The organism is Lysobacter auxotrophicus, from assembly GCF_027924565.1.
GTDB lineage: Bacteria > Pseudomonadota > Gammaproteobacteria > Xanthomonadales > Xanthomonadaceae > Lysobacter_J > Lysobacter_J auxotrophicus.
This window is the reverse complement of sequence record NZ_AP027041.1, coordinates 1,187,701-1,303,043: the sequence shown is the minus strand read 5'-3', so window position 1 is coordinate 1,303,043 and position 115,343 is coordinate 1,187,701. Positions and strand designations below refer to the sequence as shown.

Sequence of the window (115,343 nt, the reverse complement as noted above, 5' to 3'; positions counted from 1 at the left end):
GCGTTCCTCGCGTTGCAGCCGGGCGTGCAGGCGGTGCACCACCTGCACATCTGGTCGCTGGGCGCGGGCGAGATCGCCATGACCGCGCACCTGGTCCGCCCGATGGCCGGTGCGGATGCCGCCGTCGACCACGACGCCTTCATCGATCGCCTCAACCGCGAACTCGACCAGCGCTTCGGCATCAACCACCCGACCCTGCAGGTCGAGCTGGGCCGCGCGTGCGAACACGACCGCCACGACCGCGCCCCGCACGGCGCGCACGGTCACGACCACGATCATGGCCACGATCACGGGCATGCCCACGCCCACCCGCACGACCGCGACCACGATCACGCCCACTGAACCGGCCGCCTGAACGACGCGCTCACGCCCCGCCACCGCGCTGGCCCGGGCGAGGATGCGCGGCCGCCTATATAATCCCGCGATTACCGCAACAGGACCGGAGCCGGCGATGCTCAACGACATCAAGAAAGACGCACAGACCCGCATGGCCAAGAGCGTCGAAGCGTTTCGCCACGACCTGATCAAGATCCGCACCGGGCGCGCGACCACCGCGCTGGTCGATCACCTGAAAGTGAACTACTACGGTTCCGACATGCCGCTCTCGCAGGTCGCCACCGTCGCCATCTCCGATGCGCGCTCGCTGACGATCACCCCGTGGGAGAAGCAGATGGTCGGCGCCGTCGAGAAGGCGATCCTCGCCTCCGACCTCGGCCTGACGCCGAACACCGCCGGCACCGTGATCCGCCTCAACCTGCCCGCGCTGACCGAAGAGCGCCGCAAGGAGCTGTCCAAGCTGGTGCATTCGGAAAGCGAGAACGCCAAGGTGGCGATCCGCAACATCCGTCGCGATGCCAACCACCAGGTCAAGGAACTGCTGAAGGAAAAGCAGGTCACCGAGGACGACGTGGCCCGCGCCGAAACCGAGATCCAGAAGATCACCGACTCGGCGATCAAGGACGTCGACGACGTGGTCAAGGCGAAGGAACAGGAACTCATGGCCGTCTGACGGGTCAGACCCCGTCGCGCCATGTCCTCCGAACCTGCCACCGCCAACGCACGCACCCCGCGCCACCTGGCCGTCATCATGGACGGCAACGGGCGCTGGGCGGAGCGTCGTCGTCGCCCGCGCGCCATCGGCCATCGCGCCGGCGCGCGCGCGGTCAACGTGTGCATCGACTTCTGCCTCGAACGCGGCATCGAGGCGCTCACGCTGTTCGCGTTTTCCAGCGAGAACTGGGGCCGTCCCGAAGACGAAGTCGGCGCGTTGATGAAGCTGTTCCTCGGCGCGCTGGAACGCGAGGTCGACGAGCTCGACCGCCGCGGCGTGCGCGTGCGCTTCATCGGCGAGCGCGAGCGCTTCAGCGATGCGATCGGCCGCCAGATGTCCTCCGCCGAGGACCGCACGCGCGCCAACACCCGCCTGCACCTGACCATCGCCGCCAGCTACGGCGGGCGCTGGGACATCGCGCAGGCCGCGCGCTCGCTCGCGCGCGACGTGGCCGCCGGCCACCTGGACCCGGACGAGGTCGACGAACGCGCACTCGCCTCGCGCATGTCGCTGGCCGAACTTCCGCCGCCGGACCTGTTCATCCGCACCGGCGGCGAAACGCGCATCAGCAACTTCCTGCTGTGGCAGCTGGCATACACCGAGCTGTGGTTCACCGAGTTGTTGTGGCCCGAATTGGATGCCGCCACACTGCAGCGCGCCCTGGACGACTACTCCGGCCGCCAGCGCCGCTTCGGCCTCACCGGCGCGCAGGTCGCGCCGGCCCCGACCAACGAGATTTCCGAATGACACGAACCCGCCTGCTCGCCGCGCTGGTGATGGCGCCGGTCGCGATCGCCGCGATCCTGCTGCTGCCTACGCCCTGGATGGTCGCGGTGGCGGCGGTGCTGTTCCTGGCGGGATTGTGGGAGTGGTTCGACCTGGCGGAGATCGAGGACACCCTCGCCCGCACGGTGCTGCTGGTCGCCAATCTCGCGGTGATGGTCGCCATCGTCTGGGCCTCGCGTTCGACGACGGCCTACAGCATGGTGCTGTTCCAGCTCGCCTCCGTGGTCGGCGTGGTGTGGTGGCTGCTCGCGCTCGCGTGGCTGGGCCGCTACGAATTCGCCAGCGACCATGACACCTACGCACGCGTGTTCAAGCTCGCCGCCGGCGCGCTGAGCGTCATTCCGGCGTGGTGCGCGCTGGCCTGGATCCATGCCAGCCAGCCCAACGGCCACCGCTGGCTGCTGACCGCGCTGGCGATCGTCTGGGCTGCCGACAGCGGCGCCTACTTTGCCGGCCGGAAGCTCGGCGGCAAGCTGTTCGGTCCGCGCAAGCTCGCCCCGCGCATCAGCCCGAACAAGACGCTCGAAGGCCTGATGGGCGGCGTCCTCGCCGGCATCGTGGTCGGCATCGGGTTCGCGCTGATCGCGGGCGCATCGCCGAACCAGCTGCCGGCCGTCGCGCTGGTGGCGCTCGTCGCCGTGCTGTTCTCGGTCGTCGGCGACCTGTTCGAAAGCCTGCTCAAGCGGCATGCCGGCGTAAAGGACTCGGGCAATCTGATTCCCGGCCACGGCGGCATCCTCGATCGCATCGACGGCGTGCTCGCCGCGCTGCCGGTGTTCGCGGTCGGCAAGGCGTTCTTTGGTTTCTGATCCGATGGTCTCCCATCCCGACGATCGCGATCCTTCGATGAGCGTGCACTGACATGCGGCGCGTCGCCGTCCTTGGCGCCACCGGCTCGATCGGCACGTCCGCGCTGGACGTGATCGCCCGCCATCCCGATCGCCTGCAGGCCACCGTGCTCGCCGCCGGCAGCAACGCCGCGGCGCTGGTCGAGCTGTGCCGCACGCACCGTCCGGCCCACGCCGTCATTGCGGACGAAACCGCCTTCGCCACGCTGCGTGATGGCCTGCGTGATGCCGGCCTGCAAACGCAGGCGCATTGCGGGGACGACGCATTGCAGCAGCTCGTCGCCAGCGACGAATGCGACACCGTCGTGGCGGCGATCGTCGGCGCGGCAGGCCTGCCGTCCACGCTCGCGGCCGCGCGCGCGGGCAAGCGCATCCTGCTGGCGAACAAGGAATCGCTCGTGCTCGCCGGCGAACTGCTGATGCAGGCCGCGCATGCCGGCGGCGCGACGATCGTGCCGGTGGACAGCGAGCACAACGCGATCTTCCAGTGCCTGCCGGACGCGCACGCGCACGCCGGCCTGCGCCGCATCCTGCTCACCGCGTCGGGTGGTCCGTTCCGCGGCCGTCGTCGCGACGAACTCGGCGACGTCACGCCCGAGCAGGCCATCGCCCACCCGAAGTGGTCGATGGGTCCGAAGATTTCGGTCGATTCGGCCACGCTGATGAACAAGGGGCTGGAGGTCATCGAGGCCCACCACCTGTTCGGGGTGGACGGCGATCGCATCCAGGTGCTGGTGCATCCGCAGAGCCTGGTGCACTCGCTGGTGGAATTCGTCGACGGCTCCACCCTCGCCCAGTTGGGTCTGCCGGACATGCGCACCGCGATCGCGGTGGGGTTCGGTTGGCCGGAACGCATCGAATCGGGCGTGTCCGGGCTCGACATGCTCGCGCACGGGCGGCTGGATTTCGAACCGCCGGACCTGGACGCCTTCCCCTGCCTGCGCCTGGCGTTCGAGGCGCTTCGCGCGGGCGGCACCGCGCCAGCCGTGCTGAACGCCGCCAACGAAGTCGCGGTTTCAGCGTTTCTTCAGCGCCGCATCGGTTTCCTAGCGATACCCGCGCTGGTCGAGGACACCCTCGCCGCGCTCCCCTCCACCCCGGCGACGTCGCTGGCGGCCTTGCGCGATGCCGATGCACTGGCACGACGCCACGCCGCACAGGCCGTCGCCGCCTGCGCATGATCGCGACGCGCATGATCCCCAATGGCCTGAGCCCGCATCGTCATGAGTGAGTTCCTCGGCTCCATCTGGTGGTTGATCGTCGCGATCGGCGTGCTCGTCACGTTCCACGAGTTCGGCCACTACTGGGTCGCGCGACGCTGCGGCGTGCGCGTGCTGCGCTTCTCGGTCGGCTTCGGCAAGCCGCTGTGGATGCGCCGCGGCAAGGACGGCACGGAGTACGTGATCGCGGCCATCCCGCTCGGCGGCTACGTCAAGATGCTCGACGAGCGCGAATCCATCGTGCCCGACGCCTTGCTGCCGCAGGCGTTCAACCGCCAGTCCGTGTGGAAGCGCATCGCGATCGTCATCGCCGGTCCGGTCGCGAACCTGATCCTGTGCGTTGCGCTGTTCTGGGCGATGTTCGTCGCCGGTCGCGCCGACTACGCGCCGGTCGTCGGCCACGCCACCGGCATCGCCGCCTCGGCGGGCCTGCGCCAGGGCGACACGATCCTCGCCGTCGGCGATCGCCAGACGCCGACCTGGAGCGAAGCGGTGATGGCCCTCATCCCCGCCGCGCTCGACCATGCCGACACCACGGTGCGCGTGCGCACCGACTCGGGCAGCGAAGCCACGCGCGAACTTCGCCTGTCCGATCTTCCCGCCACGTTCGACGAGCGACGCGCGGTCGAGGTGATGGGCCTGACGCCGCGCTACCTGCTGGTGCCGCCGCTCGTCGGCCGCGTCGCGCCGGACACGCCGGCGTGGGGCGTGCTGGCCGAAGGCGACCGCATCACCGCGATCGACGGCCAGCCGGTCGTCGCGTGGGACGACATCGGCCCGCGCGTGCAGACGCTGGGCCAGCGCGGCGGCCCGGCGATGATCGAAGTCGAGCGCAAGGGCGATCGCCTGGCGCTGGAGATCACGCCCTCGCGCATGAAGCATGCGCAGACCGGCCAGGATTACTGGGGCTTGGGCGTGGCGGCGGCGATCCCGCCGGAACCGGCAAAGGATGCGGTGCTGCGTTACGGCCCCATCGACGCGATCCCTGCCGCATTCCGCGAAAGCGCCCACCAGGCGCACGAATTGTTCGCAATGATCGGCCGCGCCTTCACCGGTCGCGTGTCGGTGCAGAACACCGTCGCCGGCCCGATCACCATCGCGCGCGCGGCGAACATGTCGGCCCAGCACGGCGCCGCGTGGTTCCTGCAGATGCTGGCGATGCTCTCGCTCAGCCTGGGCATCCTGAACCTGCTGCCGATCCCGATCTTGGACGGCGGTCACCTGCTGTATTACCTTATCGAGCTGGTCAAGGGCAGCCCGGTCAGCGAGCGAGCGATGGCCGCCGGGCAGTACGTGGGCCTGGCGCTGATCGCCGGCCTGATGGGCCTGGCGTTCTACAACGACATCATGAACAACCTGGTGCGCTGATGCCGGACACCTGCGTGCGCCGACCTGTTCCAACAGCGACTCCCGCCTCGAACCAACGCCCGGCTCCGGGCCAACACGACCCTCAACCGGACGTATCAATGACGCCAACGCCGCCCCGCCGCCTGCTCGCCCTCGCCCTGATCGCGGCGATGGGCTCGACCGCCCTGCCCGCACTGGCGCAGACGGCCGATCCGTTCGCCCTGGCAGGCTCGCCGCAGTCGTCGGCGTCCGTCGGTTCGTTCACCGTCAGCGACATCCGCATCGACGGCCTGCAGCGCATCTCCGCCGGTACGGTGTTCACCTACCTGCCGATCGAGCGCGGCGACACCATCGACGCCTCGCAGGTCGGCGAAGCGATCCGCGCGCTCTACAAGACGGGCTTCTTCGAGGACGTCAACGTCGGCCGCCAGGGCGACATCCTCGTGGTCACGGTGCAGGAGCGTCCCGCGATCAACAAGCTGACGCTGACCGGCAACAAGGACATCAAGACCGAAGACCTGCTCAAGGGCCTGAAGGAAGCCGGGCTTTCCGAAGGCGACACCTTCGACCGCCTCGCGCTGGACCGCGTGACGCAGGAACTGACGCGCCAATACAACAACCGCGGCAAGTACAACGTCGAGATCACCCCGACGGTGTCGCGCCTGGACCGCAACCGCGTCGACATCACCATCGCGGTGAAGGAAGGCAAGGCGGCCAAGATCCGCCACGTCAACCTGATCGGCAACGAGAAGTTCGACGAGAAGGACATCCTCGACACCTGGGAGTCGAAGGAGCACAACTGGCTGAGCTGGTACCGCCGCGACGACCAGTACTCGCGCGAGAAGCTCTCCGGCGACCTGGAAAAGCTCAACTCCTGGTACCTGGACCGCGGCTACGTCGATTTCAGCGTGGATTCCACGCAGGTCTCCATCAGCCCCGACCGCCAGGACATGTTCCTCACCGCGGGCGTGACCGAGGGCGACCAGTACAAGATCGCCAGTGTGCAGGTCACCGGCGACACGATCCTGCCGAAGGAGCAGATCGAGCGCCTGGTGCTGGTCAAGCCCGACCAGATCTTCTCGCGCCGCCTGCTGGAAATCAGCTCCGACGCGATCATCAACACGCTCAGCAACGTCGGCTACGCGTTCGCGCAGGTCAATCCGATCCCGGACGTGAACCGCGAGAACAAGACCGTCGGCATCAACATGCAGGTCGTGCCGGGCCCGCGCGTCAACGTGCGCCGCATCACCTACAAGGGCAACAGCCGCACCAGCGACGAAGTGATCCGTCGCGAGATGCGCCAGTTCGAAGGCGCGTGGTACTCGCAGGCCGCCATCGACCGTTCGAAGATCCGACTGCAGCAGCTCGGATACTTCGAAAGCGTCGACGTCGAGACCGTGCCGGTGCCGGGCACCAACGACCAGGTCGACGTGGTCTACAACCTCAAGGAAACCACGTCCGGCAGCTTCGTGTTCGGCCTGGGCTTCTCGCAGCTGTCGGGCCTCACCGCGCAGGTGCAGCTGTCGCAGACCAACTTCCTGGGCAGCGGCAACCAGGTGTCGGTGCAGGCGCAGCGCAACGATTACATGCAGCGCTACGACTTCTCGTTCCGCAACCCGTACTTCACCGACAACGGTCTGTCGCTGGGCTACAACCTGTGGTGGCGCGAACTCGACTACTCCGACTTCAACACCGCGCAGTACTCCACCAACAGCGGCGCCGCGCAGGCGGTGTTCGGCCTGCCGATCACCGAGACCGACACGGTCACGGCGATGCTGGGCGTGGACACCAACGAGATCCTGGTCTTCCCGGGCTCCACGCCGGCGAGCATCGTCGACTACGTGCTCGCGATGGATCGCCAGACCTTCCACGCGTGGCGTGCCGAGGTGGGCTGGGGCCGCAACTCGCTGGACAGCTACCTGACGCCGACGCGCGGCATGCAGCAGCGCGTGTGGCTGGAAACCACGCTGCCCGGCTCCACGGCCGAGTACTACAAGCTCAACTACAACATCTCCAAGTTCTGGCCGCTGTCGCGCCACTTCGTGCTCAACACGCGCGCCGAACTGGGTTACGGCGACAGCTACGGCAACGACAAGACGCGCAACCTCTGCAGGACCGCAGGCAACTACAGCTGCGTGGAGGGCGATGACGATTTCATCCGCACCATCACGGCCAGCGGCCTGCCGTTCTTCGAGAACTTCTACGCCGGTGGCGTGCGTTCGGTGCGCGGCTTCACCGACAACACGCTGGGTCCGCGCGACGCCCCGGCCGGCAACCCGAACTACCTGCAGCCGATCGGCGGCGCGTTCAAGACGGTAGGCTCGCTGGAAATGTATTTCCCGACCCTGCTCGATACGCCGGCCGCGCGCGTCTCGGCGTTCTTCGACGTCGGCAACGTCTACAAGGACTACGACGCGTTCGATGCCGGCGACCTGCGCATGTCGACGGGTATCGCGCTGATGTGGCGCTCGCCGATGGGTCCGATCTCGATCAGCTACGCGTTCCCGATCAAGAAGCAGGACACCGTGCGCGACGCCAACGGCAACGTGATCACCGAAGGCGACGAGCTCGAGCGCCTGCAGTTCACGTTCGGCGGTACGTTCTGACGACGCCGATGGCGTCCGTCGAATACACCGCGCAGGCACTGGCGCAGCGCTTCGGCCTGCGCCTGCACGGCGACGGCGCCGTGCCGGTGGACGGGGTCGGCACGCTCGCGCGCGCCGGCGCCTCGCAGCTGGCGTTCCTCGCCAATCCGAAATACCGCGGGCAGCTCGCGTCGAGCCAGGCCGGTGTCGTCGTCATGCGCGAGGACGATGCCGCCGACTACGACCGCACCGCGCTCATCGCGCGCGATCCCTACGCCGCGTTCGCGAAGATCTCCGCGCTGTTCGAGCCGCGCCCCGCGCGCGAGGCCGGCGTACACCCGTCCGCCGTCATCGATTCCACCGCGAGCGTGGACGCGTCCGCGCACATTGGCCCGTTCGTCAGCATCGGCGCGCGCAGCCGCGTGGACGCCGGCGCGATCGTCGGGCCGGGCTGCGTGATCGGCGAGGACTGCGTCGTGGGTGCGGGAACCGAACTCATCGCGCGGGTCACGCTCGTCGCGCGCGTCCGGCTCGGCCAGCGCGTCGTGATCCATCCCGGCGCCGTGCTCGGCGCGGCGGGGTTCGGGCTAGCCATGGAAGGCGGCCGCTGGCTCAACGTGCCGCAGCTGGGCGGCGTGGTCGTTGGCGACGACTGCGAGATCGGCGCGAACACGTGCATCGATCGCGGCGCGATCGAGGACACCGTGCTCGAGGAGGACGTTCGCCTCGACAACCAGATCCAGATCGGCCACAACGTCTTCATCGGCGCGCACACCGCGATGGCGGGCTGCTCGGCCGCGGCCGGCAGCGCGCGCATCGGCCGGTACTGCCTCATCGGCGGCGGCGCCGGCGTGCTGGGGCATCTGGAAATCTGCGACAAGGTCATCGTCACGGCGATGAGCCTGGTCACCAGTTCGATCCGCGAGCCGGGCGAGTATTCCTCCGGCACGCCGTTGATGGACAACCGCAGCTGGCGCAAGAACGCGGCACGGTTCAAGCAACTGGACGCGCTCGCGCGTCGCGTCGGCCGCGGCACAGACTGACCGGCCCTGCTGGGCCATACCCGGCCGTCCGGGCGTCCGCGCACCAGTCGCGGTACGATTCGGCCCTCACGAAAAGCCGGGGTCGCCCGGCACCTGAACCACGTCGCGCACGACGCGCGGCCATCGACGCGCGGGATGCGCTGCCAAGGATCACCATGAGCCACAACGTGCAACTCCCGCTCGACGTCACGCAGATCCAGACGCTGCTCCCCCACCGTTATCCGTTCCTGCTGGTGGATCGCGTGGTGGAGTTCGAGCCGAACAAGCGCGTGCTGGCGTACAAGAACGTGACCGCGAACGAGCCGTACTTCCAGGGCCATTTCCCGGGCCATCCGGTGATGCCCGGCGTGCTGGTGGTCGAAGCGCTCGCGCAGGCCGGCGGCGTGCTCACGCAGCTGTCCAACAACAGCACCGCCGACGGACGCCTGTTCTACCTGGTGAAGATCGACAACGCGAAGTTCTCGAAGATGGTCGTGCCGGGCGACCGGCTGGACCTGGAAGTCTCGCTCAAGCGCGTGATCCGCAACGTCGCCATCTACACCGGCATCGCCAGCGTCAACGGCGAGCAGGTCGCCTGCGCGGAAGTGGTCTGCGCCGAAGCGAAGGGCTGAGCGCATGGCCGCGCCGCGCATCCATCCCAGCGCCGTCGTCGAAGCCGGTGCCCGACTGGGCGACGGCGTGGAGGTCGGCGCGTTCTGCTACATCGGTGCGGACGTCGAGGTCGGCGACGGCACGACCTTCGGCCCGCATTGCAGCGTGCACGGGCCGACGCGCATCGGCCGCGAGAACCGCTTCATCGGCCACTGCGCCATCGGCGGCGAGCCGCAGGACAAGAAATTCCACGGCGAGCGCGTCGAGCTGGAAATCGGCGACCGCAACCTGTTCCGCGAATTCACCACGATCAACCGCGGCACCGGCACCGGCGGCGGCATCACGCGCATCGGCCACGACAACTGGTTCCTCGCCTACACGCACGTCGCGCACGACTGCATGGTCGGCAACCACTGCGTGTTCTCGAACAACGCCACGCTTGCCGGCCACGTCACCATCGGCGACCACGTGATCCTGTCGGGCTTCGCCGGCGTGCATCAGTTCTGCCGCATCGGCGCGCACGCGTTCATCGGCATGGGCGCACTGGTGAACGGCGATGTCCCGCCGTTTCTGATGATCGCGCAGGACGGCTACGGCCGGCCGCGCGGCATCAACAGCGAAGGCCTGAAGCGCCGCGGTTTCGACGCCGACCGCATCAGCGCGATCAAGCGCGCGTACCGCGCCGTGTACATGTCGGGCGGTTCGCTGGAAGACGCGCGCGCCAAGCTCGCCGACCTCGCGGCGGACAGCGAGGACGCACGGGCGTTCCTGGAGTTCATCGACGCGGGCGAAAAGCCGCTGCTGCGCTGAATGCGTTAGCCCGGGTCGCGCACCCGGGATTGGCGTGACAGCCCCCGGGTGCGCTTCGCTTACCCGGGCTACAAGAGCGGATAAAGGGAGTTTCCGCGCCCCTTCAGGCCAAGCGTCCACGCACCCGATATCATCTGACGTGATCGCGGCCCTGCCGCAGCTTCCCGCCCCCATCGCCTTGAACCGCTCCGAATTCCCCGCTCCCGTCGACCGGCCGCTGCGCATCGCCCTGTGCGCCGGCGAAGCCTCGGGCGACCTGCTGGGTGCGGGACTCGTCGCCGAACTGCGCGTGCGCTTTCCGCAGGCCGAATTCGCCGGCATCGGCGGCGACCAGATGCGCGCGGCGGGGCTGGACAGCTGGTTCGACGCGTCGGAACTGGCGGTGATGGGCCTGGCCGAAGTGCTGCGCCACCTGCCGCGCCTGCTTCGGCTGCGTCGCGAATTCCGCGGGCGCCTGCTGGCGTGGAAGCCCGACGTGTTCATCGGCATCGACGCCCCCGACTTCAACCTCGGCGTCGAACGCTGGCTGCGCGAACGCGGCGTGCGCACCGTGCACTACGTGAGCCCGTCCGTATGGGCGTGGCGCGAGAAGCGCGCGGAGAAGATCGGCCGCAGCGCCGATCGCGTGCTGTGCCTGTTCCCGATGGAACCGCCGATCTACGCGCGCCATGGCATCGACGCACGCTTCGTCGGCCATCCGCTTGCCGACGAGATGCCGCTGGAACCCGACCGCGACACCGCGCGCCGCCGCCTCGGCCTCGACGCGACGCGTCCGGTGCTCGCGCTGCTGCCGGGTTCGCGCGTCGGCGAGATCGAGCGCCTGGGCCCGGATTTCCTTTCCGCTGCATCGCGCCTCATCGCGCAGGATCCGACGCTGCAGGTCGTGGTGCCGATGGCGAACGAACATGCTCGCGCGGCATTCCAGCGCGTGCTCGCGGCGCACCCCGACAGCATCGCGCTGAGCGCTTCATTGCGCGTGCTCAACGGCCAGGCACGCACGCTGATGATCGCCAGCGACGCGATCCTGCTCGCGTCCGGCACGGCAACGCTCGAAGCCATGCTCGCCAAGCGGCCGATGGTCGTGGCCTACAAGGTCGCGCCGCTGACCTACACGCTGGTGAAGGGGCTGGGGCTGTTGAAGGTCGCGCACTACTCGCTGCCGAACGTGCTGGCCGGCGAACCGGTCGTGCCGGAGTTGATGCAGCACGACTGCACGCCCGACAACCTCGCCGCCGCCGTCGCGCCGTTCCTGCGCGATCCGGCCGCGAGCGCCGCCCTCGAACCGCGCTTCCGCGAACTCCACCTGCAGCTGCGCCAGGACGCATCCGCGCGCGCCGCCGATGCCGTGGCCGAACTTCTGGGAGCGCCCCATGTCGCCTGACGGCTCGCAGATGGCACTCGGGCTGGCCTCGCGCGACGGCGGTGCGCCGCTGCGCGTGGCCGGCGTGGACGAAGCCGGGCGCGGGCCGCTGGCGGGACCGGTCGTCGTGGCGGCGGTCGTGTTCGCGCCGGGCCGCACACCGATCAACGGGCTGGACGATTCCAAGCAGCTCACCGCGCAGCGTCGCGAAGTGCTGTACGAGCGCATCATCGAACGCGCGCTCGCCTGGCACATCGAGTTCGTCACGCACGAGGAAATCGATCGCCTCAACATCTACCACGCGACCATGGCCGGCATGAGCCGTTCGATCGCATGCCTGCACCATCGCGTCGACGTCGTGCGCATCGACGGCAACGCGTTGCCGCGCGGCCTGCCCTGCGCCGCCGAAGCCTGGGTGAACGGCGACGCGCGCGATCGCTCGATCATGGCCGCGTCGATCCTCGCGAAGGTCTCGCGCGATCGCTACATGCAGTCGCTCCATGCGCGTTTCCCGCGGTACGGTTTCGACCAGCACAAGGGTTACAGCACGCCGGTGCACCTGTCCGCGCTGCGCGAACACGGGCCCTGCCCGGAACACCGGCGCAGCTTCGCGCCGGTGCAGGCGGCCTGCCGCGGCGAGAGCGCGCCGATGGTCATCGACGAGCTGCCGCTTACTGCGATCTCTTGATGATGATCGCCGGGTCGACGGTCCTGCCGTTGGCCTGGATGCCGTACTTGAACTGCTGCTCCGGCTCGCCGGTGATGACGGCCGACAGCTTGTAGCGTTTCGCGACCATGGACGCTTTCAGCTTCGCCACTTCCCGATGCGTCGACTTGTCGGTGAACACTAGGTTGAACGCCGTCGTGCGCTCCGGCGGATCGCGCCAGACCACCGTCGCGCCGCTGTCGATATAGCAGACGTCCGGAGCCGCCGAGGGCGTGCCGTCGGGCGTGTACTGGACATCGACGTACACCGTCATCGGGCCTTTCATCCCGTTGTCCTCGCTCGGGCAGACCACGCCGTCGGCCGCCGGCATGCGCGCGGCGGAGACCGATGCCTGCATCGCCTTGCTGGTGCTGCATGCGGCGACGAACGTGAGCGCGGCGACAGCGGCGACCGCCATCGCGGACGTGATCGTTTTCATTGTTGTTCTCCTGGGATTGGCGCCCGGGGGGAGCGGGCGGGGATGACGGTCGGCTACTGCGCCGTACCGGGTTCGCGTGCGGATGACGGTTCGACCTTCGCGGTCAACGAACGCAGCAGCGGGAGCGCGTCGATGCGCTGCTGCGGAATGCCGTGCTTCCTTGCGAAATCGATGTGCCGGCGCGCGGCGTCTGCATCGCCCAGCCGCGCCATCGTCTGCGCGCCCAGCAGCGCGACCTCGGCGCGTTCGGTGCCGAGCGATTCGGCCTTGCCCTGCAGCGTGCGCGCCTCGCCGGCGAGGTCGAGGTTGGCGGCGTACCACGCCACGAGGGCCAGGCCCTGCGCGTCGTCGGATTTGAGTTGCAGGTAACGCCGGCCCAGCGTGGCCGCCTGCTCGTACTGCGCGCGCGTCTGCACCGCCGTGCTGCCGGCGGCCGTCAGTGCGTCGCCGAGATTTCCCCAGATGCGGAAATCGCCGGGATCGATCTCGCTCGCGTGGCGATACAGCGCGGCGGCCTGCTCGTAGGCGCCCTGGTCGAACTTCACCGAGCCCAGGTTGCTCAGCGCTTCGTAGCTCGGCTTGATCTGCAGCGAGCGCTCGTAGGCCTCGATCGCTTTCGCCGGATCGCCGGTGACGGCGTACAGGCCGCCTAAACTCGACCACAACGCGGCATCGTCGGGCGCGTAATCCAGCGCTTCGCGATACGACGCAATGGCGCCCGGGAAATCGCCACTGACCAGCAGGTGATAACCGCGCTTCTGCGCAACCTTCGGATCGCGCGGCGCCAGTTCGCGTGCGCGTTCGAAGTACGCCATTGCCTGCTCGCCCTGCCCCTGCGCACTGGCCACCGTCGCAAGGCCCAGGTAGGCGTGCACGCGCAGCGCCGGTTCGTCCACCGCGCGCTCGTAGTACGCGACGGCCTGCTTCGCGTTGCCCTGCGCGCGATACAGATCGCCCATCGCCAGGCTCACCTCGTGCAACGAGGGATCCATCTTCGTCGCCTGTTCGCAGGCGGCCTGCGCGCGCGTGAAGGCGTCGCTGTCGCGCGCGTCCTCGAACCGCGCGATTTCCGCCTGGCAGATGCCGGCCTGTGCGCGCGCGAAACCCGGATCGATCGCCAGCGCGCCGCGGTAGAAGTTGATCGCGCTGTCGGCGCCGCGCAGGTCGCCGCCGGCGCGTTCGCGCATGCGCTGCTCGCCCTTGAGGTACGCGTCGTACGCCGCGACGCTGCGGGTCGGCGTCAAACGCCGTGCCAACGACTGGCGCGCGGCCTCGATCTCGCTCGACGGCAGCACGTCGATGAGCGCCTGCACCACTTCGCCCGCGATGTCGCTCTGCAGCGCAAACACGTCGCCGGTTTCCCGATCGTAGCTATGGGCCCACAACGTGAAACCCGTGCGCGCATCGGACAAACGCGCGCTCACCCGCACGCGGGCGCCCTCGCGGCGGACGCTGGCGCCCAGCACGGTCGCCACGCCGAGCTGCGCGCCCATGCGCTTGACGTCGACTTCGCCGCGCCCGGGCGGGCTCGGCGCCGCCACCACCTTCAATCCGGGAACGCCGGCCAGCGCGTCCACCATCTCCACGCCCAGGCCCTCGGCGAAGTAGCCCTCGTCCTTCGCCTCGCTGAGGCTGGTGAACGGCAGCACGGCGACGGAGGCTGCCGCGGGTGCCGGCACGCTGGTGGCCGAGCCCGGCCCGTGCTGGCCGAACCAGTAGCCGCCCGCGGCGATCGCCAGCAGCGCCGCGACGGCCAGCCACCAGCGCCGCTGGTCGGAGGCCTTGCGTCGCGTGGCGAAGTCGCCGCCGTTCGTCGGCACGGGCGCGGCGAACGGCGCCGGCTCGGGCGCGGGGGCGACGGCCTCGTTCGCGGCGGCGATGAGCGCGTCGGGCACGGTGTGGCGGAAGACGGCCACGCCTTCGTCGTGCCGCGCATCCTCCGTCGCATGCGACGGCGAGTCGGCCTCGTGGAATTGCCCGATGAAGCGATAGCCCAGCGCGTGCTGGGTCTGGATGTAGCGCGGGTGCTGGGAGTCGTCGGCGAGGGCGTGGCGTAGCTGGGCGATGACGCGCGTGAGCACGCCCGGCGTGACGTGGCGATGGCCCCACACCTGGTCGAGCAGATCGTCGCGGCCGACCAGTTCGCCGGCGTGGCGCAGCAGGATCAGCAGGACGGAAAACGCCTTGGGTTCGACCGTCTGCTCGGTGCCGGCGCGCGACAGGGTGTGCGCGGCCGCATCGACGAGGATGTCGCCGAATCGATACCGTTCGCCATTCGGCCCGCCTTGGCCTGCACTCCCGTGGGGGGTCATCGGGAAAACCTCATGGTTCCCTCATCATCCGGAGCGGACGATGCGGAAAGGCGCGCCCGGCCATCATGACTCATGGCGGGGGTGGGTGGAGTCTGATCCGGCACCGGAAAGTTCGGTGCCACCCTCCCCCGGAGTCCCGTCATGAACGCCCTCTTCTCCATAGCCAACCCGCTCCCGAAGATCCTGCTGACCCCGTTCGCCGGCCCGACCCGCCGCCGCTGCATCAACGGCTTCCAGCTCGATTCGTCCGAAGTGGACCGCTTCAACACCCTGCTGGCCCGCATCGGCGGACATGCGCTGGAGACCGACCAGCTGGCCTCCGCGGGTCGCGAACTCAGCCGTCCCGGCCGGATGGACTCCGCGCCGCCGTGCATCCGCCAGCGCCTGCGCTGGATCGCCGCCGTCGAGCAGCTCCTGGCCGACCGCCAGTGGCAGCCGGCCAACGACGCGGTCGAGACGGCTTCGGCCATCGTCGACTACGCCCGCAGCCGCGACGACCTGATCCCCGACTGGCTGCCGCAGGTCGGCCGGCTGGACGACGCGATCGTGGTCGAGACGGCCTGGCCGAAGCTGGCATCGGAAGTGGACGACTACCTCGACTACGTCCGCGTCCGCAGCCGCCAGGCGCACCAGCGCGACCGCAGCCCCTCCGGCTACGCCTTCTCGCGGGCCGACTGGGAAGAGGTGCGGTACGAGGAAGCCGTCCTCGCCCAGTACCAGAAGCACATCCGCGAAAGCAGCTTCCTCCCCGAGACCGCCGCGATCTTCCGCGTGCACTGAGCCGAAGCAGCCGCTGGGCGGGGGTGAAGCAGGTCGCTTACGCGGGTGAAGCAGGTCGCTCACGCGGCACTGCCGCGTGACCTGCTGAACGCCCGGCCATGGATGGCCGGGCCGGGCTGTCCGAAGCCCGCACCGTCGCGCCATGGACGGCAACCCCAACCACGCCGTCGCACCCTGGACGGCAACCACCACGCCGGCACCCACCGCATTCACCCCAATAAACGCGCCCCAAGCAAACCCACCGCCTCCCCGCACCGCACCATCGCCGCATCATCCACGTGCATCCCGCCGACGCATGGCGGGACGGCCCGCGCGACGTCGCCGGCCGCGGCGCGGGTCCGGCCTGGCCGGCGAGCGAGGTGTGCCATGCGCATGTTCCACCCCACCCCCACCGCGCAGCCGCTGCCCTTCGACCACATGTACAGCGGCATGGGCGCGCGCGAGAACGCCGGGCCGATCGAGCTCAACGACGCCGCCGTCGTCCAGTTCGACCAGCTCCTGCACGAGATCCATGCCGATGCGTCGCGCGTCGACGCCGACCGCCTTGGGCAGCTGGCCGCGTGGCTGCTGAAACTGCCGACCGAGCAGGCGCGGGAGGTCATCGCGAGCCGACTGGAACGCGTCCGCGAACTGCGCGCACTGCTCGATGACGAGGACTGGGACGCCGACGAAGCCACGCACGCGCGCATCGGCAAGCTGCTTGCGTACATCGACCGCGAGGACGACCTGATCGCCGACCGCATCCCGGTGCTCGGGCAACTCGACGACGTGTTGCTGATCGAACTGGCGTGGCCGGCCTTCGCCGACGAAGCCGAGGATTACCGCGATTTCATCGCCTACCGCGAGATCGCCCACCCCGGCGGCGCCTCCGACGAACGCCGCGCGGCATGGGTGCACGAACGGCTCGACGAAGTCGCGCTGTGGCAGCACGCGATGTGGGTACGCGAGCAGCACTACGCGCCATGGAATCTGCCGCGCGGGTTGTTCAGGGTGTCGTGAGGCGGGGCGCCCGCATCGTTCGCATCCGTCATCCCGGCGCAGGCCGGGACCCGGGCCGTCACGGCGTGGAAAAAACACTGCCGGACACGTTCCCTGCCCAGGTCCCGGCGTTCGCCGGGATGACGCTTCGGGTGGCGACGGGCGCGGTTCGCCCGCCCGAAAATTCAAGTCTTGTCCGCTCCGCCCGGGCTGCTAACCTGACGGCCGCATGCCTGCAGTCCCCTTCGTCCATCTCCATCTCCACAGCGAATACTCGCTCGCCGACTCGACGATCCGGATCGGCGAGCTGGTGAAGCGCTGCGTCGCGCTTTCGCAGCCCGCGGTCGCGCTGACCGATCTCGACAACCTCTTCGCCGCGGTCAAGTTCTACAAGGCCGCCGAAGGCGCCGGCATCAAGCCGATCATCGGCGCCGACGTCGGCCTGGCCGACGGCAACGAGACCGCCGCGCGCATGACCTTGCTGTGCCGCGATCGCGCCGGCTACCTCACGCTTTCGCGCCTGCTGACGCGCGCGTGGATGGAAGGCCATCGCACCGATGGCGTCGCGCTTCGCCCCGAATGGCTGCGCGAAGACAACGGCGGCCTGTTCGCGCTCGCCGGCCGGCACAGCCTCGCCGGTCGACTGGCCACGAGCAATCGCCACGAACTCGCCGAAGCCTGGCTGATGGACTGGCGCGGCGTCTTTGGCGAGCGACTGCACCTGGAACTCACCCGCACCGGCCGCGAAGGCGAGGACGCATTCAACGCGTTCGCGCTGCATGCATCGAGCAAGCGTTCGCTGCCGGTCATCGCCAGCAACGACGTGCGCTTCCTCGATGCCGAAGGGTTCGACGCGCACGAAGCGCGCGTGTGCATCGCCTCGGGCCGCGTGCTCGACGATCCCAAGCGGCCGAAGGACTACAGCCCCGAGCAGTTCCTGAAGTCCTCGCACGAGATGCAGGCGCTGTTCGCCGACGTGCCCGACGCGATCGACAACGCGTTCGCGCTCGCCACGCGCTGCAACGTCGAGATGAAGCTCGGCGAATACGCGCTGCCGGCCTTCCCGGTGCCCAGCGAGCACACGATCGAGAGCTGGCTGCGCGGCACCGCGCGCGAGGGCCTGGACAAGCGCCTGCAGAAGAATCCGCTCGCCCCGGGCAGGACGCGCGAGGATTACGACGCGCGCCTGGACATCGAGCTGGACGTCATCATCAAGATGGGGTTCCCCGGTTACTTCCTTATCGTGGCGGACTTCATCAACTGGGCGAAGGACCACGACATCCCGGTCGGTCCGGGCCGCGGTTCGGGTGCGGGCTCGCTGGTCGCGTGGGCGCTGGGCATCACCGACCTGGACCCGCTGCCGTACGACCTGCTGTTCGAGCGGTTCCTCAACCCCGAACGCGTGTCGATGCCCGACTTCGACATCGACTTCTGCATGGACCGTCGCGACGAGGTCATCGACTACGTCGCGCGCAAGTACGGGCGCGATCGCGTCTCGCAGATCATCACCTACGGCACCATGGCCGCGAAGGCCGTGGTGCGCGACACCGGCCGCGTGCTCGGCCATCCGTACGGCTTCGTCGACGGCATCGCGAAACTCATCCCGAACACGCTGGGCATTTCGCTCGACGATGCGATGGGCGAGTCGGAGGCGTCGAAGCAGGATCCGATGCTCGCCTCGGGCGATCTCATCCAGCGTTACCACGCCGAAGAAGACGTGCGCGACCTGCTGGACCTCGCGCGCAGCCTGGAAGACCTCACGCGAAACGCCGGCAAGCACGCCGGCGGCGTGGTGATCGCGCCGAGCCCGCTGTCCGATTTCTGCCCGCTGTTCGCCGAACACGACGGCGAAGGCCGCGGCCGCAACCCGGTGACGCAGTTCGACAAGGACGACGTCGAAGCAGTCGGCCTGGTGAAGTTCGACTTCCTCGGCCTGCGCACGCTGACGATCATCGACTGGGCGGTGAAGGCGATCAACAAGCGCCTGGCCGACGCCGCCGCGAAGGGCATCGACGCCGGCCCGGCGATGAACCACACGTTCAAGGACACGGCGACGCCGCAGTTCGACATCACCGCGCTGCCGCTCGACGACAAACTCAGTTACGAGCTGTTCGCGCGCGGCGACACGGTCGCGGTGTTCCAGTTCGAATCGCGCGGCATGCGCGAACTGCTCAAGCGCGCCAGGCCCGACACGTTCGAAGACATCATCGCGCTCGCCGCGTTGTTCCGGCCCGGCCCGCTGGGTTCGGGGATGGATCGCGAATGGGTCGATCGCAAGCACGGAAACACCGAGGTCACCTACCCGCACGAATCGCTGGAGCCGGTGCTGTCGCCGACCTACGGCGTCATCGTGTACCAGGAACAGGTGATGCAGATCGCGCAGGTGCTGGCGGGCTACACGCTCGGCGGCGCCGACATGCTCCGTCGCGCGATGGGCAAGAAGAAGCCCGAGGAAATGGCGAAGGAGCGCGCCAAGTTCGAAGCCGGCTGCAAGGAACGCGGCATCGATCCGAAGACCTCCTCGCCGATCTTCGACCTGATGGAGAAGTTCGCCGAGTACGGCTTCAACAAGTCGCACTCGGCGGCGTACGCGCTGGTCGCCTACCAGACCGCGTGGCTGAAGGTGCACTACCCGGCCGAGTTCATGGCCGCCGTGCTGTCGTCCGACATGGACAACACCGAGAAGGTCACCAGCTTCCTCGACGAATGCCGCGTGATGGGTCTCAACGTGCTGCCGCCCGACGTGGACGCGTCGGCGTACATGTTCGAGGCGAAGGACGCGAACACGATCCGCTACGGCCTGGGCGCGGTGAAGGGCGTCGGCCGCGGCGCGTGCGAGGCGATCGTCGAGGCGCGTCGCGCGGGCGAGTTCGCGGATCTGCTGGATTTCTGCAAGCGCGTGGACAGCGGCAAGCTCAATCGTCGCGCGCTCGAAGCGCTGACGCAGGCGGGCGCGCTCGACAAGCTCGGCAAGAATCGCGCGAGCCTCATGCTGCAGCTACCGGAAGTGCTGAAGGCCACCGACCAGCTGGCGAAGGAACGCGAAGCAGGACAGGTGTCGTTGTTTGGCGGCTTCGAGACCGCGGCGCCGGCGTTGCACCTGGACCTGCCCGAAACCGACGAGTGGCCGCTCACGCAGATCCTGCATGGCGAGCGCGAGACGCTCGGCCATTACCTCAGCGGCCATCCGTTCGATCCGTATCGCGACGAGGTACGCGGGCTGATCGGCAACGACCTCAGTGGCCTCGAAAAGATCTGGGAAAACCGCCCCGAACAACGCGGCGGCTGGCGCCAGGAAGTCGAGACCATCGTCGCCGGCCTCGTCGTCGGGCTGCGCAAGAAGGGCGACAGCCAGATGTTCGTGCAGATCGAGGACGGTCGCGGCCGCCTGGAATGCGCGTTCTTCAACGAAAGCTACAGCGAGTTCGCGCAGTTGCTGGTGCGCGACCGCCTGCTGGTGATCCAGGGCGGCCTGCGCGAGGACAGCTTCAGCGGCGGCTTCGCGTTGCGCGCGTCGCGCTGCTGGAGTTTCGAGCAGATCTGCGAGAAGCACGCGCAACGCCTGATGTTGCGACTGGACCTGCGCGAACCCGGCACGATGCAGCGCGTGGACGCGGTGCTGTCCTCGTTCCGCCCGGGCTCCACGCCGATCCGCATGGACCTGCTGGTGCGTCGTGGCGCCGCCGGTTCGCTGGATCTCAACGGCACGCAGTCCATTCGCGCCGATGCGGATCTCGCCTCGCGCCTGCGCGCGACGCCGGGCGTGCGTGCGGTGAAGCTGGCGCTGTCCAAGCCCTGGGCGAATTAAACCGTTTTAACCGGGAACGCGCGCTTTTCCCGTCATTCCGCGCAGGTGGGAATCCAGGACTTTCACGCTTTCTTGAAAGCATCGCAGCCATGGATCGCGATGTCCGCACGAACCGGGCGTATTTGGCTGCTCACCATGCTTCGTCTGCAAGGGTTGCGCGCGAAAGCGTGCAACGTCCCTGGATCCCCGCCTTCGCGGGGATGACGATCAAAAGCAACAGCTCTTGTAGCCCGGGTAAGCGAAGCGCACCCGGGGCCCGGACGCATCCAGCTTGCCTACGCTTACCCGCCTACAAACGCTGGAAGGGGTGCGCGAAAGCGTGAAACGTCCCTGGATCCCCGCCTTCGCGGGGATGACGATCAAAAGCAACAGCTGCACGCCTCAGCGCACAACCTCGACCTTCCAGTCACGCGCCCCGCCCTGCACGTCCAGCGTGACCGTCTTCGCCGACGCGTCATGCTTCCAGCCTGGGATCGCCTTCCCGTCCACGCGCACCGAAGACGGTCGCCGCGACACACCGAACAGCGTCACGCGCGTCGCGTTCCACCACGGCGCGTATCCGTCGTGCGCGACCTGCGCGCCCACCGACGCCGCCGATTCATCCACCGAACACGCATACGCCACGCGAAGGAAGCGCCCGTCGCGATATCCGAACGTCTCGCCATCGTCCTGATACAGCGCGCCGCGGCAATCCTGCGAACCGGCATCGGGCAGATACACCTGCAACTCCAGCGGCCCTTTCGGCGTTTCGCCCGTGTGCTGCACCAGCGCCTGCATCGGGACGATCGCACCCGCGCGCGCATACAGCGGCGTGGGCGATGGACGCGGATCGAGCTTGATGGGCTCCTTCGCCGCAACGAGCCGCTGCGACGTCCCGAACGCGTACCACGCACCGGGCGGCAACGACACCGGGTGCGCATCCAGCCGCTCGTCCACCACCGGCGCGACGAACAGATCGCCGCCGAACAGGAAGTCGCGATCGTTGCCGTAGAACGACTCCGCCTTCGGGTACGCGAGGAACACCGGCCGCATGATCGGCAGGCCGGTGCGCGCGTTCTCCTCCGCCGCGGTGTACAGATACGGCATCAGGCGGTAGCGAAGCTCGATCGCCTCGCGACGCAGCGCTTCATGCTTCGGGCCGTCCACCCAGGCTTCGTGCGGCCGCGTGTCGGTCGCGGCGTGGTTGCGGAACACCGGGTTGAACGCGCCCAGCTGGAACCAGCGCGTCAGCAGCTCCGGCGGCGGCGAGCCGATGAAGCCGCCAACGTCGTCGCCCGACATCGCCATGCCCGACAACCCCAGGCTGAGCAGGTTCGGCGTGCTCTGCGCGAGGTGGAACCAGCTGGCGGTGTTGTCGCCCGTCCACGTAGCCGCATAACGCTGCGCGCCCGCATACGCCGCGCGCGTCAGCACGAACGGCCGCTGCGTCGGCTGCAATTTCAGCAGGCCTTCGTACGTCGCGCGCGCATTGAGCATGCCGTACACGTTGTGGATCGCACGGTGGTCGCGCGTCGTGCCGTCGTCCATGCGATGCACGGCGTCCAGCGACATCGTGTTGCCCGGCACGTTGAACACCGACGGCTCGTTCATGTCGTTCCAGTAGCCCGCGGCGCCCATCGCGGCGAGATCGCGATACAGCCCGCCCCACCAGTCGCGCACGCGCGCCAGCGTGAAATCCGGGAACACCGAATCGCCCGGCCACACTTCGCCGATGTACAGCGAGCCATCGGGATTGCGGATGAAGGCATCGTTGCGCATGCCCGAATCGAACGCCGCGTAGCCGTTGTCCGGATCGTGCTTGATGTGCAGGTCGGTGATCAGCACCGTGCGCAAGCCGGCCTCGCGCAGGTCGGCGATCATCTTCTCGAAGGTCGGGAACTGCGCGCGATCGACGGTGAAAGGCGCATAGCCCTTCTGGTAATCGATATCGAGGTAGATCGCATCGGACGGAATGCGATGCTCGCGCAACGTCCGCGCGATCTCGCGCACCTTCGACTCGGGGTGGTACGTGTAGCGCGACTGCTGGAATCCCAGCGACCACAGCGGCGGCAATGGCGTCCGGCCGGTCAACGCGGTGTAGCGTTCGATCACCTGCGCCGGCTGCGGTCCGGCGATGAAGTAGTAATCGAGCGGTCCGTCTTCCGCGCCGAAGGACAGCGTGCCGTCCGATTCCTTGCCGAAGTCGAAGCTGCTGCGATGCGCGTTGTCGAAGAACACCCCGTACGCGGCGCCGCCACGCAGGCCGATGAAGAACGGGATCGATTTGTACAGCGGATCGGTCGTGCCCTGCCAACCGTACGACTCGCTGTTCCACATCGCGAACGCGCGACCGCGGCGGTCGAGCGGACCGGCCTTGTCGCCGAGGCCGTAGTAATGCTCGTCCGCCGGCATCGACTTCCACACGCGCACGCGCGTGCCGTGTTCGCCCGGCAGCCAGGCCATCGGCAGCGATGCGTCCTCGGCCAGCAGCGCGCGGCCATCGGCGTCGACGAAATCCACGCGCAGCGGCGCGCGGTGGACGATCGCCACCGTGTCGCCGGCCCGCACGCGAACGGCGTCGCGGGTTTCCTCGATCGTCACCGGCGCGGCCTGCGCGCCTTGCACCACGGCCCAGGAGGCGTCGCCGTCGAGGGTTCCCTCCGGCGCGAGGCGCACGCGGAACACGCCGTCGGCATGGACGCTCACCTGCAGCCGCGCCGGCCCGCTCTGCACGACCACCCCGTCGGGGCGACGCTCGATCCGGCCGGCATCGCCCAGATGACGCCAACCGCCGGCATGGGCCGATCCCGCCACCGCGAACACGAGCGCGACTGCCAGCGCCCAGGACATCGCCTTCATCCGTGTCTCCCCTCGAACCCGAGCCCGGATTCAAGCACGCGGGTCGGCGGTCGGCCCGATGAAGACGTTTTCAATGGCCGCAGCGGCGGCCGTACAGGATTCCCATACCGGCAACACACCTCTCGGTACGGTCACCCGCCCTCGGCTAGACTGTCCCACTTTCCGGCCACCGGCCCGAGCATGAATCCGAACTACCTCGACTTCGAGCAGCCCATCGCCGACCTGGAAGCCAAGATCCAGGAACTGCGCCACGCCAGCAACGGCCCGGCCGTGGACGTGGATGCCGAAGTGCACGCGCTGCAGGACAAGCTGCGCATCCGCACCGCCCAGATCTTCCGCGACCTGTCCCCGTGGCAGGTCTCGCAGCTGGCCCGCCACCCGGCGCGCCCGTACACCAACGACTACATCCGCGTGATGTGCGACGAGTTCCAGGAACTCGCCGGCGATCGCGCCTACTCCGACGATGCCGCCATCGTCGGCGGCCTGGGCCGCATCAACGGCCGCAGCGTGGTGATCATCGGCCACCAGAAGGGCCGCGATACCAAGAGCAAGATCAAGCGCAACTTCGGCATGCCGCGTCCGGAGGGCTACCGCAAGGCGCTGCGCCTGATGAAGCTGGCAGAGCGTTTCCGCCTGCCGCTGCTGACCTTCATCGACACGCCGGGCGCGTACCCCGGCGTGGGCGCGGAAGAGCGCGGCCAGTCCGAAGCCATCGCCCGCAACCTGCTGGAAATGAGCGAGCTGAAGATCCCGGTGATCTGCACGGTGATCGGCGAAGGCGGCTCCGGCGGCGCGCTCGCCATCGGCGTCGGCGATCGCACGCTGATGCTGGAATACAGCACCTACTCGGTGATCTCGCCCGAAGGCTGCGCGTCGATCCTGTGGAAGGACGCCGCGAAGGCGAAGGACGCAGCCGAACAGCTCGGCCTCACCGCCAAGCGCCTGCTCGGCCTGGGCCTGGTCGACAAGATCGTGCGCGAGCCCATCGGCGGCGCGCATCGCAACCCCAAGCAGATGGCCACGCGCCTGAAGGCCGTGCTGCTCAACGAACTGGATTCGCTGGAGTCGCTGCCGGTCGACGAGCTGCTCGAACGCCGCTACCAGCGTCTGCGCAGCTACGGGGCGTACGAGGCGGCGTAAGGCCGCTGCTGTTGTAGCCCGGGTAAGCGAAGCGCACCCGGGGTGAACGTAGTAGTCCCGGGTGCGCTTCGCTTACCCGGGCTACCAAATCGGTCTTCGAATCAACCTGCCGGCGCGCGCTCACCACGCCCGCAAATACTGCTCCGGCCCATGCAGCTCGCCGGACAGCTCCTTCGCCGCCCGCCGCGGGAAATACGGATCGCGCAGCAGCTCGCGCGCGATGAGCACGACATCCGAGTCGCCTTCCTCGACGATCGTCTCGGCGTGGTCGGACTTCGTGATCAACCCGACCGCGCCCGTCGCGATACCCGCCTCGCGCCGGATGCGCGACGCGAACGGCACCTGGTAGCCCGCGTGCAGCGGGATCTTCGCGCCGAGCGCCACGCCGCCGCTGGACACGTCGACCAGGTCGATGCCGCGCTGCTTCACGATGCGCGCCAGCTCGATGCTCTCCTCGATATCCCAGCCGCCTTCGAGCCAGTCCGTCGCCGACACGCGCAGCCACAGCGGCAGGCGCTCCGGCCAGACCTTGCGCACGGCGTCGATGACTTCCAGCAGCAGGCGCGTGCGGTTCTCGAACGAACCGCCGTACTCGTCGGTGCGATGGTTCGACAGCGGCGACAGGAACTGGTGCAGCAGATACCCGTGCGCGGCGTGGATCTCCGCGATCTGGAAACCCGCGGCCTGTGCACGCCACGCGGCGCAGGCGAAATCGTCGACGACGTTGCGCAGCTCGCTGGTCTCCAGCGCGCGCGGCACGGGCGAGGTTTCGCTGAAGGCGACCGCGCTCGGCGCGACCGGCGTCCAGCCGCCGTCGTCGGGCGTCACCGCGATGCCGCCCAGCCACGGCGGCGCGGTGCTCGCCTTGCGGCCCGCGTGCGCGAGCTGCACGCCCGGCACCGTGCCCTGGCTCCCGACGAAGCGCGTGATGCGCGACCACGCTTCGGCTTGGCGATCGTTCCACAGGCCGGTATCGGCCGGCGAAATGCGGCCTTCGGCGGAGACGGCGCTGGCCTCGGCGATGATCGCGCCGGCGCCGCCGACCGCGCGGCTGCCCAGGTGCACCAGGTGCCAGTCGTTGGGCACGCCGTCGACCGCGGAGTACTGGCACATCGGTGCCACCACGAGGCGGTTGCGCAGGGTGAGCGCGCGTTGTTCGAACGGGGTGAAAAGACGGGACACGACGGACTCCTGCGAAGCGGCAACGGGGGATGGAGGCATGGTGCGACCGCCGCGCCGGCGATGCAGCCCCATCGGTGGGTTGCTGCATTCCACGTCCATGGCACCATCGCGCGATGCCCGCCCCGCCCACCGCCGCCCTGCACGATCTCCCGCCGGCGCCGCTCTGCGTGGGTTTCAGCGGCGGCCTCGATTCGACCGTGCTGCTGCACGTGCTGGCGGCGGCGGGGTCGCCTCACGGGCTGCGCGCGATCCACGTCCACCACGGGCTCCACGCCGAGGCCGACCGTTGGGCCGCGCATTGCGAACGCGCCTGCGAAACGCTCGGCGTTGGGCTGACGGTCATCCGCGTGAACGTCGCGCCGACGGGCGAAGGTCCCGAAGCCGCTGCCCGCGCCGCACGCCACGCCGCGTTCGAATCCTCGCTTTCGTCCGGCGAAGTGCTCGCGCTCGCGCACCATCGCGACGACCAGGCCGAGACCTTCCTGCTGCGCGCGCTTCGCGCGTCGGGGCCGGAGGGTCTCTCGGCGATGCGACGCTGGCGATCGTTCGGACCGGGCCGCATCTGGCGGCCATTGCTCGACGTCGATCGCGACGCGCTGCTTGCCTACGCGCAGGCGCACGGGCTCGCGTGGATCGACGATCCCAGCAACGCCGACACGTCGTTCGACCGCAATTTCCTGCGCCAGCGCGTGATGCCGTTGCTGCGCGAGCGCTGGCCGCACGCGGCCGATGCGCTGTCGCGCTCGGCGGCGTTGTGCGCGCAAGCCGATGGGCTGCTCGACGACGAGGATGCGCGGGCATTCGCGCACGTCGGCACGGCCGATCCGCGCTGCCTCTCGCGCACGCGCCTGCTCGCGCTCCCGCAGGCGCGGCGCGCACGCGTGCTGCGGCGCTGGATCCAGACGCTCGCGTTGCCCGCGCTGCCCGCCAACGGCATCGAGCGCATCGAGCAGGAAATCCTGGTCGCGCGCGATGACGCGGATCCGACATTCCACTGGCGCGGTGCCACGGTGCGCGCCTGGCGCGACCTGCTTCACGCTGACGTGGCGCGCCCTTTGCTGCCGGACGACTGGAGCGTCGACTGGGACGGACGCACGCCGCTCGCGCTTCCCGGCGGCGACCGGTTGGCGCTCGAAGGCACGGCAGGCTTCGACGCCGCCGTGCGGGTGCACGCGCGGCAGGGCGGCGAACGCCTGACCCGCACGGGGCGTTCGCATTCGCACGCGCTCAAGCACGTCCTGCAGGAACTGGGCGTGACGCCGTGGGAGCGCGAGCGCCTCCCGCTGCTGAGCGACGGCGACGGCGAGCTGCTCGCGGCGGGCGATCTCATCCATTCGGCGCGCCTGGATGCGTGGCTTCGCGAACGCGGCGCACGGCTCACTTGGGATCGCGACGGCGCGGCCCACGCCGCAACCGCCGCGGCCGGCAATTGACCCTCGCCGGGGCCGGTCGCACACTTCCCGCATGCCACGCACCCCCGCCCAAGACGACACACCGTCCACCTCGCCCGTGAGCGATTTCGAGCAGTCGCTCGACGCGCTCGAGCAACTGGTCGAGAAGATGGAACACGGCGAAATGAGCCTGGAAGACTCGCTGGCCGCCTACGAGCGCGGCGTCGGCCTCTACCGCCGCTGCCAGAGCGCGCTGGAAGAAGCCGAGCTGCGCGTGCGCCTGCTGAGCGATCCGCAGAATCCCGCGACCGCAGAGCCCTTCTCCGCGCCGCCCGCGCAGGATGCCGGCTCGTCCAGCCGCGGCGATGTCTGATCTGGCGCGCTGGCGCGAACGCGCCGACGCCGCACTGCAAGGCGCCCTGCCCGACCCGCACTCGCCGCCGCAATGGCTGCACGCCGCGATGCGGCATGCGGTGCTGCTCGGCGGCAAGCGCATGCGTCCGCTGCTGGTGTACGCCGCCGGCTCGGCGTTCGGCGCCACGGTCGACACGCTCGATGCCCCGGCCGTCGCGGTCGAACTGATCCACGCGTATTCGCTCGTGCACGACGACCTGCCCGCGATGGACGACGACGCGCTGCGTCGCGGGCAGCCGACGGTGCACGTCGCGTTCGATGAAGCCACGGCCGTGCTCGCCGGCGACGCGCTGCAGTCGCTCGCGTTCGAGGTGCTGGCCGATGCGGATGTGGGCGCGGACACGCGCGTGGACCTGCTGCGCACGCTCGCCCGCGCGTCCGGCGCCGCCGGCATGTGCGGCGGCCAGGCGCTCGACCTGGCGGCCACCGGCAATGGCGGCTCGCTGTCGGTGCATGCGCTGGAAGAACTGCATTGCCTCAAGACGGGCGCGCTGATCCGTGCGGCGGTGCGCATGGGCGCGCTGTGCGGCGGTGCGTCGGCGGACGAGCTCGCATCGCTGGATCGTTACGCCTCGGCGCTCGGCCTCGCCTTCCAGGTGCGCGACGACATCCTCGACATCGAGGGCGACAGCGCCACGCTCGGCAAGACCGCCGGCAAGGACGTCGCGCAGGACAAGGCGACCTTCCCCGCCCTGATCGGCCTGGACGCCTCGCGCGCGCGCCTGGACGAGCTGCGTCGCGCGATGGACGACGCGCTCGCCTCCTTCGGCGAGCGGACCGCTGCGCTTGCGGCGCTGGGGCGACTGGCGATCGAACGGGATCGCTGAGCGGTTCCTCGCTGTCTTGGCTCCGGTAGCCCGGTAAGCGAAGCCCGCCCGGGACAGGTGTTGCCCGCGCCAGTGCCCCGGGTGCGCTTCGCTTACCCGGGCTACAAAAGCAGGTTCGCTGGCTCACAAACAAAAACGCCCGCCTCATGGAGGCGGGCGTTCTCGCACTCCCGATATTCGAAAGCGCGTTACTTCACCAGGCGCATCGTGAACGGGTAACGGTAGGTCACACCATCGTTCGCCTTGATCGCCGCGATGATCGTGAAGACCAGCCACGCGATGCCGATGACGAACCACGCCGGGATCGCGATCAGCAGGCCGATGCCGAGCGTCACGAACACCAGCACCCACAGCGCGAAGAACACGATCGCGACGGTGATGTTGAAGTTCAGCGCTTCCTTCGCCTGGTCGTCGACGAAGGGCATGGTGTCCTTCTTGACCAGCCAGATGATCAGCGGGCCGAGGAACGTGCCCCAGCCGCCGACGCCGGAGGTCAGCACCGCCCCGGCGATCGCCGACAGGTGCGCGAACATCGCCCACTGGCGCTGGTCCGACGACACGCCGCTGGGGTGTTCCGACGACGGGGGCGGCGGTGGCGCCGAGGTCTGGCTGGGGTCGATCGGGTTCTCGCTCATGGCCTGCTCCTGGCGGATTTCCTAAAGGGGAACTGAACCACTTTCCGACGCGGCGCCAGACAGGTCAAGAGACAGGTCAAGCGACGCGCGGGGAGCTACCGCCCATCACTCCGATTCGGACTCGCCCGCCACCGTCATGCGGCCGATCAGGATCGAACCGGTGCGCACGTGCGAGCGCGGATCCACGTCGGTGCCGACGGCTTCGATGGCCGCGAACATCGACTTGAGGTTGCCCGCGACGGTGATGCCGTCGACCGGGTACTGGATCTGCCCGTTCTCGACCCAGAAGCCGCCCGCACCGCGCGAATAATCGCCGGTGACGTTGTTCACGCCCTGCCCCATCAGCTCGGTGACGAGCAGGCCGCGGCCCATGCCGCGCAGCAGCGATTCCTGGTCGCCCGCGTTCGCGGCGACCTGCAGGTTGTGCACGCCGCCGGCGTTGGCCGTGGTCGACAGGCCGAGCTTGCGCGCCGAATAGCTGCCCAACACGTAACGCTGCAGCACGCCGCCGGTCACCAGCGGCGATTCACGCGTGGCCACGCCCTCGGCATCGAACGACGCGGAGCGGAAACCGCGCGGCAGGAACGGCAGTTCCTCGATGCCGAACCACTCCGGGAACAGCTGCTGCCCGGCGCTGTCGACAAGGAAACTCGCGCGGCGATAGAGCGCGCCCCCCGACACGGCGCCGAGCAGGTGGCCGATGAGCGAGCGCGCCATTTCGGCCGAATACAGCACGGGGTAATCGCCGGTGGGAATCTGCCGCGGCGCCAGGCGCGAAGCCGCGCGTTCGGCGGCCTTGCGGCCGATCGTCGTGGCCGATTCCAGGTCGTCCGCCGACAGCCCGATGCTGTACCAGCCGTCGCGCTGCATCGCGTCGCCGCGACCGGCGATCAGCGCGCAGCCGATGCTGTGCTGCGTGCTGCGCTCGCGCCCGATGAAGCCGTGCGAGTTCGCGTAGACGCTGATGCTTTCGCCCGTGCCGACCGAGGCGCCGTCGGAGTTCTCGATGCGGCGATCCGAATCGCGGCCGGCCTGCTCGCAGGCGAGCGCGAGGTCCAGCGCGCGGTCGGCGTCGATGATCCACGGGTGCCAGGAATCGAACTCGCGCAGGTCCGTCGCCATCAGGTTCGCTTCGGCCAGGCCGGCGGCGGCATCGTCCTCGGTGTGGCGCGCGATCGCGCAGGCCTGCTCGACGGTGGCGTCGAGGCTTTCCTCGCGCAGGTCGGCGGTGCTGGCGCTGCCCTTGCGCTGGCCGAAGTAGACCGTGACCGAGATGCCGCGATCGCGCGTGGATTCGACCGTCTCGACCTCGCCCATGCGGACGTTGACGTTGAGGCCCGATTCCTCCGAGCACGACACTTCCGCCTGCGTGGCGCCGCGCGCGCGGGCGCTCTCCAGCAGGCGCTGGGACAGCCCGGCGAGCGCGTCCAGGCGCGCGTGGCTGTCGCCAAGGGAAGCGGCGTAGGCGGGGAGGTTCTGGGGGACGATCTGGCTCAAGTGGTGGTCCTTTTCGAAAGCGATCCGGTACGGATTCGGGCGCCGGATGAACGCGGATTTCGCGCAATGTGTGCTTTATCCGTGGTCATCCGCGAAAATCCGCGTCCGACAGTTCTTTTGCAGCAGGTGCGCCATGCGCGGTAGAGACGAGGAAACCGGCGAATTCTTCAGCCCCAGTCGCAGCCAGAACCGGCGCGAGGCGCTGGAAGTGCTGGCGCTGGGCGAGAAGCTGGTCGCGCTGACCGAGGCGCAGCTGGCCAAGCTCCCGGTGCCCGAGTCGCTGCTGCCGCACATCCGCGAGTGCAAGCGCATCACCGCGCACATCGCGCACAAGCGCCAGCTGGCGTACCTGGCCAAGCAGATGCGTCGCGAGGACGACGAGGTGCTGGAGGCGATCCGCGACGCGCTCGACGAAGACGGCGAAGCGGCCCGTCGCGAAGTCGCGGCGATGCATCGCGTCGAGGCCTGGCGCGAGCGCCTGCTGGCCGACGGCGACGCCGCGCTGGCGCAGTTGCTCGACGAATACCCGGCCGCAGATCGCCAGCACCTTCGCGCCCTGGTGCGCAGCGCGCTGGACGAGCGCCGCAAGAACAAGCCGCCGCGTGCGTTTCGCGAGTTGTACCGGGCGCTGCGCGAGCTGATCGTCGGTGGCGCGTCGAACGAGGACGACGTCGAGGAATCGGACGAGTCGCTCGAGGACGACGAGCGCTGAAATGCGCAACGAATGACGCTCCCCTCTCCCGCTGGCGGGAGAGGGGTTGGGGGTGAGGGCAACCGCGCCGTCACTGTTCATTGCACTTGCAGCGTCGGCCCTCATCCGCCCTCCGGGCACCTTCTCCCGCGGACGGGAGAAGGGAAAAAGCAGGGGCTGTCGCCTGACGCCGGGTTCACGCCTGCGTACCGCCCACCGTCAGCTGGTCGATCAGCAGCGACGGCTGGCCGACGCCGACCGGCACGCTCTGGCCGTCCTTGCCACACACGCCGACGCCTTCGTCCAGCGCCAGATCGTGGCCGATCATCTTCACGCGCTGCATGGTTTCCGGGCCGTTGCCGATCAGCGTGGCGCCCTTCACCGGCGCGGTGATCTTGCCGTCCTCGATCAGGTACGCCTCGGTCGCGGAGAACACGTACTTGCCGTTGGTGATGTCCACCTGCCCGCCGCCGAAGTTGACCGCGTAGAGGCCCTTCTTCACCGAACGGATCATGTCCTGCGGATCGTCCTGGCCGGCGAGCATGTAGGTGTTGGTCATGCGCGGCATCGGCAGGTGCGCGAAGGATTCGCGACGGCCGTTGCCGGTCGGCGCCATGCCCATCAGGCGCGCGTTGAGCGTGTCCTGCATGTAGCCCACCAGCACGCCGTCCTCGATCAGCGTCGTGCAGTTGGTCGAGGTGCCTTCGTCGTCGACGTTGAGCGAACCGCGACGTCCCGGCAGCGTGCCGTCGTCGACGATGGTGACGCCCGGCGAGGCGACGCGCTGGCCCAGGCGGCCGGCGTAGGTTGAGGTGCCCTTCCGGTTGAAGTCGCCCTCCAGGCCGTGGCCGACGGCTTCGTGCAGCAGCACGCCGGTCCAGCCGTTGCCGAGCACCACCGGCATCACGCCGGCCGGCGCATCGACCGCTTCCAGGTTCACCAGCGCCACGCGCAATGCTTCGCGCGCGAGGGTTTCGGGCTTGTCGCCATCGAGCAGTTCGGCATAGCTGTAGCGACCGCCGCCACCGGCGTAGCCGCTTTCGCGACGGCCGTTGTGTTCGACGATGACCTGCACGTTGAGGCGGACCAGCGGACGCACGTCGGCGGCGAGCAGGCCGTCGCTGCGCGCGACGAGGATCGTGTCGACGCCGCCGGACAGCGACACCATCACCTGCTTCACGCGCGGATCGGCGGCGCGCAGCATGCGGTCGATGCGACGCAGCGCTTCGACTTTCGCCTCGTTCGCGTAACCGTCGATGGGATCCTCGGGCACGTACAGCTCGCGACCGCCGCCGCGCACCAGCGCATGCGGCGCCTGCACCGAGCCGTCGCGCGCGATGGCGCGCGCGGACTTCGCCGCAGTCAGCAGCGCCTGCGTGTTGATTTCGTCCGAGTACGAAAAGCCGGTCTTCTCGCCGCTGATCGCGCGCACGCCGACGCCCTGCTCGATCGAGTGCGCGCCGTCCTTGACGATGCCGTCTTCGACCGTCCAGCTCTCGCGACGCGCGTGCTGGAAATACAGATCGCCGAAATCCACGCCGGGGCCCAGCAGCGTGCCGAAAGTGCGTTCGAGGCCGACCGCATCGAGGCCGGCGGGCAGCAGCAGGCGGTTTTCGGCGATCTGGATGGGAAGGGTCATGCGGGTTCTCGGGAAGCGGGACGAGGGCCCACCGCGTCGCACGGATGCGCGTTTTCAGCCGGGATGGCCCCGGACGGCGGCGGGCGGGTGGTCAGGAAGGAGATGGTGGCACAAGGAGCCAACGCAACGGGTTTCGCGGCGCGGCCGGGCTGCGATTCAGGCCGGGCCGCGGCCTCTCGCGTGGTTCAGCTCTCCGGCGGCGGCTCTTCGGCCTTCGCCTGCCCGGACTGCCCGCTGACCACTTCGACCTTCGGCTCCTTCCACGGGCCGGTGACGCGGTACGTGCGCGAGGCCATCTCGCCGATGGGCTTCTGCAGCACCGCGTTCGCGGCCGCGCCGATCGCCGCACCCACCGGGCCCGCGGCCAGCGCGCCGGCGACGGTCAGCAGGTTCGCGGCCTTGGGGCGCACTTCGATGGTCTGGTCGAAGGTCTGCGCGCGCAGGTTCGCCTCGCCTCGGATGCCGATGGACGCCGCGGGGCCGTCGATGGAGAGCTGGTCGCTGCGCGCCATGCCGCCGGCGAAATTCACCTTGCCGCCGGCGCGGTTGAACGCGAAGCCCTTATTGAAGAAGTCGCGGAAATCCAGCATGAGCCGGCGCGGAAGCTGCGCGAGGCTCAGCAGCCCGAGCACGCGGCCTGCGCCGGGTTCGACTTCCAGCAGGCGGCCGTCGCGGATGTCGGCTTCCAGGCTGCCGTCGAGCGAGGCGACGTTGAACGCCGCCGGGCTGCCCGCCCAGCCGGCATCGAAGTGCATCGTCCCGACGCCGCCGCCCAGTTGCTGGCCCATGCCGAAACCGGCGAGCAGGCTGCCCAGGTCCTGGCTGTCGATCTTCACGTCGAGCTGCGTGCGCGCGGTGGAACCCATGCCGCTCCAGTCGCCGCTCGCATCGATGCGCTGCTTCTGCGCGCGCATCTGCACCTGTTCGATGCGCATGCCGGTCGCGGTCGGCACCGTGCGCAGTTTCGCTTCGCCCAGTCGCGCGTCGGACACGCGCAGGTCGGCGATGTCGATGGTCAACGCCGGGATCTTCGCCGGATTGAAGTCGCCGTCGGCCGGGGGCGCGGACGCGGGCGGCGCCGGCATGCCGGCCGGCGGCGACGGGCGCTTGGGCGCGTGCCAGAACATGCGGTCGAACCGACCGGCGATCGTCGCGCCATCGCCGGCGGGAATCAGCACCGCGCCTTCCAGCGCCGCCCCTTCGGCCTGCACTGCGGTCGCACCGTTCGCGGCGGGCACGACGACCAGATGCGTATCGGGAAACACGCCGCCCAGCAGGTTCAACTTCTGCGCGGTGACGTCGATGCGTTGCAGCGCCAGGCCTTCGCCGCCGCTGCCGCCTTCCAGCAGCGCGATCCAGTCGATCGCATCGAGCATCGCGGCGCGTCCCGTCGCGACCAGTCCGCGTACCGGCGGCACGTCGTCGACGCGGTTCGTGCCGAGCGCGAGGCGCACGCCGGTCTGGCTCTTGCCGGTCGCGTCCGTCGTGCTGCGCGCGCGCACCGCGATGACGTTGCCGAGGTTCACGCGGATGTCGCCGCTGCCCATCGGCAACGGGGTTTCGACCGACGTGGCGAGCGACTCGCCCGCGGCCTTCTTCAACGGCTCGGGCAACGTGAGCGCGGTGCCGACGAGGTTGGTCTGCAACTGCAGCAACGTCGGCGCGGTCTTGCCCGGCGCTGCCTTCGGAATCGCGATGCCGACCGTCCACGCCGAACGGCCGTCGACGTGCGGTTTCAGCCACGCCATTTCCGGTGCGCGATCGAGCAGTTCCTTCGCCGACATCTGCGCGTCGAGGCCGGCCTCGAACACGTTGGTCCTGTCGCGGACGAAGTCGTTGCCCGCGCGCAGCGACAGCGCGCCGGGCTGGCCTTCGTGCAGCACCTTCAGCCCTTCGGCGCGGAAGCCGCCGCGCGCGTATTCGGCCTTGCCGCTGACCTGTTCGAACGCGAGCTTCCAGCGCGGGTCGGCAAGCTTCGCCTTCTCCAGCTGCACGGTGCCCTTGATCGCCGTCTGCTGGTTCGGACGCAGCGGCATGTCCATGTCGAAACCGACCTTTGCCGGGCCGCTCGCGACCACGTTCTTCAGCGTGTCGGCGTTGTCCTTCTGCAACGGACTGTGGCGCAGCAACTCGAGCAGCTGCGCGGCATCCGCGCTGCCCTGCGCCTGCACCGTGAGGTCGCCGTCCTTGTAGTGGTCGATGCCGGCGCGGATCTGCGGGATCGCGACGCCGCCGAGCCGCCCCTGCCCGTGCACGGTGAACCCATCGGCGATGAAGGCGACGTCCGCGTCGAGGCCTTCCACCGCCGGCCAGTCGGGCTGGAACTTCACCACGGCCTGGTCGAGTTTCGCGGTCGCTTCGAACAGGCCGTTGCGATCGCGGAACGGCCAGTCGTCCAGATCGCCCGACACCACCGCATGGCCGTCGTGCAGGCGTCCGCCGACCAGCGCGGAGTCGAGCCACGCGACGACCTTGGGCGCCATCAGGTGACGGACCCAGAAACCTTTCGCGACCGGCACCTGCGCTTCGTCGATGTCGGCGGCGATGTCGATGCGCGGACGCGAGCCGTCGCCCTGCCACCACATGCCGCCGCGCGCCCGCACGCCGAATCCCTGTCCCTTCACCCACAGGTCCGGCGTGCCGATGCGCCAGCCCGCGCCTTCGCGCCAGCCGCCGACGGAACCCTGCAGCGACACCGTGTGTGCGACGCCGAAACCACGCGGCCAGTCGAAGCGCATCTGCGAGGCGGGATCGAACTGCAGCGAGAAGCCGTCCGCATCGCCGAGGAACTGTCCTGCAAGTCCGCTCAGGCCCGGCGCATTGCCGACGGCATCGAAACCGAACGCGGCAACGTGCGCCTGCGCGCGCAGCGCGCCGCCGCGCACGCCGGTGACCTCCACGTCCTGCAACGACGCGCGCGGGCGCGTGTTGTGCAGCCACGTGCGCAGGCCGGGATCGAGGCGGTCGCTGAGCGAGGCGGCGGTAAGCAGCGGGCCGGCGTCGATGCGGTTGGCGAGCAGCGCGTAGCGCGTGCCGCCGGCGACGACGAGACCGTCGAGCGTCTGCGCGTCCTTGCCGGTGTCGATGCGCAGTGTCCTGGCGTCCACGCGCCAGCCGCCGTCGATCGTGCGCCAGCGCGCCAGCGCCGCCACGCGCGCGAACTGCACGCGCGGCACCGCACCGCCGGCGAGCGGCGCGCCGCGCAGGCCGACGCGATCGAGCGCGACGTCCGCCGTCACCTGCGTGATGCGGTGGTCGCGCAGTTCGGCCCAGGCTTCGGCGCGACCCTGGCCGGATTCGCTGCCGACGCCGGCGACCTGCAGCAGCGGCGCCCATGCGGCCAGATCGGCGCGGCGCGCGCCCATGTACGCGCGGCCATCGCCCTTGACGCGATCGAAGTCGAGCACCGTGTCGAGCGGCGAGGACGCGGCGCCGGCGACGTTCACGCTCGGCCATGCGCGAACACCGGCGCGAACGCGCGGACCGTCCACGCGCAGGCGCAGGTTGATGCGCGGCACGTGCGCATCGATGCCGAGCTTCGGCGCGATGACGGTGATCTTTCCGTCGATCACCTGCAGCTCGCCGAGCCCTTCCAGTGCGGCGAAGGGATCGCTGCGCTGCGACTGGTCCTGCCCGGGCAGGCCACGCACCTGCCAGCGTCCGTCGTCGCCGCGCTCGAGCGTGAGGTCGAGCCCGCGCAGGCGCAGTTCGGAGAACGCGTGACCGGGCAGCAGGCCGGCGTAGATCGACACGAGCATTTCCGCGTCGCCGACCGTGAAGGCCTGTTCGCCCGCGCCGATGCGCAGGTTGTCCAGGCGCAGCAGCGGGCCGCGGCGCGTCCAGTCCGTTTCCACCCGATCGAAGTTGACCGGGCGCCCGGCGCGTTCGCTCAGCCAGGCGGCCACGCGCTGCGGATTGCTCTCGGCCAGCGGCAGCACCTGGCTGGCCACGGCCAGCACCAGGGCGATCAGAACCAGCGAAAGCGCGACGAGGTAGCCCAGTCCGCGACGGGCGATGCGCATGCGGCGGCGCAACGGGGTGGGCATGACGTCAGCTACGGTCCAGATGGCGCGATGAACGGAAAAGGGAAAACGGTTCAGCCGCGCGATCCGGCGGGGCGGACGCGCCAGGGCGGGCGGGCACACGGCGGACGCCATTGTCCGACCGGTTCCGCCAACGCAGCGTTACTGACCTTTTCCCCGCCCCTGCCCCGCCGTGAAACTCACAGCAGGACGACATCGAACTGCTCCTGCGCGTACTGGTCGTCCGCCTGGAAGCGGATCGACTTGCCCAGGAATTCCTCCAGTTCCGCCACCGCCGCCGATTCCTCGTCGGTGATGCGGGCCACGACCTTCGACGAGGCGATCACCATCAGCCGCGGCGCATCGAACTGGCGCACCTGGCGGACGATGTCGCGGAAGATCTCGTAAGTCACCGTCTCGGGCGTCTTCAGCGTGCCGCGGCCGCCGCATTCATGGCACGGCTCGCACAGCTGGCGCTCCAGGCTTTCGGTGGTGCGCTTGCGCGTCATTTCGACCAGGCCCAGCGGCGAGAACTCGTACACCGTGGTCTTGGCGTGGTCGCGCGCGAGGGACTTCTCCAGCTGACGCAGCACCTGCCGCTTGTGCTCGGCGTCGGTCATGTCGATGAAGTCGATGATGATGATGCCGCCCAGGTTGCGCAGGCGCAGCTGGCGCGCCACCGACTGCGCGGCCTCGAGGTTGGTGCGGTACACCGTTTCCTCGAGGTTGCGCTGGCCGAGGAACGAGCCGGTGTTGATGTCCACCGTCGTCATCGCCTCGGTCTGGTCGATGACCAGGTAGCCGCCGGACTTCAACGGCACTTCCTTGTCCAGCGCACGCTGGATCTCGTCCTCGACGCCGTACAGGTCGAAGATCGGCCGCGCGCCGGTGTAGTGCTCGATCTTCTCGTCGAGCCCGGGCATGTACTGCGCCGCGAACACGCGCAGGCGCTCGCACGTTTCGCGCGAATCCACGCGCACCTTTTCCACGTCCTTGCGCATGAGATCGCGCACGGCGCGCAGCGGGAGGTTGAGGTCCTCGTACACGCGCTCGCCGACGCGTGCGCTGCGGGCGCGTTCCTCGATCAGGCCCCACACGCGGCCCAGGTACGCGACGTCCTCGGCGAGCTGTTCCTCCGGCTGGCCTTCGGCGTTGGTGCGCACGATGTACCCGTGCGTTTCGCCGGACGGCGACAGCGAGGTGATGTGCGCCTTCAGGCGCGCACGTTCGGCTTCGTCCTCGATGCGCGCCGACACGCCGACCACGCGCGTGCGCGGCAGCAGCACGAGGTAACGCGAGGGGATGCTCAGCTGCGTGGTCAGGCGCGCGCCCTTGCTGCCGATGGGATCCTTCACCACCTGCACCACGATCTCCTGGCCTTCGCGCAGCAACTCGGCGATGGGGCGCGTTGGCGTCGGCGGCAGCGGCGCGTCCTCGCCTTCGCTCTCGCCCTCGGCGACCGGGGTGGGCTTCACGATGTCGGCCGCGTGCAGGAACGCCGCGCGCTCCAGCCCGATGTCGACGAATGCCGCCTGCATGCCGGGCATGACGCGCTGCACCTTGCCCTTGTAGATGTTGCCCACCACGCCGCGACGCCAGCCGCGTTCGATGTGCAGCTCCTGCAGCATGCCGTTTTCGACGACGGCGACGCGCGTCTCGCGCGGGGTGACGTTGACGAGGATTTCTTCGCTCACTTCAGGACCCCGAACTCGCGCAGCAGCGTGGCCGTCTCGTACAGCGGCAGCCCCATCACACCGGAATAGCTGCCGGACAGTCGGGTCGTGAAGGCCTCCGCGAGGCCCTGGATGGCGTAGGCACCGGCCCGGCCGTGGGGCTCGCCACTGGCGACGTAGGCGTCGATCTGCGCCGGGGTCAGTTCGGTGAAGGTGACCTCCGAACGCGACACCGCCTGCAGCTCGCGCGAGGCCGACACGACGTACACCGCCGAGATGACCTGGTGCGTGCGGCCGGACAGTCGACGCAGCATCGACGCGGCGTCTGCATCATCGGCGGGCTTTCCGAACACCTCGCCGTCGAGGACGACCTCGGTGTCGGAGCCGAGCACGAGGGCCGACGGGTTGCCGACGACATGAAGCAGGCCAGCGCCGGCCTTCTCCCGCGCGACGCGGCGCACGTAGTCTTCGGCGGCCTCGTCGGGCAGCGGATGTTCGGGGATGTCGATGTCGAGCAGACCGAATTCGGCACCGGGCTGGCCCGCGAGGAGCCGGCCCAGCAATTCGCGACGACGCGGGGATTTGGAGGCGAGATACAGCATGGCGGGAAGCATAACCCGCGCTGACTGGGGCACAGAGTCGGGGCATCATCGGCAACCCTGACCGGGCTCACGGATCGTTCACCGGATCACCAAGAACCTGAGGGTCGTCGCAGACGGCCCTTCCAACCCAAGGAGTTGTCATGCCCCAGCTGTCGCCCCGTTCCACGCTGCGCCCGCTCGTCCTTGCTGCCGCCCTCGCCCTCGGAGCCGTCCCCGCCGTGAGCCCCGCCCAGACCACGCCGTACGTCGCCACCGAAGGCACGCTGCTCAACGTGTCGGCACAGGCCGAAGCCCGCCGCGCGCCGGACATCGCGACGCTGTCCACCGGCGTGGTCACGCAGGCCGCCGACGCCAATGCCGCCATGCGCGCCAACGCCGAGCAGATGGCGAAGGTCGTCGCCGCGATCAAGGCTGCCGGCATCGCCGATCGCGACGTGCAGACCAGCGGCGTGAACCTCAACCCGCAGTACCAGTACGGCGAGAACCAGCCGCCGAAGATCACCGGCTACCAAGCGATCAACAACGTCAACGTCACCGTTCGCGACATCGCCAAGCTCGGGAAGATCATGGATGCGCTGGTCGCCACCGGCGCCAACCAGATCAACGGCCCGACCTTCGACCTGGACGACGCCAAGAAGGAAGCGGCCTACGACGAGGCGCGCCGCGCCGCGGTCGAGAAGGCGCAGGCGCGCGCCGAGATGTATGCCAAGACGCTGGGCAAGAAGGTGCGCCGCATCGTCAGCATCAGCGAGGGCGGCAGCTTCGCTCCGCCGCGCCCGATGCCGATGATGGCGATGAAGGCGATGGATCGCGCCGAATCCACCTCGATCTCACCGGGCGAAAACGTCCTGTCGGTCAATCTGGACGTCGTGTTCGAACTCGGAAACTGACCATGGCTTCGTCCGGCAAAACCACCCCGCCCACCTCCGATCCCAAGCCCGGCCGCAACCCCGGCTACGCCGAGACCGAGCCGCGCGATCGCGAGGACGCGCATTACCCCAAGCGTCGCGACAAACCCAATCCCGACGAGGGCGCGGTGGATCGCGATCTGGAGACCGGACCGGAACCGGACGAGCCGAAACGCTGATCGCCAACGCATGACGCACCACGGGCCCGCACACGCGGGCCCGTTTTTTTTTGCGCGCGCCTCCGGCTTCGCGACCGCGTCGCAAATTTTTCGATCGGACAAACCCCACCGGACGCATCCGCACGTTCGACGCCATGGCACACCCAGGAGGTTCCGCCATGGCACACGCGATCCCGCTTTCCTCCACGCACGAGTCCATCGACGCCGGCCGCATCGCCGCGAACACCGGCACGTTGCTGGTCAATGGCGCGTTGCTGCTACTTCTGCTGGTGCCGCTGTCGCAGCGCGTGTTGGATGCGCCCGCGAAACCCGATGACGCCATCACGATCGTGCACGTGCGCAAGATCGAGCCGGTCGATCCGCCGCCGCCCGTGAATGTCCAGATCACGACCCAGCCGCCGACACCGGTGACGCATGCACCGCCGGCGCAGCCTGTCGTCGCGCAGATCGAACAGCAGGTTGTGGATTCGCAACCGGGCGATATCGCGATCGAACCTTCCGACGTCGCCGTCGATGAAGGTACACGACGGCCGAACCTGCAAGGAGTTCCACCGTCGCGCAGTTGCAGGCGCTGCGCGCGCCGCCACCGCCCTATCCCGCCGAAGCGATGCGCGCGGGTCTGAGCGGCATGGTCGAACTGGAAATCCTCGTCGGCGTCGATGGGCGCGCGCTCGATGTGCGCATCGTGAAGAGCAGCGGCCATCGCGTGCTGGACCAGGCCGCCCGTCGCACGGTGTTGTCGAAGTGGACGTTCGTGCCGGCGATGCGCGATGGGCGTGCGGTGGAGGCGGTGGGGCGCGTGCCGGTGGTGTTCACGCTCTGACACGGCGGTGCCCATGTGGAACGCGGCAGAGGATTTGTCGCGTTACGCGATACGAAACGCTTCACCAGAATTCCTGTCGGCTTGGTCGTCCCGGCGTGCAATGCGCCGGGATGACACGGAAGCCTCTCACGCCAACAGGAAGGTTCCATGCAAATTTCCAGCTTCAGGCTTCATCCACTCACTCTCGCACTGCATCTCACGCTTGTTGCGATACCGGCACTGGCCAACGCGCAGAGCCTTTATGCAGGCCCCGGCACCAACACGAGCACGACCGGGGAGGTCTTCAGCAACGCCGACGTCGACGGCGCCACGTTCCTCGCGCTGGACGGCGGACACATCACCGGCGATGCGACCGTCGAAAGTACCGTCGACAACGGGGCGTCGCTGCTCGCCATCGGCAAGCACGCCACGAGCGGTGCACCCAGCACCATCGCGCTGACGGATTCGACCATCACGTCCACCGGCATCGCAGGCGCGGGTGCGTGGGCGGAGGACGATGGCCTCATCAAGTTGACGAACAGCACGATCGTGTCATCCGGCGCGCGGGCGGACGGTGCCGTCGCACTGGGCGGCACGATCGAGATGGACGGCGGGTCGGTTTCCGTCACCGATGCCAATAGCGGCAACGCCCTGCTCGCCAGCGGTGCAACGGGCAAAGTGGTTTCCACCCACCAGACGCTCTCTGCGGCAGGCGCCGGCACCGAAGTCGTGCGCGCCGAACGAGGCGCGCAGGTGGCGCTGACCGGCAGCAAGGCGCTGGTCACCGGCGCCGGCAGCCGCGCTGTCATCGCGACCGGTGCGGGAAGCACGGTGGAAGGAACCGGCGCAAAGATCACGGTCGAAACCGCGGCCGGGCACGGCGTCGTTGCAGCCAACGGCGGCAGTGTCGCGTTGACCGATTCCGAGGTCATCTCCAGTTCCGGCATCGACAACAACTTCGCGCTGCTTGCCACCGGCGCGGCCAGTTCGATCGCAGTGAGCAGCACCAAAGTCACCACGTCCGGCGCCACGTCGGGCGGTGCCAGCGCCGAGAGTGGCGCAAAACTCCGCATCGAGCAGGGTTCCTCGGTCGACACGGCGGGGGCCAAGTCCAATGGCGTACGCGCGCTCGGCGCCGGTAGCGAACTGCTGGTCGACGCGTCGACCGTCGCGACGTCGGGGGCTTCGGCTGTAGGCGCTGCTGCGGGAACGGGCGGCAAGGTGAGCCTGGTCAACGGAGCCGAGGTTTCAACGGCGAACGATGCCGCGTACGGAGTGGTCGCCACAGGCAGGAACGCCGTGGTCAAGGTCTCGGGCAGCACGGTCAGCACGAGCGGAGACAACGCCCCCGCGGCGGTCGCGATGGACGGTGGCCTGGTCGCGCTCGACGCCGACGCGACTGTCCAGGCCAGCGGCGCGAACTCCAATGCATTGGAAGTCACCGGCGCGGGTAGTCGCGCGACGGCAGACGGCTCGACGCTTACCAGCACGAAAGCCGCGGGCATCGCAATGGCACAGGCCACGTCGGTGGACCTGGTCGGCACGAACGTGAGCGGCGCGAGCCACGCGGCGGGCTTCGTCGCCAATGGAAGCGACCCCGTCACCGCACCCGCGGTGCTCAATGTCTCGGGCGGTTCGCTGAAGTCCAGCGGCGCTGCCATCCAGTCCCAGGATATCAACGCACAGGTCACGCTCGCCGATGGCGTCGTCGTCACGTCGGAAAGCGGCCACGTCGCCTACGCGAAGGACAAGAGCACGCTGGCCCTGACGGTTCGCGACACCTCGTTGCAAGGCGATCTCTTCGCTCAAACCGGGAGCGCGCTCGATCTTGCGATGGAAAGCGGAAGCTCATTGGAAGGCGCGGTTCTCAACGGCCGCACGATGTCGATGGTCGACGGAACCTCGTGGATGCTCACGCGGTCTTCCGATGTCGCATCGCTGGCCAACGCCGGCAGGATCTCCATTGCGGCCCCCACGTCGGGCGATTACAAGACGCTGACCGTGCACGGCGACTATGTCGGCAACGACGGCATGATCGCGATCAACACTGCACTGGGCGATGACGCGTCGCCGACCGACAAGCTGATCGTGGAAGGCGCCACCTCAGGCAACACGTCGCTGCACGTGAACAACGTCGGCGGTGCGGGTGCGTACACCACCGCCGACGGCATTCAGGTCGTGCAGGTCAATGGCGCGTCCAATGGCGTCTTCGCACTCGACGGCCGCGTCGTGGCCGGCGCGAACGAGTACCTGCTCGCACAGGGCGGCAAGGCGAATCCGGCCGATGGCGACTGGTACCTGCGTTCGGAAGCTCCTGTACCGCCGCCGGTCGAACCCGTGACGCCTGTCGATCCGGTTGTGCCTGCGGACCCCGTTGCGCCTGTCGATCCGGTCGCTCCCGTCGACCCGATTGCACCCGTCGACCCCACGCCAGTGGGACCGGAACCGACTCCCGTCGCGCCGATCTCACCGCAGCCGACCACCCCGCTCTACCGCCCTGAACCGGCCGCCTACCTCGCCAACCAGGCAGCAGCGGTCGGCATGTTCGAGCACTCGATGCACGACCGCATGGGCGAGCCGAACCTCGGTGCGCACGGCGACGACGGGCGCAGCTCGGCTGCATGGGTGCGCGTGGTGCGCAACCAGATGGACGGCACGACCGGCGAAGGCCAGCTCGATGCAGGCACCGACACGTCCGTGCTGCAGATCGGCGGCGAAATCGCACGCGCGAACGACAGCCGCTTCCACATCGGTCTCATGGGCGGCACCGGTCGCGCCGACACCGAGGTGACGTCGACGCTGCTCGACTGGCGCGCCAAGGGCAAGGTGACCGGCTACAACCTGGGCGTCTACGGCACGTGGTTCGCCGACGCGAAGGCCGCCACCGGGTTGTACCTGGACGGCTGGCTGCAGTACGGGCGCTACGACAACAAGGTGCAGGGCGACCTGCTTGCCACTGAGCGCTACGACTCGAAGACCTGGGCGGCCTCGATCGAAGCCGGCTACGCCTTCGCGCTCAACAACGGCGGTAACACGCGCTACTTCATCGAACCGCAGGCGCAGGCGATCTTCACGGATTACTCGGCGTCGCAGCACCGCGAGAACAACGGCACGTTGATCGATGACGTGGATGCCGGCGGCCTGACCACGCGCCTGGGCGTGCGCTTCTACGGACATGCGGCGAGTGCACAGCGCAACGTCGTGCAGCCGTTCGTGACGCTGAACTGGTGGCACGACGACGACCGGAATCGCATGTCGTTCAACGCCACGACGCTTGAACTCGAACTGCCGCGCGACCGCTACGAAGCCAAGCTCGGCCTGCAGAGCCAGCTGGGCGGCGGCTGGACGGGCTGGGGCAACCTCGGCCTGACGTACGGCGCGCGCGACTACCACGATGTCACGGGCCAGCTCGGCCTGAACTATCGCTGGTAATCGACACCACGTTCGAACGGAACTGAAGCCACCCCGAGTGATCGGGGTGGCTTTTTCATGCGCGTTCGTTCACGCCACGGCAAGTGGCAACTCCCACTCGCTTCACTACGTTACCGCCGTCATCCCGACGAAGGCCGGGATCCAGGTCGATCGCACAGGCCCCGCTCATTGCGTTTGGCCCGCGCGTGAGCGTTCCAGCGCGCGTTCAAGCCCGGTGATACGGATGATTCGCCAGCAACGCCGCCGCGCGATACAGCTGTTCGGCCGCAACCAGCCGCACCAGCATGTGCGGCAACGTGAGCGGGCCCAGCGACCAGGATTCATCGCCGCGTGCGAGCACGTCCGGCGCGTGGCCTTCGGGACCGCCGATGAGAAACGCGAGGTCCCGTCCCTGCGCGCGCCAATGTTCGAGCCGCTGAGCGAGCTGTTCCGACGACCACGGCTTGCCGCGGCCGTCCAGCGTCACCACCAGCGCGTTCTTCGGCAGCGCGGCGATCACGCGCGCGCCTTCGTCCTGCATCGCGCGCGCGGCATCGCGTCCCTTGCCGCGAAGGCCGGGCTCGACTTCCACCAGTTCCAGCGGCAACCAGTGCGACAGACGCTTCTGGTATTCGCCGAAGCCCTCGGCGACCCAGCGCGGCGCGCGTTCGCCGACGGCAATGAGGCGGGCTTTCATGATTTCGCTTCCATCGGTGAGATGGTAACCGCGCGCCGTCACGATCCGCCGCGTTGACGCGCGGGTGTCATCGAACGGCCATGCCGCGCTCCCAGCATTCGGGCTTCCCCCAGCCCCGCAGGAGATGCAGATGGACGCATTCGGTTCCTCCCGCCGCCAGGTCCTAAAAGGTAGCGCCGCCGCGATGGCCGTCGGTGCCATCGGAAGCCTTGGTGCGCTCTACACGCGCCAAGCGCTCGCCGGTGGCGATCCGACGCGCCTGGCGCCCATTCCCGGCCGTTACGGCCCGCTTGCGCCCGCCGTCGATCGCACCACCGGCCTGCCGCTTCTTCAACTCCCGCGCGGTTTCAGCTACCGCTCCTTCGGCTGGTCGGGCGACGTGATGAGCGACGGCCAGCCTTGCCCCGACCGCCACGACGGCATGGCGGTGGTCGCAGTGCGAAAGCCGGGCCGGGGCCGCTTCGATCGCGGTAACGGTCACGGACACGGCCACGAACTGGTGCTGATCCGTAACCACGAGCGCGGCGGGGCCACTCCGATCAACGCACCGGGCATGTACGACACGGGCGACATCGGCGGCGGCCAGCGCGCGGGCGGCGGCACGACCACGCTCACGCATCGCAACGGCCAGTGGCACAGCATCGAGGCCAGCCTCGGCGGCACGCTGGTCAATTGCGCCGGCGGGCCGACGCCGTGGGGCACGTGGCTGAGCTGCGAGGAGATCAAGACCGATGCGGCGTCCAGCACGGGGCGCAAGCACGGTTACGTGTTCGAGGTGCATTCCGACGCGGAGCGCACGGCCGGCCGTCCGCTCGTCGGGCTGGGGCGCTTCAGCCACGAAGCCGTCGCGATCGATCCGCGCACCGGCATCCTGTATCTCACCGAGGACGACCGGAACAAGGCCGGCCTGTATCGCTTCATTCCGAACGATCGCGCCGGCCGTTACGGCTCGCTCGAACACGGCGGCCGCCTGCAGGCGGCGCGTGTGCGCGGCAGGCGCAACGCGGACCTGACGGTGGCGAAGATCGGCGACGAATACGCGCTGGAGTGAGTCGACATCGCCGACCCCGACCTGGACTCCATCGCCGCACCGGCCGGCTTTCCCGATATTTCCGCGGGCGAAACGCTCAGCGGCACGTTCGCGCAGGCGTGGGCCGACGGCGCGCTGCGCATGAGCCGCGGCGAAGGCATCTGGCACAGCTACGGGAAGATGTTCATCGTCGACACGAGCACCGGCGTGGACGAACAGGGCCGTCGCGGGCGCGGCAACGGCGCGGTGTGGGTGCTGGATCTGGTGACGCAGCGCATCCGCGCGCTGTTCGTCAGCGGCCATCAGCTGGCCGCGCACAATCCCGACAACATCACCGTCAGCGCGCGCGGTGGCGTGCTGCTGTGCGAGGACGGTGGCGAGAGCCCGGACCAGTACGGCCCGGGCGCGCGCCTCATCGGCCTCACGCGGCAGGGCGAGTCGTTCTGGTTCTGCAAGAACAACATCGAGCTGACGTCCACGCAGATCGCCAATGCAGGCAAGACGATCGCCGAGGGCGACTATCGCGAAAGCGAGTTCTGCGGTGCGTGCTGGGATCCGTGGGGCCGCACGCTGTTCGTGAACATCCAGACGCCGGGCATCACGTTCGCGATCACGGGACCGTGGGAACGCGGGCATCTGTAAGCGCCGATCGCGGCATGCGCGTGTAACCCGGGCAAGCGAAGCGCGCCCGGGGTGCGTCACGGTCGCGTCGCCCCGGATGCGGCCTTCGGCCTTGCCCGGGCTACAAAACCTGTCCGGCTCAAACGCGAACGGCGCCCGAAGGCGCCGTTCGTCGAATCACGCGTCGAGCGAGCCGCGAATCAGAAACGCTCTTCCGCGTCCGTCTCGACTTCGTCTTCCTCGTCTTCCGGCGGCTGGTCGCCCACCGTCCACAGACGCTCCAGCGCATAGAACTCGCGCACGCGCGGCAGCATCACGTGGACCACGACGTCGCCGAGGTCGACGAGCACCCACTCGGCCTCGCGCTCGCCTTCCACGCCCAGCGGCTGGACGTCGAGGTTCTTGGCGAACTTCACGACTTCGTCGGCGATCGACTTCACGTGACGGGTCGAGGTGCCCGAAGCGATGACCATGTAGTCGGTGACGCTGCTCTTGCCGCGCACGTCGATTTCGGTGACATCGCGCGCCTTGAGTTCTTCCACGGCCGCATGCACGGTCTTCAGCAGGACATCCACCGGCGGCGGCGGGTTGGGCAGGCGGGTCTTGATGACTTGCGCTTCGGTACTCAAGGGGCGATGGCTCTCATGGGGGATTTCGTGCCCGGGGATTATAACGAAGCCGGCGTGACGCCCCGGACGCCGTAGAGCCCGTGCCGGCGGATGTACTCAGCCACGGCCGGCGCGACGCCCGCCTCCCACGGTTCGCCGGCCGCCATGCGCCGGCGCAGCTCCGTCGAGGACTCCGGGCGTTCATGCCGCAGCGGGAAAACGGCCACTTTGCCGGCTGGAGCGCTGTTCAGCATCGAGGCAGGACAACGGCGCGGACCGATCTCGGCCTCGACGTCGGGCGCGACTGCGGCCACCGCGCCCGGCTCCAGGTGCGATCCCGGCCGCGCCACCGCCAGCACGTGCGCCAGCGCGAACAGCTCGCGCCACCGGTTCCAGGTGTGCAATTGCAGCAGCGAATCGCCGCCGATCATCCACACCAGCGGCGTCTGCGGGCCGACCTCGGCGCGCAGTTCGCGCAATGTGTCGACCGTGTACGACGGGCCCTCACGGTGCAGTTCGCGGCGATCGACCTTGAGCCCGCTTTCGCCCGCGATGGCGAGGTCGAGCATGCGCGAGCGCGCATCGGCGTCGGCATGCGTGTCGTCCTTGTGCGGCGGGTCGGCGGCGGGCACGAGGAACACCTGCGCCCCCAGCGCATCACGCACTTCGCAGGCGACGGACAGATGGCCCGCATGCACCGGGTCGAAGGTGCCGCCGTAGTAGATGCGCAACGTCATGCGCGGCGCGCGTCAGCCGACGAGCAGGCGCGTGGCGCGCGGTTCGGCGACGGCGAGCAGCAGGCGCTCCAGCGCCAGCCACGCGTCCACGGGTTCCTCGCCGTAACGCGGACGTCCTTTCGCGATGCGGTCCACGCGACCGGCTTCGGCGACGAACGCGTCCCAGCGCGGCGACGCATGGCGTGCCAGCGCGCGCTTGTACATCGGCTGCTTGGAATCCCAGATGCGCTGCGCCTTGAACTCGGAGACAAGATTGCCGCCGCGCGCCTGCACGCGCGCGAGCGCGGCGGCGCGCTGCAGCTCCATCACGATCATGCCCAGCAGGCCGGGCACGGCTTCGCCTTCGGCACGCAGGCCGGCGAGCATGCGCGACACCTGCACGCCCTGGCCGTTCATCGTCGCGTCGACGAGGCGGAACACGTCGTAACGCGCCGCGTCGGCGACCAGTTCGGCCATGCGTTCGCGATCGAGCGACTGCCCATCGGACAGTAGCGCCAGCTTGTCGATTTCCTGCGCCGCCGCGAGCAGGTTGCCTTCGACACGTTCGGCGAGGCTCTGCACGGCGTCGTGGTCGGCGCGCAGGCCGCGAGCACGCAGGCGCTTTTCGATCCAGTCGGTGAGTTCGTGCGGCTTGATCTGCCACGCGATGGCGACCTGGCCGATGCGGCCGATCGCCTCGCTCCACTTGCCGCCATGCTGCTTGCTCCACTCGCCGGCGGTGATGAGCAGCGTCACGTCGTGCGGTGGATCGGCGCAGAAATCGGTGATGACTTCCGCGCCTTCCTTGCCCGGCTTGCCGCTCGGCAAGCGAAGTTCGACGAGGCGGCGGCTGGCGAACAGGCTCGGCGCGCGGAACGTCGCCGACAGCGCGTTCCAGTCGGGTTCGCGCTGGTTGCCTTCGGCTTCGAACACTTCGCGCTCGGCGATGCCCGCGCGACGTGCGGCGGCGCGCACGGCGTCGGCGGCTTCGAGCACGCGCAGCGGTTCGGGGCCGGCGATGAGATACGCGGGATGCAGCGAAGCGGGCTCGGGCCGATCCAGGCCGAGCTGCGCGACGAGCTGCTCCGGACGCAGTTCCATCAGGGCGTGGTCGTGTCCGAGGTCGGCGGCGGCGTGAGTTCCGCCGGCGCGGCAGCCGCAGCGGCCGTGGCGTGTCGCGCGACCGCGTCGAGGCGACGCAGCACGGAGGCCACCATCTCGCGGCGCATTTCGCCCTGCAGGATCTCGCGCTCGCCTTCCGTGCCGATGGCCTGCACGGGGTTGGACACGTAGTCGCGCGCCAGCTCGATCGTCTGTCGCGGCACGATGGCCGTCCCGTCGGGGCGGCGCAGTTCGAAGGTGACGGCGTAACGCAGCGAGTACTCCTGCGCGCGACCGAGTTCGTCCAGGCTGATCGGACGATCGCCCCACTGCTCGCCCATCAGGTCGAGCACGGTGGCGTCGGTGGTCCGCTCGGTCGCCGGTTCCGCGCCGGCGCGCGTGAGCGCCTGCGCGAGCGACTCGGCCAGCGGGCTGTAGCGGTCGACGGACACCACGCGGACCGGTCCGAGGTCCGGCGGCAGCACCAGCGCGCTGCGCAGGTGGAAGCCGCAGGCCGACAGGGCCAGCACGAGGGCGACGGGGATGGCGCGCTTGAGCAGGGAGCGAAGGGTCATGCGGGAAGTCTGGAGGAGGCCGCCAGCGCGGGCAAGCCGCGGAGGGGCGGTTTCATTCATTCACATCAGCACGACAGGCGTATGGGCGCGACAGGGCGCACGCGACTGCGCCGATGCGCTGGCCGCATCCGGCGTTGCGTGCTCTGAGCCACTCTCCTTCGGGAGAGGGGTTGGGGTGAGGGTCGGGACGCGCGGTCACGCTGGCATTCGCGCTGCTTCAGGTTATCGCGCCTGTCCGCAGCAACGGCAGGCCTTATAGCCCGGGTAAGCGAAGCGCACCTGGACTGTCACGCTCACCCGGGTGCGCTTCGCTTACCCGGGCTACAAAGGCAATGGTGCCCATGCGCTGCGGGCCTGGATCCCGGCCTTCGCCGGGATGACGGTGCGGGGGATGACGGCGAGCGGGAGACGGCGCTTCGCCGAAGGGGTTCACCCCGCCACGACGTTGACGATCTTCCCCGGCACCACGATCACCTTCCGCACCGACAGGCCTTCCATGAACTTGGCGACGTTCGGCTCGGCCAGTGCGAGGCGTTCGATTTCCGCCTTGTCCAGGTTCACCGGCACGTCGATCGTGCCGCGCAGCTTGCCGTTGACCTGCACCGCCAAGGTCACCGCGTCGCGCGCGAGCGCGGCGGGATCGGCGACCGGGAACGGCACGTCTTCCAGCAACGTCTCCGTGTGGCCCAGCGCCTGCCAGAGCGCGTGGCAGACGTGCGGCGTGACCGGATTGAGCAATAGCACCATCGCCTGCAGCGCTTCGTGGCGCACGGCGCGGCCGGCGTCGCTCATGTCGTCGAACTTCGACACGTGGTTGAGCAGCTCCATCAGCGCCGCGATCGCGGTGTTGAAGCTGTGGCGCCGGCCGTAGTCGTCGCCGACCTTCTGGATGGTTTCGTGCAGCTGGCGACGCAGCGTCTTCTGCGCGGCCTCCAGCTGCGCGCCGCCGGCGAGCAGCGAGGCGACATCCGGATGATCCGGCTGCGAGACATGCGTGAGCACTTCGCGCCAGAAGCGGCGCAGGAAGCGCGCCATGCCTTCCACGCCGGCCTCGTTCCATTCCAGCGACTGCTCCGGCGGCGCGGCGAACATCGAGAACAGGCGCACCGTGTCGGCGCCGTACTTGCCGACCATCAGCTGCGGATCCACGCCGTTGTTCTTCGACTTCGACATCTTCTCCGTGCCGCCGATGACGACGGGCTTGCCGTCGGCCTTCAGCGTGGCGCCGGTGATGCGGCCGCGTTCGTCGCGGATGACTTCCACGTCGGCCGGGTTGATCCAGTCCTTCGACCCGTCGACGTTCTCGCGATAGAAGGTTTCGGCGATGACCATGCCCTGCGTCAGCAGGTTGGTCGCCGGCTCGTCGCTGTTCACCAGGCCCTGGTCGCGCATGAGCTTGTGGTAGAAGCGGAAGTACAGCAGGTGCAGGATCGCGTGCTCGATGCCGCCGATGTACTGATCGACCGGCGTCCAGTACTTCGCGCGCTCGTCGACCTGCTGCGCCGCACCCGGCGAGGTGTAGCGCGCGTAGTACCAGCTCGACTCCATGAAGGTGTCGAACGTGTCGGTCTCGCGCTCGGCGTCGCCGCCGCACTGCGGGCAGGTCGTCTTGCGCCACTGCGGATCGGACTTGATCGGCGAGGTGACGCCGGAGAACGCGACGTCCTCCGGCAGCACGACCGGCAGCTGGTCTTCCGGCACCGGCACGTCGCCGCACGTCGCGCACAGGATGACGGGGATGGGGCAACCCCAGTAACGCTGGCGGCTCACGCCCCAGTCGCGCAGGCGGAAATTGACGCGTCGCTGGCCGCTGCCGGCCGCTTCGAAACGCGCGGCGAACGCGTCGAGCGCCTGCTGGAAGTCCATGCCGTCGAACTCGCCGGAATTCACCAGCCAGCCGCGTTCGGTGTATGCGCCCTCCTCCTGGATGCGGCGCTCGAACTCCTTCACGACCTGCACCGCGGCCGTGGTGCCGTAGACGTCGGCCGAACCGCCCTCGCCCAGCGCGCTCGCCATCGCATCCTCGTGCTTGGCGAGGTCGCCGGCGATTTCGTTCACCGCGTCGCGCACTTCCGGCGGCACGATCACCATGCGCACCGGCAGCGAATACTTGCGTGCGAATTCCCAGTCGCGCTCGTCGTGGCCCGGCACCGCCATCACCGCGCCGGTGCCGTAGTTCATCAGCACGAAATTGGCGACGTAGATGGGCATCTGCTCGCCGGTGATGGGGTGGATCGCGCTCAGGCCGGTGTAACGGCCGCGCTTTTCCTGCGTTTCAAGTTCCGCTTCGGTGACGCCGCCCTTCTTCAGGTCGTCGAGGAACGCGGCGAGTTCGGCGTCCTTTTCCGCGGCCAGTCGCGCCAGCGGATGCTCGCCGGCGATCGACACGAACGTCACGCCCATCAGCGTGTCCGGGCGCGTGGTGAACACGTGCAGCGGCTCATGCGCGTTGCCGTCGGCGTCGACCACGTCGAAGCGGATTTCCAGGCCTTCGCTTCGACCGATCCAGTTGCGCTGCATCGTCTTGACCGCATCCGGCCAGCCCGGCAGCGCGTCGAGGCCGTCGAGCAGTTCCTGCGCGTAATCGGTGATCTTCAGGAACCACTGCGGGATTTCGCGCTTCTCGACCAGCGCACCGGTGCGCCAGCCGCGGCCATCGATCACCTGCTCGTTCGCGAGCACGGTCTGGTCGACCGGGTCCCAGTTCACGACCGAATTCTTGCGGTACGCGAGGCCCTTCTTCATCAGGCGCACGAACATGCGCTGCTCGTGCACGTAGTACGAGGGCTGGCAGGTGGCGAATTCGCGCGACCAGTCGATCGCGTAGCCCATCTGCTGCAGCTGCGCCTTCATGTGCGCGATGTTGGCGTAGGTCCACTTCGCCGGCGCGGTCCTGTTCTTGATCGCGGCGTTTTCCGCCGGCAGGCCGAAGGCGTCCCAGCCCATCGGCTGCAGGACGTTATGGCCGGTCATGCGCTTGTAGCGGCTGATGACGTCGCCGATGGTGTAGTTGCGCACGTGGCCCATGTGCAGCGCGCCCGACGGGTACGGCAGCATCGACAGGCAGTAGTACTTGGGCTTGTCGGAGGCTTCGTTCACCTCGAAGGCGCGCGTACCCTCCCAGAAGCGTTGCGCATCGCCCTCGATGGCCTGCGGGTCGTAGGGACGGGTTTCGTTTGCGGCTTGGGCGGACACGGCGTTCGAAAGGCAGGGGGAAAGACCGTCAAGCCTACCGCAGCGCAGCAAGGGCCGCCACGCGGGCGCGGCCCATGGCGGGATCGATGCCGCGAGCTGCGCCGCAGGTCTCCTTCGCGGCCGCGGCCGTGTGCTTCAATCGAGCGTTCCAGGGGACCGAAACCACACGGGGAGTCGTACGTGCTCAAGCCGCTCAGCCTTGCCCTGCTGGCCGTCATCGCCAGCATTCCAGTCCATGCCGACGCCCAGACCGCGCCGCCCGCGAAGGATGCGGCGCAGGCGCTGCAATGCGGGAACGTCTTCGACGCCCGAAGCGGCAAACTCACCGGCCCGCAAACGCTGCTGGTGCGCAACGGCAAGATCGAGCAGGTGATCGGCGGCGCGGGCGCGGATGTCGCCGGCGCCACGCGCGTGGACCTGAGCGGCCACACCTGCATGCCCGGCTGGACCGACCTGCACGTGCACCTGGGCAGCCAGTCCAGCCCGCAGAGCTATTCCGAAGGCTTCCGCCTCGACGACGTCGACTACGCATTCCGTTCGGTCGATTACGCGAAGAAAACGCTGATGGCCGGTTTCACCAGCGTGCGCGACCTCGGTGGCGAAGTCAGCCCGCACCTGCGCGACGCGATCAACCAGGGGCTCGTGTCCGGGCCGCGCATCTGGGCGGCGGGCAAGTCCATCGCCACCACCGGCGGCCACGCCGATCCCACCAACGGCTACAACGACGCGCTGTCGCACCTCATCGGCCCGCCCGGCCCGACCGAAGGCGTCATCAACTCCATCGACGATGCGCGCCAGGCCGTGCGCCAGCGCTACAAGGAAGGCAGCGATGTCATCAAGATCACCGCGACCGGCGGCGTGCTGTCGTACGCGAAGTCCGGCGACGCGCCGCAGTTCACCGTCGAGGAAGTGAAGGCGATCGTCGACACCGCGAAGGACTACGGCTATCGCGTCGCCGCGCATGCACACGGCGAGGAAGGCATGAAGCGCGCGGTGCTCGGCGGCGTGACGTCGATCGAGCACGGCACCTACATGAGCGACGACGTGATGAAGCTCATGAAGCAGCACGGCACGTGGTACGTACCGACGATCTACGCCGGTCGCTTCGTCGCCGACAAGGCGAAGATCGACGGTTATTTCCCCGACGTCGTACGCCCGAAGGCGCAGCGTATCGGCGCGCTGATCCAGCAGACCGCCGCGAACGCCTACAAGAACGGCGTCAAGATCGCCTTCGGCACCGACATGGGCGTGGGCCCGCACGGCGACAACGCGCGCGAATTCATCTACATGGTCGAGGCGGGGATTCCGGCGCCGGTGGCCTTCCAGGCCGCGACGATCCGCGCGGCCGAAGTCCTCGGCGTCGACGATCAGGGCGTGATCGAAGTGGGCAAGCGCGCCGACATCGTCGCGGTGCCGGGCAATCCGCTCGAAGACATCCAGCAGGTGATGAAGGTGGATTTCGTGATGAAGGACGGCGCGGTGTATCGCGCGCCGGAGGCCTGATCCGTCAGGCGGTTGTAGCCCGGGTAAGGCGAATGCCGCACCCGGGTTGCTTCACGCCGGCATTGCCCCCGGGTGCGCTGCGCTTACCCGGGCTACAACAGCGCGGAACGTCACGCGATGCGGATGATCCCGCCGCAACGCGACGCGACGATCACGCACGCCAGCCATGCCAGCAGCACCACGCGCTGGGCGATCGGCCCAGCGAGCAGCGGAAAGGCGTTCAGCAGCACCACGACGGCAAACGCGACGAGGAAAGCGACCGCCACGCCGCGCCACACGCGGTCCTTCAGCAGGCCGAGCCCCAGCACGAGCGCGCCGGCGGCGAAGGCGAGCCACCACAGCAGCCACATCGTGGCGTGGCGCTGGCTGATCGGGCCGTCGAGGTCGGTGGGATCCAGCCGCCATACGCCCTGTGCGGCGAACGCGAGCGCCGAAAGCGCCAGCATCCAGCACCCGATCCCCGCCCAGCGCGCGGCGCCGACCGGCAATCGCCCGCGCAACCGAACGAACACCCACGCGGCGAGCAGCCCCGGCACGACGAAGCCCAGCACGTTGAACAAGACGGCGCCCGGAACCCCGGCGGCGCCCAGCAGTCCGAGCGGATGCTGCGCGTGCGAGAACTCCGGCAGCGCCGCGGCGACACCGAGCAGCGCGGCGACGCAGCATGCGGCCGCCACCCAGCCGGCGTGGCGATCGAGCGAGGCGAGGCGCGAGGCGGACGGACGGTTCATGCCCGCATGCTAGCGTGACGCCCCGCACCGCGCCCGCTTGGCAGGCCGATGCGCCGCCCCCATGTCCCCAGCATCGCCGATCCGGCCCCGCGAGCCTTCCGAATGACGATTTCCGACGCCACCGCCAATCCCCACGTCTTCGACGCCACCGCCGACAATTTCGAGACCGAAGTCCTGCAGAAATCCATGCAGACGCCGGTCCTGGTGGATTTCTGGGCCGAATGGTGCGGGCCGTGCAAGACGCTAGGGCCGATCCTGGAGAAGCTCGCGGCCGACTACCACGGCGCCTTCCGCCTGGCGAAGGTCGACGTCGACAAGGAGCAGCAGCTGGCCGGCGCCTTCCAGGTCCGCTCCATCCCGACCGTGTTCCTGGTCAAGGACGGCCAGCTGGTCGACGGGTTCCCCGGCGCACTGCCGGAAGGCCAGCTGCGTGAATTCCTGACCCATCACGGCATCCAGCCGGCGGAGGCGACCGAAGACGCGGCGCCGGCCGCCGCCGAGGCCGCACCGGTCGACCCGCACGCCGAAGTCGTCCGCCTTCGCCATGAATCCGAGGCGGCGCCCGACAACGCGGAGCTGCGCCTGGACCTCGCCCTCGCGTTGCTGCGCACCGGCGCGGCGCAGGAAGCCGAGCAGATCCTGGACGCCCTGCCGGCGAACCTCGCCACCGACGACCGCACCGTCCGGGCGCGCTCGCGTCTGGGATTCGCCGCCCTGCTCAAGGACGCGCCGCCGGCGGAGGTGCTCGAAGCGGCCATCGCCAACAACCCGGACGACCTGCGCGCCCGCCATCTGCTGGGGGCGCTCAAGCTGGTCGACGGGGACGCCGAAGCCGGGCTCGCGCAGTTCCTGGAGATGCTCCGCCGCGACAAGGCGTACGAGGACGGCCTGCCCCGCAAGGCGCTGATCGACGCCTTCCGCGTGGTCGAGGACGAGGACCTGGTTGGCCAGTACCGGCGGAAGATGTCGTCGCTGCTGTTCTGAGTGACGGGATTCGGGTTTGATGCTCCTCTAGCCCGGGTGAGCGAAGCGCACCCGGGGACGCCGCAATTCGTCCCGCGGGTGCTCCTCGCGCACCGGGGGTACCAAGGCTGGCTGCACCAGGGCTACGGCAGCGCCGCCGTGCTAGATCAATACGCCTGCGTATGGCAGGCTGTGCGTCCCTCACGCACGCCCCACCGAATGAAAGCCAGCGTCCTGCGCCGCGGCCTGAACCTCTGGCCGCCGTTCCTCTTCAGCGGCATCCACGTCACCGCCCTTTCGCCCGATTACCGCCACGCGCACGTCGAACTGCGCATGCGCCCCTGGAACCGCAACTACGTCGGCACCCATTTCGGCGGCAGCCTGTTCGCGATGACCGACCCGTTCTGGATGCTTCTGGCGATGCAGTCGCTCGGCCGCGAATACTGGGTGTGGGACAAGGCCGGCGAGATCGAGTTCGTGAAGCCCGGCCGTGGCACCGTGCACGCGGATTTCCGCCTGCGCGACGAGGTCCTCGACGAGCTGCGCGCGGCGACGGCGAATGGCGACAAGGCGCTGCGGTGGTTTGACACCGATATCACCGACGCCAGTGGCGAGGTTGTCGCGCGCGTGCGCAAGCAGCTCTATGTGCGGCGCAAGCCGGCGCACCGCGAGCCGTCCGACGGCGAGTGAGCCCGACCAAAAACGACCCAATTTGCCCTTGAAAACAGGGGTTTCGGCAAAAACTGACGCAACGCGTCATCACGCCGCAACAACGACCTTGCGCACATGGTTGTTGTGATGCGCACGTCGTGAGCTTTCCCCTCTCTCGGCGTATGCTCCTGCTTCGCGACAGGGGGCCGCGATGTCCGGTTCTGCAGGCAACAACGACAACGCATCGCCATTGCCGGAAATCGCCGGTTATCGCCTGCACAAGGTGATCAACCACGGCGGCATGTCGACCGTGTACCTGGGTCACCAGCTTGCGCTCGCGCGCGAGGTGGCGATCAAGGTCATGCTGCCTGTCGCACTGGCGGACGAAGTCAGCCGTCGCCGCTTCGAGAACGAAGTGCGCACGATCGCGCGACTGGAACATCCCAACATCGTCGGGATCTTCGAAGTCGGCCGCACCTACGACGGCCTGCCCTACTACGCGATGCCGTACCTGCCGCGCGGCCATCTGGGCCAGCGTGATCTGAGCCGCGACGAGCCGCGCGCGATCGAGATCGCGCAGACGTTGCTGTCGGCGCTGGACTACGCGCATTCGCGCGGCGTCGTGCATCGCGACGTGAAGGCCGAGAACGTGCTGTTCGACGAAAGCGAGCGCGTGCTGCTGGCCGATTTCGGCATCGCATTGCGCCGCGGCTTCGGCCCGCGCGTGACGACGGCGGGCCTCGCCGTCGGAAGCACCGCGTACATGGCGCCGGAACAGGCGCGCGGCGAAGACGTCGACGGACGCGCCGATCTGTACAGCATGGGCGTGCTGCTGTGGGAAATGCTCACCGGGCGCCTGCCGTTCGAAGCGGCCGACGCGCTGTCGATGGCGGTGATGCACGCGCAGGATCCGATTCCGAAGCTTCCCCACCATCTGCGGCACTGGCAGCGTTTCATGAACCGCGCGCTGTCCAAGCAGGCGGCGAGCCGGTTCCAGGACGCGGCGCAGATGGCCGACGCGATCCGCGCCGTGCAGCAGCGCAAGCCGTGGACGCCGGCACTGGAAACCCTGCGGCGCCTGCGTCCGACGCATCGCTGGGCGATGCCGGTGTGGGCGACGGTAGGCGTCACCGCCGTCACGCTGGTCGTGCTCGCCTTCAGTTTCGATCGCGATGCCGAGCCGGTTCCGGCGGCGCCCGCGACGCCGATCGCCACCGCGCCGAACGCGACGCCGTCGGCCGATCCCACCGCCGCGATGCTCCAGCCGCTCCCCGAAGCGCCGCTGCAGCATGCGCTCGAGGACGCACGCCAGCAGATCGCGCGTGGCCGCCTCACCGAGCCGCAGGACGCCAACGCGTTCGACAGCGTGCTGCTCGCCTGGCACACCGACAGCACCCATCCGGACGTCGCCAAGGCCATCGACCAGCTCACCGACGCGTTTTCCGAGCAGATCGTGCGGTCGGTGAAGGACGGCAAGGACGAGCGCGCGCTCGACCTGCATTCGCGCGCGATCGCGCTTGGCCAGCAGACCGGCACGGCGACCTCCCCGGCGCAGCAGAAGTTGCGCGACGCCACCGGTGCGGCGCTCGAAGCGCGCCTGCAGCAGGCGGTGAAGCGCCGCGACGGCGCCGACGTGCAGCGCCTCACCGCGCTCGCCGACAAGATGGAACTGCCGCGCAAGTTCGACGCGCGCCTGCTCGCGCAGGCCAAGGCGCTGCCGAAGGGCCTCGCGCGCGGCGCGACGCTCGACATCGCATCGCAGAGCAGCGCGAAGGTCAGTGTCGCGCTGACGCCGCGCCCGGTGAGCCGCCGCGAGTACGCGCGCTTCGCCGCGGCGAACGGGCGCGAACCGGCGCTGTGCCGCGAACGCGCCTCGCTGCTGCGCATGCTCGATCCGCGCGACTGGCAGCAGCCCGGCTTCAAGCAGGGCGAGAACGATCCGGTCGTGTGCATTTCGCTGGAAGATGCGCAGGCGTATGCGCAGTGGTACAGCGCGCAGACCGGCCGCCGTTATCGCCTGCCCAGCGCGGAAGAGATCACCCAGACGCCGCCGGACATGGACGGCCGCGCGGTGTCGCTGTGGCTGCGCGATTGCGGGCAGAACTGCCAGCAGCGCCAGGTGGCAGGCGGTTCCTGGCGTAGCCGCCAGACCGAACGCACCCTCGCCGCCTCGCGCGGTTACGACGACGTGGGCTTCCGGCTCGTTCGCGAGCGTTGACGCGCAAGCGCCCCTGCGCGGGGCCCACGAATGGCCCGCGAACGCACAGCCGTTCGGCTCTACAATCCGCGCCATGTCGAACTCCCCCGATGCCCCCGCCGCGCCGATCCGGCCCGCGGCGCCCAAGCCGAGCCTGCAGAAGCTCTTCCTTACCGGCCTGCTGACCCTGTTGCCGATCTGGCTGACGTGGGTCGTGGTCAAGTTCGTGTTCGTGATGCTGTCGGACATCAGCGCGCCGCTGATCGGCCCGGTGCTGGAGAACGTGGCGAACACCTATAGCCAGCTGTCGTGGCTGGATGAGCCGTGGGTGCGCACGGTGCTCGCGCTGCTGGCGACGCTGGCGGTGATCCTGTTCGCCGGCGTGATGGCGCGTCGCGTGATCGGCCAGCGCCTGCTGCGCTGGTTCGAGGCGCTGATCCAGCGCATTCCGCTGGCGAGCATCGTGTATTCCAGCGCGCGGCAGTTGCTCGACATCCTGCAGACCAAGCCCGACGGCACGCAGCGCGTGGTGCTGGTGGATTTCCCGCACAAGGAAATGAAGTCCATCGGTTTCGTCACGCGCGTCATCCGCGAACACGGCACCGGCCGCGAACTCGCCGCGGTGTACGTGCCGACCACGCCGAATCCGACGTCCGGTTACCTGGAAATCGTGCCGGTGGAGAAGATCACGCCGACCGACTGGAGCGTGGACCAGGCGATGAGCTTCATCATTTCCGGCGGCGCCGTCGCGCCGGACACCATTCCGTTCTCGCCGCCGCCGGTAGTCGAGAAGGCGCCGTAAGCGAGACCTTTACGAGATCAGCGCGAAGGGGAAAGCGCAGTGAGCCAATCCGTGCCCGCCTCCGCTCCGCCCGCGACCGTCGAGCGCACGCTCGACGATCGCGCGGTCCGGTTGTTCATCATCCTCGCCGCGTTCTTCTGCGTGAACGCGGTGCTCGCCGAGTTCATCGGCGTGAAGATCTTCGCGCTGGAAGACACCCTGGGTATCGAGCCGCTGCACTGGAATCTGTTCGGCCAGACCGGTTCGCTGAGCTTCACCGCCGGCACCCTGCTATGGCCGGTGGTGTTCCTGATGACCGACGTCATCAACGAGTTCTTCGGGCGCCGCGGCGTGCGGATGATCTCGTACCTCGCGGCGGGGCTGATCGTCTACGGCTTCGTGTTCGCGTTCGCGGCCATCGCGATCGCGCCGGCGGACTGGTGGGTGAAGGCCGCGCAGCCGCAGGGCGTGGCGGATTACCAGGCGGCGTTCGCGGCGGTGTTCGGCCAGGGCATGTGGACGATCGCCGGCTCGCTGGTCGCCTTCATCATCGGCCAGCTGATCGACGTGGCGGTGTTCCATCGCATCCGCAGCGTCACCGGCGAGAAGCACGTGTGGCTGCGCGCGACCGGCTCCACCGCCGTATCGCAGCTGGTCGACAGCTTCGTCGTGCTCTACATCGCCTTCGTACTGGGGCCGCAGAAGTGGCCGACCTCGCTGTTCCTCGCGGTCAGCACGGTGAACTACGCGTACAAGATGCTCGCGGCGATCGCCCTGATCCCGCTGATCTACGTGGTGCGCGCGGCGATCATCCGATACCTCGGCCAAGCGCGCGCGCACGAGTTGCGCGAACAGGCTGCGGCGGTGTAGTCGGCACCTGCTTGTCATCCCCGCGAGGGCGGGGATCGGATGGATGGCGATCGCGTTGCGCAAAACCGCGACGTCCAGCCGCCCCGCATGACCTTCGGCCCATGCCGCCTCCAGGCCGGCGGGCGAGCCTTCGGGATCGCCCGTCAACCCGGATTTTTCCCATGCCGCATCCTGCGCGCCCGTCGTTCCGCCTGCCGCTCGCCATCGCCCTGATCCTGGGCACGGCCACTGCCCTGCCCTCCGCCGCCTTCGCGCAGGCGCCCGCCGCGACGGCGACCCAGAGCGCGAAGGCCACGCGCCTCAACGCGATGTACGAGCAGTACTGGGAAGAGCTGCTGCGCGCCAACCCGCTGCAGGCCACCTTCCAGGGCGACAACCGCTACAACGACCAGCTGCCGAACACGCTGTCGGCGCAATACCGCCAGCAGCAGCACGAGTTCAATACGCGCTGGCTGAAGCAGGTGAAGGACGTCGGCAGCGACGGGCTGAGCGGACAGGACCTGCTGAGCTACGAGATCTTCGTGCGCGATCGCGAGGATTCGCTGGAAGCCGAGAAATTCCCGACCTGGCAACAGCCGATCAACCAGTTCTACAACTTCGCCGCGACGTTCGTGCAACTGGGCGCCGGCACCGGCGCGCAGCCGTTCAAGACGGTGAAGGACTACGACAACTGGCTCAAGCGCGCCGCGCAGGCGCCGGTGATCTTCGACCAGGCCATCGCCAATTCGCGCGAGGGCATGAGCAGCGGCGTCGTGCAGCCGCGCGCGCTGATGGTGAAGGTGATCCCGCAGCTCGATGCCCTGATCAAGGACAAGGCCGAGGACACGCTGTTCTGGGGCCCGATCAAGAACTTCCCGGCCGATTTCAGCGACGCCGACAAGCAGCGCCTGACGACGCAGTACAAGCAGCTGATCGAAGGCAAGCTGATGCCGGCCTATCGCGAACTGCGCACGTTCGTGGCCGACGAGTACCTGCCGAAGACGCGCACGACGTCGGGCCTGGACGCACTGCCCGACGGCGCGGCGTGGTACGCCTTCAACGCGCGCAATTCGACGACGACCGACCTGACGCCGGCGCAGATCCACCAGATCGGACTGGATGAGGTGAAGCGCATCCACGGCCAGATCGAGGGCGTGATGAAGCAGGTGGGGTTCAAGGGGTCGATGCAGGACTTCTTCAAGTTCATGCAGAACGACCCGCGCTTCACCTTCGCCGATGAACCGGCGCTGCTCGCGTACTACCGTGGGCTGGAAGACAAGATCAACCAGAAGATCCCCGAACAGTTCTCGCTGATCCCGAAGGCGGCGTTCGAGATCCGTCCGGTCGAGCCGTTCCGCGCGCAGTCCGCCGCGGGCGGTTCGTACATGCGGCCGAGCCAGGACGGCTCGCGTCCGGGCGTGTTCTACGTCAACACCTACGACTTGCCGACGCGCAAGACGTGGGATGTCGAAGACCTGTACCTGCACGAGGCGATCCCGGGCCATCACTTCCAGCTCGCGCTGCAGCAGGAGCTGACGGGCCTGCCGAAGTTCCGCCGCTTCGGCAGCGAGATCGCCTTCAGCGAAGGCTGGGGCCTGTACGCCGAATCGCTCGGCAAGGACCTGGGCGTGTACACCGATCCATACAACTACTTCGGTTACCTGCAGAACGAGCTGTGGCGCGCGATCCGCCTGGTCGTCGATACCGGCCTGCACAGCAAGGGCTGGACGCGCGAACAGGTCATCAAGTACATGCTCGACAACTCCGCCGAGAGCGAAACACAGTCCACCGCCGAGGCCGAACGCTACATGGCGATTCCCGGCCAGGCGCTCGCGTACAAGATGGGCGAGCTGAAGATCAAGCAGGTGCGCGCGAAGGCCGAGAAGGCGTTGGGCGACAAGTTCGACGTGCGCGAGTTCCATGCCGAAGTGCTGAAGGACGGCTCGGTGCCGCTGGAGATCCTGGAGCGCAAGATCGATCGCTGGATCGACGAGAAGCAGGGCTGAGGCCCGCTGAGCTGTTGTAGCCCGGGTAAGCGCAGCGCACCCGGGTCATGCGTGACAGGTTCCCGGGTGCGCTCCGCTTACCCGGGCTACAAACGCCAGCAAAACCGCAATGCGATCTTTGCTCCCGTCGCCCGCCCGCCTTACGCTGCGCTCCGAGCCGCCTGAACCGGCCCGACGCACACCATCCACCAGGAGAACCGCATGAAGCTCCGCCCGTTGTTGCTTGCCCTCTCCGTCTCCGCCGCGGTCGCCGGCTGCTCCAAGCCCGCGCCCGATACCGCCGCGACCGACAAGCCCGCCGCCACGCAGAACGCGCAGTCCCCGCAGGCCCGCGCCGACCAGCTCAACAAGCTCTACACCGAGTTCTGGGAGGCGACGCTCAAGAACAATCCGGTGCTGGCGACCTTCACCGGCGACACGCGCTACAACGCCGAGCTGCCGGACTTCGGTTCGCAGCAGTATCGCGACGAGCAGAAGAAGTTCCTGCAGGACTGGCTCGCCAAGGTGGAAGCCGTCGGCTCCGAAGGCCTCACCGGCCAGGACCTGCTGAACTACGAGATCTTCACCAAGGACGCGAAGGACCAGATCGAATCCTTCCAGTTCCCCGGCTGGATGACCCCGGTCAACCAGATGGACAGCACCGCGAGCCTCGCCGTGCAGTTCGGTTCCGGCAGCGGCGCGCAGCCGTTCAAGACCGTGCAGGACTACGACAACTGGCTCGCCCGCGGCGCGCGCATCCCGGTGCTGTTCGACACCGAGATCGCCAACATGAAGCAGGGCATCGCCGCCGGCGTCGTGCAGCCCAAGGCGCTGATGGAGAAGGTCGTCCCGCAGCTCGACGCGCTGATCAAGGACAAGCCGGAAGACACGCTCTTCTGGGGCCCGATCACCAACTTCCCCAAGGAGTTCAGCGACGCCGACAAGCAGCGCCTGACGGAGGCCTATCGCAAGATGATCGCCGAGCAGCTGATGCCGGCGTACAAGAAGCTGCGCGCCTTCATCCAGGACGAATACCTGCCCAAGACGCGCGACACCTTCGGCCTGGACAAGCTGCCCAACGGCGCCGCGTGGTACGCCTTCAACGCCAAGCAGAGCACCACGACCGACCTCACGCCGGCGCAGATCCACCAGATCGGCCTGGACGAAGTCGCGCGCATCCACGGCGAGATGCAGAAGGTGATGACAGAGGTCGGCTTCAAGGGCTCGCTGCAGGACTTCTTCAAGTACGTGCAGACCGACAAGAAGTTCGAGTTCAAGAGCCAGGACGAGCTGCTGAAGTACTACCGCGGCCTGGAAGCGAAGGTCAACGAGAAGATCCCGACGCAGTTCTCGGTGGTGCCGAAGTCGCCGTTCGAGATCCGCCCGGTGGAGCCGTTCCGCGAGAAGTCCGCGGCCGGTGGCCAGTACTACCCGCCGAGCGAGGACGGCACGCGCCCGGGCATCTTCTACGTCAACACCTACGATCTGCCGTCGCGCAAGATCTGGGACGCGGAAGACCTGTACCTGCATGAAGCGATCCCGGGCCACCACTTCCAGATCGCCACGCAGATCGAGCTGAAGGACCTGCCGGCGTTCCGTCGCTGGAGCATCCAGAGCGCGTTCGCCGAAGGCTGGGGCCTGTACGCCGAATCGCTGGGCAAGGATCTGGGCGTGTACACCGATCCGTATTCCTACTTCGGCTACCTGCAGAACGAGCTGTGGCGCGCGATCCGCCTGGTCACCGATACCGGCCTGCACAGCAAGGGCTGGACGCGCGACCAGGTCATCGCGTACATGAAGGAGAACTCCGCCGTCAGCGACACCACCGCCGTCGCCGAAGCCGAGCGTTACATCGCGTGGCCGGGCCAGGCGCTGGCGTACAAGATCGGCGAGCTGAAGATCAAGGAGCTGCGCGCGAAGGCCGAGAAGGAACTGGGCGCCAAGTTCGACGTGCGCGAGTTCCACAACGAAGTGCTCAAGGACGGCGCCGTGCCGCTGGCCGTGCTGGAGCAGAAGATCGACCGCTGGATCGCGAGCAAGAAGGGCTGATTCGGCGGTTTCGCTTCTCGCGTTCGATTGGAAGGAGGCCGGGCCCTTGGGCTCGGCCTTTTTCTTTGTCGCGGTCGCGAAGGGTTGATGGTGCTCAAGCCGTTCGTGGCCCGCTCGTCGTTACCGCAAGACCAGCGCAGCAGCCCGCCGCCGCCTGGCATGGTATGAACGGCGACCCCGTGGGCTTGTCGCACGGATGAGGGCGACGGCTCGTGCTCTCCGGGCCCGATCAGGTTCACGCCCTGGGCGAGGGTGAGCCCGCCCTGCCCGATTCCTTCCGCAGGCGGCGCCCGTTGTGGTGGAATCGCGTGATTGTTCCGCGCGTGGACACGACGCTTCCGCAGACCTGAACGAGCCTCGCGCCCACGTCGGGCACGGGTTGTGAACCCGCACGTGCCCCTTATATTTCGAGGTTCCTGCGCCTGGCCGCCGCTGCTCCGGGTGCCCCGTCGGACCTGTGATCCGACCTCGCACCCCACGTGACGTCATGCCTGCCCTGCCGCGCTTTCTTACCGTTGCCGCCCTGCTGCTGTCCGCGCCGATCGCAGCGGAAGCCGATCGCCTTCCCGCACCTGCGACGGTGGCCTCGGCGCCGGCGAAGCCCGCGAACCTCCAGCCGGGCGGACGCTGGCTTTCGCGCCTTGCGCCGGCGGCCGATCCGAAGGTGCTCGAGCTGGCCGTGTCGGCGATGCAGTGCGCGCAGGCGAGCGGCGTCGGCACCGACGCGCGCCGCCTCGCCGTCATCGACTACAGCCGTCCGTCGCTGCTGCCGCGGCTGTGGGTGTTCGATCTCGCGGCTGGCCGCCTGCTGTACGAGGAAGTCGTCGCGCACGGCCAGGGGTCGGGCGACAACATGGCGACGCGATTCTCCAACCTCGATGGCAGCCACCAGTCGAGCCTGGGATTGTTCGTTACCGCCGACACGTACACGGGCAAGAACGGTTACTCGCTGCGCATGCGCGGACTGGAGCCCGGGGTGAACGATGCGGCGATGGCGCGCGCCATCGTCATGCACGGCGCACCGTACGTGGATCCCGCCCAGGCACAGCGCATGGGCCGCCTCGGTCGCAGCTGGGGATGCCCGGCGGTACGAAGCGCCGTGGCGCGCCCGATGATCGACCTGCTCAAGGACGGCCAGTTCGTGTTCTCGTATTACCCCGACCAGGCGTGGCTCGCGCGCTCCGCGCTGCTGAACTGCCCTGCTGCGCGCGGGACGCTTGCGCATGCAACGCAGGGGCGCGGCCCTACGTCCGGCTGATTTCGAGCGCCTGGTGATCGGTCACCCGCGGTGACGGATCACCGGGCGCTCGTTTGAAGGCGACGGCTACATCGCCGCATGGACTCCATCAACGCGGCATCGAACAATCACCAGCGCATTGGTTCGCCCGCTCAGCTCGCGGAACGCAGGCTCTGGCGGTTGGCAAGCCACGCGGGATCCTTCTGGCCATGGAGCGTCGAGCTCCACTGGCGACTGGCCTGATCCCACAGCTGCACCAGCGATTGATCGAGTCGCACGCCGGAACGCGCCGCCGCTTCGCAATGACCGCAGGCTTCGCGCGGCGCATTGTTTCGCAATGCAGCGCGCGCAAGCAGCCAGCGCGAACGGACGTCGTTTCCGGCGAGGGCCTCCAGCCGGCGGCATACCGATGCGTCGATCGCACCCGGCCATTGCCCGAGCCGCGCCTGCAACACGCATCGCGCCGCCGCCATCGCGAACACCGGATGCTCCAGCAGGCCCGACGCCATCGCCTCGGCGCGCGCATGTTCCTCGCTGCCCTGTGCTGGCGGCACACACGCAGCGCGATCCAGCAGCAGTTCGGCCGCTTCGATCTGCAATTGCGGCGCATCGCCACGCTCGACGAGCGGCATCAGGCCCGCGATGGCATCCGACAGTGCCGCCGGGCGCGACACCGCATTGGACTGCGCCGCGCGGCGGCGGAGCAGGCGCGCACGGGCGAGCGCCACGTGCGCGTTGCCCGGCAGCATCTCGTCGAGCCGCTTGAGGATGGCCTCGCCTTCATCGAAGCGCGAGCGCGCGGCATCGCCCCGCAAATGTCCGGTTTCCAGCGCGAGCAGTTCGAGCCAGCTCAGCAGAAGCTCCGGCGCGGCGTCGGGGCCGGTCAGCACGTCGCGATAGGTTTCGCGGAACGTGCGCAGGTGGAGCGTACGCGTCGCGCCTTCGGCGAGTTCGGCATGCGCGAGTTCGTTCTCCACCTTCGCCACGTACCAGCCGCGGCGCTCCTGCTCGGTCGCGCCTTCGACGCCGGCTGCGAGGATCGCATCGGCTTCCAGGCGCGCCTTGGAGGCGTCCGTGCTCGACAACAGGTTCGCCTGCGCCTGCAGCACCTGCTGCAACTTCCACGAGGCCGTCGACGCCGGATCGCGTGCGGCCCGCGCCGCATCGCGCAATACATGCACCGCGTCGGACATGCGTTTGGCCCGCGAGGCGGCGGTTTCGTCCGTGGCCGCAAGCGCGCGTTCGAACAACGCATCGCCGAGCGTGGCCGCACGCAGCGGATCGGCTTGCCCGCCGTCCGGCACCGCGCGTCGCAGTGCGGCAACGGCGAGGTCCAGCGTCGCACGCTGCGCGGCGCTGCGTTCGCCGGCGGCCTGCAACAGTCGGCAGCTGCCCGCGCGATACCAGATGTCGGCTTGCGACGGATCGCGTTCGAGCAGGCGTTCCATCGCATCGGCCGCGTTTGCGTACGCCTTCGAGCCGCCATCGGCCCGCGCGATCTGCCACCAGCACAGCGCCGACATCACCCAGACTTCGGTCGGCGGGTGCGAGGAACGCATCGCGTCTTCAAGTTGCGCCAACGCGCCCGCATAGTCGGCGGCATCGACGAGCTTGCGGGCCTCCTCGATCGAATCGCGTCGGCTCGCTTCCGGCTTCGGTGCCGCCTGGACCGGGGCTTCGGTCGGAACGTCGGTAGCGAGTGCCGCGACAGGAGAAGGCTCGCGCCTGGCATCCGGTGTAAGCCCGAGTTCGGCAGGCGCGAACATCGTCGCACCGGTCGATTGCGCGATCTCCGGCGCGGCCATCGTCGGCGCACTTTGCGCAGCGGGCGATTCCGGAGTCGGAAGCGTTTGGTTCGTGCCGGACGGGTCGCGGGTCACGCCCACGCTCCTCGCCTCGCGTTCACCCGTGGCAATCGCCGCGATGGCGGCAATGGCGGCATCGACCGGAAGCGATGCGACGGGTACCTGCGGCGTGGAAGCGACGACAGGAACTTCCGGCGCCGAGATGGCCGGCGGCACGTCGGCCACGAATGCCAGCGCTGCCGTTTCCGCCATTCGCGGTTCGGGCTCCGATTCGGCCGGGAGCGCCAGCGGCACGCCAGGCTCGATCGCTTCCTCGACCGGCGCCGCAATCGCGCTCGGCTCCGCGGCGTGGCTCGCCGGTAACGTCACCGTCGCGGCGAACGAGGCCGGATCGGATGCATGCGAAACCGGCGACGCCATCGTTTGGGCGAACTCCGGCTGGGGAACGAACAGCAGACCGTCAGCCACTTCATCGCCCAGTTCGTACCGGTGCGCGAACCCGCGCTCGGTGGTCACCGGTGCCTCCCACGGCCCGCGGTGCGACTCATGGGTGGGCGCATAGATCTCGTAGGCGGAGAACATGCGGACACGCGGACGCTCGGTCGCCCGCGTGCGCGACGGCGACATCGGCGGTTGCGTTCCGACCGGTTCGGCTCTGTGCGTGTTCATCTTCATGACCCTCTGCGGGCGGCGTTTGCGCCGTCCAACGGTGAAAAGCAGCACGAGCGTGGCCGCGATGCCGATGAGCCACCACTTGGCCCGCTCGTTGATCTCCTGGAGCTTGCGTTCGTCGCGCTGCGCGACCGGCACGATGGACGCCGCGATGGCGCGCTGCGCCGCATCGCCGACCGCGTGCGTGGAGGCGGCACCTGCGGCCGTGGACGGCGGGGAGGCGGACGGCACCGCGATCTGGGCGACCGCCTCTGGGGCGGCGTGAACATCGGTAGCGGTGGCTTCGCCGCCGCCAGCATCGGTCGCCGCGCTCGCAACGATGGTGGCGTCCGGCGCGACGGAAGAACCCGTCGTGGCATCGCCGACGGACGGCTCGCTCGCAATTCCGCTCGCGGGCACGCCGGGCGCAGGCGTCGCATCAACGTCCGCCTTCGCACCGGCGCTCGAGCCGGCGCCGTAGGCATTCGATGAGTCAACGAACCTGGAGCGCAACCCATCGGTGTGATCGGGCAGCGTCGTCGCGCGAGTTGGCGACGCGGTCTGGTCGGGCTCCGATGCGGCGATCAGTTTCGGCGCCGCATCGGCGGCGGACACGCCGGGCAGCGGCATCGGCCATCGCGCGCAGGCGGCCAGCAGCACCGCCGCCGCAGCGGCGAAGCGCCAGCGAAGGGCGCGCAGACGAACGGCGCGCCTTTCGTGCGAGGTAGTGGCCCTGTCCATGCTGCCCGCCCGTGCCGACGCCGCGCGCGCGGTCAGAGCTCGATCAGTCGTTCGAACGCGACTCCACCTTCCTGCGGCGTCGCGATGACGTTCTGGTACACGCGGCCGGGGAAGATGTTGACTGTGTTGCCGACCTGGTTGTTGCGCGAGTAGAGGTACGGCAGGTGCGACCACACGCGGTAACCCAGATCCTTCACGCGACGCACTTCCTCTTCGGCGATGTCCTGGTCGCCCATGCGGAAATACAGGTTGGGACGCAGGCGACGGATCGTGCCGCCAGCGCCTTCGAGCACCGACATCAGCTCGCCGGGGTAATTGATCTTGAGCAGGTGCAGCGCATCGAGGTCGAGTTCGTCCAGCGTGCGCACCGGCACGCGTTCCTTGCGCTCGCTGACGCTTTCCAGGCCCGGCAGCACCGAGCCCAGTTCGACCATCGCGCTGGCGCTGCCCAGCCACATGGGATGCGTGTGCACGTTCTGCAGTCCGTTGAGCGCGACGTTCGCGCACAGCTGCTGCATGACCATGCGGCGCGGTTCGATGACGTGCACCTTGCCGCGATCGCCGACGGCGCGCGCGAACCACAACGCATGCGCGCCGTATTCGCTACCGAATTCGAGGACGTGCTGATCGTCGGCGACGATCTCGCTCAGCTGGTCGAGCTCCTGCTCGATCCACTCGCCGTACTGCGCCAGCGAGCGGGATGCGGGGCAACGACCGGGCACGGAATTCATGACGCCGTAGCGGGTCTTCCACAATTGCGGGACCGCTTCGGCCGGGTTGTGCAGGTTGTTCATGATGATGCGCCTCGATTGAAAGCCACTGGATGACAGAGCCCACAGCCCTGCGTCATGTGTGGAATCTTGGCGGCCGGTCTCGCCGTGCAGAATGAGAACCGTCTGAAAAAACCTCACTTCCCGATGGCGGGAAGCCTTCTCTTCAGGCTAGGCTGGATCCGACCTTGATGAACGGATTCCGCAATGTCCCGCCTCCTGTTGGCACTATCGCTGTCGTTGCTCTGCGGCACCGCGTTGTCCGCGGTTCCCGTATGGGGAGCCCGTCAATCGAGTCCTGCGAATACGCCGTTGGCGCAGCTGAAACCCGGGGAATGGATCTGGGGCGGCGATAGCCGCGAGGGCCCGCTGGCAGTGGTCGTGAGCCTGACCGAGCAACGCGCGGTAGTCTATCGCAACGGTCTGCCCATCGGCGTTACGACCGTCAGCACGGGCAGGAAAGGCTACGAGACGCCGACCGGCGTCTTCACGATCCTGCAGAAGGACAAGGATCACCGGTCGAACAAGTACAACGCCGCGCCCATGCCGTACATGCAGCGGCTGACGTGGGACGGCGTGGCGCTGCACGCGGGCGGATTGCCCGGGTATCCCGAGTCGCACGGGTGCGTGCACCTTCCGTCGGAATTCGCGCGGCTGCTGTTCGATTCGTCGAACATGGGCATGGTCGTGGTGGTCTCGCAGGAAGGTCGTTCGCCACAGGACGTGACGCATCCGGGCGCGCTGATTCCGATCAATCCGACGACCGGTGCCGAAGCGGACATCCCGCCGCTGGAAGCGGGACAGAAATACCGGTGGCGCCCGGAGCTGTCGACCGAAGGCCCCGTGTCGCTCCTGCTCAGCGCCGCGGATGGCGACATCATCGTCTTCCGCAACGGCATCGAGATCGGCCGCTCGCGCGTGCTGATCCGCAACCCGGAACAACCGCTCGGCACGCGCGCGTACATCGTCAAGGACGGTTTCATCGACGGCGACAATCCGCTGTTGCCCGGCACGCGCATGCCGAACTGGAGCACCATCGGCATTCCGGGCAACGGTCCTGATGCCGGACGCCTGCTCGGGCCGGAAACGATCGATCGCGTGGTGATTCCGCACGATTTCGTGGCCGCCGTGCTGCCGCTGCTCACGCCCGGCGTGGTGATGCTGGTCACCGACGCCGGCGTGAATCCCGGAACGACCGGCGGCGCGCCGGTGCAGGTGCTCGATTCGGATCCACCGCAAACCTGATCGACACGGAGCCTCCATGGACACCGCACGCCAATCGCACGATCCCGTCGTCCGCATGCTCGACGCGTATCGCGATGCCGTCTTCGCCAAGGACGTCGACGCCTTCGTTCGCCTGTACGACGCGGACGTGCACGTCTTCGACATGTGGGGCGACTGGTCGCTGCAGGGCGTGGCCGCATGGCGCCGGATGGCCGAAGGCTGGTTCGGATCGCTCGGCGACGAGCGCGTGGTCGTGACGTTCGACGACGTCGGATCGTCCGTCGAGCACGACCTGGCGTGCGGCCATGCGACCGTCACCTACAGCGCGCAGGGAACCGACGGCGCCGTCCTGCGTTCGCTGTCGAACCGGATGACGGTGGTGCTGCGACGACGCGATGGCGAGTGGAAGGTCGTGCACGAACACACGTCGGCGCCCATCGAGCACGAAACGCTCAAGGCACGTTTGCAACGCGCGTGACCGCCTGAAACGACGAAGCCCCGGCATCGGCCGGGGCTTCGCATTCGAACGACGTTGCAGCGCGGATCAGCCGTTCGCGACACCGCTGCGCGAACCGCGGCCCTGGCCACCGCCGCGATGCTGCTTCGGACCGGCGTGCGCGTGGCGCTGCGCCGGCTTGCCGTGCGGACGGTTGGCCGGACGACGCTGTGCCGGCGCCTTCTGGCGCGGATTCGGCAGCGGCGCGTTCATCTGGATCGGGCGGCTCGGTGCGAAGCCTTCGACTTCGACCAGTTCCACCGTCGTCTTCAGCATGTTCTGCACCTGGCGCAGCAGGCCGCCCTCTTCCGGCGCGACCAGCGACAGCGCTTCGCCGCTGGCGCCGTTACGGCCCGTGCGGCCGATGCGGTGCACGTAGTCCTCGGCGACCATCGGCAGCTCGAAGTTGATCACCAGCGGCAGGTTCGGGATGTCCAGACCGCGCGCGGCGACGTCGGTGGCGACCAGCACGCGCGCCTTGCCGGCCTTGAACGCGTTGAGCGCCTTCTGGCGCTGCGCCTGGCTCTTGTTGCCATGGATCGCGACGGCCGCGAGGCCGGCTTCTTCCAGCTGTTCGGCGAGGCGGTTGCAGCCGTGCTTGGTACGGCCGAACACGATCGCCTGATCGGTGTGGCGCGAGCTCAGCACGCTCACCAGCAGGTCGCGCTTGCGGCCGGCATCGACCACGTGCACGCGGTGGCTGATGGTCTGGGCGATGGTGTTCTGCGCGGCCACCTGCACCTGCTTGGGCGTGCGCATGAACTCCACGGCAAGCGCCTTGAGCTGCGCTTCGAACGTGGCCGAGAACATCATCGTCTGGCGCTCGCGCGGCAGCTTGCCGAGGATGCGCTTCATCGCCGGCAGGAAGCCCATGTCGAGCATGCGGTCGGCTTCGTCCAGCACCAGCAGCTCGACCGAATCGAGCTTGGCGGTGCCGCGATCGAGGTGGTCGATCAGGCGACCCGGCGTGGCGACGAGCACGTCCATGCCACGGCGGAACATCTCGACCTGCGGGCCCATACCGGCGCCGCCGAAGATCACGCTGACGTTCATGCGCAGGTGCTTGGCGTAGCTGCGCAGGTTGTCGGCGACCTGCACGGCGAGTTCGCGCGTGGGGACCAGCACGAGCGCGCGCGGACGACGGTAGCCGTTCGGTGCGGTCTGCTTGGACAGGCGATGCAGCAGCGGCAGGCCGAACGCGGCCGTCTTGCCGGTGCCGGTCTGGGCGCCGCCCAGCAGGTCGTGGCCGGCCAGCGCCAGCGGGATGGCCTGCTCCTGGATCGGGGTCGGGGTGGTGTAGTTCTGCTCCGCCAGGGCGCGCAGCAGCGCGGGCGAAAGCCCGAGAGTTTCGAACGTCATGCGGGTGTTGCTCCTTGTCGCGCGCCATCGCGTCGCACCGTCCCATGGGACGGCGACGAACATTACGTCGCGTGATGGCCCCGGCGTTCCCTCGAACCGCGCCGGCGGCGATCTGATTGGACGGCGACCGGACGATCCGGGCCGTGTCTGCGCTACGAAAGACGTGCGGGATAGAAGCCGTTTGCTCGGACCGCGATGCGGGCCACGGCGGGCATACCTGGGAAACGTACCCTTGCGGGGAGGCAGCCGTGCGCTGAACGGGGCGGACTCTACGCGAAAGCGGCCTGCCTTGCCACCCGTGTAGGCTTCATCGGTCCATGCGGTTCATGTGATTGGGGAAACAGATGGCGGAAGTCGGTTCGACCGATCTGGTCAAGGTGGTGGCGTTGCTCGGCGCGGCCGTGGTGGCGGTGCCGGTGTTCAGGCGCCTGGGGCTGGGTTCGGTGCTCGGGTACCTGGCCGCGGGGCTGGCGATCGGGCCGTTCGGGCTGGGCTGGTTCTCCGACCCGCAGGCGATCCTGCACGTCGCCGAGCTGGGCGTGGTGATGTTCCTGTTCGTCATCGGCCTGGAAATGCGGCCCTCGCACCTGTGGAGCCTGCGTCGCCAGATCTTCGGCCTGGGCACGCTGCAGATCGCCGCCTGCACCGCCGCGCTCACCGGCGTCGGCCTGCTGTTCGGCTACGCGCCGGTCGTCGCATTCATCGGTGCGATGGGCTTCGTGCTGACGTCCACCGCCATCGTCATGCAGCTGCTGGCCGAACGCGGCGACATCGCCCTGCCCCACGGGCAGAAGATCGTCTCGGTGCTGCTGTTCGAAGACCTGCTGATCGTGCCGCTGCTGGTGCTGGTGGCTCTGCTCGCGCCGGGCGAGCCCAGCAGCGATGCATCGCGCTGGACCTCGATAGGCATCGCCGCCGGCGTGCTCGTGGCGCTGGTCGCGGCCGGTATCTGGCTGCTCAATCCGCTCTTCCGGCTGCTCGCCGCCGCGCGGGCGCGCGAAGTGATGACGGCGGCCGCGCTGCTGGTGGTGCTGGGCTCGGCGCTGCTGATGCAGCTGGGCGGGCTGTCGATGGCGATGGGCGCGTTCCTCGCCGGCGTGCTGCTGTCGGAGTCCACCTTCCGCCATCAGCTCGAAGCCGACGTAGAACCCTTCCGCGGCCTGCTGCTCGGCCTGTTCTTCCTCGGCGTCGGCATGGCGCTGGACCTGTCGGTGGTCAGCCAGAACTGGATGCCGATCCTCGGCGCGGTGCTGGCGATGATGCTGGTCAAGGCGCTGTGCATCTACGCCGTCGCGCGACTGACCGAGTCGAGCCACCACGAAGCGCTCGATCGCGCCACGTTGATGGCCCAGGGCGGCGAGTTCGCCTTCGTGCTCTATTCGACGGCCGCCGCGAGCGGCGTGATCGCCGCCGCGCAGAACGCCAACCTCACCGCGATCGTCGTGCTGTCGATGGCCCTGACGCCGCTGGTCGTGCTCGCGGCGCGGCCGTGGCTGAAGCAAAAGGAAGAGAAGATCGACGATCTCGACATCGCCGAAGGCCTGTCCGGCAGTGTGCTGATGATCGGCTTCGGCCGCTTCGGCCAGGTCGTCAGCCAGTCGCTGCTTGCGCGCGGCGTGGACGTCACCATCATCGACACCGACGTCGAGATGATCCGCAGCGCCGGCACGTTCGGCTTCAAGATCTACTACGGCGATGGCACGCGCCTGGACGTGCTGCGCGCATCCGGCGCCGACAAGGCGCAGGTCATCGCGGTGTGCGTCGACAAGAAGGACGCCGCCAACCGCATCGTCGAACTGGCCAAGGCCGAGTTCTCGCAGGCGAAGCTGCTCGTGCGCTCGTTCGATCGCGAGCATTCGCTGGAGCTGATCAACGCCGGCGTCGACGTGCAGGTGCGCGAGACGTTCGAGTCGGCGATCCGCTTTGGCCACCACGCGCTGTGCCAGCTCGGCGTGCCGAAGGACGAGGCGCTGGAGATCGTCGACGAGGTTCGCCGCCGCGACGCCGAACGCGTGCAGCTGGAGCTGGCCGAAGGCGTCATGGCCGGTACGCGCCTGATGATCGGCAACGTTGCACTGGGCCCGACGCCGACGCCGTTCACCAAGCCGCGTACGGCGGCCACGCCGCTCACTGCGGAAACCGCGGAAGCGGCACAGGGCCGCAACGAGTGATGCGGAACGGCGAGCGGTGAGCGGCAGCAGCGGGCGAGCGCCCACGCGCTCCGCTCGCGTCTAGACGTCGAGCACCACGCCGGGCCGCGCCAGCGTGGCCTGCACGCCGTACGTGTCACCGATTTCGCCGGCGAGCGCCTCTCGTGCGCGATCCTCGCCGTGCACCAGCGCGAGCGGCGGATGCGCGGCGCCGCCGCTGCCGGCGATCGCGCCATACCACGCCATCAGACCGCGCTGGTCGGTGTGCGCCGACAGGCCGCCGACCGTGTGCCGCTGCGCGTTCACGCGCACGTCGTGGCCGTGGATGCGCACCCAGCGCGCGCCATCGACGAGGCGCCGGCCGAGCGTGCCTTCGGCCTGGTAGCCCACGAACACCACGTGCGTCTGGCGGCGATCGAGTCGATGGCGGAAGTGATGCAGGATGCGCCCCGCGTTCGCCATGCCCGATCCGGCGATGACGATCGCCCCGCGTTCGATGCGATTGATCGCCACCGACTCCTCGCGCGTCTGCGTGAAATGCAGGTTCGGCAGGCGGAACGGATTGGGCTTCTCGCGCCACACGCGCTGGGCGTCCTCGTCGAACAGTTCGGCGTGGCGGTCGTAGACGGACACCACCTTCGCCGCCATCGGGCTGTCGAGGAAGATCTGCCAGCGCGACAGCTTCCACTCGTCCCAATGGCGCGCGAACCAATACAGCAGTTCCTGGCTGCGGCCGACGGCGAAGGCCGGAATCAGCACGTTTCCGCCTTCGTCCCATGCGGCGTTGAGGATGTCGCCGAGCTCGCGGATCGTCTCCGCGCGATCGCGGTGCAACCGGTCGCCGTAGGTCGATTCCATCATCACCAGGTCCGCGCGGTCGATGTCCGCCGGATCGCGCAGGATCGGCGTGCCCTTCGGCCCCAGGTCGCCGGAGAACACGAGCTTTTTTCCGTCCGCCCACAACTCCACGCTCGACGAACCAAGGATGTGCCCTGCCTCGCGGAAGGCGATGTCCACGCCCGGAAGGATCGTCGTTCGCGTGTCGTACGGAAGCGGACGGACCCGTTCCATCGCAGCCGTCACGTCCTCGCGCGTGAACAACGGCCGCGCTTCGGGTTCGCCGGCGCGGCGATAGCGGTTGTGGCGTTCGGCGTCGCCTTCGGAAATCGACGCCGCATCCATCAGCATGATCGGCATCAGCTCCGCGGTAGCCTGCTGCGCGTGGATCGGCCCACGATATCCGCGCTGCACCAGCAACGGAATGCGGCCGATGTGGTCGATGTGCGCGTGGCTGACAACGAGCGCATCGATCGCGGCGGGTTCGAATCCAAACGCTTCGGCGTTGCGCCGTTCCGCTTCGGGACTGCCCTGGATCATGCCGCAGTCGAGCAGCACGCGCTGCCCGGCCGCTTCGACTTCATGCAGCGAACCGGTGACCTCGCCGGCCGCTCCGTGGAAATGGACGCGCATGGGATTCCTCCTCGTGCGCGCACGCTAGCACGGAGCGTGTCCGGCGTTGCGTCAGCGCGGCGGCGGCACGATGCGCTCCTCGCGCACCACCGTGCCGTCGGCGCGAACGTCGCGATACACGACGCTTTCGGCCGGACGCGCGTAATCGCGCGGCGTATCGCGCCACGCGGCGAGCAGATCGACGTTCTGCTTCTCGATGACTTCCAGGCTGCGTGCGATGCGACGCAGCAGGCCCTTGATGCCGAACACGGCGAACGGCACGAGGATCCACAGGACCGCCAGGATCAGGCCGAAGATGAAAATGCAGAGAAAGAGGAACGAATTGGCGCCGTACGCGGCGGTGGCAACCGTGCTGTCCATCGTGCGCTCCGTGAGTGGGTGACGGCCGAAGTCTTCGCGAGGCAACGTGATTCCGACGTGGAGCTTGCCGTGAGTCGCGCGTGACGACCGCCTCAGCCGCGCAGGTTGGTGAAGCTCGCGTTGCCCAGGCCCGTGCCGATGGTAAGCACGCCCCATCGCGTCGCCGCGCGCATGCGCGGCCGCTCGCTCAAGCCCTGAACGACGGCATCGTTGTGCATCGCGACGACCGGCGCGCGGCCGCCGATGCGGTCCAGGCGCCGCGTGAGCTCGCGCGGAAGATCGAACGGCGCTTCCCAGTCGCCCGGCAGGTTCTGCGCGCCCTGCGGAATGCGGCCGTCCGGCTCGATCTGGCCCGGGCACGCGATGCCGACGAACGGCGCAAGCCGCAGCCCGATCGTGCGCGAGAACGCGGACAGACCGTTGAGCATCGCCGCCAGGCGCGCGATGGCTTCGCCGCGATCGGGATCGTCGTCGGCGTGGCGCCATTGCATGCTTTCGATCACGCGCGCCTTCGCGCCGTCGGCCGACCGGTCCAGCCGCGGCTCGACGATGCCGCAGCGGATGTTGGTGCCGCCCACGTCCACGGCGAGGAACGCGTCGGAGCGCCGGAAGCGCGCCGGCAGCAACTGCGTCCAGCCGATCAGTCCGCCCTCGTCGGGATCGTGCGAAAGCACGCAGAGCGACACGCCGCTGCGCGCGCCACGCAACATGCGTTGCGCGCGCCGGATGGCGAGCTTGCCGAACTGGCCTTCCGGCATGCCGCCGCCGATCACGATGCGCTTCACCTCGCTCCACGACGGCTGCGCGCGGAAACACTGCACGACATGCACGAGCCGGCGCGCGTACTCCTCGATCGCCAGGTGCGTCACGTGCGAGGCATCGGCATCGCCGCCGAGCAGCACCAGGTCGATGTCCTTCTTCGACAGCTCGTCGCTGCGCGTGCGACCGAACGGGTCCTTGCCGGTCGCGTGCATTTTGCGCACGGTGTCGAGCACCTCGCGGAACGCCGTCTGGCTCGCGCGATCGCCGAGAAAGCCCTCGCCATCGGGATCGGGGATCGCGAGGTTGTAGCTGTCGATCGTCAGCCCCGGAAGGCGCGAAACGCCGTGCGGGCCGCCGGTCTTCGTGCGGCGGGTTGCGGGACGTTTGCGAGCGGGTTGGTCGGCCATGCGCCATCTTCCGGCGCGCGACAGTTAGGGCGCGTCAAAGCAGGTGCCTTATTCGACCGCCGCAAGCGCCTGCCGTATCTCTTCCGCATTCGAAGGCCGGACGACACGGGCGACCTCCTCGCCATCGCGCAGCACGACCAGCGTGGGCCAAAGCTTGATGCGATACGAGCGACCGAGCGGACGGCCGGGGCCGTCCTCGACCTTCACGTGGCGCACGTCGTCGCGCGGCGACAGCACGGCTTCGATCGCCGCCTGCGCGCCGGTGCAGAAGCCGCACCAGTTCGTGCCGAACTCGAGCACCGACGTGCCCGCCCATGCGTCGACCTCGGCGCGGGCGGGCTCGTCGGCGGTGTAGGTGCGCACGTATGCCATCGCGTCAAAGCAAACCGGAGGAGACGTTACTTCGCCGTGACGCCGCGCGTGTCGTCGGCAAGCGGACGCACGTACTGCACGAGGCTCACCAGCAGCTTGCCCGGCTCCTCCCACGGCACCATGTGCGAGGCGTGCTCGAACCACACGCCCTGCTTGTAGGGCGCCTTCACCTGCTTGAGCCACGCATCGGTCGGTTCGGATGGCGTGGTGTAGTCGTGGCGGCCCATGAACATCAGCACGGGGATCGGGAATTCGCGCACGCCCGACATGTCGACCTGCAGGAACTCCGGCAGGATCCTTCCGAGCGTGAACACGTTGCCGCCATCGACCGCGCAACGTTCGGCATCGGTGTATTCCGGCGACAGCAGTGGCGCGCGGTGGAAGTACATGGATTCGTCGCGATAGGCGGTGAGGCCGCCGTAGTACTGCGCCCACTTGCGCGCGGCGATGATGCGTTCGCGCGTGATCGGCGTGTTGCCCGGATACGGCGCGATGGCTTCCATCTCGCGCACCGCCTCGGCGTTGCCCTTCGCCTTTGCCGTCGCCATCGCGAAATCGAAGCTGATGCGTTCGTTCTCGCGCACGTTGATGACCTGGCCGATGCCGATGTACGCGTGGAAGAGGTCCGGCCGCTTCAGCGCCGCCTGCATCGAGATGATCGTGCCCCAGCTGTGGCCCATCAGGATCAGCTTGCGTTTGCCGTAACGCGCGCGCACATCTTCAGCCATCGCGACGACGTCGTCGACGAAGTTCGGGATGTGGATGGTATCGGCGACCTTGGCTTCGTCGTTGGCGACGAAGGTCTTGCCCGCGCCGCGCTGGTCGTACGTCACCATCGTGAAGTACTCCTCCAGCGGACGCTGGAACTGCCACAGCGTCGGCGTCAGCGGCGACGCCGGGCCGCCGTGCACGAACAGGATGATCGGGTTGTCGCGATCCTGGCCGCGCACGCTGACCCACTGGTCGATGCCGTTGATGCGGGTCTTGTAGGACGCCTGCACGCCGTTGGGCGTTTCGATGCGGCCAAGGTCGGCGATGATCTTGCGCGCCGGCTCGTAGGCGGCGGTGTCCTTGCAGGCCTGCGCATGCGCGGCGAAGGCGCCCGCGGCCAGCGCGCAGGCGACGAGAAAACGCACGATCGGCAGTCGTTTCATGAATATCCCCCTTACGGATCGGCGGAGCTTGGCAAGCGCCCTCGCCTTGCTACAAGGGATACGTTCAGCGCGCGTGCGGTTGCGGGGTACGTTCGCGCGCGCCAAACCCACGCAGACGCCGCTCGCGAACGGCGACTTTGCCGGACCGGGCGGTCCACCCGTCCGGGCGGCCAACCGGGGGTTCCGGGCGGCCGCGTCAACGTGACCTTCGACACCCTCGACTTGGGACAATCGGGTCTAATGTCGCCCGATGCCCCGCCAGGGGTCTGTCCCAACTCCCTTATGCCTGCCGGCTGGAGCCCTTCGTGAGCCTCAAGAAACCCCAAGTCCTTGTCCTGTCCCTTGCCGTCGCCGCCGCGCTGACCGCGTGCGGGAAGAAGGACGAAGCCGCCGCCCCGGCGGCCGACGCCGCCAAGCCGGCCGACACGGCCGTCGCCTACAAGCTCGACGAGAGCAAGCTGCCGGGCGTGAACCGCTTCACCGTCGCTGACCTCGACACCTCCAAGAACGCGTGCGACGACTTCGGCGGTTACGTCAACGGCAAGTGGCTCGCCGCCAACGCGATCCCGGCCGACCGCACCTCGTGGGGCGCGTTCGAAATGCTCGACGAGCGCTCCACCGCCGTGCAGCGCCAGCTGGCCGAGCAGGCCGCCGCCGACACCAACGCCAAGGGCGTGGAGAAGATCGTCGGCGACTTCTGGGCCACCGGCATGGACGCGGCGAAGATCAACGAACAAGGCATCAAGCCGATCCAGGGCAAGCTCGACGCGATCGCCGCGCTCGACACCCCGGAGAAGATCGCCGACTACATCCGCACCACGGCGGCGAAGGGCGAGAACTACCTGTTCGGCTTCGGCGCCGAAGCGGACTTCAAGGACTCCAAGAACAACATCGCCTACGCCTCGCAGGGCGGCCTGGGCCTGCCGGACAAGGAGTACTACACCAAGGCCGAGAACAAGGAAAAGCTCGACGCCTACCAGGCGCACATCGCCAAGGTGCTCGAACTGTCGGGCGTTCCGGCCGCCGATGCCGCCAAGCAGGCGCAGGACGTGATCGCGTTCGAAACGCGCCTGGCCAAGGTCTCCAAGTCGAGCGAGGAACTCTCGCGCGACGTGTCGCTGTACTACCACCCGGTCAGCCTGGCCAACGCCGACAAGCTGGCGCCGAACTTCCCGTGGACGAAGTTCTTCGAGTCGCAGGGCGTCGCGGCGCCTGCGATGTTCTCGCTGTCGGTGCCGGAGTTCCACGCCGAGGTGAGCAAGATGCTGGGCGACGTGCCGGCGCAGCAGTGGCAGAGCTACCTGCGTTTCCACACGGTCGACAGCGCCTCGCCGTTCCTGTCGGACAACTTCGTGCAGGAAAACTTCAACTTCTACAACAAGACCCTGCGCGGCCAGTCCGAGCTGAAGGAGCGCGGCAAGCGCGTGCTCGACACGATCGAGAACGAAGCCGGCGAAGCGATGGGCCAGATGTACGTCAAGGTTGCCTTCCCGGCCGAGTCGAAGGCGCGCATGGAGGAGCTGGTGAAGAACCTCTCCGCTTCGCTGAAGACGCGCATCGAGAACCTCGCCTGGATGTCCGACGAGACCAAGAAGAAGGCTGAGGAGAAGTGGGCCGCCTTCACGCCGAAGATCGGTTACCCGGACAAGTGGCGCGACTGGTCCGGCCTTGAGACCAACCGCGACAGCTACATCGGCAACGTGCTGGCCGCCAACGAGTTCAACTACAAGTGGAACCTGGGCAAGATCGGCAAGCCGGTCGACCGCACCGAATGGGGCATGCCGCCGCAGATGGTGAACGCCTACTACAACCCGCTGCAGAACGAGATCGTCTTCCCGGCCGCCATCCTGCAGCCGCCGTTCTTCGATCCGAACGCCGACGACGCCACCAACTACGGCGGCATCGGCGCGGTGATCGGCCACGAAATGACGCACGGCTACGACGACCAGGGCAGCCGCTTCGGTGCCTCGGGCAACTTCGAGAACTGGTGGACCGACGCCGACGCGAAGGGCTTCACCGGCCGCACCGACAAGCTGGTGCAGCAGTTCAACGGCTATGAAGCCGCGAAGGGCGCGCACGTCAACGGCAAGCTGACGCTGGGCGAGAACATCGCCGACCTCGGCGGCCTGGCGACGGCCTACGACGCGATGAAGAAGGCGACCGAAGGCAAGGAAGATCCGAAGACCGACGGCCTGACCCGCGACCAGCGCTTCTTCCTCAACTGGGGCACCGTGTGGCGCCGCAACTTCAAGCCCGAAGAGCTGCAGGTCCGCCTGAAGACCGACCCGCACGCGCCGGCCAACTTCCGCGCGATCGGCGCGCCGTCGAACCTGCCGGCTTTCGCCGCCGCGTTCGAGTGCAAGCCGGGCCAGCCGATGGTGCGCGAAGGCGACAAGCAGGTCGTGATCTGGTAATCGCGAAGGCTACACCGTAAGACACGGCCGCACTCGTCGTCGGCCGCGCGAAGGCCCGGGTTCCCCGGGCCTTCTTTTTTTCTCAAGGCAACGCGGGCGCGTGAGCACGGGCGCTCACATCCCCGTTGCTAGACTCCGGCCACCCTGCCCTCCCCCCAGGTCCGGAGCCGCCATGAACCGTGCCGCCATGACCCTGCGTCCGCTCGCCTGCGCGCTGATCGCCTGCCTCATCGCCATGCCCCACGCCGACGCGCAGAAGAAGCGCGCCAAGCCCAAGGCCCCGGCCGCACCGACCGCCTGCACCGACTTCTACGCCAGCGCCAACGCCGACTGGCTGCGCAGCAATACGACGCCGCCCGCGTCGGGCTCGACCTCCGCGCTGGAACAGCTCACCGCGCGCTCGCGGCAGCAGCAGCTCGACCTGCTCGATGCCGCGTCGAAGTCGCCGCAGAACAACGTGCAGAAACTGCTCGGCGACTTCTGGGCCAGCGGCCTGGACGAAGCCGCGGTCGAGCGCGATGGTGCGCAGCCAATCGCGCCGCTGATCGCGCGCATCGACGCCATCAGGAACGCCAAGGACATCCCGCCGTCGATCGCCGCGCTGCACCAGGTGGGCATCCCGGTGGTGTTCAACTTCGGCGCCGACGTGGACCTGCAGGATCTGAACCGGCACATCGGCTATTTCGCGCAGGGCGGCCTCGGCCTGCCCGATCCGGCCTACTACACGCGCAACGACGCCGATACGCAGGCACTGATGGCCCGGTACCGGACCTACATCGAAAAGATCCTCGCGCTGACCGGCACGCCGGAAGCGCAGCTCAAGGCCGACGCGCAATCGGTGCTCGACCTGGAAACGCGTATCGCAACGGCATCGAAGTCGCTGCTGGATCTACGCGATCCGCGCGCGAACTTCGCGCCGGTCGACACGAAGACGCTGGCCAAGCAGTACAAGCGCCTGCAGCTGGGGGATTTCCTCAAAGCACAGGGCGTCAGCGACGATCGCGTGTCGATGGCGAATCCGCAGTTGTTCGCGCAGCTGGACAACCTCGTCGGCAGCCTCAAACCCGCGCAGTGGAAGGCGTACCTGCGCTGGCGCGTGGGCGACGCGATGGCGCCGTACCTGGCGAAATCCTTCCGCGACGCGGAGTTCGAATTCCGGGGCCGCGTGCTGCGCGGCCTCGCTGCGCCGCTGTCGCGCCCGCAGCAGGTGCTCGATGCGATCACGCTTGCCGCCGGCCCGATGGTCGGTCACGAATACGCGGCGCGGTACTATTCGCCGGCGACCGACAAGCGCGCCGAAGACATGGCGGCGCAGGTGCGCGACGCGCTGGCGCAGGCGCTGGAGCGCGACACGCGTTTCAGCGCGGCCGCGAAGGCCGAAGCGAAGGCGAAGCTCGACAAGCTGAAGATCGAAGTCGGCACGCCCAATCGCGACCTGGACTACACCGTGCAGCCGATGGGCCGTGGCAGTTTCGGCAGCAACATGCTGATCGCCTCGACGTGGCGCCATCGCGAGGAAATGAAGCGCATCGGCCGTGGCAATGCCGATCGTCGCTGGGACGTGTTGCCGCAGGATCCCTCACTCGCCTACGACATCACGCAGAACCGCCTGATCGTCACCGCGGCGATGCTGCAGCCGCCGGTGTTCGACACGACGAAGGACGCGGCGTGGCTGTACGGCTCGTACGGCGCGCTCGTCGGTCATGAGCTGAGCCATGGCTTCGACAATCGCGGCCGCTACGTGGATGCCAGGCAGGACCTGCGCGACTGGTGGACGCCGGCCGAAGCCAGCGCCTGGGATGCGTTGGGCAAGCGCGTCGCGTTGCAGTATTCCGGCTTCGACTTCCCCGACCTGAAAGGCGTGAAGGTCAACGGCGCACAGACGGCGGACGAGAACATCGCCGACATGGCGGGCGTCGAACTGGCATGGTCGGCGTTCCGCGCGGCCGACGCGTCGGCCGCCAAGCCGACGCAGCAGTCGTTCTACAAGGGCTGGGCGTCGCTGTGGCCGCAGCGCATGAGCGAGGACGTCGCACGCCAGCGCGCCGCAACGAGCGTGCATGCGCCGGGCCAGTGGCGCACGAACGGCCCGCTGCGCAACCAGGCTTCGTTCGGCGAAGCCAATGCCTGCAAGGCAGGGACGGCGATGCAATTGGCAGCGGATCAGCAGATCCGGCTGTTCCCGTAAGGCAGCGGATTTTGCGGTTGTCGCCCGGGTAAGCGAAGCGCACCCGGGTTGGACAGGCGGCAGTGTTCCCGGATGCGCCTCGCTTACCCGGGCTACAAAAGGAAAGCGTGGAGAGCCCTTGGATCCCCGCCTTCGCGGGGATGACGATCAGGGGCGCAATGACGGGCCTATGGCGATCGACAGCGCATCGATTGCGATCACCTCACCACACGCATGCGCGGCGGCCCACCCTTGCGCCGGAACGGCGGCTGCCCGCGCCAATAGCGGATCAGCAGCCAGCCGAACAGCATTCCGCCCAGGTGCGCGAAATGCGCGACGCCCGGCATCGTGTTCGTCACGCCCAGCAGCAGCTCGATCGCGCCGTAGACGATCACCAGCGTGCGCGCCTTCATCGGGATCGGCGGGATGAGCAGCATCACGCGCTGGTTCGGGAACAGCATCCCGTACGCGAGCAGCAGTCCGAAAATGCCGCCGGACGCACCGACGGTCGGATACGCCGCTTCGCCCTGCGACACCGTCCACATGCCGACCGCCAGCTGGCACAGCGCGGCGCCCACGATGCAGACCATGTAGTAGGTGAGGTAACGGCGATCGCCCCACACATGCTCCAGCGGCGCGCCGAACATCGCCAGCGCGAGCATGTTGAAGAGCAGATGGGCGAAGCCGCCGTGCATGAAACCGTAGGTGGCCAGCTGCCACGGCATGAAGCCGACGCCGTACAGGTCGGCATCGCTGTGCGGCGGCCACAGCATGAATTGCGCGAGTGCGACGTCACCGATGATCAGCTGCAGCACGAACACCAGTCCGTTCGCGATGAGCAGGGCCTTGGTGACGGGGGGAAGGTTGGAAAACATCACGGCTCCTTCGGGTGCACTACATGGTAGCCGCCGCGACGGCCGACTGCGTTCGCGCGCGATACACGCCGCGGGCGGCTTCGTCGATCAGCCGTTGGCGCCGCGCCGCCGGGCGTTGCCGGCGACGGGCTTCGCCGCGTTGCGGGCGGTCTTGGACGTCTTGACGGGCGCACTGCGACGCGGGCGCGTGGGCGGCGGCGCCGACATCGGCATGCCCCACATCTGCTCGTCCAGCGTCGCGGCGGCGCGCTGGCCCTTCACCTTGCCCGATTCCACACGCACGCCCTCGGCGCGCAGGCGCTGGCTCTGTTCGCGAAAGCCCCTGGAGCCTTCCGGAAACGCGATGCGGCCGTCCGAGCGCAGCACGCGATGCCACGGCAGCGCGGGATCCTCGTTCTGTCCGAGCAGCCGCGCGACGAGCCGCGCACGTCCCGGCAGGCCCGCGCGACGGGCGACTTCACCGTAGCCCGCGACCTCGCCCGCGGGGATCGCCAGGATCGCGGCGAGAATCCGTCCATGTGCGTCGTCGGCAGGCGCCTTGCTCATCGCGGTAGCATACCGGTCTCCCCCGGCAGGAGCCGCTCCGTGCGCAACTTCGATTCGATCCGCAGCCACCTCCAGGCCGCGAAATTCCGCCTGACCGACCACGACGTCGACGTGCTGTGCATCGAACTGTCGCTCGAACAGGGCACCCGCCACCAGGCGATCTTCCTGTCCGAACTGGACGACGACGACGGCCGCCCGTACCTGCGCGTCAGCACCGCGGTGGCGCCGATCACCGGCCTGGACGCGAAGCGTGCACTGATCTTCAACTGGCAGAGCCGCGTGGGGTATCTGGCGATCGGCGACCTCGACGGCGTGCCGCACCTGCAACTGTGCGAGAACCGTCCCTACGACGGCCTCGACGCGGCGGAAATCGATCGCCTCGTGCTGGAAATCGGCGGCCTCGGCGATCGCATGGAACGCATGCTGTCGGCCGGTGGCGATCTGTTCTGAGGCCGGATCCGGGAATCGGGAATCGGGAATCGAAAGATCGTGAAACAAAAGGCCCGCCGATTGGCGGGCCTTTTCGCTGCTTGTGATGGTTATCAGGAATCCCGGAAGGTCACGCCCAGCCGAAGAACCGGAACGCCTCGAAGAACGCATACGCGATGCCGGCAGCGGCCGGGATCGTGAGGATCCACGCCCAGATCATCTTTTCCACCACGGTCCACTTGATCGCGTTGAAGCGCTTGGCCGTGCCCACGCCCATGATGGCCGAGGAGATGTTGTGCGTGGTCGACACCGGGATGCCGAGCGACGAGGCGGCCATGATCACCGCCGCGGCGCTGGTTTCGGCGGCGAAACCGTTGATCGGATGCAGCTTCACCAGCTTGTGGCCGAGCGTCTTGATGATGCGCCAGCCGCCCGCGGCGGTGCCGGCGGCCATCACGATGGCGCAGGTGAGCTTGATCCACAGGTCGATGTCGTTGTTCTCCAGCGCGGCCTGCGAGGGATGCAGGAACGCCAGCCACGACGGCAGGTTGTCCAGCGTGCCCGCCGACTGCGCGCCGACCAGCGCCAGCGCGATGATGCCCATCGTCTTCTGCGCGTCGTTCATGCCGTGCGCGAAGCCCATGCCCGCGGCCGAGGCCAGCTGCGCCTTGCCGAAGAACGCATTGACCCAGCGCGGACGCGCCATGCGGCCCAGGATGCCGCCGCTGCGCGCCATGAAGGAGATGATCGCGAACAGCACGCCCATCACCAGGAAACCGGCGGCGAAGCCGAGCAGCGGCGAGGAGAACATCGGCACGACGACCTTCCACAGCACGCCGGCGCTCTTGTACCAGGGGTCCGCGGGCTGCGACCAGATCACCGAGTGGAAGTTGTTGCTGGCCGCGGCCACGGCCGCACCGCACAGTCCGCCGATCAGCGCGTGCGAGGACGAGGACGGCAGGCCCTTCCACCACGTGATCAGGTTCCACACGATCGCGCCGAGCAGCGCGCACAGGATCAGCTGCGAGGTGACTTCCACCACGCCGGTGTCGAGCAGGCCGGACGCGATCGTCTTGGCCACCGCGGTGCCCCACAGCGCGCCCAGCAGGTTGGTGCTCGCCGCCAGCATCACCGCCTGGATCGGCGACAGCACCTTGGTCGCCACGACGGTGGCGATGGAGTTGGCGGTGTCGTGGAAGCCGTTGATGTACTCGAAGGCAAGCGCCGCGAATACCACCACCAGAACGAGGGTCAGCATCGTTGCCCCCTTAGCTTGAGGGGGCGGACTCGCCGCGCAGCGGCGAGGCGGGGTTATGGGTAAGCGACTTGAGTGCATCGGCACCGCCGATGCACGCGCCGCCGAAGCCGGTGTGCGTGGAGCGTCGTGCGGTATGCATCAGGAGTTCTTCAACACGATTTCGTACGCGACCACGCCCGCTTCGCGGCAGCGGTCGATGGCCTTCTCCAGGATCTCGAAGAATTCCTTGAGCAGGAACATTTGCAGGTTGTCGAGCCGGCCGGAGTAGATGTCGCGGTACAGCTCGAGCATCAGGCGGTCGGCTTCGTTCTCGATGGAGCGCAACTGGTCGTTGAGCGCCTTCATCGGCTCGAGCTTCAGGTTGCGCAGCTCGTGCACCATCTTCACCACGACCGCCGAGGCCTGCTCCAGCATCGCCGCGCGCGGCGCGAAATCGATGTGCTCCAGGTGGCGCGTGGCGAGCGAGTAGCGGTCGGCGAACTTCTCGACCTGCTTGGGAATCTTGTACAGCGCCGAGGCCAGGGCTTCGATGTCCTCGCGTTCGATCGGGGTGATGAAGCTGTTGACCAGCTCGTGGCTGATCTTGTCGGACGCTTCGCGCTCGCGCTGGCGGGCCAGCTTGAAGGCGTCCAGCGCGGGCTGGCGATCGGCGGCCTTGAGCATGGCGTGGAGGGCGCGGGTGCTGTCGTGGGCGGCGACGGCGGCCTCTTCCAGCAGCGTATAGAACTGGTTGCCTTGGCCGAAGATCGTTTGCAGGGAGAACATGCGGAGGGGGCCTCGTGGTGCCGGAACGGCCGGCTCGGTGGGTCTGCGGGGCGAATTATGACGGTTTGGGGACATCGGCGCGCGCCCGTTGCCGGGTTGATTTCCGCCGTCCTGCTACCATCCAGACGCTTATCCCCCTTTTCACCCAGCCTCCACGCAATGGACGACGACCCAGAACGGCCGCCCACCCCCGCCTTCGCGCGCATCGCGCGCCCACACGGCCAGCGCCCTCACGGCGCCTGCACCCCAGCCTGCCAACATCCTGACGGACGGACCGCATGCTGGAACTGCTGATCGTCATTGCCCTGATCGTCCTCAACGCCTTCTTCGCGATGTCGGAGATGGCGCTGATGACCTCGCGCAAGATCAAACTCAAGCAGATGGCCGAAACCAGCCGCGGCGCGCAGGTCGCGTTCGAGCTGGCGGAGCATCCCGACAACCTGCTCTCGACCGTGCAGGTGGGCATCACCGGCATCGGCATCCTCACCGGCACCTTCGGCGGCGAGTCGATCGGCCTGGCGATCGCCAGCTGGTTCCAGGGCGTCTGGCCGGACGCGGCGCAGTACGCGCGCGCCATCGGCATCGGCACGGCGGTCACGCTGATCACGGCCGCCTCCGTCATCTTCGGCGAGCTGATCCCCAAGCGCCTGGCGCTCACCGCGTCCGAGCGCATCGCGTGCTCGGTCGCCATTCCGCTGTACTGGCTGTCGCGCATCGCGCGTCCCATCGTCGCCTCGCTGGGCGCGATCAACCGGCTGTTCCTTCGCCTGCTCGGCGTGAAGGACGACGCGCGCAACGCCATCAGCGAAGAGGAAATCCGCCTGCTGGTGAGCGAAGGCCACGAGCAGGGCGTGATCGACGCCGACGAGCGCAAGATGATGAACCGCGTGCTGGGCCTGGGCGATCGCACCGCCGAGAGCCTGATGACGCCGCGCACGCGCATCACGTGGCTCGATGCTTCGGTCGATTTCGCCGAGAACCTGGCGACGATGCGCGAGACGCCGTTCTCGCGCTATCCGGTGTATCGCGAGAACGACAGCGAGGTACTGGGCATCCTGGAGGTCAAATCGCTCCTGGATCGCCTCGACGAACGCGCCCCGGATCTGTTCAAGGAATTGCGCGAGCCGCTGTTCGTCTCCGAATCCACGCACGCGATGAAGCTGCTGGAGATCTTCCGCGAAGAACAGCAATCGCTCGCGCTGGTCGTCGACGAATACGGCGACGTTACCGGCATGGTCACCGTGGCCGACCTGATGGACGCCATCGTCGGACGCGTGCACGCCATCGGCGGCGTGCTCGGCGAGGCCGAGGACGACAGCCATGCGCCGGTGGTGGAGCGCGCCGACGGCTCGTTCCTGCTGGACGGCTCGCTGCCGGTGGAAGACCTGCGCGAACTCATCGGCGGCGGGCGCCTGCCCGACGAGGACGAGCACGATTTCCACACCGCCGCAGGCATGGTGATCGCGCACTTCGGTCGCATTCCCTACGTGGGCGAGCATTTCGACTGGGCGCAGTGGCGCATCGAAGTCGTCGACCTGGACGGCCCGCGCATCGACAAGCTGCTGCTCGCACGGAAGCCCGAACCCGAACCGGTGACGGATGACGCCTCCGGCTGACCACGACCGCCACGAGTACCGCGAGGCCGGCACGCGCGCCCTGCTCGACGTGTTCGCGGCGGGCGATCCGGACGAACAGCTGCGCATGGGCGATGTGCTGCACGGCCTGGGCGATCGCTCCTTCGGCATGCTGCTGTTCGTCTCGACCATCCCGGCGTTCATTCCGATCCCGGGCGTGGGCGGCGCGATCAGTGGACCGCTGGTGATCCTCATCGGCCTGCAGTTGCTGATCGGCCTGCGCCAGCCGTGGTTGCCGAAATTCCTCGCGCGCCGCGGGCCGCATCGCCATGCGATGGCGCGCTTCCGCGACCTGCTGGCGCCGTGGCTCACGCGTCTGGAGAAGGTCGTGAAGCCGCGCCTGCCGGTGCTGCTGGACCATCGCGTCGCCGACTTCTTCACCGGCGTGCTGTTGGTGTTGCTCGGCCTGCTGCTGTCGCTGCCGATCCCCTTCACCAATTACCTGTTCGGCGCGTTGCTGCTGCTGTTCGCGTTCGCACTGCTCGAACGCGACGGCTGGCTGATGGCGGTGGCGTGGGGCGCCGGCGTCATCGCGATCGGGGTGTTCGGCGTGCTGTCCGGCAGCCTGGCGACTGCCGCCGCGGGCTGGATCGACATGCTGTTCTAGCTGCTGCGATCCGCGAAAACTGAACGAAAGATGCGCTGCGGCCTGCTAAAGGGCCGCGCCCACAGGCCGATAGTGGCCATGCGGGGAATGGAGGTCCTGCGTCCCTTAGGCCTCCAGAAATCCCATGACTTCCCCACGTTCGACCAGCCTGCAAACCAAACTGCTGGGCGCGCTCGCGCTCGGCCTCACCGTCATCCTCTTCTGCGCGCTCGGCGGTCTCGCCTCCGCGTGGCTCAATCTGTCCACCGAAGTCCCGCCCCAGGTCCAGCAGGCCACCGACGCCGAGCGCGTCGGCCGTGAATTCCGCGCGCAAGTGCAGGAGTGGAAGAACGTGCTGATCCGCGGCAACGATGCGGCGATGCGCGAGAAGCACCTGACCGCGTTCAAGGACAACGGCGCGCAGGTGCACGACCTCACGCTGCGCCTCGCGGACGGCCTGGCCGATCCCGGCGCAGCGAAGATCGCGCGCGACTTCGCGGCGCAACACCAGACCCTGCAGGCGCGCTATCTCGCCGCACTGACGACCTTCGCCGATTCGGGCTACGACACGCGCGTCGGCGACGCCGCGGTGCACGGCATGGACCGCGAACCCACGCGCACGCTGGAAACGCTGATCGACCGCACCAAGGTGCTGGCCGACGCCGCCGTGCAGAAGAACTCGCAGGATTCGCGCCGCAGCCTCGTCATCGCCGCCGCGCTGACCGTGTTCGCAGCGCTCGCGCTGATCACCGTCATCGGCTGGTGGGTGCGCCGCGCGATCGTGCGTCCGATCGTGGACGTCGCGCGCGCCGCGCAGTCGGTCTCGCGAGGCGAGCTCGATGCGCGCCTCGCGGTGACCACGCGCGACGAGATCGGCACCCTCGCCCGCGCCATGCTCGAGGTCACCGCGACGCTCACCGCCGTCTCCGATGCGCAGGCCGACATGGCCGCGCGCCACGACGCCGGCCAGATGGGTTTCCGCATGGACGCTTCGCGCTTCCCCGGCGCGTTCGGCCGCATGGTCGAGGACACCAACGCGCTCGTCGCCACGCAGGTGGCGCTGATCGAACGCATGCTCGGCGTGATGCAGCGCTACGCCGTGGGCGACCTGTCGGTCGACATGGAGGAACTGCCAGGCGAGAAAGCGTCCATCACGCAGGCGATGGCCGCATCCAAGCGCAACCTCGGCGCCATCAACGCCGAGATCCGCCGCCTCGTCGCGTGCGCGGCGCAGGGCGATTTCGCCACGCGCGGCGATGAAGCGGCGTTCCAGCACGATTTCCGCGAGATGGTGGGCGGCCTCAACCGCCTGATGTCCGGCACCAACCACAACCTGCAGCAGGTCTCCTCGCTGCTGCGCGCCATTGCCGACGGCGACCTCACCGCACGCATGGAGGGCGAGCACCGTGGCGTGTTCGCGACCATGCGTGACGACGCGAACGCGACCGTGGCGCAGCTGGTGGAGATCGTCGGTGGCATCGCCGCGGCGACGCGCGCGATCAACGGCGCCGCGGCGGAGATTTCCGCCGGCAACAACGACCTCGCGCAGCGCACCGAACAGCAGGCGGCGAGCCTGGAGGAAACCGCGGCGTCGATGGAGGAACTGACCACCACCGTGCGGCAGAACGCGCAGACCGCACGCGAAGCGAGCCAGCAGGCTGCCGACGCGGCCGACGTGGCGCGCGATGGCGGCCGTGTGGTCGGCGACGTCGTCGCGACGATGGAAGGGATCGAGAAGTCGTCGCGTCGCATCGCCGAGATCATCGGCGTGATCGACGGCATCGCCTTCCAGACCAACATCCTCGCGCTCAATGCGGCGGTGGAAGCGGCACGCGCAGGCGAACAGGGCCGTGGTTTCGCGGTGGTGGCCGGCGAAGTGCGCGCGCTCGCGCAGCGTTCGGCGGGCGCGGCGAAGGAGATCAAGGGCCTGATCGACGACTCGGTGACGCAGGTCGCCAGCGGTTCGCAGCTCGTCTCGCAGGCCGGCGGCACGATGCAACGCATCGTCGATTCGGTGCAGCGCGTGACCGGCCTGATGGCGGAAATCGCCGCCGCTTCGCAGGAACAGGCCACCGGCATCGAGCAGGTCAGCCGCACCGTCGTGCACATGGACGAAGCGACGCAGCAGAACGCAGCGTTGGTCGAGGAAGCTTCGGCCACGGCCAAGTCGATGGTCGACCAGGCGGCGCAGCTCGGCAACGCCGTGTCGGTCTTCCGCACGCAGGGTACGACGAAGGCGTTCGCCGCGGCGGCGTGAGTCGGCGGGATCGCAGCCAAAGAAAAGGCCCCGCAATGCGGGGCCTTTTCGCATCACAGTCCGTTGCGTATCAGGCGAACGGATCCTGCAGCACCATCGTCGCGTCGCGATCCGGACCGGTGCTCACGATGGCGATCGGGCAGCCGGCCAGTTCCTCCAGCGCACGCAGGTACGCGCGGGCCGCCGGCGGCAGCTTGTCCCACTCGGTGATGCCGTGCGTGCTCTCTTCCCAGCCCGGGAATTCCAGGTACACCGGCGTGCATTCTTCCCAGCCGGCCGCGTCGAGCGGCGCGTACTCGGTGCGCTTGCCGCGGTATTCGTACGCGATGCAGATCTTCAGCTTCTCCATGCCGTCGAGCACGTCGAGCTTGGTGATGCACAGGCCGGTGATGCCGTTGACGGCCACCGCGCGGCGCAGCGCGACGATGTCCATCCAGCCGCAGCGACGCGGGCGACCGGTCGTGGCGCCGTACTCCTGGCCGCGATCGCGCAGGCCCTGGCCGATCTCATCGTCCAGCTCGGTCGGGAACGGACCGCCGCCGACGCGCGTGGCGTAGGCCTTGGCGATGCCGAGCACGTAGTCGATCGCATCCGCGCCCACGCCCGTGCCGGCATACGCGCCGCCGACGGTCGTGTTGGACGAGGTGACGTACGGGTACGTGCCGTGGTCGATGTCGAGCAGCGAACCCTGCGCGCCTTCGAACAGCACCTTGCGGCCCTGCTTGCGCAGCTCGTGCAGGATGCCGGCGACGTCGGACTTCATCGGCTCGACGTATTCGCCGAACGCGAGCGCCTCATCGAGCGTCTGCTGGAAATCCACCGCTTCCACGCCCAGGTACTTGGTGAGCACGAAGTTGTGGTAGTCCATCGTGGTGCGCAGCTTTTCGGCGAGCTGCTGCGGGTAATGCAGGTCGGCCACGCGGATGCCGCGACGCGCGACCTTGTCCTCGTACGCCGGGCCGATGCCGCGGCCGGTGGTGCCGATGGCCTTGCCGCCGGCGGCCTTCTCGCGGGCCTGATCCAGCGCGATGTGGTACGGCATGATCAGCGGCGTCGCCGGGCTGATCTTCAGGCGCGAACGCACGTCCACGCCGTTGGCTTCCAGCTCGGCGATCTCCTTCTTCAGCGCCGCCGGCGACAGCACGACGCCGTTGCCGATCAGGCACAGCGCGCCTTCGCGCAGGATGCCGGAGGGAATCAGGTGGAGGACGGTCTTCTTGCCGCCGATGACCAGCGTGTGGCCGGCATTGTGGCCGCCCTGGAAACGCACCACCGCCCCGATGTCCTGCGTGAGCAGATCGACGATCTTGCCCTTGCCTTCATCGCCCCACTGGGCACCGAGAACGACGACTGACTGACCCATTTCGAAGCTCCTGACTCCATTGCTTGGATGGCCGCGCGGCCGGGCCGCCTGCGGCCGCCCGGCTTCGGCGCCCCGCAAACAGCAAGAAAGCCGGCGGGGCGCTGGGCCCCGTCCGGCTTTTGTGCATTATCCGGGTTTTGGGTGGGTGGGACCACCCCGGCACGACGATCGGCACGCGGTTCCGCGCCGAAGCGGCCTTCACACCGGCGAACCGACCGATTCGATCAGGTCCGCGCGTGAAGGCCAGCGGCGTTGGCGGCGTTACGCGGCGTCAGACCGCCCGAACGAGCCACAACGACAACAGCCCGAGCCCGACCACGATCGCACCGACCACGCGCAGGTGACGGTCCGGCAGTGCATGGAGCTGCTCGGCGGCCCGCTTCCAGCCGCGCGGCGCGACGAATAGGAACAGCCCCTCCAGCACCGCTACCAGGCACAGGGCCGAGATGAGCTCTAACACGCGGCCCCGGACATGACGATCAGCGCTCCGAACGCAGGTACTGCAGGAACGGATCGTCCTTGCTCAGCACGATCACGCCGTCGCCGTTGGCGAAGGACTTGCGGTACGCATCCAGGCTGCGCTGGAACGCGAAGAAGCCCGGATCCTTGTTGGCCGCCTGCGCGTACAGGCGCGTGGCTTCGGCATCGCCCTCGCCGCGCAGCTTCTGCGCGTCGCGTTCGGCCTCGGCGACGATCACCTGCTTGTCGCGATCGGCCTTCGCGCGGATCGCCTGCGCCTGCTCCAGGCCTTCGGCGCGCAGCTGGCTGGCAACCTGCAGGCGCTGGCTGCGCATCTGGTTGTAGACCGAGCCGACGACGTTGCTGTCCTGCGGCAGGTCGATGCGCTTGATGCGGATGTCGACGATCTTCACGCCCAGCGTCTCGGCGCCGCGGTTGATCGCCGCGAGCTGCCCGCCGATGGTCGCCGCGCGATCGCCCGACACCACCTGCTGCAGCGTGCGCGAGTTGATCTCGTTGCGCAGCGAATCGCGGATGATCGGCGCCAGTCGCGCGACGGCCGTGGTTTCGTCGCCGCCGGTCGCACGGTAGAAGGCGCGCATGTCGTTGATGCGACCCAGCGCGAAGAAGTCGACGCTCACGTTCTGCTTGTCGTAGGTGAGGTAGCGCTCGGGTTCGGCGTCGAGCACCTGCAGGCGGCGGTCGAACACGCGCGCCGATTCGACCAGCGGCCACTTGAAATGCAGGCCGGGGCCGATGTCGGTGCGCACGACGCGGCCCAGGTTCAGCACCATGGCGCTGTGGCCTTCGCTGACGACGAACACCGAGCCGAGCAGCGCGAACAGCGCCGCGACGACGAGGGCGATCCACAGGGAGAATTTCATCGCGTCACCTCCTCGCGACCGGAAGGCCGGGCCGAGCGTGCGGGTCGGGCCGAGTCGGCCGGTTCGGTGCTGGTGGTCGGCGCCAGCAGGTCGGGCGTGAGCAGCGGCGAGTTCGGCGCGGGCGTCGGCGCGCGGCGTTCGCCCATCGGCACGTAGATCACGTTGCGACCATCGCCGCCGACGATGGTGCGGTTGTCGGACAGGACGTCCTGCACCGTGTCCAGCCACAGACGCTTGCGGGTGACGTCGGGCGCGGCCTTGTACTGCTCGACCATCTGCGAGAAACGCGAGGCGTCGCCTTCGGCGCGGGCGATCGAGGCCGTCTTGTAGCCCTCCGCCGCCGCGCGCACCTGCGCCGCCTGGCCGCGCGCTTCGGGCACGACCTGCTTGGCGTAGGCCTGCGCCTGGTTGATCTGCGTGGTCTTGTCGGACGCGGCGCGCTGCACCTCGTCGAACGCGTCCTTCACTTCATCCGGCGGACGCGCGTTGGGGAGGTTGAGCTCGGTCACGACCAGGCCCGTGCGGTACGCGCGCAGCGATGCCTGCAGGCGCTCGGTCACGGTAGTGGTGAGTTCGGCGCGGGCGTTGAGCACGGTGTCCAGGTCCGAACGGCCGACCTGTTCGCGCACGGCGCTCTGCGCGGCTTCCTTCAGCACGCGGTCGGCGTCGCGCGAACCGAACAGGTACATCTGCGGATCGCCGATGTGGTACTGCACGTTGATCTCGACGTTCACCATGTTCGCGTCGCGGGTGAACACCGGCACCGTGTCGCTGTAGGCGTTGCTCTGCGTGGCGTTGACCTTGGTCACGCGCTCGATCGGCCAGGGCAGCTTGAAGTGCGGCCCGGGCTGCAGCACGCGCGAGAACTGGCCAAAGCGCAGCACGACGCCGCGCTCCTGCTCGGTCACCAGGACGAAGCAGTTGAAGACCAGCCACAGCGCGAACACGATCCCGACCCAGCGCAGGATGCTCCCGCCGCCACCAGCGCCGCCTCCGAACAGCCCGCGCAGCGGATCGATCAGCGCGTCCAGGCCGCGGCCGCCGGGCCGGCGGCGGGGATTTCGTCCGTTCGGACCGCCGGAATTGTCACTGCCAGGGGTGTTCCAGGCCATGCCTGCTCCAAGGAGGGGATTGCCGCCGCATTCAGCCGCGCGGGCGTGCGTCGATTCTAGGTGGGGGTGCGATGTGCCTCAAGCAAGGCGCGCGGGCGCGCCGCGAACCCGCTCAGGCCGCATCCTCGTCGTCCTGCTCGGGCAAAAGCGGCCGCAGCGCTTCGCCGTGGGCCTGGACGAACAGGCGCTGCGCATCGGCCAGCGGCAGGTCGACGCGGATGCGCCAGCCGTGCTCGTCGTGCTCCTCACCCCGCACGGCGCCCAGGTCGTGCAGGCGCGCGCGCAGTTTCGCGGCCTGCGGCGGCAACCGCACCTCGCCCACCACGTGCCGCAGCTCCAGCGCTTCGGCCAGCGCCTGCCGCAGCAGGTCCAGCCCCACGCCATCGCGCGCGGACAACCAGACGCGGACGCGCCCTTCGGCCGGGCGGTCGATGCGCGGCGCGACGGTTTCGCCGTCCTCGCCTAGCCGGTCGATCTTGTTGAACACCAGCACCTGCGGCAGTTCGCCGGCGCCGATGTCCTTGAGCACTTCGTCCACCTGCGCGATGCGTTCGTCGCGCAGCGGATCGGCGGCGTCGACCACGTGCAGCAGCAGGTCGGCTTCGCGCGCCTCCGACAGGGTCGAGCGGAACGCGGCGACGAGTTCGTGCGGCAGGTCGCGCACGAAACCGACCGTATCGGCCAGCACGACGCCACCGCCGGAGAGTTCGATGCGGCGCACCGTCGGGTCCAGCGTCGCGAACAACTGATCGGCGGCGTAGGCGTCCGCGCCGGTCATCGCGTTGAACAGCGTCGACTTGCCGGCGTTCGTGTAGCCGACCAGCGCCACCCGCGGCAGCTCGCTGCGCACGCGCGCGCGGCGCATCTGCGTGCGCTGCACTTCAACTTTCTCGAGGCGTCGCTGCAGTTGCTCCAGCCGCTTCTGAAGCAGGCGGCGGTCGGTTTCCAGCTGCGTTTCGCCGGGGCCGCGCAGGCCGATCGAACCGCCGCGCTGGCGCTCCAGGTGGGTCCAGCCGCGCACCAGTCGCGTGGCCATGTGCTTGAGCTGGGCGAGTTCGACCTGGAGCTTGCCGTCGTGGCTGTGGGCGCGCTGGGCGAAGATGTCGAGGATCAGGCCGGTGCGGTCGACCACGCGGCGCTGCAGCGCACGCTCGAGGTTGCGCTCCTGGCCGGGCGAGAGCGGATGGTTCACCAGGATGAGGTCGGCGCCGGTCGCGTCGGCGGCCGCCTTCACTTCTTCCAGCTTGCCGCTGCCGATGAGCATCGCGGCGTTGGGACGGTCGATGCGTGCGGTGAGCACCGCGGCGACCGTGGCGCCCGCGGAACGGGCGAGATCGGCGAACTCCTCCAGCAGTCCCTCGTCCGGCGGTCCGCCGGCATGGGGTTGGATCAGGAGGGCGTGCTCGCCTTTGCGGGATCGTTCGAACAAACGGAGGTCAACCTGTACCGGGACAGGAAGACAAGATGGGCACCGACCCGCGGCCGCACAAGGGCCGCAGGTCATCGCGCCGCCGGCCGGTCAGGATCGCCGGCCGCCGTTGCGGGTTATTCGGTTTCCTCGGTGTCCTCGCCGCCGGATTCGGACGACTGGACGTAGCCGCCGCCCGGTCCCACGCGCACGTTGCGCGCCGGCACGACGGTGGAGATGGCGTGCTTGTAGACCATCTGGCTGACGGTGTTGCGCAGCAGCACGACGAACTGGTCGAAGGACTCGATGGTGCCCTGCAGCTTGATGCCGTTGACCAGGTAGACCGAAACCGGCACTCGTTCGCGACGAAGCGCGTTCAGGAAAGGATCCTGCAAAGACTGTCCCTTGGACATGCGTTGTTCCCCAACTCGTTCTAGTTATCAGTGGTGTTGCAGCCGCACGGCAGCCGAGCCGCGATCGCCGGCCCGTCCCCACAGCGGCGACGGCCCGATGGTAGCGCAAACCCGCGGCCATGCACGCGCACCGGATTCAACCCGTCGCGGGCTCCCCGGCCGCTCCCATGAAGCCCGTCCGCACCGCCTCCAGGGCCTCGCGCTGCCGTAGCGGATCGAACCACATCGCGTCGAGTTCGCCGCGCAGCCAGGTGAGCTGGCGCTTGGCGAGCTGCCGGGTCGCCTGGATGCCGCGGTCGCGGAACTGGGCCGGCGTGGTCGCGCCATCCAGATGCTCCCAGGCCTGGCGATAACCGACCGCGCGCAAGGCCGGAAGGTCGAGCGGCGCCGGGTGCGCGCGCAGCTCCGGCATGGCCCGCAGCGCGCGCACTTCGTCGAGGAAATCCGCTTGCAGCATGAGGTCGAAGCGGCGGGCGATCCGCTCGTGCAGTTCGGCGCGGTCCGCCGGCGCGAGCACCAGCTTCAGGACCCGTACCGGCAGGCGGGGCGGCCGCGGCTCGCGGCGCCAATCGCTGATCGTGCGGCCCGACAACCGGAACACCTCCAGCGCCCGCTGGATGCGCTGGGCGTCGGTGGCGTGGATGCGCGCGGCGGCCTCGGGATCGATCGCGGTCAGCTCGGCGTGCAGCGCCACCCAGCCGCGGTCGTCCGCTTCGGCTTCCAGCTGGGCTCGCGTCGCCGCGTCCGCCTCCGGCATCGGCGAAAGACCGTGCAGCAGCGCGTGGAAGTACAGGCCGGTGCCGCCCGCCAGGATCGGCAGCCGTCCGCGACGCACGATGTCCTCCACCGCGCGCCGCGCGTCCAGCGCGAACTCCGCCGCCGAATACGGCTGCCACGGTTCGCGCAGGTCGATCAGGTGGTGCGGCACCCGGGCCTGTTCGTCGGGCGTCGGCTTGGCCGAGCCGATATCGAGGCGCCGGTACACCAGCGCGGAATCGACGCTGACGATCTCGCCGCCGAAGCGCTCCGCCCAGTCGAGCGCGAGCGCCGTCTTGCCCGAGGCGGTCGGGCCCATCAGGGCAATCGCGATGGGGCGCGTGTCGGCGGGCATGTCGGAGGCGACGGGTCGAGGGCGTAGCCTCGCACAGGGCGGCGTCGGGGAAAACGCCGCCACCCGCGCTTTCCACACAAGGTGTGGAGAACCGCTGGGGCAAAGCTGTTGATAAGACAGTCCAGCCCAGGCGCGGCAAGGTTCTTCGGGTGTTTGGCGAAATTTTGGCCAGCTCGCCACGGCTATCCACACAGCCTGTGGACAAGCCTGCGGACAGCGATGTGGGCATCCGCCGCAGACATCGCAGCCACGGGGCCGCGCGCAATTCTGGCTAAAAAATCACCACACGTTCTGCTTGACGAACACGGCACTTTCGGCATCGACCACGATGCGTGCGAACACGCTACCCGGCACGGTAATGCCGGCTATCCACACCGCCTGTGGACAAGCCTTGGGACATCGATGTGGAGACCACGCTGCACCCCTTGCAGCGCAAGCATTGCAAGAGGTTTGGCGAAAAATTGATCGCGAAAAACGTTTGACTTGCGAGGCGAATTCGGCATCGCGCTGCAGTGCCCACGCATGCGCCGACGACGGCTATCCACATCGCTTGTGGACAAGCCTTGGGACATCGGTGTGGAGACCACGCTGCATGCCTTGCGCCGCAAGCGTTGCCGAAGTTTGGCTAAAAATTGACCAGAGAAATCGTTTGACGTCGGGGTCGTTTTCGGCATCGCATCGCACGGTATCCACACCTGCTGTGGACAAGCATGCGGACAGCGATGTGCGTATCGCACTGCGCGCCTTGCCCCGCAAGGCGCGTAGCATGTTCGGTCAAAAAATCGCCAACCGGCGAATCACTCGTCGTCCGGCCACTTCGGCATCGACGGCGTGCTCTTCGCGCGGGGCATCGCCTGCGCGGCTACCGCGCTCCAGACCTTCAACGCGTCCACGGTCGCCGCGACGTCATGCACGCGCAGCAACTTCGCGCCGCGCTGTGCCGCGATGAGGTGCGCTGCAACCGAACCCATCGCGCGTTCGCGGGGATCGTCGCGCCCGGTGAGTTCGCCGATCGTGCGCTTGCGCGACAGGCCGGCGAGCACCGGAACGCCGAGCTCGGCAAGACGCTCCAGCTGCGCGAGCAAGGCGAGGTTGTGCTGCGTGTTCTTCCCGAAACCGAATCCCGGATCGACGACGATCTTCTTCTTCGCGATGCCGGCCATTTCGGCGGCGAAGATGCGCTCGGCGAGGAAGCGATGCACGTCGGCGACGACATCGTCGTACTGCGGTGCGTCCTGCATCGAACGCGGCTCGCCCTGCATGTGCATCAGCACGACCGGCACGCCGAGTCCGGCCGCGGCATCGAGCGCGCCTTCGCGTCGCAACGCGTAGACGTCGTTGATGATGCCGGCGCCGGCCTGCACGGCGGCGCGCATCACCTCGGGCTTGGACGTGTCGATGCTGATCGGCAGCGTCGTCTGCTTCGCGAGTCGTTCGATGACGGGAATCGTGCGACGCAGTTCTTCCTCGACCGGCACCTCTGCCGCGCCGGGACGCGTGGACTCGCCGCCGATATCGAGCACGTCGGCGCCCTCCTCCGCGAGCTTCATGCCGTGAGCCACGGCGGCGTCCAGCGTGTCGTGCGCGCCGCCATCGGAGAACGAATCCGGCGTGACGTTGACGATGCCCATCACGCGCGGGCGATCAAGCGCGAGCGGGCGGCCGTTGCAGTCGAGGATGGGCGTGGTGTCGAACATGGCGGACCGTGATCGCAGGGGAAAGCGCGATCTTACGGGCTGACAGCACGCGGGCGTCATTGCGTCGTTGCCGGTGTAGCCCGGGCAAGCCAAGCGCACCCGGGCGATACGGCGCGCGATCCCGGCAGTGGCTTCGCCTTACCTGCACTACCAACGCAGCGTCGCCGAACCGCGAAACGAAAGAGCCGGCCCAAGGCCGGCTCTTCGATGCTGTTTCGCGCTGCGCGACCGGTCAGGTCTGCGCCGCGGGACCGCCGATGGTGCCCGGACGTTCGCCGTCGTCCTTCGGCGTCTTGCCCGACTTGGACCAATCGGCCGGCGGGCCCGGCTTGCGGCCGGCCATGATGTCGTCGATCTGGTGCGCGTCGATGGTCTCGTACTGCAGCAGCGCGTCGGCCATCACGTGCAGCTTGTCGAGGTTGTCCTTGAGGATCTGCGTGGTGCGGCCGTAGGCCTTGTCGAGGATGTCGCGCACGACCTCGTCGATCTTGCGCGCGGTCTCGTTCGACACGTTCTTGTGCTGCGTGACCGAGCGACCCAGGAACACCTCGTCCTCTTCCTCGCCGAAGGTGATCGGACCCAGCTCCGACAGGCCCCACTTGGTGACCATGTTGCGGGCCATCTTGGTCGCGCGCTCGATGTCGTTGGACGCACCGGTGGTGACCTTGTCGGCGCCGAAGATCAGTTCCTCGGCGACGCGACCGCCGTACAGCGAGCACAGCTGCGATTCGATCGCGACGCGGTTGAGCGAGTACTTGTCGCCCTCCGGCAGGTACATGGTCACGCCCAGCGCGCGGCCGCGCGGGATGATCGTGACCTTGTAGACCGGGTCGTGCTCCGGAACGATGCGACCGACGATGGCGTGACCGGCCTCGTGATAGGCGGTGTTGCGCTTCTCGTCCTCGCTCATCGCCATCGAACGGCGTTCGGCGCCCATCAGGATCTTGTCGCGCGCACGGTCGAAGTGCTCCATGCGCACGTCCTTGGCGTTCTCGCGTGCGGCGAACAGCGCGGCCTCGTTGCAGAGGTTCGCCAGGTCCGCGCCGGAGAAGCCCGGCGTACCGCGCGCGATCGTCATCGGATCGACGTCGTCGTGCAGCGGCAGCTTGCGCATGTGCACGCGCAGGATCTGCTCGCGGCCCTTCACGTCCGGCAGGCCCACCACGACCTGGCGGTCGAAGCGGCCCGGACGCAGCAGCGCCGGGTCGAGCACGTCGGGGCGGTTGGTCGCGGCGATGACGATCACGCCTTCGCCGCCTTCGAAGCCGTCCATCTCGACCAGCAGCTGGTTCAGCGTCTGCTCGCGTTCGTCGTGTCCGCCGCCGAGGCCCGCGCCGCGATGACGGCCGACCGCGTCGATTTCGTCGATGAAGATGATGCAGGGCGCGTGCTTCTTGGCCTGGTCGAACATGTCGCGCACGCGGCTGGCGCCGACGCCCACGAACATCTCGACGAAGTCCGAACCCGAAATGCTGAAGAACGGCACCTTCGCCTCGCCGGCGATCGCGCGGGCGAGCAGCGTCTTGCCGGTGCCCGGCGGGCCGACCATGAGCACGCCACGCGGGATCTTGCCGCCCAGCTTCTGGAACTTGGAGGGATCGCGCAGGAACTCGACCAGTTCGCCGACTTCTTCCTTCGCCTCGTCGCAGCCGGCGACGTCGGCCAGCGTGACCTTGACCTGGTCCTCGCCCTGCAGCTTGGCGCGCGACCGGCCGAAGCTCATCGCGCCCTTGCTGCCGCCCTGCTGCATCTGGCGCATGAAATACACCCAGATGCCGATGAACAGCAGCCAGGGCAGCACGTTGATGATGATGTACAGGATCGACGGGCCGCTCTGCGGCGGCTGCTGGTCGATCGCGACCCGATGGTTGATCAGGTCATTGATGAGGTCCTTGTCGTCCTTGGGCTTGTAGGTCGTGAACTTCGAGCCATCGCTACGCACACCGGTGATGGTGGCGCCGTCGTCGGCGATCTTCACTTCCTTCACCTTGTCCTGCTGGACCTGGTGGACGAACTGGTCGTACTGGAGTGCCTCCGCCGTCCCCGTGCGCGGCCCGAATGCCTGGAAGACCACCATCAACACGACGGCGACGATCACCCAGAGCAGCAGATTCTTGGCCAAATCGTTCATTCAGTTCCTACCTGGCGCCTGCGGCGCATTGCAGCGGGGGCGGCGCGCTCCATCCGGGGGCGTCGCCGTACAACTAGCTTTTCGAACCTTACTTCATTACCGCGCGCTTGCCCTGTGCCAGCGCGTAGACCTCAGGCGACCGCTTGCGCGAGGCCTCCGGCTTGCGGATCACGACCCGGTCGTAGCGTCGGCGCAGTTCCTTGACGTACTCGTCGAAACCGACCCCCTGGAACAACTTGATCAGGAAGTTGCCGCCGGTACGCAGGTGCTTGTCGGCGAAGTCCATCGCCAGCTCCGACAGGTACATCGCCCGGGGCATGTCGACCGCGTCCACGCCACTCTTATTGGGGGCCATGTCGGACAGGACAAGGTCCACCGGCTGTCCGTTCAGGGCGCCCACCAGCTGGGATAGGACCGCATCCTCCCTGAAATCGCCATGAAGGAATTCGACCCCGGCGAGCGAGGGCATCTCGAGGATGTCCAGGGCGATGACGCGGCCCGGGCGGGCGGCATCGAGCCGGTCGAGCTCCTGCCGCACCCACTGGGACCAGCCGCCGGGGGCGGCGCCCAGGTCGACCACCACCATGCCGGGCTTGAGCAGCCGGTCGCGTTCGACCAGCTCCTCCAGCTTGTAGGCCGCGCGCGAGCGCAGGCCTTCGGCCTTGGCCTTCTTCACGAAGGGGTCGGAAAAGTGTTCCTTGAGCCAGCGCTGGCTGGACTTGCTGCGGCTCGCCATCGGCGCGGCGTCGGGGTGAGCGTGGGGGTGGTCATGATACCCTGCGCGCCCCCCAGAGGTTTTCCGACTCCCGATGCAGACCGTCCTGACCGCCGCCCAGACCCGCTTCCTGCGGGGCCAGGCCCACGATCTCAAGGCGATGCTGCAGGTGGGCGGCAAGGGGATCACCGACCCGCTGGTGGCCGAGATCGACCTGGCGCTGGAACACCATGAGCTCATCAAGGTGAAGGTCGGCGCCGAGGACCGCGACGCCCGCGACGCGATGATCGACGAGATCGCCCAGCGCACCGGCGCGGCCCTGGTGCAGCGCATCGGCCACACGGCCGTGCTGTACCGCCCGAGCAAGGAACGGCGCCACATCGTCCTGCCGCGGGCCTGATCGCGGGTTCCGATCCGGATCCGGGATCGTTAACGCAGGACTGCCGCGACGCTCGCAACGTCCCTGCGATCCTCTTAAGTCCGCCCCCGAGATCCCGGCATCGTCCATGCAGCTCAACCTCGAACACCCCGATCACGAGTTCCTCCTGCGCGGCGCCGACGGCGAGTCCGTGCGGGTGAACGAGCGCACCCTGACGAACAGTTTCGTGCTCTCGCCCGACCGCCTCGTGGAAGGCTGGCCGGTCGTCGAGGTAAAGGCGATGACGCCGGACGACCTGGACGCCGTCCTCGCGATGGAACCGGAAGTGATCCTGCTCGGCAGCGGCGCCACGCAGGCGTTCCCGCCGGCGGCGGTGCTCGCGCATTGCCTGCGGCGCGGCGTCGGCATCGAAACCATGACCAACGCGGCCGCCGCGCGCACGTTCAACGTGCTGGCCAGCGAAGGACGCCGCGTCGTCGCCGCGTTCGTGCTACCCCGACAGCCCGGCTAACGCGACGCGTCGTCGCCCACCAAGGGCAGCCGCACCCACACGCCGTAGTGATCCGACGCCCAGCGTCCGCGGGCATCGGGCGTGTCGAGGATGCGCCGCGCGTCCGGCGTGCCGAAGTTCGCGGAGCCGTAAATGCGATCGATCCGCGCCGGTGGATTGAAGCGCGGGTTGAGCGTGGCATGCGCGAGGGTTTCGACGTCGGTCCCGGGATGTGCAGCCGCATAGGCATCGACAAAACGCGCGCGCAGCGGCGCGAGTTCGGGCGCGTCCGCCGCGACGTTGAAATCGCCGCCGATCACGACCGGCGCGTTGCCACGCGTGGCATCGACGAACGCGAGCAGATCCGCGATCTGACGCGCGCGCGTCGCTCCGCTGCGGTCCTCGAAATCCAGGTGCACGACGTACAGGTTCACCTCGCGGCCGCGCACGCTCGTGCGCACCCAGCCGGCGATGCGATAGGCGTTTACAGGGTCCAGGCGACGGAACCCGCGCTTCGTGGCCGGTTCGCGCGTGAGGATGGCATTGCCGTAACGGCGGGCGCGATCGGTCGGATCGACCGACACGAAGTACGCGTGATAGCCCAGACGCTGCGCGAGCGTCTCCGCCTGATTCGGCAGGCCGTCGCGTTGCAGCACTTCCTGCAACACGATCGCATCGGGCGAAAGGCGGCGCAGTTCGGCTTCGATCATCGCCTGGCGATGCGGCCAGTCTTCGCGATCGTGCCAGAGGTTGAGGGTGACGATCTCCAGCGCCGATGCGTCGTCGCGCGCGTTCGTCGATGCGCAGCCGGCGAGCAACGCCAGCATCGCCGCGAGCCACCACCGTCCCATGCGTCGCACCAAAACCGCGCGGTGAACGCGGCGTCCGCAAGGCGCGGACGCGAGGCTCATCGCTTGGGCAGGTAGATCAGCGGATCGACCGGCTTGCCGTTGTAGCGGACTTCGAAATGCAGCATTTCGCGCGGCGCGCCGCTGCGGCCCATCTCGGCGATCTGCTGGCCCGAACGCACGACCTGCCCTTCGTTGACTAGGCGGTTGCGGTTGTGGCCGTACGCGGACAACCACTGTTCGTTGTGCTTGATGATGATCAGTTCGCCATAGCCGACCAGGCCCGAACCGGAATACACGACGACGCCATCGGCGGCGGCGCGCACCGGCGCACCGCTGGCGCCCGCGATGTCCACGCCCTGCTTCGTCGGTTCGCCCGCGACGTAGCGGCCGATGAGTTCACCGTCGGCCGGCCACTTCCACTTGATGTCGCTCGCTGCGGGCGCGGCCGGCTTCGGCGCGGGCGCGGCTGCGGGCGGTGTGGTTGCCGCCGGCTTGGTGGTCGTGGTCGGCGGACGCGTCGCGACCGTGCTGCCGCCCTTGCCCGCCGGATACAGGCGCAGCTTCTGGCCGGGGTAGATCGTGTACGGCGGATCAATGCCGTTCCATGCCGCCAGGTCCTGCTGGCGCACGCCGTTGCGTGAGGCGATCGAGAACAGCGTGTCGCCGCGACGCACGGTGGTGGTCACGCCGGGGCGCGGCTTGGACGGCGGCTGCGACGACGCACCCGGTTCGCGATAGACCTTGGTCGTCCAGCAGCCGCCGAGCAGCACGGTGATCGCCACGATCGCGCCAACGGCCGCGGATCGCGCAACGGAAATCCGTGCGATGTCAGATCGCGATGTTCCGGTCATGCGTCCTCTCATCCGACCCGTTCTCATCGAACCCGCTCTCATCCAAGCCACTGTCATCCAACCCGCTCTCATCCAAACTGGGCCTTCCAGACCAGCCAGCCGATCGCGGCGACCAGCAACACCAGCGCGATCCAGCCGATCGGCTCGATGTAGCGGCGCAGGGCCGCTTCGGCCCGCACGCCACCGATGCGGATGACCAGCGCGATCAGGTACACGCGCTTGCCGCGGCCGATCAACATGCTCAGCACGTACTGCGGCATGGGCACGCCGACGATACCCGAGGCCCATGTGAAGACCTTCATCGGGATCGGCGCGAAGCCGCCCAGCACCAGCAGCCAGAACACCGCCCACGGCGACTCGGCCATCTTCGCCTGCACGGTGGCGATGCCGCTTTCGATGCCGCCCAGCATGCCCATCGCGGCGAACAGCGGCTTGACCGCCTCGAACGCGAAATGCCCCAGCGCATAGCCCACCAGCGCGCCCACCATCGAACCGGCCAGGCTGATCGTGGCGAACCAGAATCCGCGCCGCGGCTGCGCGACGCACATCGGCGCCAGCATCACCTCGGGCATGATCGGGAAGATGATCGCTTCGATGAAGCTCAGGCCGACCAGGTAGGCCGGCGCGTGGCGGTGTCGGGCCCAGACCAGGGCGCGCTCGTACAACGGTCCGAAGATCTTCAACGGCAACCTGCCCTTGGATGGTGTCGTCAGTGTGTGTCGCGGGGTGTCGCTGCGGCGTCGATCAGTCGACCATGCCCGACAGCAGCGGCACGAAGACTACCGGCGCGAGCGTCTGCTGGGCGATATTCCCGTCCGCATCCTTCCGCAGCTTCAGCAACGATTGCGATCCGGCGCCGCCGACGGGGGCGATCAGGGTGCCGCCCGGCGCGAGTTGTTCGGTCAGCGCATCCACCAGCGCCGGCGCGGCGGCGGTGACGATGATGGCGTCGAAGGGGCCGTTTTCCGGCCAGCCGATGCGGCCGTCGTCGTGCTTGCTGCGCACGTTCATGCCGAGCTGGCGGAAGCGCTTGCGCGCGGTGCGCAGCAACTCGCCGATGCGTTCGACCGTGTGCACTTCCAGCCCCAGCGCCGCGAGCACGGCGGCCTGGTACCCCGAACCGGTGCCGATCTCCAGCACTTTCTTCGGTTCCGATTCGAGCAGCGCCTCGGTCATCTTCGCGACGACCCACGGCTGCGAAATCGTCTGGCCATGGCCGATCGGCAACGCCGTGTCTTCGTAGGCGCGCGTCGCCAGCGCCTCATCGACGAACAGATGGCGCGGCACGGTGCGGATCGCGTTGAGCACGCGCTCGTCGCGAATGCCGTTCTCGCGCAGGCGATCGACCAGGCGGTCGCGCACGCGCTGCGACGTCATCCCGGAACCGATCGCCTCCGGCTGCAACCGCATGCGCAACGTCATGCCGCGCGCTCCGGCTTGCGCGAGGCCGGATGACCGAGCGAGGTCGCCAGGCCATCGACCCAGCTGGCCACCTGTTCGAGCGCGTGGTAGCGCGTCAGGTCGACCTGGATCGGCGTGATCGAGATGTGCCCCGTGCGCACGGCGTGGAAATCCGTGCCCGGGCCCGCGTCCTGCTCGGCGCCCGCCGGGCCGATCCACCACCACTGGCGGCCGCGCGGATCCTGCTGCGGGATGCACGCTTCGGAACGATGACGATTGCCCAGGCGCGTGACTTCGAAGCCGCGCACCTCGTCCCACGGGATGTCGGGGACGTTCACGTTGAGGATGGTGTCGGCCGGCAGCGGGTCCACGCGCAGGCGGGCGATGATTTCCGCCGCCGCACGCGCCGCAGTCTCGTAATGACGGCCGGTGTGATCGACCGTCTGCAGCGACATCGCCACTGCCGGCAGGCCGAGGAAGCGGCCTTCCATCGCCGCCGCGACGGTGCCTGAATAGATCACGTCGTCGCCGAGGTTCGCCGTGTTGTTGATGCCGGACACCACGATGTCCGGCTCGACCTCGAGCATGCCGGTGATGGCCACGTGCACGCAGTCGGTCGGCGTGCCGAACACGCGCCAGGTCGAGCCATCGAGCTGCTGCACGCGCACGGGCGCGTCCAGGGTGAGCGAATTGCTGGCGCCGGAGCGGTCGCGGTCGGGCGCCACCACCAGGACGTCGTGCCCCGCTGCGCGCAGGCCTTCGGCCAGGACGCGGATGCCGGGCGCGTCGACGCCGTCGTCGTTGCTCACCAGTACTCGCATGGACTCCCTTGTGACTCGTTCGGAAACGCTTGCCGGAACATGGCGCCGGCGCGGATCGGGCCGCGCCGCGCGAAGGCCCATGATAGCCGAAGCCGCCCGCGCGCCCGGCGACGGTGTGCACGGCTTGCGAATGCGGCGTTCCCGGCTTGCGGTATCGACTTACGACGCTAGGCTTGTCGCATGTCCGAACGACGCGACGATGACGAAGACGACGCCGAGCTGTTCCGCGCGGCGATCGGACCGGTGCGGCCGATGCGCGAAACCGCGCCGCCGCCGTCGGCGCCGCGGCCACGCCCACGCGCGCGCATGGCCGAACGCGACGAGGCGCATGCGCGCGAGCAGTTCCGCCACGCACTGGAAGACAGCCTGCTGGAGGCCGGTGATGCGCTGAGCTACCGGCGCGAAGAGGTCTCCCCGCGGCTGCTGCAGAAACTCAAGCGTGGCGAGATCTCGGTGCAGGAGGAACTCGACCTGCACGGCGCGGACACGCGCGAGGCCGAGCAACTGGTGCGCGCCTTCCTGCACGACGCCCGCCAGCACGGCGTGGGCTGCGTGCGGATCGTGCACGGAAAGGGATTGCACGGCGCCGCGTCGATCGCCTCGGGCGGCCAGCCCGTGCTGAAGAATCTGGTGGATCGCATGCTGCGGCATCGCGCCGACGTGCTCGCGTTCCACTCCGCGCCGCCGGCGCAGGGCGGCACCGGAGCGGTGCTGGTGCTGCTCGCGCCCCGTCGCCTGCGCTCCTGATCGGATCGCGGACGCAGGGCGTCGGCAGGGTTTACTTCGGCTGTCCGGTGGTCTGTTCCGCCTGTTCAGCCGTCGCGCGCGGCAGGTTCACCCAGACCACTTCCAGCCCGCGGCGACGCGCGACGCGTTCGACGTACGCGATGTATTCCTCGTCGGCGTCGTTGAGCGACGGCGAGCGCTGTTGGGGTACGTAAGTTGACTTGGATTCCATGCCGGCGCAGGCCGACAGGCCCACCAGGGACAGCAACAGGGCCATGCGAAGCGATGCGTTCATGACGACATCTCCATGACGGTTCGCCGCGCCCCGCGGCGCGGCGACAGCGCGTTGCGACGCTGCAATGCCCGGTATACGCCGGCGCTCCGGCAGAGCCAGTGCCGTCGGGTGCTTTCCGACGAACGGTCGGCGAGGCGCTTCGCGCGGCCTAGCCGGCGCGCCCGACCGACGTCACGAGGCCCAATTCGGCGAGCACGACCGTCGCGTACGTCCCCGGCGGCAACGCGAAAGCGAGCTCCAGCACGTCGTCCTCACGCCACGACCACGCCAGTTCCGCCGGCTTCAGGCGCAGCGCCCGGCGCTCCTGCTTGAGGCCTTCGGCTTCCAGGCCCGCACGCAACGCGAGCGCCTCCTCGCCGGAGAGCGCCTCGGCCTCGAGTTGCGCGGCCTCGCCCGTCGTGCGCGGTTCGCCGCGTCCCCACAGCGGGCCAGTCGGATGGATGTCGAACGACGCCAGCCGCAGCGCCAGCGCATCGTCGAACGGTTCGGGCCCGAACACGCTGCGACTGCCATCGAGCATCCACACCTCGCCGTCGAGCGGCGTGTCCCAGCAGCCGCGCTGCACGCGCTGTGCGAGCACGCGGTTGAACAGCTCCGAACGCGCGGCCGAAATCAGCAGCGTGCGCTGCTCTCGGCGCACGCGACGGCCGTTGAACATCGCGCGCGCGTTGGCCACGTTGTCGCCGTCGCGGCCGAAACGCTGCTCGCCGAAATAGTTGGGAACGCCGCGCTCGGCGATCGCCGCCAGGCGCTGCCCGATCGCATCGCGTTCGCCGCGCACGGCACGCAGCGTCAGCACGAACCGGTTGCCGGCCAGCGCGCCGCGCGGGAGCTTCTTCGCATGCCAGGTGTGTTCGACGACGGTAAGGCGTTCCTCGCCTTGCACGAAATCCAGCGTCGACAGGTCCGGCGCGACCTTCTTCGGCAGGTGCACGCTGAAACGCTGTCGCGTGACGGCGTGGCGATCCTTCAGGCCCGCGTAACCGATGGCGACTTCGCCCACGCCCGCCCACTGGGCGATGTGCTTCGCCGCGAAGCCGGTGTTCATGCCGCGCTTCTCGACCGTGAGCAGCAGGTGCTCGCCGGCGCCGGTCGGCTCGAATCCGGGGATTTCCTCGACGACGAAATCCTCCGGCGTCGTGCGCATGTTCGCCGACAGGACGGCGTCGCCATGCGCGCGCGGCAGCGTCGGCTCGCTCACGATTTCACCAGCAGGCAGACCGCCATCGCCGCGATGCCTTCGCCGCGCCCGGTGAAGCCGAGTTTCTCGCTGGTCGTCGCCTTGATGCTGATCGCGTCCAGCTCGACGGCCAGTTCCTGCGCGAGCGCCTCGCGCATCGCCTCCGCGTGCGGGCCGACCTTCGGGCGTTCGCAGACGACGGTGACGTCGGCATTGCCCAGCCGCCAGCCGCGTTCGCGCGCGAGCGCATCGCAATGGCGCAGGAAGGCACGGCTGTCGGCGCCTTTCCACTGCGGATCGCTCGGCGGAAAGTGCTTGCCGATGTCGCCGAGCGCGAGCGCGCCGAGGATCGCGTCGCACAGCGCGTGGATGACGACGTCGCCGTCCGAATGGGCGAGCACGCCGCGATCGTGCGGCACGCGCACGCCGCCGAGGATGACGTGGTCGCCGTCGCCGAACGCATGCACGTCGTAGCCCTGGCCGATGCGGATGTTCATGGGATTGCCTTCAAAACGATGCGCGCAAGGCGCGATGAAAAGTCGGGCGAACGACGCGTCGCCTTCGCGGACCGGCGCGTCAGCCGTCCGCGGTGCCTCGCGCGAGAAGATACTCCGCCAGCGCGAGGTCGGCCGGCGTCGTCACTTTCAGGTTGTCCTCGCGGCCTTCGACGAGCGCCGGATGCGCGCCCATGCGCTCCATCGCCATCGCTTCGTCGGTGACGACGACGCCGTCGGCGCGTGCGCGTTCCAGCGCCGCGCTGAGCGCGCCACGGCGGAACGCCTGCGGCGTGAACGCACGCCACAACGCCGAGCGGGGTTCGGTCGCGACGATGTGCGATGCGGCGTCGGCCCGCTTGAGCGTGTCGCGCACCGGCGCGCCGAGGATGGCGCCGTCGGGGTGCGCGATGGCGGCGTCGATCAGGCGATCGAGGTCGCCGGCGCGAAGGTTCGGTCGCGCCGCGTCGTGCACGAGGACGAGCGCGTCGTCGCCGACGTCGGACGGCAGCGCGTGCAATGCGGCGAGTACCGAATCGGCACGCTCGCCGCCACCGGTGCAACGCAGCAGCGGCTTGCCGTGGCGCGTCGTCCAGCCCGGCCAGCGCGGATCGTCGGCCGCCAGCGCGACCACAGCGCCGTCGATGCGCGCATGCGACAGCAACGCGTCCAGCGCATGCGCGATCAGCGGCTTGCCGGCCGCTTCGAGGTACTGCTTGGGGACCTCACCGCCGAACCGCGTGCCGCGACCGGCGGCAGGCAGCACCGCCCAGATGCGCGCCGTCACGGCGCCGGCACCTGCGCGTCGTCGGCAGGCGGCGCCTCGGGCGGCGACGGGGTCGTGCCTTCCGGTTCGACCACGCGATAGAACGTCTCGCCGGGCTTGATCATGCCCAGCTCGCTGCGTGCGCGCTCTTCGACGGCGGCCTCACCGGACTTGAGATCCTCCACTTCCGCCGCGAGCGCGTCGTTGCGCTGCTGCAGGCCCGCGTTTTCGCGGGTCTGCTGCTGTACCTGGCGATCCAGGCGGGCGACGGAACGGCTGCCGCCCTCGCCCACCCAGAGGCGGTATTGCAGAAACGCCAGCAGCCCGGCGAGCAGCACCAGCAGCAGTCGCAACCAGCGCATGCGCGCGTGCTCCGTTCCTTAGCGCTTGAGCGAGACGAAGGCGTCGCGGCCGGCGTACTTCGCCGCCGAACCGAGCGCTTCCTCGATGCGCAGCAGCTGGTTGTACTTGGCGACCCGGTCGCTGCGGCACAGCGAGCCGGTCTTGATCTGCGTGGCGGTGGTCGCGACGGCGATGTCGGAAATCGTCGTGTCCTCGGTTTCGCCCGAACGGTGCGAGACGATCGCCGCATAGCGGTTCGCATCGGCCATGGCAATGGCTTCCAGCGTCTCGGTCAGCGTGCCGATCTGGTTGACCTTGATCAGAATGGCGTTCGCCACGCCCTGGTCGATGCCTTCGCGGAAGATCTTCGGGTTGGTCACGAACAGGTCGTCGCCGACCAGCTGCACCTTGTTGCCGATGCGGTCGGTGAGCTGCTTCCAGCCGGCCCAGTCGTGCTCGGCCATGCCGTCCTCGATGGTGACGATCGGGTACTGCGCGGCCCAGTTCGCGAGGAAATCGACGAACTGCTCGCTGGTCAGGCGCTTGCCTTCACCGGTGAGGTTGTACTTGCCGTTATCGAAGAACTCGCTGGAGGCGACGTCCAGGCCGAGCAGGATGTCCTCGCCCGCCTTGTAGCCGGCCTTGCCGATGGCTTCCAGGATGGTTTCCAGCGCTTCCTCGTTCGAACGCAGGTCCGGCGCGAAACCGCCTTCATCGCCCACCGCCGTGCTCAGGCCGCGGCCCTTGAGCACGGACTTCAGCGCATGGAACACCTCGGTGCCGGCGCGCAGCGCCTCGGCGAAGCTGTCCACGCCGACGGGCAGGATCATGAATTCCTGCAGGTCGACGTTGTTGTCGGCGTGCGCGCCGCCGTTGATGATGTTCATCATCGGCACCGGCAGCACGGCCTCGCGGTTGCCGGCGAGGTACTTCCACAGCGGCAGCTTCTTCGACGCCGCGACCGCATGCGCGTTGGCGAGCGACACGCCCAGCAGCGCGTTCGCGCCCAGGCGGCCCTTATTCTCGGTGCCATCCAGGTCGATCATGCGGCGATCCAGACCGGCCTGGTCGTCGGCTTCGAAACCTTCCAGCGCTTTGGCGATCGTCGTGTTGACGTTCTCCACGGCGCGGCGCACGCCCTTGCCGAGGTAGCGCGTCTTGTCGCCGTCGCGCAGCTCCACGGCTTCCTTGGTGCCGGTCGACGCGCCCGACGGGACGGCGGCCCGGCCGAAGCTGCCGTCGGCCAGGGTGACTTCGGCTTCGAGCGTGGGATTGCCGCGGCTGTCGAGGATTTCGCGGGCGTGGACTTTGGCGATGGTCGTCATGGGTTTCGTCGTAGGGGCGAAAGGCGGATTGGACACGGATTAAAGCAGAACTGGATGCGCTGCTCCTCCCCTGCTTGCAGCGGAGGTCGGGAGGGGCGTGAGGCGCGCAAGCGCCGAGCTCGCCGCAACGCGGCTTTCAACCCCTCCCCAACCCTCCCCTGCGTGCAGGGGAGGGAGCGGAGCATCAGACGCTGGATTCGAGGAAACCGTTCTTCTTGGTGACGCGGTCGATCTCCATCAGCGTCTCCAGCAGCGCGCGCATCTTAGGCAGCGGCCAGGCGTTGGGGCCGTCGGACAGCGCCTCGTCCGGCACCGGATGGGTTTCCATGAAGATGCCGTCGATGCCGACCGCCATCGCCGCGCGCGCCAGCACCGGCACGAACTCGCGCTGGCCGCCGCTCTTGCCGCCGGCGCCGCCGGGCAGCTGCACCGAATGGGTGGCGTCGAACACGACCGGGCAGCCGGTGTCGCGCATCACGCTCAGCGAGCGCATGTCGCTGACCAGGTTGTTGTAGCCGAACGACACGCCGCGCTCGCACGCCATGATCTGCGTGTTGCCGGTCGCCTTGGCCTTGTCGGTGACGTGCTTCATCTCCCACGGGGAGAGGAACTGGCCCTTCTTGATGTTCACAGGCAGACCGGCGCGGGCGACGTTCTGGATGAAGTTCGTCTGGCGGCACAGGAAGGCCGGCGTCTGCAGCACGTCGACGACCGAGGCGACCTCGTCCATCGGCGTGTACTCATGCACGTCGGTGAGCACCGGCACGCCGATCTGTTTCTTCACCTCGGCCAGCACCTTCAGGCCTTCTTCCAGGCCCGGGCCGCGGAAGCTCGTGCCGGACGTGCGGTTGGCCTTGTCGAAACTCGACTTGAAGATGAAGTTGATGCCGAGCTCGGAGGTGATTTCCTTCAGCTTGCCGGCGGTGTCGAGCTGCAGCTGCATCGACTCGATCACGCACGGACCGGCGATCAGGAAGAAGGGTTGGTCCAGGCCGACTTCGAATCCGCAGAGGTTCATTCGCTTCTTCGCTCTAGTGCCCTCCCCTTCAGGGGGAGGGTTGGGTGGGGGTGGGTTGGACGTCAGCGTCGCCGGAAAGGAACACCATCGCTTCCCGGCCCTCCCCTGAAGGGAGGGAGAAACGCCGCCCCGGTTGCGGGCGGCGAACCATCAAGCCGTGGCTTCCTTCAGCAACCGGCCGCCGGCCTGCGCCTTGCGCTCGCGTGCGGCACGGATGAAGCCGACGAACAGCGGGTGGCCGTCGCGCGGGGTCGAGAGGAACTCCGGGTGCGCCTGGCAGGCCAGGAACCACGGATGCGCATCGCGCGGCAGTTCCACCATTTCCACCAGCAGGTCGTCCATCGACTTGGCGCTGATGGTCAGGCCGGCGTCTTCCAGCTGCGTGCGGTAGCGGTTGTTGAATTCGTAGCGATGGCGATGGCGCTCGGCGACGACATCGCGGCCGTACATCTCGC

98 protein-coding genes and 2 pseudogenes (2 of these 100 only partly in view) are annotated in these 115,343 nt (G+C 68.5%); 47 read left to right on the top strand and 53 right to left on the bottom strand.

The window, feature by feature from the left end; translation table 11 throughout:
• The 12 genes from LA521A_RS05890 to LA521A_RS05835 all read left to right on the top strand — a co-directional run.
• Positions 1–342 carry the end of a cation diffusion facilitator family transporter gene (locus LA521A_RS05890; protein WP_281781397.1) on the top strand. The gene continues 666 nt to the left of window position 1, outside the view, so the window shows 342 of its 1,008 coding nt (coding positions 667–1,008); its start codon lies beyond the left edge, outside the window; it ends in the stop codon at positions 340–342.
• 109 nt (positions 343–451) lie between these two features.
• A complete protein-coding gene (frr, locus tag LA521A_RS05885) occupies positions 452–1,009 on the top strand; it encodes a ribosome recycling factor (RefSeq protein WP_281781396.1) in 558 nt (185 codons plus the stop codon).
• Positions 1,010–1,030: 21 nt separating this feature from the next.
• Positions 1,031–1,798: a polyprenyl diphosphate synthase gene (uppS, locus tag LA521A_RS05880; RefSeq protein ID WP_281781395.1), complete on the top strand. Its 768-nt coding sequence runs from the start codon at positions 1,031–1,033 to the stop codon at positions 1,796–1,798.
• A complete protein-coding gene (locus tag LA521A_RS05875) occupies positions 1,795–2,646 on the top strand; it encodes a phosphatidate cytidylyltransferase (RefSeq protein WP_281781394.1) in 852 nt (283 codons plus the stop codon). Before uppS ends, LA521A_RS05875 begins: the two co-directional genes overlap by 4 nt.
• A gap of 53 nt (positions 2,647–2,699) precedes the next feature.
• Positions 2,700–3,866, top strand: a complete 1,167-nt coding sequence (locus tag LA521A_RS05870) for a 1-deoxy-D-xylulose-5-phosphate reductoisomerase (protein ID WP_281781393.1) — start codon at positions 2,700–2,702, stop codon at positions 3,864–3,866.
• Between the two features lie 42 nt (positions 3,867–3,908).
• On the top strand, positions 3,909–5,273 hold the full coding sequence (gene rseP, locus LA521A_RS05865; protein ID WP_281781392.1) for an RIP metalloprotease RseP: 1,365 nt from the start codon (positions 3,909–3,911) through the stop codon (positions 5,271–5,273).
• A gap of 98 nt (positions 5,274–5,371) precedes the next feature.
• Positions 5,372–7,858: an outer membrane protein assembly factor BamA gene (gene bamA, locus LA521A_RS05860; protein ID WP_281781391.1), complete on the top strand. Its 2,487-nt coding sequence runs from the start codon at positions 5,372–5,374 to the stop codon at positions 7,856–7,858.
• 8 nt (positions 7,859–7,866) lie between these two features.
• A complete protein-coding gene (lpxD, locus tag LA521A_RS05855; protein ID WP_281781390.1) occupies positions 7,867–8,880 on the top strand; it encodes a UDP-3-O-(3-hydroxymyristoyl)glucosamine N-acyltransferase in 1,014 nt (337 codons plus the stop codon).
• 155 nt (positions 8,881–9,035) lie between these two features.
• Positions 9,036–9,491, top strand: coding sequence for a 3-hydroxyacyl-ACP dehydratase FabZ (gene fabZ, locus LA521A_RS05850; RefSeq protein WP_281781389.1), 456 nt, complete (start codon positions 9,036–9,038; stop codon positions 9,489–9,491).
• Between the two features lie 4 nt (positions 9,492–9,495).
• On the top strand, positions 9,496–10,281 hold the full coding sequence (gene lpxA / locus LA521A_RS05845; protein WP_281781388.1) for an acyl-ACP--UDP-N-acetylglucosamine O-acyltransferase: 786 nt from the start codon (positions 9,496–9,498) through the stop codon (positions 10,279–10,281).
• Between the two features lie 139 nt (positions 10,282–10,420).
• On the top strand, positions 10,421–11,662 hold the full coding sequence (gene lpxB, locus LA521A_RS05840; protein WP_425494571.1) for a lipid-A-disaccharide synthase: 1,242 nt from the start codon (positions 10,421–10,423) through the stop codon (positions 11,660–11,662).
• Between the two features lie 10 nt (positions 11,663–11,672).
• Entirely contained in the window at positions 11,673–12,329 is a 657-nt protein-coding gene (locus LA521A_RS05835; protein ID WP_281782025.1) for a ribonuclease HII, read from the top strand.
• Here LA521A_RS05835 and LA521A_RS05830 read toward each other — a convergent pair.
• Positions 12,313–12,786, bottom strand: coding sequence for a hypothetical protein (locus tag LA521A_RS05830; RefSeq protein WP_281781387.1), 474 nt, complete (start codon positions 12,784–12,786; stop codon positions 12,313–12,315). The genes LA521A_RS05835 and LA521A_RS05830 overlap by 17 nt on opposite strands.
• 53 nt (positions 12,787–12,839) lie before the next feature.
• Complete coding sequence (locus LA521A_RS05825; RefSeq protein WP_281781386.1) at positions 12,840–15,098, bottom strand: tetratricopeptide repeat protein; 2,259 nt, start codon at positions 15,096–15,098, stop codon at positions 12,840–12,842.
• Positions 15,099–15,239: 141 nt separating this feature from the next.
• Between LA521A_RS05825 and LA521A_RS05820 the strand changes: the two genes are divergently transcribed.
• The 3 genes from LA521A_RS05820 to dnaE all read left to right on the top strand — a co-directional run bounded on the left by LA521A_RS05820 (position 15,240) and on the right by dnaE (position 20,664).
• Complete coding sequence (locus LA521A_RS05820; protein WP_281781385.1) at positions 15,240–15,878, top strand: YkvA family protein; 639 nt, start codon at positions 15,240–15,242, stop codon at positions 15,876–15,878.
• Between the two features lie 366 nt (positions 15,879–16,244).
• Positions 16,245–16,877 (top strand): YkvA family protein, encoded by a 633-nt coding sequence (locus tag LA521A_RS05815; protein WP_281781384.1) that lies wholly within the window; start codon positions 16,245–16,247, stop codon positions 16,875–16,877.
• A 208-nt stretch (positions 16,878–17,085) separates the two neighbouring features.
• On the top strand, positions 17,086–20,664 hold the full coding sequence (dnaE, locus tag LA521A_RS05810) for a DNA polymerase III subunit alpha (protein ID WP_281781383.1): 3,579 nt from the start codon (positions 17,086–17,088) through the stop codon (positions 20,662–20,664).
• A gap of 381 nt (positions 20,665–21,045) precedes the next feature.
• Here the strand turns inward: dnaE and LA521A_RS05805 are convergent, their stop codons facing one another.
• Entirely contained in the window at positions 21,046–23,493 is a 2,448-nt protein-coding gene (locus LA521A_RS05805; protein ID WP_281781382.1) for a glycoside hydrolase family 31 protein, read from the bottom strand.
• 189 nt (positions 23,494–23,682) lie between these two features.
• Between LA521A_RS05805 and LA521A_RS05800 the strand changes: the two genes are divergently transcribed.
• Positions 23,683–24,642, top strand: coding sequence for an acetyl-CoA carboxylase carboxyltransferase subunit alpha (locus LA521A_RS05800; RefSeq protein ID WP_281781381.1), 960 nt, complete (start codon positions 23,683–23,685; stop codon positions 24,640–24,642).
• A 120-nt stretch (positions 24,643–24,762) separates the two neighbouring features.
• Here LA521A_RS05800 and LA521A_RS05795 read toward each other — a convergent pair whose 3' ends face one another.
• A complete protein-coding gene (locus LA521A_RS05795) occupies positions 24,763–25,824 on the bottom strand; it encodes an NADH:flavin oxidoreductase/NADH oxidase (RefSeq protein ID WP_281781380.1) in 1,062 nt (353 codons plus the stop codon).
• A 113-nt stretch (positions 25,825–25,937) separates the two neighbouring features.
• Here LA521A_RS05795 and tilS point away from each other — a divergent pair, with 113 nt between their 5' ends.
• The 3 genes from tilS to LA521A_RS05780 are packed head-to-tail and all read left to right on the top strand — an operon-like array spanning position 25,938 to position 28,456.
• The gene (gene tilS, locus LA521A_RS05790; protein ID WP_281781379.1) at positions 25,938–27,257 is read left to right on the top strand and encodes a tRNA lysidine(34) synthetase TilS; all 1,320 of its coding nucleotides are present in this window, start codon (positions 25,938–25,940) and stop codon (positions 27,255–27,257) included.
• A 31-nt stretch (positions 27,258–27,288) separates the two neighbouring features.
• Positions 27,289–27,588 (top strand): exodeoxyribonuclease VII small subunit, encoded by a 300-nt coding sequence (locus LA521A_RS05785; RefSeq protein WP_281781378.1) that lies wholly within the window; start codon positions 27,289–27,291, stop codon positions 27,586–27,588.
• Positions 27,581–28,456, top strand: coding sequence for a polyprenyl synthetase family protein (locus tag LA521A_RS05780; protein ID WP_281781377.1), 876 nt, complete (start codon positions 27,581–27,583; stop codon positions 28,454–28,456). The genes LA521A_RS05785 and LA521A_RS05780 overlap by 8 nt, the downstream gene beginning before the upstream one ends.
• 188 nt (positions 28,457–28,644) lie before the next feature.
• Here LA521A_RS05780 and LA521A_RS05775 read toward each other — a convergent pair whose 3' ends face one another.
• The gene (locus tag LA521A_RS05775) at positions 28,645–29,091 is read right to left on the bottom strand and encodes a DUF4870 domain-containing protein (RefSeq protein ID WP_281781376.1); all 447 of its coding nucleotides are present in this window, start codon (positions 29,089–29,091) and stop codon (positions 28,645–28,647) included.
• A gap of 105 nt (positions 29,092–29,196) precedes the next feature.
• Positions 29,197–30,579 carry a metalloprotease PmbA gene (gene pmbA / locus LA521A_RS05770; protein ID WP_281782024.1) on the bottom strand — a complete coding sequence of 461 codons (1,383 nt, stop codon included), beginning with the start codon at positions 30,577–30,579 and terminating at the stop codon, positions 29,197–29,199.
• Positions 30,580–30,721: 142 nt separating this feature from the next.
• Here pmbA and yjgA point away from each other — a divergent pair, with 142 nt between their 5' ends.
• On the top strand, positions 30,722–31,300 hold the full coding sequence (gene yjgA, locus LA521A_RS05765) for a ribosome biogenesis factor YjgA (protein ID WP_281781375.1): 579 nt from the start codon (positions 30,722–30,724) through the stop codon (positions 31,298–31,300).
• Positions 31,301–31,475: 175 nt separating this feature from the next.
• On the opposite strand, the gene tldD is transcribed toward yjgA, so the two are convergent.
• The 4 genes from tldD to LA521A_RS05745 all read right to left on the bottom strand — a co-directional run bounded on the left by tldD (position 31,476) and on the right by LA521A_RS05745 (position 39,215).
• Positions 31,476–32,918: a metalloprotease TldD gene (tldD, locus tag LA521A_RS05760; protein ID WP_281781374.1), complete on the bottom strand. Its 1,443-nt coding sequence runs from the start codon at positions 32,916–32,918 to the stop codon at positions 31,476–31,478.
• 185 nt (positions 32,919–33,103) lie between these two features.
• Positions 33,104–36,964 carry a YhdP family protein gene (locus LA521A_RS05755; protein WP_281781373.1) on the bottom strand — a complete coding sequence of 1,287 codons (3,861 nt, stop codon included), beginning with the start codon at positions 36,962–36,964 and terminating at the stop codon, positions 33,104–33,106.
• A gap of 176 nt (positions 36,965–37,140) precedes the next feature.
• Positions 37,141–38,634, bottom strand: coding sequence for a ribonuclease G (gene rng, locus LA521A_RS05750; RefSeq protein ID WP_281781372.1), 1,494 nt, complete (start codon positions 38,632–38,634; stop codon positions 37,141–37,143).
• Positions 38,631–39,215 carry a Maf family protein gene (locus LA521A_RS05745; RefSeq protein WP_281781371.1) on the bottom strand — a complete coding sequence of 195 codons (585 nt, stop codon included), beginning with the start codon at positions 39,213–39,215 and terminating at the stop codon, positions 38,631–38,633. Before LA521A_RS05745 ends, rng begins: the two co-directional genes overlap by 4 nt.
• Before the next feature lie 140 nt (positions 39,216–39,355).
• Between LA521A_RS05745 and LA521A_RS05740 the strand changes: the two genes are divergently transcribed.
• From LA521A_RS05740 to LA521A_RS05720, 5 genes are all read left to right on the top strand, one after another.
• Positions 39,356–40,105, top strand: coding sequence for an SIMPL domain-containing protein (locus LA521A_RS05740; protein ID WP_281781370.1), 750 nt, complete (start codon positions 39,356–39,358; stop codon positions 40,103–40,105).
• A 2-nt stretch (positions 40,106–40,107) separates the two neighbouring features.
• Positions 40,108–40,302, top strand: coding sequence for a hypothetical protein (locus LA521A_RS05735; RefSeq protein WP_281781369.1), 195 nt, complete (start codon positions 40,108–40,110; stop codon positions 40,300–40,302).
• A gap of 158 nt (positions 40,303–40,460) precedes the next feature.
• Positions 40,461–40,925 (top strand): hypothetical protein, encoded by a 465-nt coding sequence (locus LA521A_RS05730; RefSeq protein WP_281781368.1) that lies wholly within the window; start codon positions 40,461–40,463, stop codon positions 40,923–40,925.
• Positions 40,910–41,125: an energy transducer TonB gene (locus LA521A_RS05725; protein WP_281781367.1), complete on the top strand. Its 216-nt coding sequence runs from the start codon at positions 40,910–40,912 to the stop codon at positions 41,123–41,125. The genes LA521A_RS05730 and LA521A_RS05725 overlap by 16 nt, the downstream gene beginning before the upstream one ends.
• Before the next feature lie 147 nt (positions 41,126–41,272).
• Positions 41,273–44,536: an autotransporter family protein gene (locus LA521A_RS05720; RefSeq protein ID WP_281781366.1), complete on the top strand. Its 3,264-nt coding sequence runs from the start codon at positions 41,273–41,275 to the stop codon at positions 44,534–44,536.
• A gap of 205 nt (positions 44,537–44,741) precedes the next feature.
• On the opposite strand, the gene rlmH is transcribed toward LA521A_RS05720, so the two are convergent.
• Complete coding sequence (rlmH, locus tag LA521A_RS05715; RefSeq protein ID WP_281781365.1) at positions 44,742–45,212, bottom strand: 23S rRNA (pseudouridine(1915)-N(3))-methyltransferase RlmH; 471 nt, start codon at positions 45,210–45,212, stop codon at positions 44,742–44,744.
• 130 nt (positions 45,213–45,342) lie between these two features.
• Between rlmH and LA521A_RS05710 the strand changes: the two are divergent.
• A pseudogene (locus LA521A_RS05710) lies at positions 45,343–46,884 on the top strand (alkaline phosphatase PhoX).
• Positions 46,885–47,063: 179 nt separating this feature from the next.
• Here LA521A_RS05710 and rsfS read toward each other — a convergent pair.
• From rsfS to leuS, 5 genes are all read right to left on the bottom strand, one after another.
• On the bottom strand, positions 47,064–47,492 hold the full coding sequence (gene rsfS / locus LA521A_RS05705) for a ribosome silencing factor (protein ID WP_281781364.1): 429 nt from the start codon (positions 47,490–47,492) through the stop codon (positions 47,064–47,066).
• Between the two features lie 38 nt (positions 47,493–47,530).
• Positions 47,531–48,208 (bottom strand): nicotinate-nucleotide adenylyltransferase, encoded by a 678-nt coding sequence (gene nadD, locus LA521A_RS05700; RefSeq protein WP_281781363.1) that lies wholly within the window; start codon positions 48,206–48,208, stop codon positions 47,531–47,533.
• 12 nt (positions 48,209–48,220) lie between these two features.
• Complete coding sequence (holA, locus tag LA521A_RS05695; protein ID WP_281781362.1) at positions 48,221–49,288, bottom strand: DNA polymerase III subunit delta; 1,068 nt, start codon at positions 49,286–49,288, stop codon at positions 48,221–48,223.
• A complete protein-coding gene (locus LA521A_RS05690; RefSeq protein ID WP_425494583.1) occupies positions 49,288–49,848 on the bottom strand; it encodes an LPS-assembly lipoprotein LptE in 561 nt (186 codons plus the stop codon). The genes holA and LA521A_RS05690 overlap by 1 nt, the downstream gene beginning before the upstream one ends.
• A gap of 444 nt (positions 49,849–50,292) precedes the next feature.
• Positions 50,293–53,058: a leucine--tRNA ligase gene (gene leuS / locus LA521A_RS05685; RefSeq protein ID WP_281781360.1), complete on the bottom strand. Its 2,766-nt coding sequence runs from the start codon at positions 53,056–53,058 to the stop codon at positions 50,293–50,295.
• A 180-nt stretch (positions 53,059–53,238) separates the two neighbouring features.
• Between leuS and LA521A_RS05680 the strand changes: the two genes are divergently transcribed.
• Positions 53,239–54,561, top strand: coding sequence for a metal-dependent hydrolase family protein (locus LA521A_RS05680; RefSeq protein ID WP_281781359.1), 1,323 nt, complete (start codon positions 53,239–53,241; stop codon positions 54,559–54,561).
• A gap of 110 nt (positions 54,562–54,671) precedes the next feature.
• Here LA521A_RS05680 and LA521A_RS05675 read toward each other — a convergent pair whose 3' ends face one another.
• Positions 54,672–55,292 carry a DUF998 domain-containing protein gene (locus LA521A_RS05675; protein WP_281781358.1) on the bottom strand — a complete coding sequence of 207 codons (621 nt, stop codon included), beginning with the start codon at positions 55,290–55,292 and terminating at the stop codon, positions 54,672–54,674.
• Positions 55,293–55,394: 102 nt separating this feature from the next.
• Here LA521A_RS05675 and trxA point away from each other — a divergent pair, with 102 nt between their 5' ends.
• The 8 genes from trxA to LA521A_RS05635 all read left to right on the top strand — a co-directional run bounded on the left by trxA (position 55,395) and on the right by LA521A_RS05635 (position 66,025).
• On the top strand, positions 55,395–56,276 hold the full coding sequence (gene trxA / locus LA521A_RS05670) for a thioredoxin (protein ID WP_281781357.1): 882 nt from the start codon (positions 55,395–55,397) through the stop codon (positions 56,274–56,276).
• Between the two features lie 198 nt (positions 56,277–56,474).
• Positions 56,475–56,945 (top strand): DUF4442 domain-containing protein, encoded by a 471-nt coding sequence (locus LA521A_RS05665; protein ID WP_281781356.1) that lies wholly within the window; start codon positions 56,475–56,477, stop codon positions 56,943–56,945.
• Between the two features lie 172 nt (positions 56,946–57,117).
• Positions 57,118–59,124: a bifunctional serine/threonine-protein kinase/formylglycine-generating enzyme family protein gene (locus LA521A_RS05660; RefSeq protein ID WP_281781355.1), complete on the top strand. Its 2,007-nt coding sequence runs from the start codon at positions 57,118–57,120 to the stop codon at positions 59,122–59,124.
• A 73-nt stretch (positions 59,125–59,197) separates the two neighbouring features.
• A complete protein-coding gene (locus LA521A_RS05655) occupies positions 59,198–59,905 on the top strand; it encodes a DUF502 domain-containing protein (RefSeq protein ID WP_281781354.1) in 708 nt (235 codons plus the stop codon).
• 39 nt (positions 59,906–59,944) lie between these two features.
• Positions 59,945–60,754: a queuosine precursor transporter gene (locus LA521A_RS05650; protein ID WP_281781353.1), complete on the top strand. Its 810-nt coding sequence runs from the start codon at positions 59,945–59,947 to the stop codon at positions 60,752–60,754.
• 161 nt (positions 60,755–60,915) lie between these two features.
• Positions 60,916–62,739, top strand: coding sequence for a DUF885 domain-containing protein (locus tag LA521A_RS05645; RefSeq protein ID WP_281781352.1), 1,824 nt, complete (start codon positions 60,916–60,918; stop codon positions 62,737–62,739).
• 201 nt (positions 62,740–62,940) lie between these two features.
• Positions 62,941–64,767, top strand: coding sequence for a DUF885 domain-containing protein (locus LA521A_RS05640; RefSeq protein WP_281781351.1), 1,827 nt, complete (start codon positions 62,941–62,943; stop codon positions 64,765–64,767).
• Positions 64,768–65,254: 487 nt separating this feature from the next.
• On the top strand, positions 65,255–66,025 hold the full coding sequence (locus LA521A_RS05635) for a murein L,D-transpeptidase catalytic domain family protein (protein ID WP_281781350.1): 771 nt from the start codon (positions 65,255–65,257) through the stop codon (positions 66,023–66,025).
• Between the two features lie 131 nt (positions 66,026–66,156).
• Here the strand turns inward: LA521A_RS05635 and LA521A_RS05630 are convergent, their stop codons facing one another.
• Positions 66,157–69,201, bottom strand: coding sequence for a hypothetical protein (locus LA521A_RS05630; RefSeq protein ID WP_281781349.1), 3,045 nt, complete (start codon positions 69,199–69,201; stop codon positions 66,157–66,159).
• A 32-nt stretch (positions 69,202–69,233) separates the two neighbouring features.
• On the bottom strand, positions 69,234–69,995 hold the full coding sequence (locus LA521A_RS05625) for an FkbM family methyltransferase (protein WP_281781348.1): 762 nt from the start codon (positions 69,993–69,995) through the stop codon (positions 69,234–69,236).
• A gap of 183 nt (positions 69,996–70,178) precedes the next feature.
• Between LA521A_RS05625 and LA521A_RS05620 the strand changes: the two genes are divergently transcribed.
• On the top strand, positions 70,179–71,216 hold the full coding sequence (locus LA521A_RS05620) for a L,D-transpeptidase (protein ID WP_281781347.1): 1,038 nt from the start codon (positions 70,179–70,181) through the stop codon (positions 71,214–71,216).
• A gap of 16 nt (positions 71,217–71,232) precedes the next feature.
• A complete protein-coding gene (locus LA521A_RS05615) occupies positions 71,233–71,673 on the top strand; it encodes a YybH family protein (RefSeq protein WP_281781346.1) in 441 nt (146 codons plus the stop codon).
• 66 nt (positions 71,674–71,739) lie between these two features.
• Here the strand turns inward: LA521A_RS05615 and LA521A_RS05610 are convergent, their stop codons facing one another.
• A complete protein-coding gene (locus LA521A_RS05610) occupies positions 71,740–73,050 on the bottom strand; it encodes a DEAD/DEAH box helicase (protein WP_281781345.1) in 1,311 nt (436 codons plus the stop codon).
• Positions 73,051–73,394: 344 nt separating this feature from the next.
• Between LA521A_RS05610 and LA521A_RS05605 the strand changes: the two genes are divergently transcribed.
• The gene (locus LA521A_RS05605) at positions 73,395–75,221 is read left to right on the top strand and encodes a monovalent cation:proton antiporter-2 (CPA2) family protein (RefSeq protein ID WP_281781344.1); all 1,827 of its coding nucleotides are present in this window, start codon (positions 73,395–73,397) and stop codon (positions 75,219–75,221) included.
• Between the two features lie 60 nt (positions 75,222–75,281).
• On the opposite strand, the gene LA521A_RS05600 is transcribed toward LA521A_RS05605, so the two are convergent.
• The 5 genes from LA521A_RS05600 to LA521A_RS05580 form a co-directional block, all read right to left on the bottom strand.
• Entirely contained in the window at positions 75,282–76,670 is a 1,389-nt protein-coding gene (locus tag LA521A_RS05600) for an MBL fold metallo-hydrolase (RefSeq protein WP_281781343.1), read from the bottom strand.
• Positions 76,671–76,721: 51 nt separating this feature from the next.
• Positions 76,722–77,030, bottom strand: a complete 309-nt coding sequence (locus tag LA521A_RS05595; protein ID WP_281781342.1) for a hypothetical protein — start codon at positions 77,028–77,030, stop codon at positions 76,722–76,724.
• 92 nt (positions 77,031–77,122) lie between these two features.
• Positions 77,123–78,199, bottom strand: coding sequence for an ROK family protein (locus LA521A_RS05590; protein WP_281781341.1), 1,077 nt, complete (start codon positions 78,197–78,199; stop codon positions 77,123–77,125).
• Positions 78,200–78,247: 48 nt separating this feature from the next.
• A complete protein-coding gene (locus LA521A_RS05585; RefSeq protein WP_281781340.1) occupies positions 78,248–78,571 on the bottom strand; it encodes a thioredoxin family protein in 324 nt (107 codons plus the stop codon).
• A 26-nt stretch (positions 78,572–78,597) separates the two neighbouring features.
• The gene (locus LA521A_RS05580) at positions 78,598–79,725 is read right to left on the bottom strand and encodes an alpha/beta fold hydrolase (RefSeq protein ID WP_281781339.1); all 1,128 of its coding nucleotides are present in this window, start codon (positions 79,723–79,725) and stop codon (positions 78,598–78,600) included.
• A gap of 305 nt (positions 79,726–80,030) precedes the next feature.
• On the opposite strand from LA521A_RS05580, the gene LA521A_RS05575 reads away from it, so the two are divergent.
• On the top strand, positions 80,031–82,139 hold the full coding sequence (locus LA521A_RS05575; RefSeq protein ID WP_281781338.1) for a M13 family metallopeptidase: 2,109 nt from the start codon (positions 80,031–80,033) through the stop codon (positions 82,137–82,139).
• 172 nt (positions 82,140–82,311) lie between these two features.
• Complete coding sequence (locus LA521A_RS05570) at positions 82,312–84,327, top strand: M13 family metallopeptidase (protein ID WP_281781337.1); 2,016 nt, start codon at positions 82,312–82,314, stop codon at positions 84,325–84,327.
• Positions 84,328–84,524: 197 nt separating this feature from the next.
• On the opposite strand, the gene LA521A_RS05565 is transcribed toward LA521A_RS05570, so the two are convergent.
• Both LA521A_RS05565 and LA521A_RS05560 read right to left on the bottom strand, forming a co-directional pair.
• Positions 84,525–85,181, bottom strand: a complete 657-nt coding sequence (locus LA521A_RS05565; RefSeq protein ID WP_281781336.1) for a rhomboid family intramembrane serine protease — start codon at positions 85,179–85,181, stop codon at positions 84,525–84,527.
• A gap of 213 nt (positions 85,182–85,394) precedes the next feature.
• A pseudogene (locus LA521A_RS05560) lies at positions 85,395–85,727 on the bottom strand (MGMT family protein); the annotation flags it as partial.
• Between the two features lie 39 nt (positions 85,728–85,766).
• Here LA521A_RS05560 and LA521A_RS05555 point away from each other — a divergent pair.
• Complete coding sequence (locus tag LA521A_RS05555) at positions 85,767–86,177, top strand: hypothetical protein (RefSeq protein WP_281781335.1); 411 nt, start codon at positions 85,767–85,769, stop codon at positions 86,175–86,177.
• 109 nt (positions 86,178–86,286) lie between these two features.
• Here the strand turns inward: LA521A_RS05555 and LA521A_RS05550 are convergent, their stop codons facing one another.
• From LA521A_RS05550 to LA521A_RS05540, 3 genes are read right to left on the bottom strand one after another with little or no spacing between them, the layout of a single operon-like run.
• On the bottom strand, positions 86,287–87,414 hold the full coding sequence (locus tag LA521A_RS05550) for an inorganic phosphate transporter (RefSeq protein WP_281781334.1): 1,128 nt from the start codon (positions 87,412–87,414) through the stop codon (positions 86,287–86,289).
• A 10-nt stretch (positions 87,415–87,424) separates the two neighbouring features.
• Positions 87,425–87,553, bottom strand: coding sequence for a hypothetical protein (locus LA521A_RS05545; protein ID WP_281781333.1), 129 nt, complete (start codon positions 87,551–87,553; stop codon positions 87,425–87,427).
• Positions 87,553–88,179 (bottom strand): DUF47 domain-containing protein, encoded by a 627-nt coding sequence (locus tag LA521A_RS05540; protein WP_281781332.1) that lies wholly within the window; start codon positions 88,177–88,179, stop codon positions 87,553–87,555. Before LA521A_RS05540 ends, LA521A_RS05545 begins: the two co-directional genes overlap by 1 nt.
• Before the next feature lie 278 nt (positions 88,180–88,457).
• Between LA521A_RS05540 and LA521A_RS05535 the strand changes: the two genes are divergently transcribed.
• The 3 genes from LA521A_RS05535 (at position 88,458) to LA521A_RS05525 (ending at position 92,656) form a co-directional block, all read left to right on the top strand.
• Complete coding sequence (locus LA521A_RS05535; RefSeq protein ID WP_281781331.1) at positions 88,458–89,795, top strand: hemolysin family protein; 1,338 nt, start codon at positions 88,458–88,460, stop codon at positions 89,793–89,795.
• Entirely contained in the window at positions 89,779–90,420 is a 642-nt protein-coding gene (locus tag LA521A_RS05530; protein WP_281781330.1) for an exopolysaccharide biosynthesis protein, read from the top strand. Before LA521A_RS05535 ends, LA521A_RS05530 begins: the two co-directional genes overlap by 17 nt.
• A 124-nt stretch (positions 90,421–90,544) precedes the next feature.
• The gene (locus tag LA521A_RS05525) at positions 90,545–92,656 is read left to right on the top strand and encodes a methyl-accepting chemotaxis protein (RefSeq protein WP_281781329.1); all 2,112 of its coding nucleotides are present in this window, start codon (positions 90,545–90,547) and stop codon (positions 92,654–92,656) included.
• 70 nt (positions 92,657–92,726) lie between these two features.
• On the opposite strand, the gene LA521A_RS05520 is transcribed toward LA521A_RS05525, so the two are convergent.
• From LA521A_RS05520 to rlmE, 10 genes are all read right to left on the bottom strand, one after another.
• Positions 92,727–94,019 carry an adenylosuccinate synthase gene (locus LA521A_RS05520; RefSeq protein WP_281781328.1) on the bottom strand — a complete coding sequence of 431 codons (1,293 nt, stop codon included), beginning with the start codon at positions 94,017–94,019 and terminating at the stop codon, positions 92,727–92,729.
• Between the two features lie 271 nt (positions 94,020–94,290).
• Complete coding sequence (locus LA521A_RS05515) at positions 94,291–94,479, bottom strand: DUF2065 domain-containing protein (protein WP_281781327.1); 189 nt, start codon at positions 94,477–94,479, stop codon at positions 94,291–94,293.
• 19 nt (positions 94,480–94,498) lie between these two features.
• On the bottom strand, positions 94,499–95,362 hold the full coding sequence (gene hflC, locus LA521A_RS05510; protein WP_281781326.1) for a protease modulator HflC: 864 nt from the start codon (positions 95,360–95,362) through the stop codon (positions 94,499–94,501).
• Entirely contained in the window at positions 95,359–96,474 is a 1,116-nt protein-coding gene (gene hflK / locus LA521A_RS05505) for an FtsH protease activity modulator HflK (protein ID WP_281781325.1), read from the bottom strand. The genes hflC and hflK overlap by 4 nt, the downstream gene beginning before the upstream one ends.
• Positions 96,475–96,586: 112 nt before the next feature.
• Positions 96,587–97,903, bottom strand: coding sequence for a ribosome rescue GTPase HflX (hflX, locus tag LA521A_RS05500; RefSeq protein WP_281781324.1), 1,317 nt, complete (start codon positions 97,901–97,903; stop codon positions 96,587–96,589).
• 116 nt (positions 97,904–98,019) lie between these two features.
• Positions 98,020–98,295, bottom strand: a complete 276-nt coding sequence (gene hfq, locus LA521A_RS05495; RefSeq protein WP_281781323.1) for an RNA chaperone Hfq — start codon at positions 98,293–98,295, stop codon at positions 98,020–98,022.
• Positions 98,296–98,431: 136 nt separating this feature from the next.
• Positions 98,432–99,406 carry a tRNA (adenosine(37)-N6)-dimethylallyltransferase MiaA gene (miaA, locus tag LA521A_RS05490; protein WP_281781322.1) on the bottom strand — a complete coding sequence of 325 codons (975 nt, stop codon included), beginning with the start codon at positions 99,404–99,406 and terminating at the stop codon, positions 98,432–98,434.
• Between the two features lie 797 nt (positions 99,407–100,203).
• On the bottom strand, positions 100,204–101,103 hold the full coding sequence (gene folP, locus LA521A_RS05485; protein ID WP_281781321.1) for a dihydropteroate synthase: 900 nt from the start codon (positions 101,101–101,103) through the stop codon (positions 100,204–100,206).
• Positions 101,104–101,335: 232 nt separating this feature from the next.
• Positions 101,336–103,234: an ATP-dependent zinc metalloprotease FtsH gene (gene ftsH / locus LA521A_RS05480; protein ID WP_281781320.1), complete on the bottom strand. Its 1,899-nt coding sequence runs from the start codon at positions 103,232–103,234 to the stop codon at positions 101,336–101,338.
• Between the two features lie 88 nt (positions 103,235–103,322).
• Complete coding sequence (gene rlmE, locus LA521A_RS05475; RefSeq protein WP_281781319.1) at positions 103,323–103,970, bottom strand: 23S rRNA (uridine(2552)-2'-O)-methyltransferase RlmE; 648 nt, start codon at positions 103,968–103,970, stop codon at positions 103,323–103,325.
• Between the two features lie 73 nt (positions 103,971–104,043).
• Here rlmE and yhbY point away from each other — a divergent pair, with 73 nt between their 5' ends.
• Both yhbY and LA521A_RS05465 read left to right on the top strand, forming a co-directional pair.
• On the top strand, positions 104,044–104,349 hold the full coding sequence (yhbY, locus tag LA521A_RS05470) for a ribosome assembly RNA-binding protein YhbY (protein WP_281781318.1): 306 nt from the start codon (positions 104,044–104,046) through the stop codon (positions 104,347–104,349).
• A 106-nt stretch (positions 104,350–104,455) separates the two neighbouring features.
• Positions 104,456–104,839 carry an Mth938-like domain-containing protein gene (locus tag LA521A_RS05465; protein WP_281781317.1) on the top strand — a complete coding sequence of 128 codons (384 nt, stop codon included), beginning with the start codon at positions 104,456–104,458 and terminating at the stop codon, positions 104,837–104,839.
• Here LA521A_RS05465 and LA521A_RS05460 read toward each other — a convergent pair.
• From LA521A_RS05460 to surE, 5 genes are all read right to left on the bottom strand, one after another.
• Positions 104,836–105,669, bottom strand: coding sequence for an endonuclease/exonuclease/phosphatase family protein (locus LA521A_RS05460; RefSeq protein WP_281781316.1), 834 nt, complete (start codon positions 105,667–105,669; stop codon positions 104,836–104,838). The two genes, LA521A_RS05465 and LA521A_RS05460, sit on opposite strands and share 4 nt — an antisense overlap.
• Positions 105,670–105,725: 56 nt before the next feature.
• Entirely contained in the window at positions 105,726–106,520 is a 795-nt protein-coding gene (locus LA521A_RS05455; RefSeq protein WP_281781315.1) for a peptidoglycan DD-metalloendopeptidase family protein, read from the bottom strand.
• A gap of 68 nt (positions 106,521–106,588) precedes the next feature.
• On the bottom strand, positions 106,589–107,203 hold the full coding sequence (locus LA521A_RS05450; protein WP_281781314.1) for a YqaA family protein: 615 nt from the start codon (positions 107,201–107,203) through the stop codon (positions 106,589–106,591).
• Positions 107,204–107,264: 61 nt separating this feature from the next.
• On the bottom strand, positions 107,265–107,942 hold the full coding sequence (locus LA521A_RS05445; protein ID WP_281781313.1) for a protein-L-isoaspartate(D-aspartate) O-methyltransferase: 678 nt from the start codon (positions 107,940–107,942) through the stop codon (positions 107,265–107,267).
• Positions 107,939–108,742 carry a 5'/3'-nucleotidase SurE gene (surE, locus tag LA521A_RS05440; protein WP_281781312.1) on the bottom strand — a complete coding sequence of 268 codons (804 nt, stop codon included), beginning with the start codon at positions 108,740–108,742 and terminating at the stop codon, positions 107,939–107,941. Before surE ends, LA521A_RS05445 begins: the two co-directional genes overlap by 4 nt.
• A 180-nt stretch (positions 108,743–108,922) precedes the next feature.
• On the opposite strand from surE, the gene LA521A_RS05435 reads away from it, so the two are divergent.
• On the top strand, positions 108,923–109,489 hold the full coding sequence (locus LA521A_RS05435; RefSeq protein WP_281781311.1) for a Smr/MutS family protein: 567 nt from the start codon (positions 108,923–108,925) through the stop codon (positions 109,487–109,489).
• 31 nt (positions 109,490–109,520) lie between these two features.
• Here the strand turns inward: LA521A_RS05435 and LA521A_RS05430 are convergent, their stop codons facing one another.
• The 8 genes from LA521A_RS05430 to pyrG all read right to left on the bottom strand — a co-directional run.
• The gene (locus LA521A_RS05430; protein ID WP_281781310.1) at positions 109,521–109,763 is read right to left on the bottom strand and encodes a hypothetical protein; all 243 of its coding nucleotides are present in this window, start codon (positions 109,761–109,763) and stop codon (positions 109,521–109,523) included.
• Positions 109,764–109,911: 148 nt separating this feature from the next.
• Positions 109,912–110,964, bottom strand: a complete 1,053-nt coding sequence (gene truD / locus LA521A_RS05425; RefSeq protein WP_281781309.1) for a tRNA pseudouridine(13) synthase TruD — start codon at positions 110,962–110,964, stop codon at positions 109,912–109,914.
• The gene (gene ispF / locus LA521A_RS05420) at positions 110,961–111,440 is read right to left on the bottom strand and encodes a 2-C-methyl-D-erythritol 2,4-cyclodiphosphate synthase (RefSeq protein WP_281781308.1); all 480 of its coding nucleotides are present in this window, start codon (positions 111,438–111,440) and stop codon (positions 110,961–110,963) included. The genes truD and ispF overlap by 4 nt, the downstream gene beginning before the upstream one ends.
• A 79-nt stretch (positions 111,441–111,519) precedes the next feature.
• On the bottom strand, positions 111,520–112,224 hold the full coding sequence (gene ispD / locus LA521A_RS05415; RefSeq protein ID WP_281781307.1) for a 2-C-methyl-D-erythritol 4-phosphate cytidylyltransferase: 705 nt from the start codon (positions 112,222–112,224) through the stop codon (positions 111,520–111,522).
• A complete protein-coding gene (ftsB, locus tag LA521A_RS05410) occupies positions 112,221–112,565 on the bottom strand; it encodes a cell division protein FtsB (protein ID WP_281781306.1) in 345 nt (114 codons plus the stop codon). Before ftsB ends, ispD begins: the two co-directional genes overlap by 4 nt.
• A gap of 18 nt (positions 112,566–112,583) precedes the next feature.
• A complete protein-coding gene (gene eno / locus LA521A_RS05405; protein WP_281781305.1) occupies positions 112,584–113,870 on the bottom strand; it encodes a phosphopyruvate hydratase in 1,287 nt (428 codons plus the stop codon).
• Between the two features lie 184 nt (positions 113,871–114,054).
• Positions 114,055–114,888: a 3-deoxy-8-phosphooctulonate synthase gene (gene kdsA, locus LA521A_RS05400; RefSeq protein ID WP_281781304.1), complete on the bottom strand. Its 834-nt coding sequence runs from the start codon at positions 114,886–114,888 to the stop codon at positions 114,055–114,057.
• 150 nt (positions 114,889–115,038) lie between these two features.
• Positions 115,039–115,343 carry the 3' end of a CTP synthase gene (gene pyrG, locus LA521A_RS05395; protein WP_281781303.1) on the bottom strand. It continues 1,360 nt past the right edge of the window, so 305 of the gene's 1,665 nt are visible here — the last part of the coding sequence; the start codon falls outside the window, past its right edge — the gene reads right to left on this strand; its stop codon occupies positions 115,039–115,041.

Excerpts from the sequence above, each read along its gene's own strand:
- frr (WP_281781396.1), top strand. The coding sequence starts at position 452 with ATGCTCAACGACATCAAGAAAGACGCACAGACCCGCATGGCCAAGAGC.
- uppS (WP_281781395.1), top strand. The coding sequence starts at position 1,031 with ATGTCCTCCGAACCTGCCACCGCCAACGCACGCACCCCGCGCCACCTG.
- LA521A_RS05875 (WP_281781394.1), top strand. The coding sequence starts at position 1,795 with ATGACACGAACCCGCCTGCTCGCCGCGCTGGTGATGGCGCCGGTCGCG.
- LA521A_RS05870 (WP_281781393.1), top strand. The coding sequence starts at position 2,700 with ATGCGGCGCGTCGCCGTCCTTGGCGCCACCGGCTCGATCGGCACGTCC.
- rseP (WP_281781392.1), top strand. The coding sequence starts at position 3,909 with ATGAGTGAGTTCCTCGGCTCCATCTGGTGGTTGATCGTCGCGATCGGC.
- bamA (WP_281781391.1), top strand. The coding sequence starts at position 5,372 with ATGACGCCAACGCCGCCCCGCCGCCTGCTCGCCCTCGCCCTGATCGCG.
- lpxD (WP_281781390.1), top strand. The coding sequence starts at position 7,867 with ATGGCGTCCGTCGAATACACCGCGCAGGCACTGGCGCAGCGCTTCGGC.
- fabZ (WP_281781389.1), top strand. The coding sequence starts at position 9,036 with ATGAGCCACAACGTGCAACTCCCGCTCGACGTCACGCAGATCCAGACG.
- lpxA (WP_281781388.1), top strand. The coding sequence starts at position 9,496 with ATGGCCGCGCCGCGCATCCATCCCAGCGCCGTCGTCGAAGCCGGTGCC.
- LA521A_RS05835 (WP_281782025.1), top strand. The coding sequence starts at position 11,673 with ATGGCACTCGGGCTGGCCTCGCGCGACGGCGGTGCGCCGCTGCGCGTG.
- LA521A_RS05830 (WP_281781387.1), bottom strand. The coding sequence starts at position 12,786 with ATGAAAACGATCACGTCCGCGATGGCGGTCGCCGCTGTCGCCGCGCTC.
- LA521A_RS05825 (WP_281781386.1), bottom strand. The coding sequence starts at position 15,098 with ATGACCCCCCACGGGAGTGCAGGCCAAGGCGGGCCGAATGGCGAACGG.
- LA521A_RS05820 (WP_281781385.1), top strand. The coding sequence starts at position 15,240 with ATGAACGCCCTCTTCTCCATAGCCAACCCGCTCCCGAAGATCCTGCTG.
- LA521A_RS05815 (WP_281781384.1), top strand. The coding sequence starts at position 16,245 with ATGCGCATGTTCCACCCCACCCCCACCGCGCAGCCGCTGCCCTTCGAC.
- dnaE (WP_281781383.1), top strand. The coding sequence starts at position 17,086 with ATGCCTGCAGTCCCCTTCGTCCATCTCCATCTCCACAGCGAATACTCG.
- LA521A_RS05805 (WP_281781382.1), bottom strand. The coding sequence starts at position 23,493 with ATGTCCTGGGCGCTGGCAGTCGCGCTCGTGTTCGCGGTGGCGGGATCG.
- LA521A_RS05800 (WP_281781381.1), top strand. The coding sequence starts at position 23,683 with ATGAATCCGAACTACCTCGACTTCGAGCAGCCCATCGCCGACCTGGAA.
- tilS (WP_281781379.1), top strand. The coding sequence starts at position 25,938 with ATGCCCGCCCCGCCCACCGCCGCCCTGCACGATCTCCCGCCGGCGCCG.
- LA521A_RS05785 (WP_281781378.1), top strand. The coding sequence starts at position 27,289 with ATGCCACGCACCCCCGCCCAAGACGACACACCGTCCACCTCGCCCGTG.
- LA521A_RS05780 (WP_281781377.1), top strand. The coding sequence starts at position 27,581 with ATGTCTGATCTGGCGCGCTGGCGCGAACGCGCCGACGCCGCACTGCAA.
- LA521A_RS05775 (WP_281781376.1), bottom strand. The coding sequence starts at position 29,091 with ATGAGCGAGAACCCGATCGACCCCAGCCAGACCTCGGCGCCACCGCCG.
- yjgA (WP_281781375.1), top strand. The coding sequence starts at position 30,722 with ATGCGCGGTAGAGACGAGGAAACCGGCGAATTCTTCAGCCCCAGTCGC.
- tldD (WP_281781374.1), bottom strand. The coding sequence starts at position 32,918 with ATGACCCTTCCCATCCAGATCGCCGAAAACCGCCTGCTGCTGCCCGCC.
- LA521A_RS05755 (WP_281781373.1), bottom strand. The coding sequence starts at position 36,964 with ATGCCCACCCCGTTGCGCCGCCGCATGCGCATCGCCCGTCGCGGACTG.
- LA521A_RS05745 (WP_281781371.1), bottom strand. The coding sequence starts at position 39,215 with ATGCTGTATCTCGCCTCCAAATCCCCGCGTCGTCGCGAATTGCTGGGC.
- LA521A_RS05740 (WP_281781370.1), top strand. The coding sequence starts at position 39,356 with ATGCCCCAGCTGTCGCCCCGTTCCACGCTGCGCCCGCTCGTCCTTGCT.
- LA521A_RS05735 (WP_281781369.1), top strand. The coding sequence starts at position 40,108 with ATGGCTTCGTCCGGCAAAACCACCCCGCCCACCTCCGATCCCAAGCCC.
- LA521A_RS05730 (WP_281781368.1), top strand. The coding sequence starts at position 40,461 with ATGGCACACGCGATCCCGCTTTCCTCCACGCACGAGTCCATCGACGCC.
- LA521A_RS05725 (WP_281781367.1), top strand. The coding sequence starts at position 40,910 with ATGCGCGCGGGTCTGAGCGGCATGGTCGAACTGGAAATCCTCGTCGGC.
- LA521A_RS05720 (WP_281781366.1), top strand. The coding sequence starts at position 41,273 with ATGCAAATTTCCAGCTTCAGGCTTCATCCACTCACTCTCGCACTGCAT.
- rlmH (WP_281781365.1), bottom strand. The coding sequence starts at position 45,212 with ATGAAAGCCCGCCTCATTGCCGTCGGCGAACGCGCGCCGCGCTGGGTC.
- nadD (WP_281781363.1), bottom strand. The coding sequence starts at position 48,208 with ATGACGTTGCGCATCTACTACGGCGGCACCTTCGACCCGGTGCATGCG.
- holA (WP_281781362.1), bottom strand. The coding sequence starts at position 49,288 with ATGGAACTGCGTCCGGAGCAGCTCGTCGCGCAGCTCGGCCTGGATCGG.
- LA521A_RS05675 (WP_281781358.1), bottom strand. The coding sequence starts at position 55,292 with ATGAACCGTCCGTCCGCCTCGCGCCTCGCCTCGCTCGATCGCCACGCC.
- trxA (WP_281781357.1), top strand. The coding sequence starts at position 55,395 with ATGACGATTTCCGACGCCACCGCCAATCCCCACGTCTTCGACGCCACC.
- LA521A_RS05665 (WP_281781356.1), top strand. The coding sequence starts at position 56,475 with ATGAAAGCCAGCGTCCTGCGCCGCGGCCTGAACCTCTGGCCGCCGTTC.
- LA521A_RS05660 (WP_281781355.1), top strand. The coding sequence starts at position 57,118 with ATGTCCGGTTCTGCAGGCAACAACGACAACGCATCGCCATTGCCGGAA.
- LA521A_RS05655 (WP_281781354.1), top strand. The coding sequence starts at position 59,198 with ATGTCGAACTCCCCCGATGCCCCCGCCGCGCCGATCCGGCCCGCGGCG.
- LA521A_RS05645 (WP_281781352.1), top strand. The coding sequence starts at position 60,916 with ATGCCGCATCCTGCGCGCCCGTCGTTCCGCCTGCCGCTCGCCATCGCC.
- LA521A_RS05640 (WP_281781351.1), top strand. The coding sequence starts at position 62,941 with ATGAAGCTCCGCCCGTTGTTGCTTGCCCTCTCCGTCTCCGCCGCGGTC.
- LA521A_RS05635 (WP_281781350.1), top strand. The coding sequence starts at position 65,255 with ATGCCTGCCCTGCCGCGCTTTCTTACCGTTGCCGCCCTGCTGCTGTCC.
- LA521A_RS05630 (WP_281781349.1), bottom strand. The coding sequence starts at position 69,201 with ATGGACAGGGCCACTACCTCGCACGAAAGGCGCGCCGTTCGTCTGCGC.
- LA521A_RS05625 (WP_281781348.1), bottom strand. The coding sequence starts at position 69,995 with ATGAACAACCTGCACAACCCGGCCGAAGCGGTCCCGCAATTGTGGAAG.
- LA521A_RS05620 (WP_281781347.1), top strand. The coding sequence starts at position 70,179 with ATGTCCCGCCTCCTGTTGGCACTATCGCTGTCGTTGCTCTGCGGCACC.
- LA521A_RS05615 (WP_281781346.1), top strand. The coding sequence starts at position 71,233 with ATGGACACCGCACGCCAATCGCACGATCCCGTCGTCCGCATGCTCGAC.
- LA521A_RS05610 (WP_281781345.1), bottom strand. The coding sequence starts at position 73,050 with ATGACGTTCGAAACTCTCGGGCTTTCGCCCGCGCTGCTGCGCGCCCTG.
- LA521A_RS05605 (WP_281781344.1), top strand. The coding sequence starts at position 73,395 with ATGGCGGAAGTCGGTTCGACCGATCTGGTCAAGGTGGTGGCGTTGCTC.
- LA521A_RS05600 (WP_281781343.1), bottom strand. The coding sequence starts at position 76,670 with ATGCGCGTCCATTTCCACGGAGCGGCCGGCGAGGTCACCGGTTCGCTG.
- LA521A_RS05595 (WP_281781342.1), bottom strand. The coding sequence starts at position 77,030 with ATGGACAGCACGGTTGCCACCGCCGCGTACGGCGCCAATTCGTTCCTC.
- LA521A_RS05590 (WP_281781341.1), bottom strand. The coding sequence starts at position 78,199 with ATGGCCGACCAACCCGCTCGCAAACGTCCCGCAACCCGCCGCACGAAG.
- LA521A_RS05585 (WP_281781340.1), bottom strand. The coding sequence starts at position 78,571 with ATGGCATACGTGCGCACCTACACCGCCGACGAGCCCGCCCGCGCCGAG.
- LA521A_RS05580 (WP_281781339.1), bottom strand. The coding sequence starts at position 79,725 with ATGAAACGACTGCCGATCGTGCGTTTTCTCGTCGCCTGCGCGCTGGCC.
- LA521A_RS05570 (WP_281781337.1), top strand. The coding sequence starts at position 82,312 with ATGAACCGTGCCGCCATGACCCTGCGTCCGCTCGCCTGCGCGCTGATC.
- LA521A_RS05565 (WP_281781336.1), bottom strand. The coding sequence starts at position 85,181 with ATGTTTTCCAACCTTCCCCCCGTCACCAAGGCCCTGCTCATCGCGAAC.
- LA521A_RS05550 (WP_281781334.1), bottom strand. The coding sequence starts at position 87,414 with ATGCTGACCCTCGTTCTGGTGGTGGTATTCGCGGCGCTTGCCTTCGAG.
- LA521A_RS05545 (WP_281781333.1), bottom strand. The coding sequence starts at position 87,553 with ATGCATACCGCACGACGCTCCACGCACACCGGCTTCGGCGGCGCGTGC.
- LA521A_RS05540 (WP_281781332.1), bottom strand. The coding sequence starts at position 88,179 with ATGTTCTCCCTGCAAACGATCTTCGGCCAAGGCAACCAGTTCTATACG.
- LA521A_RS05535 (WP_281781331.1), top strand. The coding sequence starts at position 88,458 with ATGCTGGAACTGCTGATCGTCATTGCCCTGATCGTCCTCAACGCCTTC.
- LA521A_RS05530 (WP_281781330.1), top strand. The coding sequence starts at position 89,779 with ATGACGCCTCCGGCTGACCACGACCGCCACGAGTACCGCGAGGCCGGC.
- LA521A_RS05525 (WP_281781329.1), top strand. The coding sequence starts at position 90,545 with ATGACTTCCCCACGTTCGACCAGCCTGCAAACCAAACTGCTGGGCGCG.
- LA521A_RS05520 (WP_281781328.1), bottom strand. The coding sequence starts at position 94,019 with ATGGGTCAGTCAGTCGTCGTTCTCGGTGCCCAGTGGGGCGATGAAGGC.
- hflC (WP_281781326.1), bottom strand. The coding sequence starts at position 95,362 with ATGAAATTCTCCCTGTGGATCGCCCTCGTCGTCGCGGCGCTGTTCGCG.
- hflK (WP_281781325.1), bottom strand. The coding sequence starts at position 96,474 with ATGGCCTGGAACACCCCTGGCAGTGACAATTCCGGCGGTCCGAACGGA.
- hfq (WP_281781323.1), bottom strand. The coding sequence starts at position 98,295 with ATGTCCAAGGGACAGTCTTTGCAGGATCCTTTCCTGAACGCGCTTCGT.
- miaA (WP_281781322.1), bottom strand. The coding sequence starts at position 99,406 with ATGCCCGCCGACACGCGCCCCATCGCGATTGCCCTGATGGGCCCGACC.
- folP (WP_281781321.1), bottom strand. The coding sequence starts at position 101,103 with ATGTTCGACACCACGCCCATCCTCGACTGCAACGGCCGCCCGCTCGCG.
- ftsH (WP_281781320.1), bottom strand. The coding sequence starts at position 103,234 with ATGAACGATTTGGCCAAGAATCTGCTGCTCTGGGTGATCGTCGCCGTC.
- rlmE (WP_281781319.1), bottom strand. The coding sequence starts at position 103,970 with ATGGCGAGCCGCAGCAAGTCCAGCCAGCGCTGGCTCAAGGAACACTTT.
- yhbY (WP_281781318.1), top strand. The coding sequence starts at position 104,044 with ATGCAGACCGTCCTGACCGCCGCCCAGACCCGCTTCCTGCGGGGCCAG.
- LA521A_RS05465 (WP_281781317.1), top strand. The coding sequence starts at position 104,456 with ATGCAGCTCAACCTCGAACACCCCGATCACGAGTTCCTCCTGCGCGGC.
- LA521A_RS05460 (WP_281781316.1), bottom strand. The coding sequence starts at position 105,669 with ATGGGACGGTGGTGGCTCGCGGCGATGCTGGCGTTGCTCGCCGGCTGC.
- LA521A_RS05455 (WP_281781315.1), bottom strand. The coding sequence starts at position 106,520 with ATGACCGGAACATCGCGATCTGACATCGCACGGATTTCCGTTGCGCGA.
- LA521A_RS05445 (WP_281781313.1), bottom strand. The coding sequence starts at position 107,942 with ATGACGTTGCGCATGCGGTTGCAGCCGGAGGCGATCGGTTCCGGGATG.
- surE (WP_281781312.1), bottom strand. The coding sequence starts at position 108,742 with ATGCGAGTACTGGTGAGCAACGACGACGGCGTCGACGCGCCCGGCATC.
- LA521A_RS05435 (WP_281781311.1), top strand. The coding sequence starts at position 108,923 with ATGTCCGAACGACGCGACGATGACGAAGACGACGCCGAGCTGTTCCGC.
- LA521A_RS05430 (WP_281781310.1), bottom strand. The coding sequence starts at position 109,763 with ATGAACGCATCGCTTCGCATGGCCCTGTTGCTGTCCCTGGTGGGCCTG.
- ispF (WP_281781308.1), bottom strand. The coding sequence starts at position 111,440 with ATGAACATCCGCATCGGCCAGGGCTACGACGTGCATGCGTTCGGCGAC.
- ftsB (WP_281781306.1), bottom strand. The coding sequence starts at position 112,565 with ATGCGCTGGTTGCGACTGCTGCTGGTGCTGCTCGCCGGGCTGCTGGCG.
- eno (WP_281781305.1), bottom strand. The coding sequence starts at position 113,870 with ATGACGACCATCGCCAAAGTCCACGCCCGCGAAATCCTCGACAGCCGC.
- kdsA (WP_281781304.1), bottom strand. The coding sequence starts at position 114,888 with ATGAACCTCTGCGGATTCGAAGTCGGCCTGGACCAACCCTTCTTCCTG.